The sequence below is a fragment of the Desulfoscipio geothermicus DSM 3669 genome, from assembly GCF_900115975.1.
In the GTDB taxonomy this organism is placed as follows: domain Bacteria; phylum Bacillota; class Desulfotomaculia; order Desulfotomaculales; family Desulfallaceae; genus Desulfoscipio; species Desulfoscipio geothermicus.
This window is the reverse complement of record NZ_FOYM01000011.1, coordinates 1-114,701: the sequence shown is the minus strand read 5'-3', so window position 1 is coordinate 114,701 and position 114,701 is coordinate 1. Positions and strand designations below refer to the sequence as shown.

118 protein-coding genes, 1 riboswitch and 1 other annotated feature are annotated in these 114,701 nt (G+C 53.6%); of the genes, 26 read left to right on the top strand and 92 right to left on the bottom strand.

Annotated features, from left to right (window positions below; all coding sequences use genetic code 11):
• Positions 1 to 1,754, bottom strand: a 1,754-nt coding sequence (locus BM299_RS08500; RefSeq protein ID WP_131820622.1) for a methyl-accepting chemotaxis protein, incomplete at its 3' end; no start/stop codon positions are given.
• Between the two features lie 22 nt (positions 1,755 to 1,776).
• On the bottom strand, positions 1,777 to 2,175 hold the full coding sequence (locus BM299_RS08495; RefSeq protein WP_342741324.1) for a chemotaxis protein CheW: 399 nt from the start codon (positions 2,173 to 2,175) through the stop codon (positions 1,777 to 1,779).
• A gap of 212 nt (positions 2,176 to 2,387) precedes the next feature.
• A riboswitch (cyclic di-GMP riboswitch) is annotated at positions 2,388 to 2,473 on the bottom strand.
• A gap of 550 nt (positions 2,474 to 3,023) precedes the next feature.
• Between BM299_RS08495 and BM299_RS08490 the strand changes: the two genes are divergently transcribed.
• Together BM299_RS08490 and BM299_RS08485 are read left to right on the top strand one after the other, a co-directional pair.
• The gene (locus tag BM299_RS08490; protein WP_245779700.1) at positions 3,024 to 3,731 is read left to right on the top strand and encodes an ABC transporter ATP-binding protein; all 708 of its coding nucleotides are present in this window, start codon (positions 3,024 to 3,026) and stop codon (positions 3,729 to 3,731) included.
• Positions 3,732 to 3,759: 28 nt separating this feature from the next.
• Complete coding sequence (locus BM299_RS08485) at positions 3,760 to 4,569, top strand: undecaprenyl-diphosphate phosphatase (RefSeq protein ID WP_092483040.1); 810 nt, start codon at positions 3,760 to 3,762, stop codon at positions 4,567 to 4,569.
• 168 nt (positions 4,570 to 4,737) lie between these two features.
• Here BM299_RS08485 and BM299_RS19275 read toward each other — a convergent pair whose 3' ends face one another.
• From BM299_RS19275 to BM299_RS08415, 17 genes are all read right to left on the bottom strand, one after another.
• Entirely contained in the window at positions 4,738 to 4,887 is a 150-nt protein-coding gene (locus BM299_RS19275) for a DUF4276 family protein (RefSeq protein ID WP_165608237.1), read from the bottom strand.
• Entirely contained in the window at positions 4,817 to 5,242 is a 426-nt protein-coding gene (locus BM299_RS20445) for an IS3 family transposase (protein WP_207545156.1), read from the bottom strand. The genes BM299_RS19275 and BM299_RS20445 overlap by 71 nt, the downstream gene beginning before the upstream one ends.
• Positions 5,243 to 5,280: 38 nt before the next feature.
• Positions 5,281 to 5,550, bottom strand: a complete 270-nt coding sequence (locus BM299_RS20440; protein WP_207545155.1) for a transposase — start codon at positions 5,548 to 5,550, stop codon at positions 5,281 to 5,283.
• Between the two features lie 194 nt (positions 5,551 to 5,744).
• Positions 5,745 to 6,113: a S1 family peptidase gene (locus tag BM299_RS08475; protein ID WP_092483039.1), complete on the bottom strand. Its 369-nt coding sequence runs from the start codon at positions 6,111 to 6,113 to the stop codon at positions 5,745 to 5,747.
• 64 nt (positions 6,114 to 6,177) lie between these two features.
• The gene (locus tag BM299_RS08470) at positions 6,178 to 7,773 is read right to left on the bottom strand and encodes a DUF262 domain-containing protein (protein WP_092483038.1); all 1,596 of its coding nucleotides are present in this window, start codon (positions 7,771 to 7,773) and stop codon (positions 6,178 to 6,180) included.
• Between the two features lie 401 nt (positions 7,774 to 8,174).
• Positions 8,175 to 8,879 carry a M48 family metallopeptidase gene (locus BM299_RS08465; RefSeq protein ID WP_092483037.1) on the bottom strand — a complete coding sequence of 235 codons (705 nt, stop codon included), beginning with the start codon at positions 8,877 to 8,879 and terminating at the stop codon, positions 8,175 to 8,177.
• Positions 8,876 to 12,136 carry a type I restriction endonuclease subunit R gene (locus BM299_RS08460; RefSeq protein WP_092483036.1) on the bottom strand — a complete coding sequence of 1,087 codons (3,261 nt, stop codon included), beginning with the start codon at positions 12,134 to 12,136 and terminating at the stop codon, positions 8,876 to 8,878. Before BM299_RS08460 ends, BM299_RS08465 begins: the two co-directional genes overlap by 4 nt.
• On the bottom strand, positions 12,133 to 12,498 hold the full coding sequence (locus tag BM299_RS08455) for a four helix bundle protein (protein ID WP_092483035.1): 366 nt from the start codon (positions 12,496 to 12,498) through the stop codon (positions 12,133 to 12,135). The genes BM299_RS08460 and BM299_RS08455 overlap by 4 nt, the downstream gene beginning before the upstream one ends.
• A 20-nt stretch (positions 12,499 to 12,518) precedes the next feature.
• The gene (locus BM299_RS08450; protein WP_092483034.1) at positions 12,519 to 13,730 is read right to left on the bottom strand and encodes a restriction endonuclease subunit S; all 1,212 of its coding nucleotides are present in this window, start codon (positions 13,728 to 13,730) and stop codon (positions 12,519 to 12,521) included.
• Between the two features lie 51 nt (positions 13,731 to 13,781).
• Positions 13,782 to 14,012 (bottom strand): RhuM family protein, encoded by a 231-nt coding sequence (gene rhuM / locus BM299_RS18850; protein WP_245779699.1) that lies wholly within the window; start codon positions 14,010 to 14,012, stop codon positions 13,782 to 13,784.
• Between the two features lie 31 nt (positions 14,013 to 14,043).
• The gene (locus tag BM299_RS18845) at positions 14,044 to 14,328 is read right to left on the bottom strand and encodes a virulence RhuM family protein (RefSeq protein ID WP_114340121.1); all 285 of its coding nucleotides are present in this window, start codon (positions 14,326 to 14,328) and stop codon (positions 14,044 to 14,046) included.
• Positions 14,329 to 14,458: 130 nt separating this feature from the next.
• On the bottom strand, positions 14,459 to 15,976 hold the full coding sequence (locus BM299_RS08440; protein ID WP_092483033.1) for a type I restriction-modification system subunit M: 1,518 nt from the start codon (positions 15,974 to 15,976) through the stop codon (positions 14,459 to 14,461).
• Positions 15,977 to 15,980: 4 nt separating this feature from the next.
• A complete protein-coding gene (locus tag BM299_RS08435; RefSeq protein ID WP_207545154.1) occupies positions 15,981 to 16,610 on the bottom strand; it encodes a restriction endonuclease subunit S in 630 nt (209 codons plus the stop codon).
• 281 nt (positions 16,611 to 16,891) lie between these two features.
• A complete protein-coding gene (glmS, locus tag BM299_RS08430; RefSeq protein ID WP_092483051.1) occupies positions 16,892 to 18,721 on the bottom strand; it encodes a glutamine--fructose-6-phosphate transaminase (isomerizing) in 1,830 nt (609 codons plus the stop codon).
• Positions 18,722 to 19,221: 500 nt separating this feature from the next.
• Positions 19,222 to 20,556: a phosphoglucosamine mutase gene (glmM, locus tag BM299_RS08425; protein WP_092483032.1), complete on the bottom strand. Its 1,335-nt coding sequence runs from the start codon at positions 20,554 to 20,556 to the stop codon at positions 19,222 to 19,224.
• 110 nt (positions 20,557 to 20,666) lie between these two features.
• Positions 20,667 to 23,183 carry an ATP-binding protein gene (locus tag BM299_RS08420; protein ID WP_092483031.1) on the bottom strand — a complete coding sequence of 839 codons (2,517 nt, stop codon included), beginning with the start codon at positions 23,181 to 23,183 and terminating at the stop codon, positions 20,667 to 20,669.
• Complete coding sequence (locus BM299_RS08415) at positions 23,180 to 24,469, bottom strand: metallophosphoesterase family protein (RefSeq protein ID WP_092483030.1); 1,290 nt, start codon at positions 24,467 to 24,469, stop codon at positions 23,180 to 23,182. The genes BM299_RS08420 and BM299_RS08415 overlap by 4 nt, the downstream gene beginning before the upstream one ends.
• Positions 24,470 to 24,800: 331 nt before the next feature.
• Here BM299_RS08415 and BM299_RS08410 point away from each other — a divergent pair, with 331 nt between their 5' ends.
• From BM299_RS08410 to BM299_RS20435, 8 genes are all read left to right on the top strand, one after another.
• A complete protein-coding gene (locus tag BM299_RS08410) occupies positions 24,801 to 25,538 on the top strand; it encodes a CpaE/TadZ family protein (protein ID WP_092483029.1) in 738 nt (245 codons plus the stop codon).
• Positions 25,539 to 25,837: 299 nt separating this feature from the next.
• The gene (locus tag BM299_RS08405; RefSeq protein WP_092483028.1) at positions 25,838 to 27,241 is read left to right on the top strand and encodes a sigma-54 interaction domain-containing protein; all 1,404 of its coding nucleotides are present in this window, start codon (positions 25,838 to 25,840) and stop codon (positions 27,239 to 27,241) included.
• Positions 27,242 to 27,471: 230 nt separating this feature from the next.
• Entirely contained in the window at positions 27,472 to 28,422 is a 951-nt protein-coding gene (gene speB, locus BM299_RS08400; protein WP_092483027.1) for an agmatinase, read from the top strand.
• A gap of 35 nt (positions 28,423 to 28,457) precedes the next feature.
• Positions 28,458 to 29,816, top strand: a complete 1,359-nt coding sequence (locus tag BM299_RS08395; protein ID WP_207545153.1) for a purine-cytosine permease family protein — start codon at positions 28,458 to 28,460, stop codon at positions 29,814 to 29,816.
• Between the two features lie 39 nt (positions 29,817 to 29,855).
• Positions 29,856 to 30,515: a cyclase family protein gene (locus BM299_RS08390; RefSeq protein ID WP_092483026.1), complete on the top strand. Its 660-nt coding sequence runs from the start codon at positions 29,856 to 29,858 to the stop codon at positions 30,513 to 30,515.
• A gap of 76 nt (positions 30,516 to 30,591) precedes the next feature.
• On the top strand, positions 30,592 to 31,002 hold the full coding sequence (locus tag BM299_RS08385; RefSeq protein WP_165608238.1) for a 4Fe-4S dicluster domain-containing protein: 411 nt from the start codon (positions 30,592 to 30,594) through the stop codon (positions 31,000 to 31,002).
• Positions 30,999 to 32,750, top strand: coding sequence for an aldehyde ferredoxin oxidoreductase family protein (locus BM299_RS08380; protein WP_092483024.1), 1,752 nt, complete (start codon positions 30,999 to 31,001; stop codon positions 32,748 to 32,750). The genes BM299_RS08385 and BM299_RS08380 overlap by 4 nt, the downstream gene beginning before the upstream one ends.
• A gap of 8 nt (positions 32,751 to 32,758) precedes the next feature.
• Entirely contained in the window at positions 32,759 to 32,986 is a 228-nt protein-coding gene (locus BM299_RS20435; RefSeq protein WP_092483023.1) for a MoaD/ThiS family protein, read from the top strand.
• Between the two features lie 442 nt (positions 32,987 to 33,428).
• Here the strand turns inward: BM299_RS20435 and BM299_RS08370 are convergent, their stop codons facing one another.
• The 4 genes from BM299_RS08370 to BM299_RS08355 all read right to left on the bottom strand — a co-directional run bounded on the left by BM299_RS08370 (position 33,429) and on the right by BM299_RS08355 (position 36,929).
• Positions 33,429 to 34,376 (bottom strand): CdaR family protein, encoded by a 948-nt coding sequence (locus BM299_RS08370; protein ID WP_092483022.1) that lies wholly within the window; start codon positions 34,374 to 34,376, stop codon positions 33,429 to 33,431.
• Positions 34,377 to 34,382: 6 nt separating this feature from the next.
• Positions 34,383 to 35,219 (bottom strand): diadenylate cyclase CdaA, encoded by an 837-nt coding sequence (gene cdaA, locus BM299_RS08365; RefSeq protein WP_092483021.1) that lies wholly within the window; start codon positions 35,217 to 35,219, stop codon positions 34,383 to 34,385.
• Between the two features lie 412 nt (positions 35,220 to 35,631).
• Positions 35,632 to 35,943: a TFIIB-type zinc ribbon-containing protein gene (locus BM299_RS08360; protein ID WP_092483020.1), complete on the bottom strand. Its 312-nt coding sequence runs from the start codon at positions 35,941 to 35,943 to the stop codon at positions 35,632 to 35,634.
• Positions 35,944 to 36,011: 68 nt separating this feature from the next.
• Positions 36,012 to 36,929 carry a GerMN domain-containing protein gene (locus BM299_RS08355; protein ID WP_092483019.1) on the bottom strand — a complete coding sequence of 306 codons (918 nt, stop codon included), beginning with the start codon at positions 36,927 to 36,929 and terminating at the stop codon, positions 36,012 to 36,014.
• A gap of 143 nt (positions 36,930 to 37,072) precedes the next feature.
• Between BM299_RS08355 and BM299_RS08350 the strand changes: the two genes are divergently transcribed.
• The 5 genes from BM299_RS08350 to BM299_RS08330 all read left to right on the top strand — a co-directional run bounded on the left by BM299_RS08350 (position 37,073) and on the right by BM299_RS08330 (position 41,764).
• Positions 37,073 to 37,336: a hypothetical protein gene (locus tag BM299_RS08350; protein ID WP_092483018.1), complete on the top strand. Its 264-nt coding sequence runs from the start codon at positions 37,073 to 37,075 to the stop codon at positions 37,334 to 37,336.
• A 497-nt stretch (positions 37,337 to 37,833) separates the two neighbouring features.
• Positions 37,834 to 38,745, top strand: a complete 912-nt coding sequence (locus BM299_RS08345; protein ID WP_092483049.1) for an ABC transporter ATP-binding protein — start codon at positions 37,834 to 37,836, stop codon at positions 38,743 to 38,745.
• Positions 38,739 to 39,572, top strand: coding sequence for an ABC transporter permease (locus BM299_RS08340; RefSeq protein ID WP_092483017.1), 834 nt, complete (start codon positions 38,739 to 38,741; stop codon positions 39,570 to 39,572). The genes BM299_RS08345 and BM299_RS08340 overlap by 7 nt, the downstream gene beginning before the upstream one ends.
• Positions 39,573 to 39,752: 180 nt before the next feature.
• The gene (gene typA, locus BM299_RS08335) at positions 39,753 to 41,531 is read left to right on the top strand and encodes a translational GTPase TypA (RefSeq protein WP_207545157.1); all 1,779 of its coding nucleotides are present in this window, start codon (positions 39,753 to 39,755) and stop codon (positions 41,529 to 41,531) included.
• Between the two features lie 41 nt (positions 41,532 to 41,572).
• Positions 41,573 to 41,764: a hypothetical protein gene (locus tag BM299_RS08330; RefSeq protein WP_092483015.1), complete on the top strand. Its 192-nt coding sequence runs from the start codon at positions 41,573 to 41,575 to the stop codon at positions 41,762 to 41,764.
• 196 nt (positions 41,765 to 41,960) lie between these two features.
• On the opposite strand, the gene cimA is transcribed toward BM299_RS08330, so the two are convergent.
• From cimA to argH, 13 genes are all read right to left on the bottom strand, one after another.
• Positions 41,961 to 43,574 carry a citramalate synthase gene (gene cimA, locus BM299_RS08325; protein ID WP_092483014.1) on the bottom strand — a complete coding sequence of 538 codons (1,614 nt, stop codon included), beginning with the start codon at positions 43,572 to 43,574 and terminating at the stop codon, positions 41,961 to 41,963.
• Positions 43,575 to 43,690: 116 nt separating this feature from the next.
• Positions 43,691 to 44,761, bottom strand: a complete 1,071-nt coding sequence (gene leuB, locus BM299_RS08320) for a 3-isopropylmalate dehydrogenase (RefSeq protein WP_092483013.1) — start codon at positions 44,759 to 44,761, stop codon at positions 43,691 to 43,693.
• Positions 44,762 to 44,829: 68 nt separating this feature from the next.
• Positions 44,830 to 45,345 (bottom strand): 3-isopropylmalate dehydratase small subunit, encoded by a 516-nt coding sequence (leuD, locus tag BM299_RS08315; protein ID WP_092483012.1) that lies wholly within the window; start codon positions 45,343 to 45,345, stop codon positions 44,830 to 44,832.
• Positions 45,345 to 46,607 carry a 3-isopropylmalate dehydratase large subunit gene (leuC, locus tag BM299_RS08310; RefSeq protein ID WP_092483011.1) on the bottom strand — a complete coding sequence of 421 codons (1,263 nt, stop codon included), beginning with the start codon at positions 46,605 to 46,607 and terminating at the stop codon, positions 45,345 to 45,347. The genes leuD and leuC overlap by 1 nt, the downstream gene beginning before the upstream one ends.
• Before the next feature lie 7 nt (positions 46,608 to 46,614).
• Positions 46,615 to 48,141: a 2-isopropylmalate synthase gene (locus tag BM299_RS08305; RefSeq protein ID WP_092483010.1), complete on the bottom strand. Its 1,527-nt coding sequence runs from the start codon at positions 48,139 to 48,141 to the stop codon at positions 46,615 to 46,617.
• A gap of 17 nt (positions 48,142 to 48,158) precedes the next feature.
• A complete protein-coding gene (ilvB, locus tag BM299_RS08300) occupies positions 48,159 to 49,826 on the bottom strand; it encodes a biosynthetic-type acetolactate synthase large subunit (RefSeq protein WP_092483009.1) in 1,668 nt (555 codons plus the stop codon).
• A gap of 52 nt (positions 49,827 to 49,878) precedes the next feature.
• Positions 49,879 to 50,874 carry a ketol-acid reductoisomerase gene (gene ilvC / locus BM299_RS08295; protein WP_092483008.1) on the bottom strand — a complete coding sequence of 332 codons (996 nt, stop codon included), beginning with the start codon at positions 50,872 to 50,874 and terminating at the stop codon, positions 49,879 to 49,881.
• 2 nt (positions 50,875 to 50,876) lie between these two features.
• Positions 50,877 to 51,395, bottom strand: a complete 519-nt coding sequence (gene ilvN / locus BM299_RS08290; protein ID WP_092483007.1) for an acetolactate synthase small subunit — start codon at positions 51,393 to 51,395, stop codon at positions 50,877 to 50,879.
• 11 nt (positions 51,396 to 51,406) lie between these two features.
• Positions 51,407 to 53,065 (bottom strand): biosynthetic-type acetolactate synthase large subunit, encoded by a 1,659-nt coding sequence (ilvB, locus tag BM299_RS08285; RefSeq protein WP_092483006.1) that lies wholly within the window; start codon positions 53,063 to 53,065, stop codon positions 51,407 to 51,409.
• A 242-nt stretch (positions 53,066 to 53,307) separates the two neighbouring features.
• Positions 53,308 to 54,996: a dihydroxy-acid dehydratase gene (gene ilvD / locus BM299_RS08280; RefSeq protein WP_092483005.1), complete on the bottom strand. Its 1,689-nt coding sequence runs from the start codon at positions 54,994 to 54,996 to the stop codon at positions 53,308 to 53,310.
• Between the two features lie 51 nt (positions 54,997 to 55,047).
• Positions 55,048 to 55,926 (bottom strand): branched-chain-amino-acid transaminase, encoded by an 879-nt coding sequence (ilvE, locus tag BM299_RS08275; RefSeq protein WP_092483004.1) that lies wholly within the window; start codon positions 55,924 to 55,926, stop codon positions 55,048 to 55,050.
• Between the two features lie 256 nt (positions 55,927 to 56,182).
• Positions 56,183 to 56,437: a binding site (T-box leader), on the bottom strand.
• Positions 56,438 to 56,497: 60 nt separating this feature from the next.
• Positions 56,498 to 58,045, bottom strand: a complete 1,548-nt coding sequence (locus tag BM299_RS08270; protein WP_092483003.1) for a DUF445 family protein — start codon at positions 58,043 to 58,045, stop codon at positions 56,498 to 56,500.
• 60 nt (positions 58,046 to 58,105) lie between these two features.
• A complete protein-coding gene (gene argH, locus BM299_RS08265; protein WP_092483002.1) occupies positions 58,106 to 59,494 on the bottom strand; it encodes an argininosuccinate lyase in 1,389 nt (462 codons plus the stop codon).
• A gap of 258 nt (positions 59,495 to 59,752) precedes the next feature.
• On the opposite strand from argH, the gene glpX reads away from it, so the two are divergent.
• From glpX to BM299_RS08250, 3 genes are all read left to right on the top strand, one after another.
• The gene (gene glpX / locus BM299_RS08260; RefSeq protein WP_092483001.1) at positions 59,753 to 60,730 is read left to right on the top strand and encodes a class II fructose-bisphosphatase; all 978 of its coding nucleotides are present in this window, start codon (positions 59,753 to 59,755) and stop codon (positions 60,728 to 60,730) included.
• A 138-nt stretch (positions 60,731 to 60,868) separates the two neighbouring features.
• Entirely contained in the window at positions 60,869 to 61,378 is a 510-nt protein-coding gene (locus BM299_RS08255) for a DUF3231 family protein (protein WP_245779698.1), read from the top strand.
• 30 nt (positions 61,379 to 61,408) lie between these two features.
• Positions 61,409 to 61,927: a DUF3231 family protein gene (locus tag BM299_RS08250; protein ID WP_092482999.1), complete on the top strand. Its 519-nt coding sequence runs from the start codon at positions 61,409 to 61,411 to the stop codon at positions 61,925 to 61,927.
• A gap of 153 nt (positions 61,928 to 62,080) precedes the next feature.
• On the opposite strand, the gene BM299_RS08245 is transcribed toward BM299_RS08250, so the two are convergent.
• From BM299_RS08245 to argC, 6 genes are all read right to left on the bottom strand, one after another.
• Positions 62,081 to 63,286: an argininosuccinate synthase gene (locus tag BM299_RS08245; RefSeq protein ID WP_092482998.1), complete on the bottom strand. Its 1,206-nt coding sequence runs from the start codon at positions 63,284 to 63,286 to the stop codon at positions 62,081 to 62,083.
• Positions 63,287 to 63,342: 56 nt separating this feature from the next.
• Positions 63,343 to 64,290 carry an ornithine carbamoyltransferase gene (gene argF, locus BM299_RS08240; protein WP_092482997.1) on the bottom strand — a complete coding sequence of 316 codons (948 nt, stop codon included), beginning with the start codon at positions 64,288 to 64,290 and terminating at the stop codon, positions 63,343 to 63,345.
• Positions 64,291 to 64,402: 112 nt separating this feature from the next.
• A complete protein-coding gene (locus tag BM299_RS08235) occupies positions 64,403 to 65,593 on the bottom strand; it encodes an acetylornithine transaminase (RefSeq protein WP_092482996.1) in 1,191 nt (396 codons plus the stop codon).
• A 16-nt stretch (positions 65,594 to 65,609) separates the two neighbouring features.
• On the bottom strand, positions 65,610 to 66,497 hold the full coding sequence (gene argB / locus BM299_RS08230) for an acetylglutamate kinase (RefSeq protein ID WP_092482995.1): 888 nt from the start codon (positions 66,495 to 66,497) through the stop codon (positions 65,610 to 65,612).
• Positions 66,498 to 66,695: 198 nt separating this feature from the next.
• A complete protein-coding gene (argJ, locus tag BM299_RS08225) occupies positions 66,696 to 67,910 on the bottom strand; it encodes a bifunctional glutamate N-acetyltransferase/amino-acid acetyltransferase ArgJ (RefSeq protein WP_092482994.1) in 1,215 nt (404 codons plus the stop codon).
• Positions 67,911 to 68,000: 90 nt separating this feature from the next.
• Positions 68,001 to 69,044 carry an N-acetyl-gamma-glutamyl-phosphate reductase gene (gene argC / locus BM299_RS08220; RefSeq protein WP_092482993.1) on the bottom strand — a complete coding sequence of 348 codons (1,044 nt, stop codon included), beginning with the start codon at positions 69,042 to 69,044 and terminating at the stop codon, positions 68,001 to 68,003.
• Positions 69,045 to 69,193: 149 nt separating this feature from the next.
• On the opposite strand from argC, the gene BM299_RS08215 reads away from it, so the two are divergent.
• Entirely contained in the window at positions 69,194 to 69,406 is a 213-nt protein-coding gene (locus BM299_RS08215; RefSeq protein ID WP_092482992.1) for a hypothetical protein, read from the top strand.
• 158 nt (positions 69,407 to 69,564) lie between these two features.
• Here BM299_RS08215 and BM299_RS08210 read toward each other — a convergent pair whose 3' ends face one another.
• Complete coding sequence (locus tag BM299_RS08210) at positions 69,565 to 72,663, bottom strand: MBL fold metallo-hydrolase (RefSeq protein WP_131820621.1); 3,099 nt, start codon at positions 72,661 to 72,663, stop codon at positions 69,565 to 69,567.
• Positions 72,664 to 72,840: 177 nt separating this feature from the next.
• Between BM299_RS08210 and BM299_RS08205 the strand changes: the two genes are divergently transcribed.
• Positions 72,841 to 73,650, top strand: coding sequence for an inositol monophosphatase family protein (locus tag BM299_RS08205; protein WP_092482990.1), 810 nt, complete (start codon positions 72,841 to 72,843; stop codon positions 73,648 to 73,650).
• 303 nt (positions 73,651 to 73,953) lie between these two features.
• Here BM299_RS08205 and BM299_RS08200 read toward each other — a convergent pair whose 3' ends face one another.
• The 10 genes from BM299_RS08200 to BM299_RS08155 all read right to left on the bottom strand — a co-directional run bounded on the left by BM299_RS08200 (position 73,954) and on the right by BM299_RS08155 (position 85,752).
• Positions 73,954 to 75,066, bottom strand: a complete 1,113-nt coding sequence (locus BM299_RS08200; protein ID WP_092482989.1) for a 4Fe-4S dicluster domain-containing protein — start codon at positions 75,064 to 75,066, stop codon at positions 73,954 to 73,956.
• A 234-nt stretch (positions 75,067 to 75,300) separates the two neighbouring features.
• Positions 75,301 to 75,741, bottom strand: a complete 441-nt coding sequence (locus tag BM299_RS08195) for a MarR family winged helix-turn-helix transcriptional regulator (protein ID WP_092482988.1) — start codon at positions 75,739 to 75,741, stop codon at positions 75,301 to 75,303.
• 117 nt (positions 75,742 to 75,858) lie between these two features.
• Positions 75,859 to 76,968 carry a hypothetical protein gene (locus tag BM299_RS08190; protein ID WP_092482987.1) on the bottom strand — a complete coding sequence of 370 codons (1,110 nt, stop codon included), beginning with the start codon at positions 76,966 to 76,968 and terminating at the stop codon, positions 75,859 to 75,861.
• A gap of 169 nt (positions 76,969 to 77,137) precedes the next feature.
• Positions 77,138 to 77,596 (bottom strand): DUF441 domain-containing protein, encoded by a 459-nt coding sequence (locus BM299_RS08185; RefSeq protein WP_092483048.1) that lies wholly within the window; start codon positions 77,594 to 77,596, stop codon positions 77,138 to 77,140.
• A gap of 22 nt (positions 77,597 to 77,618) precedes the next feature.
• Entirely contained in the window at positions 77,619 to 79,169 is a 1,551-nt protein-coding gene (locus BM299_RS08180; protein ID WP_092482986.1) for a helicase-related protein, read from the bottom strand.
• Positions 79,170 to 79,172: 3 nt separating this feature from the next.
• Positions 79,173 to 81,473 (bottom strand): helix-turn-helix domain-containing protein, encoded by a 2,301-nt coding sequence (locus BM299_RS19945; RefSeq protein WP_245779697.1) that lies wholly within the window; start codon positions 81,471 to 81,473, stop codon positions 79,173 to 79,175.
• Positions 81,474 to 81,666: 193 nt separating this feature from the next.
• Positions 81,667 to 82,422: an SIR2 family NAD-dependent protein deacylase gene (locus BM299_RS08170; RefSeq protein WP_092482985.1), complete on the bottom strand. Its 756-nt coding sequence runs from the start codon at positions 82,420 to 82,422 to the stop codon at positions 81,667 to 81,669.
• A gap of 14 nt (positions 82,423 to 82,436) precedes the next feature.
• Entirely contained in the window at positions 82,437 to 83,423 is a 987-nt protein-coding gene (gene amrS / locus BM299_RS08165; protein WP_092483046.1) for an AmmeMemoRadiSam system radical SAM enzyme, read from the bottom strand.
• Positions 83,424 to 83,575: 152 nt separating this feature from the next.
• Positions 83,576 to 84,991, bottom strand: a complete 1,416-nt coding sequence (gene amrA, locus BM299_RS08160) for an AmmeMemoRadiSam system protein A (RefSeq protein WP_092483045.1) — start codon at positions 84,989 to 84,991, stop codon at positions 83,576 to 83,578.
• A gap of 110 nt (positions 84,992 to 85,101) precedes the next feature.
• A complete protein-coding gene (locus BM299_RS08155) occupies positions 85,102 to 85,752 on the bottom strand; it encodes a LysE family transporter (protein WP_092482984.1) in 651 nt (216 codons plus the stop codon).
• 318 nt (positions 85,753 to 86,070) lie between these two features.
• Between BM299_RS08155 and BM299_RS08150 the strand changes: the two genes are divergently transcribed.
• From BM299_RS08150 to BM299_RS08125, 6 genes are all read left to right on the top strand, one after another.
• Positions 86,071 to 86,634: a hypothetical protein gene (locus BM299_RS08150; protein WP_092482983.1), complete on the top strand. Its 564-nt coding sequence runs from the start codon at positions 86,071 to 86,073 to the stop codon at positions 86,632 to 86,634.
• A gap of 65 nt (positions 86,635 to 86,699) precedes the next feature.
• Positions 86,700 to 86,978: an EscU/YscU/HrcU family type III secretion system export apparatus switch protein gene (locus BM299_RS08145; protein ID WP_092482982.1), complete on the top strand. Its 279-nt coding sequence runs from the start codon at positions 86,700 to 86,702 to the stop codon at positions 86,976 to 86,978.
• Between the two features lie 562 nt (positions 86,979 to 87,540).
• Positions 87,541 to 89,964 (top strand): 3-hydroxyacyl-CoA dehydrogenase/enoyl-CoA hydratase family protein, encoded by a 2,424-nt coding sequence (locus BM299_RS08140; protein WP_092482981.1) that lies wholly within the window; start codon positions 87,541 to 87,543, stop codon positions 89,962 to 89,964.
• A 12-nt stretch (positions 89,965 to 89,976) separates the two neighbouring features.
• Positions 89,977 to 91,152, top strand: coding sequence for a thiolase family protein (locus tag BM299_RS08135; protein WP_092482980.1), 1,176 nt, complete (start codon positions 89,977 to 89,979; stop codon positions 91,150 to 91,152).
• Between the two features lie 113 nt (positions 91,153 to 91,265).
• The gene (locus tag BM299_RS08130) at positions 91,266 to 93,020 is read left to right on the top strand and encodes an acyl-CoA dehydrogenase FadE (protein ID WP_092482979.1); all 1,755 of its coding nucleotides are present in this window, start codon (positions 91,266 to 91,268) and stop codon (positions 93,018 to 93,020) included.
• Between the two features lie 117 nt (positions 93,021 to 93,137).
• A complete protein-coding gene (locus BM299_RS08125) occupies positions 93,138 to 93,764 on the top strand; it encodes a fatty acid metabolism transcriptional regulator FadR (protein ID WP_092482978.1) in 627 nt (208 codons plus the stop codon).
• A gap of 104 nt (positions 93,765 to 93,868) precedes the next feature.
• On the opposite strand, the gene BM299_RS08120 is transcribed toward BM299_RS08125, so the two are convergent.
• The 39 genes from BM299_RS08120 to BM299_RS07930 form a co-directional block, all read right to left on the bottom strand.
• A complete protein-coding gene (locus BM299_RS08120; RefSeq protein ID WP_092482977.1) occupies positions 93,869 to 94,675 on the bottom strand; it encodes an N-acetylmuramoyl-L-alanine amidase in 807 nt (268 codons plus the stop codon).
• A 173-nt stretch (positions 94,676 to 94,848) separates the two neighbouring features.
• Positions 94,849 to 95,241: a 30S ribosomal protein S9 gene (gene rpsI / locus BM299_RS08115; RefSeq protein ID WP_092482976.1), complete on the bottom strand. Its 393-nt coding sequence runs from the start codon at positions 95,239 to 95,241 to the stop codon at positions 94,849 to 94,851.
• A 21-nt stretch (positions 95,242 to 95,262) separates the two neighbouring features.
• Positions 95,263 to 95,694 carry a 50S ribosomal protein L13 gene (rplM, locus tag BM299_RS08110; protein ID WP_092482975.1) on the bottom strand — a complete coding sequence of 144 codons (432 nt, stop codon included), beginning with the start codon at positions 95,692 to 95,694 and terminating at the stop codon, positions 95,263 to 95,265.
• 152 nt (positions 95,695 to 95,846) lie between these two features.
• Positions 95,847 to 96,590: a tRNA pseudouridine(38-40) synthase TruA gene (truA, locus tag BM299_RS08105; protein WP_092482974.1), complete on the bottom strand. Its 744-nt coding sequence runs from the start codon at positions 96,588 to 96,590 to the stop codon at positions 95,847 to 95,849.
• A complete protein-coding gene (locus BM299_RS08100; protein ID WP_092482973.1) occupies positions 96,583 to 97,395 on the bottom strand; it encodes an energy-coupling factor transporter transmembrane component T family protein in 813 nt (270 codons plus the stop codon). Before BM299_RS08100 ends, truA begins: the two co-directional genes overlap by 8 nt.
• Entirely contained in the window at positions 97,389 to 98,270 is an 882-nt protein-coding gene (locus tag BM299_RS08095; RefSeq protein WP_092482972.1) for an ATP-binding cassette domain-containing protein, read from the bottom strand. Before BM299_RS08095 ends, BM299_RS08100 begins: the two co-directional genes overlap by 7 nt.
• Positions 98,243 to 99,094, bottom strand: coding sequence for an energy-coupling factor transporter ATPase (locus tag BM299_RS08090; protein WP_092482971.1), 852 nt, complete (start codon positions 99,092 to 99,094; stop codon positions 98,243 to 98,245). Before BM299_RS08090 ends, BM299_RS08095 begins: the two co-directional genes overlap by 28 nt.
• Before the next feature lie 73 nt (positions 99,095 to 99,167).
• On the bottom strand, positions 99,168 to 99,506 hold the full coding sequence (gene rplQ, locus BM299_RS08085) for a 50S ribosomal protein L17 (RefSeq protein WP_092482970.1): 339 nt from the start codon (positions 99,504 to 99,506) through the stop codon (positions 99,168 to 99,170).
• A 12-nt stretch (positions 99,507 to 99,518) separates the two neighbouring features.
• The gene (locus BM299_RS08080; protein ID WP_092482969.1) at positions 99,519 to 100,466 is read right to left on the bottom strand and encodes a DNA-directed RNA polymerase subunit alpha; all 948 of its coding nucleotides are present in this window, start codon (positions 100,464 to 100,466) and stop codon (positions 99,519 to 99,521) included.
• 58 nt (positions 100,467 to 100,524) lie between these two features.
• Complete coding sequence (gene rpsD / locus BM299_RS08075; protein WP_092482968.1) at positions 100,525 to 101,151, bottom strand: 30S ribosomal protein S4; 627 nt, start codon at positions 101,149 to 101,151, stop codon at positions 100,525 to 100,527.
• A 20-nt stretch (positions 101,152 to 101,171) separates the two neighbouring features.
• Positions 101,172 to 101,561: a 30S ribosomal protein S11 gene (gene rpsK / locus BM299_RS08070; RefSeq protein ID WP_092482967.1), complete on the bottom strand. Its 390-nt coding sequence runs from the start codon at positions 101,559 to 101,561 to the stop codon at positions 101,172 to 101,174.
• A gap of 13 nt (positions 101,562 to 101,574) precedes the next feature.
• Entirely contained in the window at positions 101,575 to 101,946 is a 372-nt protein-coding gene (rpsM, locus tag BM299_RS08065) for a 30S ribosomal protein S13 (RefSeq protein ID WP_092482966.1), read from the bottom strand.
• A gap of 20 nt (positions 101,947 to 101,966) precedes the next feature.
• Positions 101,967 to 102,080, bottom strand: coding sequence for a 50S ribosomal protein L36 (rpmJ, locus tag BM299_RS08060; RefSeq protein WP_015617898.1), 114 nt, complete (start codon positions 102,078 to 102,080; stop codon positions 101,967 to 101,969).
• Positions 102,081 to 102,176: 96 nt separating this feature from the next.
• On the bottom strand, positions 102,177 to 102,395 hold the full coding sequence (infA, locus tag BM299_RS08055) for a translation initiation factor IF-1 (RefSeq protein ID WP_092482965.1): 219 nt from the start codon (positions 102,393 to 102,395) through the stop codon (positions 102,177 to 102,179).
• A 30-nt stretch (positions 102,396 to 102,425) separates the two neighbouring features.
• The gene (locus BM299_RS08050) at positions 102,426 to 102,707 is read right to left on the bottom strand and encodes a KOW domain-containing RNA-binding protein (RefSeq protein ID WP_092482964.1); all 282 of its coding nucleotides are present in this window, start codon (positions 102,705 to 102,707) and stop codon (positions 102,426 to 102,428) included.
• 121 nt (positions 102,708 to 102,828) lie between these two features.
• Positions 102,829 to 103,575, bottom strand: coding sequence for a type I methionyl aminopeptidase (gene map / locus BM299_RS08045; RefSeq protein ID WP_092482963.1), 747 nt, complete (start codon positions 103,573 to 103,575; stop codon positions 102,829 to 102,831).
• A 15-nt stretch (positions 103,576 to 103,590) separates the two neighbouring features.
• A complete protein-coding gene (gene secY, locus BM299_RS08040; protein ID WP_092482962.1) occupies positions 103,591 to 104,865 on the bottom strand; it encodes a preprotein translocase subunit SecY in 1,275 nt (424 codons plus the stop codon).
• Positions 104,865 to 105,308: a 50S ribosomal protein L15 gene (rplO, locus tag BM299_RS08035; protein ID WP_092482961.1), complete on the bottom strand. Its 444-nt coding sequence runs from the start codon at positions 105,306 to 105,308 to the stop codon at positions 104,865 to 104,867. Before rplO ends, secY begins: the two co-directional genes overlap by 1 nt.
• 12 nt (positions 105,309 to 105,320) lie before the next feature.
• Positions 105,321 to 105,500, bottom strand: a complete 180-nt coding sequence (gene rpmD / locus BM299_RS08030; RefSeq protein WP_092482960.1) for a 50S ribosomal protein L30 — start codon at positions 105,498 to 105,500, stop codon at positions 105,321 to 105,323.
• A 12-nt stretch (positions 105,501 to 105,512) separates the two neighbouring features.
• The gene (rpsE, locus tag BM299_RS08025) at positions 105,513 to 106,013 is read right to left on the bottom strand and encodes a 30S ribosomal protein S5 (protein ID WP_092482959.1); all 501 of its coding nucleotides are present in this window, start codon (positions 106,011 to 106,013) and stop codon (positions 105,513 to 105,515) included.
• Positions 106,014 to 106,041: 28 nt separating this feature from the next.
• Positions 106,042 to 106,407, bottom strand: coding sequence for a 50S ribosomal protein L18 (gene rplR / locus BM299_RS08020; protein WP_092482958.1), 366 nt, complete (start codon positions 106,405 to 106,407; stop codon positions 106,042 to 106,044).
• A gap of 24 nt (positions 106,408 to 106,431) precedes the next feature.
• Positions 106,432 to 106,977, bottom strand: coding sequence for a 50S ribosomal protein L6 (rplF, locus tag BM299_RS08015; RefSeq protein ID WP_092482957.1), 546 nt, complete (start codon positions 106,975 to 106,977; stop codon positions 106,432 to 106,434).
• Positions 106,978 to 106,999: 22 nt separating this feature from the next.
• Entirely contained in the window at positions 107,000 to 107,398 is a 399-nt protein-coding gene (rpsH, locus tag BM299_RS08010; RefSeq protein WP_092482956.1) for a 30S ribosomal protein S8, read from the bottom strand.
• A gap of 21 nt (positions 107,399 to 107,419) precedes the next feature.
• On the bottom strand, positions 107,420 to 107,605 hold the full coding sequence (locus BM299_RS08005; protein ID WP_092482955.1) for a type Z 30S ribosomal protein S14: 186 nt from the start codon (positions 107,603 to 107,605) through the stop codon (positions 107,420 to 107,422).
• A gap of 35 nt (positions 107,606 to 107,640) precedes the next feature.
• Complete coding sequence (gene rplE, locus BM299_RS08000; RefSeq protein WP_092482954.1) at positions 107,641 to 108,183, bottom strand: 50S ribosomal protein L5; 543 nt, start codon at positions 108,181 to 108,183, stop codon at positions 107,641 to 107,643.
• Between the two features lie 22 nt (positions 108,184 to 108,205).
• A complete protein-coding gene (gene rplX, locus BM299_RS07995; RefSeq protein ID WP_092482953.1) occupies positions 108,206 to 108,532 on the bottom strand; it encodes a 50S ribosomal protein L24 in 327 nt (108 codons plus the stop codon).
• Positions 108,533 to 108,561: 29 nt separating this feature from the next.
• Positions 108,562 to 108,930 carry a 50S ribosomal protein L14 gene (gene rplN, locus BM299_RS07990; protein ID WP_092482952.1) on the bottom strand — a complete coding sequence of 123 codons (369 nt, stop codon included), beginning with the start codon at positions 108,928 to 108,930 and terminating at the stop codon, positions 108,562 to 108,564.
• Positions 108,931 to 108,972: 42 nt separating this feature from the next.
• Positions 108,973 to 109,221 (bottom strand): 30S ribosomal protein S17, encoded by a 249-nt coding sequence (gene rpsQ / locus BM299_RS07985; protein WP_092483044.1) that lies wholly within the window; start codon positions 109,219 to 109,221, stop codon positions 108,973 to 108,975.
• A 53-nt stretch (positions 109,222 to 109,274) separates the two neighbouring features.
• The gene (rpmC, locus tag BM299_RS07980) at positions 109,275 to 109,478 is read right to left on the bottom strand and encodes a 50S ribosomal protein L29 (RefSeq protein WP_092482951.1); all 204 of its coding nucleotides are present in this window, start codon (positions 109,476 to 109,478) and stop codon (positions 109,275 to 109,277) included.
• Positions 109,468 to 109,902, bottom strand: coding sequence for a 50S ribosomal protein L16 (gene rplP, locus BM299_RS07975; RefSeq protein WP_092482950.1), 435 nt, complete (start codon positions 109,900 to 109,902; stop codon positions 109,468 to 109,470). The genes rpmC and rplP overlap by 11 nt, the downstream gene beginning before the upstream one ends.
• A 5-nt stretch (positions 109,903 to 109,907) precedes the next feature.
• A complete protein-coding gene (gene rpsC / locus BM299_RS07970) occupies positions 109,908 to 110,573 on the bottom strand; it encodes a 30S ribosomal protein S3 (protein ID WP_092482949.1) in 666 nt (221 codons plus the stop codon).
• A gap of 1 nt (position 110,574) precedes the next feature.
• The gene (rplV, locus tag BM299_RS07965) at positions 110,575 to 110,919 is read right to left on the bottom strand and encodes a 50S ribosomal protein L22 (RefSeq protein WP_092482948.1); all 345 of its coding nucleotides are present in this window, start codon (positions 110,917 to 110,919) and stop codon (positions 110,575 to 110,577) included.
• Between the two features lie 21 nt (positions 110,920 to 110,940).
• On the bottom strand, positions 110,941 to 111,225 hold the full coding sequence (rpsS, locus tag BM299_RS07960) for a 30S ribosomal protein S19 (RefSeq protein WP_092482947.1): 285 nt from the start codon (positions 111,223 to 111,225) through the stop codon (positions 110,941 to 110,943).
• 34 nt (positions 111,226 to 111,259) lie between these two features.
• Positions 111,260 to 112,087: a 50S ribosomal protein L2 gene (rplB, locus tag BM299_RS07955; RefSeq protein WP_092482946.1), complete on the bottom strand. Its 828-nt coding sequence runs from the start codon at positions 112,085 to 112,087 to the stop codon at positions 111,260 to 111,262.
• 59 nt (positions 112,088 to 112,146) lie between these two features.
• On the bottom strand, positions 112,147 to 112,434 hold the full coding sequence (gene rplW / locus BM299_RS07950; protein WP_092482945.1) for a 50S ribosomal protein L23: 288 nt from the start codon (positions 112,432 to 112,434) through the stop codon (positions 112,147 to 112,149).
• The gene (gene rplD, locus BM299_RS07945; protein WP_092482944.1) at positions 112,434 to 113,057 is read right to left on the bottom strand and encodes a 50S ribosomal protein L4; all 624 of its coding nucleotides are present in this window, start codon (positions 113,055 to 113,057) and stop codon (positions 112,434 to 112,436) included. Before rplD ends, rplW begins: the two co-directional genes overlap by 1 nt.
• A 30-nt stretch (positions 113,058 to 113,087) precedes the next feature.
• Positions 113,088 to 113,717, bottom strand: a complete 630-nt coding sequence (gene rplC / locus BM299_RS07940; RefSeq protein WP_092482943.1) for a 50S ribosomal protein L3 — start codon at positions 113,715 to 113,717, stop codon at positions 113,088 to 113,090.
• A 266-nt stretch (positions 113,718 to 113,983) separates the two neighbouring features.
• The gene (rpsJ, locus tag BM299_RS07935; RefSeq protein ID WP_092482942.1) at positions 113,984 to 114,292 is read right to left on the bottom strand and encodes a 30S ribosomal protein S10; all 309 of its coding nucleotides are present in this window, start codon (positions 114,290 to 114,292) and stop codon (positions 113,984 to 113,986) included.
• A 38-nt stretch (positions 114,293 to 114,330) separates the two neighbouring features.
• Positions 114,331 to 114,701, bottom strand: a 371-nt coding sequence (locus BM299_RS07930; protein WP_483863694.1) for an EF-Tu C-terminal domain-related protein, incomplete at its 5' end; no start/stop codon positions are given.

Sequence of the window (114,701 nt, the reverse complement as noted above, 5' to 3'; positions counted from 1 at the left end):
TGTTCGCTGGCAGCGGTAAGCTGCTGTGTACCCTCGTTGGCCTGCTTGACACCGGTCGCGATATCCTGCATCATTGCCGTGTTCTTTTCCACCGCTTTAATGATCTGCTGCAAGGAAGCGCCGGCGTTACCGGCCACCTGCACTCCTTCACTTACTTCCCTGCTGCCATATTCCATTGCATTTATGGCTTCCCCGACGCCATCCTGAATTTCCTTGATCAGACCGGTAATTTCATTGGCCGCGCCGGCTGACTGTTCAGCAAGTTTACGCACTTCCTCCGCCACCACTGCAAACCCCCGGCCGTGTTCCCCGGCCCGGGCGGCCTCGATGGCGGCGTTCAGAGCCAGAAGGTTGGTCTGGTCCGCTATGTTGGTAATGGTGTTTATAATTTCTCCAATTTTGTTGGATTGCTCACCAAGTTCTTGAACGGCCTTGGCAACGTTTTCAGTACTTGAGGCAATAATGTTTATTTTTTCTACCGTTTCCTTTACGGCCCGGTTGCCTTCCTCGGCCACCCGCTGCACCTGTTCAGATTCCAGGGCCGCAGCTTGTGCATTCTCCGCTCCCTGGGCCGAAGTAGCCGCAACTTCATTGGTGGTGCTGGCCACTTCTTCAACCGTAGCGCTTACCTCTTCACTGGAGGATGCCAGCTCCTGCCCGTGCGAGGCCAGCCGGTCGGAACTCTTCTGGATGTCGCCTATCATGGTTTTTAAATTGTCTACCATTTTTTCAAATGCGACTGCCAGAGTACCGATTTCATCCTTCCTCTTACGGCCGACATTTACTTTTTGAGTTAAATCTCCGCTTGCAACAGCTTCAGCAATTTTGCTCAGATGTATTACAGGCTTAGATATAAAATTGGCAATAAGTAAGGCGATGCCCAGCATGATAATCATAGTAATTAAGGTTACCGAAAGGCTGGCAGTGCGGATGGCGCCCAGAGGTGACATAATATCTGCCACGTTGGCGGCTTGGCCCACAGACCAGCCGGTCAATTCCACCGGGGCAAAGGCCAGCATTTTCTCAACGCCTTGATAGATATAGGTTCCATACCCCTTTTCTCCTTTGCTCATGCGCTGGAATAATTTAGTTAATCTTTCGTCTGCAGCATTTACGATCTTTTTATTGCCCAACCATTCCTTATTTGGGTGAGCGATGGTAGTCATGTCCGAACTTTGGATTAGCCCGTACCCGTGGCCGCTTAATTGCATGCCCTTTACGAGTTCTTGCAGGTAATCCAGCGTTACAGTCACACCCACCAAACCGGTTGGTGACGTAGCACCATCTTTATATGTCGGGGCCACTACAGCAATAACTTGATTACCGGTAGCTTTACTTATTATGGGGTCGGAAATAGCAGTTTTACCCTGCATTACTTCTTTGAAGTATTCCCTATCTGCAATATTGAAAGTTGTATCGTTTGTCCCTACCCCGTTACCATTTCTGTCAGCAATATAAAGAAACTCATAGTCGTCGTGCTTTTTCAATACCCGCTTTAAAATCGGCAGGCATCGTTCAGGCTCCGCGCTTTGCACGTCCGCATCTTCAGCCAGAGTATTGATCTCATTGACTATACCTTGCAGCCATTCGTTGACTACCATAGCATTATGCTCTGCACTGTTAGCCGCTGCATTTGACAATTGTTCCGCAAGGATATTTGATGCCTTGTTATAATTTATAAAGGAAACAGCCCCTAGTGCCGCTACCGTAATAATTACAATTATAAGCATTAATTTAAGTCTTAGACTATTCAAAAAGACCCCTCCCCCTAGCAAATTAATCCATTATCTCGTGCAGGTTTAAAAGTAAAATCATATCGTCCTCGTGGTGAACAATCCCCTCAACAAAATGGTTTTCATTACTCACTGATTCCGGTTTTTCCACTTTATCCTCGGAATACCGGGTTACTGAATAAACATTATCTACTATTAAGCCCAGTTTTCGCCCGTCCAACTCTGTAACTATGATGCGGGAATCTTCACCCAACTCACTCTCCTCCAGACCGAGACGCAGATTCAGACTCATAACAGGAACAATTGATCCTCTGAGGTTTATTATTCCCTTATAGTAATATTGTGTGTTTGGGATCTTAGTAATCTCCATCATCCGGATGATTTCTGATACATTATTTATAGGCAGTGCATATCGTTGGTTGCTTATCCCGAAAACAACCAATTGATCGTTTATAACCAAATAATACCTCCCCCCTTAAAATCGCAAGATGCTGTACCGCAACAGGTTTCTCGCTTTACAGTAAATGGTGAAACGGTAAATTACTCACAAATAAGCGGAGTGCATATATCCAAGCTTCTACCTCCCTTCTGTTATGTGAAATACAAAAACGGCCACAATAGCCATGGCCGCTTAAAAATAACTCTATACGTTATTTAAGCAGCCTGGCAGCCATAGCTTAAAAAGCCTTAGGCCCATAGCTTTGCGCCCCGATCTTTCGAACGGTTTGCCCGGTTTTTTGATTAAACAGCACCATCTGAATCCTCCGTTGCGCGCACTTCGCTATCGAACATACCCAGCTCTTTGGCCAGCATCAATGCGTAAACGTCACACGCTGGGAATGTTGGGAAGCGACTTAAAAACGGGCCTCCTGGAGTCTAATCAACGTACCGGCAGCGTGAGTGAACGTTGATTTCATGTTACACCTCGGGAAAAACAAGAAAAGACAGGCCGAAAGGAAAAAAAACAATGGTGGGGAACGAAGAAAAAGAAACAGATGATCGGTCAAAAGAAATCGCAAAATCATATTATAACTATTTTTCAATTTTTAACAAAAATTGAAAAATTACTCTCCCTCTCTCCGAACATATGTTTGATATAGTTCGTTCGTTTCATAATGATCAAACTTTAATCCTGTAGGTGTTAGTAATTTAATTACATGTAATTCTTAAATTTCCTCTAAATCGACTAAATTCTACATTATTTTTATTAATTGCATGAGCTATGCAGTTGCTGTTAATTTATTGACAAAAGAAGCTTTATAAGCGAAGATGCAGTTGAATTTATTTCCAATGCCATATTATAACACACTTGGCTTTGATAGAGAACTCATTGACTATATTGATATTGTGGATGATTCAATTAGGGCCGACCGGGGGATGGTGTTCCAGACCTATACACTGTTTCCCTGGCTAACGGTGCAAAAGAACGTGGAGTTCGGCCTGAAAATCAAGGGCTTGGACCCCGCCAGCCGGCGGGAAACGTCCAGGCACTATATTGAGCTGGTGGGCCTGGCGGGCTTTGAAAACGCCCTGCCCAAGGCGCTTTCCGGGGGGATGAAGCAGCGGGTGGCCATTGCCCGGGCGCTGGCCAACGGGCCTCAGATGCTGTTGATGGACGAACCCTTTGGGGCGCTGGATGCTCAGACCCGGGCGGTAATGCAGGATTTGCTGCTTGCGGTATGGGAAAAGGAACGCACCACCGTGCTGTTCATCACCCACGACATAGACGCGGTGCTGCTGGCGGACAATGTTTACGTGATGTCCCGCCGCCCTGGGCGCATTAGGACCCGGATTGAGGTGGACATCCCTCGTCCGCGGGACCACCGGGTCACGGTGTCCCCGCGCTTTACGGCTATCAAAAAGGAGATTATGGAGATGCTGTTGAAATATTTAGAAAAACAATCCTGTCCCCTTCACGTAGGACCGGTGCCGAACTTAACATCTTGCTTGCTTCAGCAGAACTGTATTATACTTATACTTGACTTGCTAAATAATTAGAAAGCGGAACGAAAGAAAGGATATGCCAATGGAACAATATTTAGTGCCTGTTATTCTTGGTATCGTGGAAGGCCTGACGGAATTTATCCCGGTTTCCTCCACCGGTCACTTGATTCTAAGTGGGGAATTGCTGAATTTTACCGGAGCAAGGGCTGCCACTTTTGAAGTCTTTATCCAACTGGGAGCAATTTTGGCCGTGGTGATGTTGTACCGGGAGAGATTCAGACGCTTTTTCACCTTTGAGAACATCGTGAGCGGCTTTAAAATGAAGCAACATGAACTCAACTGGATGCACATAGCCGTTGCCATCTTGCCGGCAATGATTTTGGGTTACCTGGTTCACGATATCATCAAAAAATATTTGTTCTCCGCGGAAACTGTCCTCATTGGTTTGATTATTGGTGGTATTGTAATGATTGTGGCGGAACGCATGTCCATCCCAACCGTTGCGGCTGACCTGGATAAAATAAACTTCAGGCAGAGTTTGGTTATCGGGTTGGCTCAGTGTCTATCCCTCTGGCCCGGATTTTCCCGTTCCGGTGCTACCATTTCAGGTGGTTTGTTAGCAGGACTGAACCATAAAACAGCGGCTGAATTTTCATTTATCATCGCTGTGCCGGTGATGATTGCTGCCACCGGATATGATTTACTTAAATCGTGGTCCTTGATTACCCCGGATTTTGTCGTAACGTTGCTCATTGGTTTTGTGGTTTCTTTCGTGGTTGCTGTGTTGGCCATCGTGGGATTTTTAAAGTTGCTGCAGCGGGTTAAGCTTACACCTTTTGCAGTCTATCGCTTCATTTTAGCGGTTGGTTATTATCTAATAATCCTACGCTAAGGTTGCCATAATTATATCATCCGTCGTTGTCGGACTTGGTAAGGCCCAAAACGGAAATGACGTTCATGTAAAAAATCATCTTCGTTCGGGACCGTAACCGATATTAATAGTTTTTAACGCTTACGTACTAAAGGTTGGGCTTATTTTAAAGGTGCGAAAGTTGAGTTATTAATTATCTTTTTCCATAACACCGACAACCTTTTTAACATCCTCAATAAATATTAAAAAACTATTAGAACGGTTTAGCTCAATATTTAAGTAACCAGCAATAGTCCGGGCTCCTCCAATTTTTTGATACCCGGGTATAATCTTTTTCATCGTGATCAGGATACCCTGGAGTAATACCCCTTAGAAGGTAGGGGAATACTTGGTGTTCCATCCTCCGCTTGCTCAGGTTGGGCCCGGGGCAGATCCCGGCAATGCCCATCTCGCGCATATGCCGCTGTACCGCTTTCCGGTTAATACAAAAGCCCTCCCGGCGAAGTTGAGCGGTGATCCGGCGTGACCCATAAAAGGGATATTTCGTATAGATTTCATCGATACGGTGTTTGATAGCAATTTCTTCTGGTGAGGGTTCTACCGGTTTGTAGTAAAGGCTGGAACGATTAAGGCTTAGCAGCTCAGCCTGGTTTTTTATCGTTATTTCGGGGTTATCCCAATCGACAAGGACCATGCGCTCATTTCGAGTAAATTTAGAGGTCAGATTTTTTTCTACCAGTTGAGCTGTGTGGTAAGCCGACCAACTTCCGCATAGAGGTCCTGTATTTGTTTTTCATAACCGGTCCTTATGGTATCCAGGCTCTTGCGTTCATCAGTAAAAAGCTGCGGCAGACCTTCAAGAGCTTGCTTTTTCCACCGGTTTAGCTGGGTGGTATGTATCCCATACTCAGAAGAAATCTGTGATAGTGATTTTTCTTCCTTGAGAATTTCCAGTACAATTTTAGTCTTGAAACCCGCAGGATATTTTTTGCGAACAGACATTTGCGTCTTAAGACCCCCTGTTTTTGTATCTAAATATCTTGGGTCCATTATACCTTACCCCGCTGTTCGGTACAGGCCAGCACACGTTCAATATTTACCGTGCCATAGCCAATATACCGCGCCATCACTTCCTTAAAGCACGTAAGTTTTTCGGAGTTTTCAGTGCTCCGGTCAGTGCTTTCTCGGCTTGATCATCATGTTGCGCACCATGTACCAGCAAGGTCTTGGTGAAGATAGCCAATCACAGCCGCGCCGTTTCCGACAGTACAGTTGTTGCTGTTGGTAAAAGCAACGGATGTGCCAACAGCCTGTTGGAATTCGAGGATCGCTATGTCCAGGTTAACATCGGAAAACAAAACTGACTCAGAAATAGCCTGGTTCGGATGCCTTGGATCAACAATAGCCGTCGTAGTGTTGGGTACAATACAGTGGGCGCAGGTAAGCACTTTCAATCCGTCGTCAATCACTGAGCCTGTCCCGAAACTTACTGGGGTTTGTCCGTTCGGGGCGATGACTTGAACAACGGAATCCTTTACTTGGCGATAAAGCTGAGTAAATGGCATAACATCACCTCATTATTGCGGCTAACGAACAGGATAAGGCGCGCTGTTAAGCGTTGCCTACATCTTAGGTGTCCGTACTGCCCATCAGAATCTTTGCTTTGTTAACGAGGATTGCTGCGCGCTCTTGTATAAACCTCTCGTAGTCATCATGAAAGATGTCGGGTGGGCAAAGGGCTTTTGTGAGGATCTCCGCGACTTGGGCGTATGCTGCAGGCATGTCACTACGATACTCACTCGGTCGTTTCCCACTGATCCGGTTATTAGCAGCCCTGGATAGGAAACAGAAATTGACCAGTGTATTCATCCGGTTACGATCCACGCCAATCGATTCGAGAAACGCCTTCGGGTAAATGTGATGAAATTCCTTCTTATTGCAATCTCGCAATACTGGGCCAAGTGCGATTGGGCCACCGCCGGTGAAATCAAGGGGATGTTCTGCGGCAAGCATGAGAATGAAGGTTTTTGCATTAACATTTCGGACGTTGAATACATTACTCGTGAAGAAAGATGCATCGATATCGCAATTGAAGATCCCCAACGAGTGGGCCGCCCCGTTCTTGAGCTTTAAAATTTCGCGTATGTCCTGATTAAGTTGTTCGAGCCTCTTGCTGTAACGCCTTGTGAAGAAAGTGCGCCATATCCAGCGAACAAGTACCTGGTGCTGATTTGCATTTGGGTGTGTGTTCTGGTCGCTTTCCGTGGCGAAGAAAACGGAGAGGGGGATTATGATTGTCATATAGGGTAGTACCTTCGTCGAGTGTACATTGAAGTTGGTGCGAAGGAAGTCGACCGCCCCGCGTATTCCCGTCTTCACCTCCTGAAAACGATCCCTGACGTCAGTTCCTTTGAGATCAATAATAGTATTGGGTGATGCATCATTGGCGATGATTGCCGCACAGCAGCGAAGCATGAGATCACTATCCTCGCCAACATCGTTGAATCCGTAAGGAGAAAGTTCGTCAGCGAGGTCGGAGAATTGTTCTTGCAGATCGAAGTCGTCACTCCAAGACCAAGCTGACAGCAATTGAAGAGTGTCGAGCTCGACGCCAAGGCGGTTAATTCGCTCAAATACGATCGCTACTGCAGCGCGGTCGTCGGTAGTGAATGTTTGCACTGGAATCTTTGCCGTTGTGAAACGTCGGTAAAGTTCGTCTACTTGATCGGCGATCGATTCATCCATTGTTTTGAGAAATCGTCTATACGAGGGGGGGTCGAAGAGAATTTTTAGCGGAAAATGCCGTTCTTGGTCAACTTCGTCATCTGGAACAAAAAGGAACTGTGAATCCTGTGCGGAGCAGTCACCGTAGAGGTCGAAATAAATCTTCGACCAACTATCGTCCTCCCCGGCAGTTGCAGAAAGGGTAGTTTGAAAAACGCCGAAAATAGAAGTGGCCCTCTGTTGCCCGTCTAGGATGTAATCGATTGGGTACTCTGGGTCATTCTCAGGCAATACAAACGGTCCAAGATTTCGTTCGGTTTGCAGGGGAGTACGGGTCCGCCAAAAAAGAAGAGAGCCAAAAGGGTATCCCTTGTAGATGCTGTCCATCAGATGGGCAACGCGATCGGCGTCCCATACGAAGCCGCGCTGAAAGGAGGGAATGCGAATCTGTCCCCCTAATACTTGATTAATTAAATCATTAATGAAAAGCGGATCCGCCATTTTCTTACTCCTTTCTACGCGTAACTGCTGATTATTTGGTACCCGACAAAACAATTTCACATTGCTGGGGATGTGAGAAGACTGAACAAGTGTTTTCACCTTTAAGATACCAATCATACAGTAGTTGTGGATACAGGCCTTATTTGAGTTTCCTTTTGTATCATAATTACGGACAGGTTTGATAAGACAGTTCTCGTTAACTAAAAGCATTTCCTTCTTGTTTTTCTACAATTTATAATCAAAATACTTCTTTTCTACCATAACCAACTGCTACCTTGGTGATTACGCTTATTTGGTCTACCAGATGCTGAATTTTAAATGGGCCTCATTAAGGCTCCGGTTGGGTTAGCTTTTATTTACACGTTCAGAAAGCCTGAACCTGATCAATATGGCCACATCTTTTAGACCAAAGCCAATTCTAATTTATGCTTTCGTTTCTTCCAATCGGGCATCACCGTATCCAGTAAGCGGTAAAAAGCCGGACTGTGGTCATAGTATTTCAAGTGGCACAATTCATGAACAACGACGTAATCAATGCATTCCTTGGGTGCACGAATCAAATCTACATTTAAAGTGAGCGTTCCGTTCTTAGACAAGCTTCCCCAGCGCTTTTTCATACGCAGGATCTGCAGCCGGGGTTTCGCTAAAGAAAGCTTCTCAAAAAAAGGCCAGCACCGTTCAAAACTTTCCCTGAACCTGTTTGCGGCCTTCTCTGCATACCAGGCTTCCAATAAGCTTTTGACTTTATCTGGCGAAGCGCTCTCTTTGACCTTGATCTGAAAATGCCCCCCAATGAGCTTCACTTCGTCCCGTTCCTCGCAACTGATTTTGAGGCGGTATTGTTTACCAAGATAGAGATGCGTTTCGCCCCCGACATATTGCCGGGGAGGCGTTCTCGGTTCAAATTGCCTAAAGTAGTCAAGCTGCCTTTTAATCCATCCGGCACGCTTACATACCCGCAATTGTATTTCTTCAAACCGCGTCCCAACGGGCGCTTTAATCACCACCGTGCTATCAGGGTGAACGGCGATTTCCAGGGTCTTGCGCGCCATATGAATTACCTGAAACTGAATGAGGATTGATCCATAAGTAATTTCACCCTTCACCCTTCACCCCTCACACTTCTATATCTCGCCACCTGCATGGCCTTTTCTATAAGTTCATCCATCTGATCGAGGCTCATTTCTACGCCCCTGTTTCCTTTGACCTCGTCGAAAAGATAATCGTCAATCTCGTTGATCACCTGTTTCTGGGCATCCTCATCATCCCAGAAATGTACCTTCCAGTAACGGTTCAAGATATTCTGAATAGCCAGGGCGGTGTCGGCGGAAAGCTCCTCGCATTCCTCTTGCCCTAGATGATGTTGTGCAAAGAAATGCTTAATAACACCGAAGTATGCCATGGCGTCTTCGTTGCCGGAGAGTTTTTCGGGTATGTCATCATGCTGCCGGGTAACAACCTTGTTGCGGATCTCCGTAACCTTGTTCAGATAGTCGAGGTCGGACAGGCGCTTGGCCCGGAAATCTTCGATAGCCTGCTGAATCAGCTTGGAGAATTTCTCGTAAAACGCCGGATCTTCCGCTATCTTTTCGGTGATGACCCGCTTGGTTGCGTGAGCAATGGCATCTGCCTTGGCCGCCGTAGTTTTACATTCGTAAACACCCCGTTCTTCCTTCACCAGGTCGAACATTCGATCATCAAAGATGTTCACCGGCTCATTTAACTGAATAACTTCATTGGCCTGGATATGGGTATCAAGCAGCTTTTTGATCTTCGGCTCATAATCCCGGTAGTCGATAGCTTCGGCATAGCGGAGTTTGACGGCGGCTTTCAGGTGCTGGAAGCGTTTCAGGTCGGCTTTATAACGCCGCAGCGTCGCCTCGTCGATCCGCATGATGAAAGATTCGGTCGACAGGGCAATGCCCAGGGTTTTGCTGTATTCGGCCAGTCGCTGGTAAAAATCCTCTCGCAGGGCGGCATCGGCCAGCAGCACCTCGTAAGCCTCTTCGTCGTAACTGTTTTTCACTTCCTTGAATAGATCCCAGAGATCGGAATAACGCTGGGGCAGCTTCTCCACCTCGGCGTTAACCGAGGTCAGCGTGCCTGCAATATCCTCCTCGTCAAAGCCCTCAAAGGCACTGTACATGGTGAGGGCTTTGTCCAACTCTCCCAACAAGCCCACATAATCGACAACAAAACCGAACTCCTTGTCTTCGCACAACCGGTTCACCCGGGCGATGGCCTGCAGCAGGGTATGTTCTTTCAGCTCTCTACATAAATAGATGACCATGTTGCGCCGCGCATCGAATCCGGTCAGCAGTTTGCTGACAACGATCAAAATTTCTGGTTCCGCCCCGTATTTGAACTGGTTGATGATCTGCTTGGTGTACTCATCCTCGCTACCATAGCGTTTCATCATTTTCTGCCAGAACCTGACCACCTCGTCCGCCGGTTCCTCATCGGTCTCTTCATAGCTTTCGCGGGTATCCGGCGGGGAGATGACAACTTCGGAGGTCACAAAACCAATGTCAGTAAGATACTTGTGATACTTCAGAGCCGCCGCCTTGCTCGGCGCTACCAACTGGGCTTTAAATCCGGTACCCTGCCATGTAGCCCGGAAATGTTCGCTGATATCAAAAGCACGCATGTAAACAACTTGATCCGCTTTGCTCAGCATCTCCGCCCGGGCATATTTCCGCTTCAAATCCGCCTGTTGTTTCTTGCTCAACCCCTGGGTGTGGCGGTCGAACCAGAGGTCGATGGCAGCCTTGTTCTGCTCCATCTCAACGTGGCGGCCTTCGTAGAGCAAGGGAACGACCGCGCCATCCTCCACCGCCTGGTTAATGGAGTAGTACGGTTTGATCAGCCCACCGAACTTGAGGAAGCTGTTTTTCTCCTTCTTTAACAGCGGGGTGCCTGTAAACCCGAGGTAGCAGGCATTGGGAAACATCTGCCGCATACGGGCCGAAAAAACACCGAAATTGGTCCGGTGACTTTCATCTATCAACATAAAGATATTAGTGGACTGGTCTTGATACTTCTTGATATTTAGCGCCTTATCGAATTTATGAATCAGCGTAGTGATAATCCCCGCCCTGTGTTCAGCCACCAGTTCCAGCAAATGCCTTCCCGAGGTGGCCCGGTTAGGTTCCAGGCCACAGGCGGCAAAAGTGTTGCCGAGCTGTTTGTCGAGGTCGTCGCGGTCGGTCACCAGCACAATACGTGGATTTGGCACCCCCGGTTCCAGCGCCAGGTTTCTGGCCAGCATCACCATGGTCAATGACTTCCCCGAGCCCTGGGTATGCCAGATGATACCGCCCTTGCGCCTTCCCTTACCGTCCAGCTGTTTGATTCGTTCCAAGGTAGATTTAATGACGAAATACTGCTGATAGCGGGCAATCTTTTTAATGCCGCCATCGAACACGGTAAACCGGTAGGCTAGTTCCAGCAACCGCTCGGGGCGGCACAGGCTGTAAAGCGCCCTATCCTGTTCGGTAACCAGGCGTTCACCTTTAGCCTCCTGTGCTTCGAAAAACGCACGTGCAACGGCGAATTCACCGCTGAAAAGTTGATCCCGCTGTGTAGCGGAAAGGGCGGTATTGACACAGCAGACGACATCGGCTTCTTTGTCCAGCCGCTCTTTCCACCTGCTCCAAAACTTGGCCGATGTTCCGGCGGTCGCGTACCGGGCATCGTTCTTGTTAATTCCCATAACCAGTTGGGCATAAACGAACAGCCTGGGGATATAATCATCGCTCTGGTTGCGGATGGACTGGGAGATGGCCTGTTCCACCTCCACCTTGGGTGATTTACACTCGATCACCGCCAGCGGAATGCCGTTAACAAAAAGCACGATATCCGGCCGGATCGTCTCGGTGCTGCGGGAGCGCTCCACGCTGAATTCAGCAGTGACGTGGAAGGCGTTCCGCTCCGGGTTCCGCCAGTCAATATAATTGAGGTTGAAGCTCTTGGAGTTCCCTTCAATAGACTGCTCCAGAGCTATACCCAGAGTGATCAGGTCGTAAACTGCCTCATTGGTCTTGAGCAGACCGTCGTATTTGACGTTTTTCAGCTTCTGAATGGCGGTCTGGATATTCTCCTCGCTGAACAGGAACTCGCGGCCCTTATATTTTATACGGTTGAGCCGCTTGAGCTGTTCGCGCAAAATCCCTTCCAACAGCACATTGCCGGCTTTCTTTCGCCGCTCCATAAACGTCCGTTCTGGTGGTAGATACTCAAAACCCAAATTGATGAGCAACTGCAGGGCTGGGATCTGGGAGAGGTATTTTTCGTTGAATTTAAAGCCGTCAGAGGCAAAGGGTGAAGGGTGAAGGGTGAAGTGTGAAATGAAGTGATCTGTCATTTTCTCTTCTCCTTTAACTTTTTACAGATCGTCGTTAGAATGGCGATTAAGTCGTTACATTCAACGAGGAGTTCCTTCAGCCGATCTTCAGGGATTATTCCCGAGGCGGCAATTAATTGCAGCCAATAATGAGTTTCGCGGGCTTCCTTGCAGGCGATGCTATATTTTGAAAGAAAGTCGGCTTCGCTCTGACTGCCTTGACCTTCCTCAATATTTGCGCCAATGGAAGTACCGGAACGCAGCAATTGATTAGCAAGGGTTCGTGGTACACCCGGTTTCTCATTCAAGAACTGGCAGAGTTTCACAACCCTGAGCGCGAACTGAAAACTCCTCTCCGGCAAATCGTTTCTTTTTTCATCCATCACCCTTCACCTTTCACCCTTCACTCTTCACCTTTCTTTACTACTCGCCACGTACCGCTCAGAAGCTTCTGCATTAGGCCACGCTTCTGTTTCCGGTAGGCTTCAGCCTGTTTTTTCAGCAGGTCGATTTCCTGCCGTACAATATTCAAAACTTCCACTATTCTGTGTTGCTGCTCAGGAGACGGAATGGGAAATGAAATAGCACCAAAATCTTTAAAACTGACGGTTTCTCGAACGCTGCCCTGGGCGCTCTTACGAATGCGTTCTTTGGCTTCATGAGACAACAACCAGTGCAGAAAGAAGTCAGAGAGGACTTTTTTTTCATTGACCTTGAAGACAACATACATCGGGCTAAGGACACCCTTGTCCAATCCGTCCAGACGGGCGATGGAGCCGACATTGATACGCGATGGGTTATAGGCGTATTGACCGCCAGTAATGATTTTGTAATTGCTTAAATCAATGCTGGCGATCCGTCGTTCGAAATGTTCCTCAGGCAGTACAAAACCGCTATGGTTTGTAATACTGAGAACGATGTCCACCGCACCGTCACGGTTCCGCTTCGATATTTCCTCTGTAAAGTCACGGACGTGCCCTCTCGGGTGCTTGGTGTCGGAGATCAACCGGCTCAGCAGCCATTTAAACCGCTTCTCCTTGGCCACGATTAGCCGCTCAGTCTTTTCAATGGCCTGTTCCCAGATGGAAAGCAGGTCGGCGATGGCGGTTTGTTCGGGAAGGGGAGGGAGAGGAACAAAACAATGCTTCTTAAACTCGGTAGGATTGACATTGGCTTGACTGACGGCTCTAGTGGCAATTCTCTTGATTGTTTTTTGAGCGCTATAACTATTAAGCCAATAATTCAGGTATTCCGGCAGAACCTGATTCCTATCAACTACTAGCCGTACCAAGTACGAGGCAAACGCAACTTCATCCTCTGATTGAAAAATACCAACCTTCCCTACGAGGTCATAGCTATTAGTACGGTTAATCAGAAGGTCTCCTTTGTTTAATAATAATCGTTTTCTCTCCCCTTTAGGCAGGTTTGAACTGATTAACTCATCCGTTGTGATTTTCCCATCTTGGATATCTTTCATCCCAACGACTCTTGTATTACCACCTTCAACCGCGGGTTCATTGGTACCGTATTGTGAATCTAGTAAAACTTTTCCAACGGGGAGTAATCGCCAAGTTGAAGGCAGATCTTCTGATTTAAATGCTATTAGCACACTCATTCCCCGCCCCCCAGCTTCTTCTAACGACGCTCCATTCATGTCTATTCATATTCATTCACGCTCTCCTCTATCCAGCAAACGCCTGGCGGTTTCTTCCAGCGCCTTGATGGACTCCGCCTCGCCAAGGGCTTCCTTATGCTCACGGCGGCGCTCTGTAAACCGGTCGTATTCCTGTCGGGCGTGGTTGTCCGCAGCCTTCTTGCTAACGCTTCCTGCATCAGGGAGCACCCGGCGCTCGTTGAACGCCAGAAACTCGTCCAGCTTCCGCTCCCAGTCCTTCATGAACACCTGTTTGCGGCGACGGGCGGGTTTTTCAGCCGCCGTCATCCATAGCGAAACCCTTGACCAGATATTCCTTCAGCCGTTCGGTAGCCCAACGCCGGAACTGAGTGCCCCGGTGGGAACTGACACGGTAGCCGACTGCGAGAATGGCTTCAAGACTGTATAACTTCCGCTTTCGGGAAACCTCCCTGCCGCCCTCGTTTTGAACTTGTAAGTAATCCTTACAAGTTGACTCTTCCTCCAACTCGCCTTCGGCATAGATCGCTTTCAAATGCAGCGTAATATTTTGCGGTATAGTCTGATAGAGTTCAGCCATGGCGGCCTGGGTAAGCCACAGGGTTTCATTCTCGAATCGGCACTCAACCCGGGTGCGGCCATCCTCGGTCTGATAAAAAAGATCTCACCCGTCGGAGACGGCGTCTCATGCACTTCTATATCTTTCCGCTTCATTTTCGCATCACATCCTTCAGCAACACGGCCATCTTCGCCCGCACTTCGGCCAGCTCGTTTTCCAGTTGATAGATCTCCTGCTGCACGGCGTCGATGTCAATCTCTTCTTCCTCCTCGAAGGTGTCCACGTAGCGGGGGATGTTCAGGTTGAAATCGTTATTCTTGATCTCCTCGAAAGTGGCAACATGGGCGTATTTTTCTACATCCTGCCGGGCCTTAACAGTCTCTACTATCTGCCGGATGTGCTCGTCGGAAAGAGAGTTTTGATTCTTGCCCGGCATGTAGTCCCGGCTGGCATCAACAAATATGACATCCTTGCGATTCTGGTTGACGCCGCCTTTTTCCCGGCTGCGGTCAAAGACCAGGATCGCCACCGGAATCGAGGTGGTCGGAAAAAGATTCCCCGGCAGGCCGATCACGGCATCGAGTAGGTTTTCCTCAATCATTTTTCGGCGGATACGGCCTTCAGCCGCTCCCCGGAACAGCACACCATGGGGCACGATCACGGCCACCCGGCCTTCTTTTTCGAGCGCCGCTTCCACCATATGACTGATAAAGGCCCAGTCGCCTCTGCTCTTGGGCGGCACACCGCGCCAAAAACGATTAAAGCGATCGTTTTCCGCCTCTTCAGCACCCCATTTGTCAAGCGAAAAGGGCGGGTTGGCGACCACGACGTTAAATTTCATCAGACGGTCATTTTCCACCAGCGCCGGGCTGGTGAGCGTATTGCACCATTCGATACGGGCGCTGTCCGCACCATGCAGGAACATATTCATTCGGGCCAGCGCCCAGGTGCTTCCGTTTACCTCCATACCAAAAAGAGCAAAGTTGCGGTCATTCACCTCACGTGCTGCTTCAATCAAAAGGCCGCCGGAACCACAAGCAGGATCACAGATGCGGTCACCAGGCTTGGGACCGGCCAGTTTTGCAACCAACTTGGATACTTTATGTGGTGTATAAAATTCACCGGCCTTTTTGCCTGAATCAGAAGCAAAACGTTCAATTAAGTAAATATACGTGTTGCCGATGACATCCTCGGAAACGCGGCTGGGGCTCATATCAAGCTGCGGTTTGTTGAAGTCCTCCAGCAGCATCTTCAGTCGGCGGTTGCGATCTTTGGTTTTGCCGAGGTTTGCCTCGCTGTTGAAGTCGATATTACGGAACACTCCTTCAAGCTTGGCTTTATTGGCTTCTTCTATTGCATCGAGCGCTTCGTTAATCAGCTCGCCTATATTGGCCTCGTTACGCTGTTCATAGAGATCATAGAAACTGGCACCTTTCGGGAGAACAAAACGCTCACGTTCCAGTTTTCTCCGGATACGAACATCATCATCGCCATACTGCTTACGGTAGTTCTCATAACGGTCCTTCCATACATCAGATATGTATTTTACAAACATCATCACCAGAATGTAGTCCTTGTACTGTGCGGGATCAACAACACCACGGAAGGTGTCACAGGCCGCCCATGCAGCATTATTAATATCTTTCTGTTCAATAATGGTAGTGTTCATAAGTTCATTCTCCTTTTGCAAGCTTTATTAATGCTAATGCAATATACTGCCTGCGTTTGTCCGCAATCTTTGTAATTAGAGACTGTTCTTCTTCCGCCAGGGAAGCCAGTTTAATAATCGTTCTTTGCCGGGCAAGTGAGGGTATAAAAACCTCAAGATTTTCTAAGGCCTGCTTACTAATCATTTTCTGCGCAGTTCCTGCCGCATAACTCGCCAAAAAGGTTTGTGCCGGTATCTGATTGATAAACCAGTTTAGATACTCAGGGAGAACAGAATCCTCCGTCACTCTGATCCGTATAAGTGGAGCCGCAACAACCGCTTTACCAGGGTCGTCCAACAAAATGGCAGATGTGGTTGCTTGTCCGCGAGACCGAAATATGATATCACCCGGTTTTGCCAGATGTTGATCCTTGAGTTTTTCAATATTAATGCGTATCAGGCCACTACAATCGACACGATTTTGAACCGTCAGGTCTTTCATTTGAATTACCGCAATAGTCCCTGTGCCAATCGACTCCAATCGTGTTCGGAAGGAGTAGCCCATTTGAATTGATGCAATTTCCTTTAGTTTAGTTTTCATAACATCGCTCAACTTTTTGTGCTGTAATAACGTTATAGCATTAGCATAGACCATAAATTTCCTTTTGTCAATTATTTTTTACAGAAATGGCATTTCTGAGATTAATTTTACAGTTTAACCATTCTCGTTAACCTAACCAATCGTCAATTGACTATTTTCGACAATAAAAAGACCAAGGAGTTTTCGTAAATAAATAACTCCTTGGTTTATAAGCGCAGAGAATGGGATTTGAACCACTGTCTACTCGATTCTCAAGATCAGAGGACAATTTACTTGATCTGGTTACCAACTTTATTTATTATCATTAATCAACAAGTGCTGTCTGTCTGAATATTTTACTCCACCGTAACGCTTTTCGCCAGATTCCTCGGCTGGTCCACATCGCACCCCCGGGCCACGGCCATGTGGTAGGCCAGTAGTTGCAACGGTACCACCGCCAGCACCGGTGTCAGTGCCTGGTGGGTGCGGGGGATGTACATGACATGATCGGCTACTTTGGCCACTTCCTCCAGGCCCCGCATGGCCACCGCCAGCACCATGGCGTCCCGGGCCTTGACCTCTTTGATATTGCTGACCGTTTTTTCAAACAGGGCCTGCTGGGTGGCCAGGGCTATCACAGGCACGCCTTCAATAATCAGGGCCAGGGTGCCGTGCTTCAGTTCCCCGGCGGCGTAGGCCTCGGCGTGAATGTAAGAGATCTCCTTGAGTTTCAGGGAGCCTTCCATGGCCACGGCGTAGTCCAGGCCCCGGCCGATAAAGAAGGCGTTTTCGCACCGGCAGTATTTCCGGGCGAACTCTTCAATATCCTTGCCGTTGTCCAGCATGGCTGTGACTTTATCCGGCAGTTTCCGCAGCCCGGTAACGATCTCGGCTGTTTCTCCGGCATCAAGGGTGCCGCGCCGCCGGGCCAGGTGCAGCCCGACCAGGTACATGGCCACCAGCTGGGTTGTGTAGGCCTTGGTGGAGGCCACGGCTATTTCCGGACCGGCCCAGGTATACAACACGTCGTCGGCCTCCCTGGCCACTGAACTGTCCACCACATTGGTCACCGCCAGCACCCGGGCGCCTTTGCGCTTGGCTTCCCGCAGCGCCGCCAGCGTGTCGGCGGTCTCGCCGCTCTGGCTGATCACTATTACCAGCGTGTTTTTATCCAGAAGCGGATCGCGGTACCTGAATTCAGAAGCAATATCCACCTCCACCGGGACGCGGGCCAGGGATTCAATGACGTTTTTGCCCACCAGCCCGGCATGATAGGCGGTACCGCAGGCGGTGATAAATATTTTGCTGGTTTTCAGCAGTTGTTCATCCGGAATGGTTATCTCGTTCAGCACCACTTCCCGGCCGTCCGGCGAGATGCGCCCGCTGAGCGTATCTTTAATGGCGCGGGGCTGCTCGTGGATTTCCTTGAGCATGAAGTGATCGTAACCGTTTTTTTCGGCTTGTTTGGCTTCCCAGTTCACGATAAACAATTTTTTTTCCACCGGGCTGCCGCCGCGGTCCAGCACCTCCACCCGCTCCCGGGTCATAACGGCCATTTCACCGTCTTCCAGGATATAGGTGCGCCGGGTGTGATTTAAAAGCGCCGGTATATCCGAGGCCAGGAAGTTTTCCCCGTCACCGAGCCCCACCACCAGCGGGCTGTCGTGGCGGGCCGCCACCAGCCGGTGCGGCTCATCCAGTGACAGTACCGCCATGGCGTAGGAACCGTCCACTTTTTTAAGTACCCGCCGCATGGTCTCCACCATGTCGCCCATGTAAAATTCTTCGACCAGGTGCGACAGCACCTCGGTGTCGGTTTCCGAGCGGAACACGTGCCCTTGGGACGTAAGCCACTCCCGCAGGGTGAGGTAATTTTCTATAATGCCGTTGTGCACCACCGCAAAGCGCCCCTGGCAGTCCAGGTGCGGGTGGGCGTTGGTGTCATTGGGACGCCCGTGGGTGGCCCAGCGGGTGTGCCCGATGCCCACGGTTGATTCGGGCATATAGCCGTTCAGTTGTTGGCGCAAATCCAGCAGCTTGCCCGCTTTTTTATGCACTTCAATACCGTTGTCCCGAATTACGGCAATACCGGCGGAATCATATCCGCGGTACTCCAGCTTCTGCAGTCCGTCCAGCAGTATGGGCGCAGCCTGCCGCCCGCCCAAATATCCTACAATACCACACATATATAAAAACCTCCGATTCTTTTCAATTAATTTTAAAACAAGAAAAAGGGGACAGGCACCTTTTTCGCATACACTTTCCTTAACAATAAAAATGCCCGGGCAGATTGGTTCCCGGACAAAAATGGACACAAAAATACCGTCACAAGGGCATACCTCACCTGACGGCATTTTTCCCGGTATTTATATGCCTTACCCCGGCCACCCGGCACCCTTTGTCCCCGCGGTTACCCGCAGGTTTTGTAGTACCTTTGACGGTCGTGACCAAACCGGGGAGCACCCGCCGAAAAACTCGATAAACTCCCTCCTCGTCAACCCGGCACTCAATGACAACCAGAAACTTTAATAGAATACGATTGATGTCAACCCATTGAGCGCCTGGTTCCGGCGCTTGCCATTCAGTTTTTAAAACCGCCCGCCGCCCTCCCCGGCAGCGGAAGAATCACCTCCTTCATGCCATAACGGCATGTGGACGAAATCGCAACAATTCAACACCCGGCAAATTATATTTTCTGCACTACGTCCACCAGTTCCTGCACGACGGCCTGCAGTTGGTCCATGTCCCGACCCTCGGCCATTACCCGCACCAGGGATTCGGTGCCCGAGGGGCGCACCAGAATCCGGCCCTGGCCGGCCAGGCGTTTTTCCATTTCAGCAATCCGCTGCGCCAGTACGGGGCTGGTCATGACCCGGTGTTTATCGGCCACGCGGACATTCTTCAACAGCTGCGGCAGGCGTTCCATCCGGCCCGCCAGTTCGGCCAGGCTGCGTCCGCTGGACTTGACCACCGCCAGCAACTGCAGCGCGGTAAGAACGCCGTCGCCGGTGGGGCTGTGGTCCAAAAAGAGGATGTGTCCCGATTGTTCGCCGCCGAAAACCGCCCCGGTGTGCAGCAGTTCTTCCAGCACGTAACGGTCCCCCACCTTGGTCTGCAGTACGTCAATGCCCGCTTCCCGCATGGCCAGGTGCAGGCCCAGGTTGCTCATGACCGTTACCACTACGGTGTTTTTGGGCAGGCGGTTTTGGGCTTTTAAGTGCCGGGCGCAAATAACCATGATCTGATCGCCGTCCACCAGGTTGCCCCGGTGATCCACGGCGATCAACCGATCAGCGTCCCCGTCGTGGGCCAATCCCAGGTCAGCCCCGGATTCAACCACCGCTTGCTGAAGTTTCTCCGGGTGCGTGGAGCCGCATCCGTCATTGATGTTGACCCCGTCCGGAGTATTAAAAATGGGCGTCACGTCAGCGCCCAGTTCCCGCAGCACCCGGGGCGCCACCCGGTAAGCTGCGCCGTTGGCGCAATCCACCACTATCTTCATTCCCGCAAGGTCCCCGGATATGGTTCCCTTCAGGAAGGCCGCATAACGGTCATCGGCATCGAGCACCCGGTAAATTCTACCCACACCCGCCCCCACCGGCGTCGCTATTCCCCCGCCGGACCCCGAGAGCAATCCCTCAATTTGCTGCTCCTTGTCATCCGTAAGTTTATAGCCGCTGGGCCCGAAAAACTTGATGCCGTTGTCCTCCACGGGGTTGTGCGAGGCCGAAATGACCACGCCCGCCGCGGCGTCCAGTTTCCTGGTCAAGACAGCCACCGCGGGGGTGGGTATGACACCCACGGAAAGCACATCCACCCCGGTAGAACAGATACCGGCCGACAGGGCGGCTTCCAGCATGTCCCCGGATATCCGGGTATCCCGGCCCACCACTATACGGCCCGGGGCATTGCCTGCGGCCAGCACGTGAGCCCCGGCCCGGCCCAGTTTATAGGCCAGTTCGGGCGTGAGATCCCTGTTGGCGATGCCGCGTACGCCGTCGGTGCCGAATAACCGTGTCATTAAAACAAACCTCCTGTAACAATGGACAACTTTTATTATATCTTTTGTAGAATAAAGCTGTCAATTTGCCTTCCGTTTTATATTATGCCCCCTTTACCGGCGCCGTTAATTCAACGCCCATGAAAATTATTGGCTTGACCCGCAACCTTGTCCCCGTCCTTGATCATGACCAGGCTGAACCGCGCCAGCTGCTTCCGGACGGCTTCCAGGATGTGCTCGTGGCAGGTAAAAAATATTACCTGGTGTTCCCGGGACAGTTCATCCAGCACTTCAAGCCCGCCCCGCAAGCGCCCTGCGTCGGAATCCACCATGATGTCGTCCAGAATAATCGGCATGGGGGCGGTCACCTCACTGAAATGGCCGGCCAGGGCCAGGCGAACGGCCAGGTAAAGCTGGCCGGCCGCCCCCCGGCTGAGCTGCCTGGCGGGCACCCGGCGCCCTCCCGGTTCCTCAACCTCCAACCCGGTCGCCGCGCCGGCAGGGGCCAGCGTGCGGGTATATCGCCCTTCGGTCATGGGCCCGATAAACCGGGAGGCCCGCGCCAGCACGGCGGGCTGGCGTTCCCGCTCGTGTTTTTCCCTGGCCGTTTCCAGCAGCGCGGCACATAAAGCAGCCGTCTGCCATTCCCGGGCCCGCGCCGCCAGGCTTTCCCGCAGCATGTCCCGCTGCTGCCTGGCCCTGGCCAGTTCCTCCCCGTTTTCCAATTCCCTCATTTCCTGCTTTTTGGCGGCAATTTCGTCGCCCAGGCGCACCAGTTCCTGTTCCATTTCCACCATAGATGATTTTATTTCCCCGGCCTCGGCTTCATGTTCCTCCCGGGCAACGCCGGTCAACTCCGCCCGCATTGCTTCCAGTTCGGCAGGAGAACCCGCGATATTGAGCAGTTGTCTGTCCAGCATTTCAATCTTGCGGGCCAGCGACTGCTGCTCCCGGTACGCCGCGGCCCGCCGGCGAAACTCCTCCGCGTCGGCGGCGCCACCCAGGGTCAGCAGTTCCTGAATGCCGGACTCAATGGCGGCCAGATTTTCCCGGGCCGATTTTTCACTTTCCCGCAGCCGTTTAATGTCATCCGTCAGCCGCTCCACCCTGGCGATTAACTCACACTGCCGGCGCCGTTTTTCCTGTTCCGCCAGCAATGCGCGCCGCAACCGCGGAATTTCCTCCCCTGTCAAGGTATCCCGCCCGGTGAGCGCCAGCGCCAGCCGGCGCAGGCGCGCCGCGCCGGCGGCATATTCCTCCTCCAGGCGGGCCAGTTCTTCCTCCACCGCCGCCAGGTTCTTTTCCAGGTCGCGCAGCTCATTGCGTAATGCTTCCTCCCTGCCGAGCCGCTCTTTTGCCTGACCGGACAGCATGCCGTACAGCAGCGCCCCCAGGCTGACACTCCCGCCCAGGACCAACAGGCCGAGTACGGTATGCACAGCCAGCACCCCCAGGCCCAGGCAGCCGAGCAGCGCCGCCGCCAGCACCGGCCACAGCCTGTTGGGGGTGCCCGGCAGCGCCTGCAGCAACTCCTCCGCCCGGCGGCGCCGGGCCCCGAGTTCGGCCTGTTTTTGCCGGTGCACCTGCTGCAGCGACCTGTTATGCCGCAGGTCTTCCAGTTCCCGGGCTGCCTGATCCACCATTTCCAGGCTCTCTGCGGGCGAACCGCCATCACTCGCCTGCTGCCTGTCCGCCGGGGAGGCAAGCGCCAAAATTTTCTCTTCCACCGTTACTGAAGCCAGTTTTTCCTCAATGGCTGCCGCCCTGCGGACCAAACTCACCACCTCAGCCTGTTTTTCTTCCCGCCTGGCTTCCAGCCGGCCCAATCTTTCCAGGCCGTCTTCGGGGAAATACTCAATCGGCTCCCGACCCCGCCCGGCTGCCAGACAACCCTGCAGTTCATTCCAGGGCGCCCGGGCCTTGAGCAGGCTGTCCAGGCGGCGCAGCCGCTTCTGCCGGTCTGTCAGCAAAGCCCTGATTCGATTGCGTTCCTGTTCCAGTTCCCCCAATTCGTCCCGGAGACTGAAATACCGGGCGGGCTGCTGTTCCAGTTCCCTGATTTTCCGGTCCAGGCTTTCCAGTTCAATCAATATCCTGTTTATAACCGGCGTCTTCCCCCGGGGCTTGAATAAATCCCCGGTTCTTCGCTCCAGTTCGGCGGCCGCCCCCGCCAGGCGCTGCGGGCCGGTGCCCGTACCGGCCCCGTAGATATGAACGCTTACCTCGTCACCGGCCAGGTCTTCCAGCCGGCGCAGTTCATCCATGCCAAAGGCAAATACATTTTTAAACAATACCGGGCCCATCCCCCGAAGAATCCGGCCCCGCAGCAATTCCTCACCGGCCCGGCGACCGTCGGGCAGTTCCACCGCCACCCTGCCGTTGCCCCGACCGCACCGCTCCACCCGGTATACCTCCCCGCCGTCCTCCAGCAGCAGGTGCCCGCCGGTTCGACCGCCCCTCACCGGAACATGTACATTCTCTTCGGACTTAAAACCAAACAGCACGGCCCGGATGAACGACAGCAACGTGGATTTTCCGGCCTCATTAAGCCCGTAAATTATGCAGGGACTCGGGAACAGATCCTTTTCGGCCAGGGAAAAATCGTGCAGTATACCGTAACCGTCTATATACAACCCCACCAGCCTCATATATCCTCGTCCTCCCACAGCAAGTCCAGGGCCAGGTCCTCGGCCGCCTCCAGCAAGGCGTTGAATTCTTCTTCACCGGGCGGGTTCAGGTGCCGGGCGGCCCGGCTGTGCAGCGGAGCCAGCGCCTGCCGGAGCCTGTCCCGCATTTCCCCGCCGCCCCGGGCTTCCCGGCTGATGGCCAGCAGGTCCCCCAGCAGGGTTTCGTTTTCCCGCAGGGACTCCTTGTCCACCGGCGCAGCGGTATTTGGCCGAATGGATTCGGGCCAGACAAAGGGCCCGGCGGGCCCGGCAAAGCGGTAGCGCAGTTCTTCCAGCATTCCCTCCAGCGCGCCGGCGTGCTGTAATCGCCTGTGCAACGGGCCGCGCCCGGCAAGCTCCAGCCGCGCCACCACCGACCGCCCAGCATGAATCTGCTGCAGCCTGCTCAGCCGGTCGACCAACCGCTCGAGCAGTTCCTGCTCCGTACCCAGGCCGTCTATGGGCACCTGCACCCGCTCCCAGCGCACGCTGTCGGTTTCAATAAATTGCATGTTCACCCCGCCGCCGGGGCCGACCCGGACCAGATAGCACCCCCGGTTCCCCGTTTCCCGAGGGTTGCGCCCCTGGGGGTTGCCCGGATAAACCACGCAGGGACTGTGCGCCTTCAGCACAGACCGGCCGTGCACATGCCCCAACGCCCAGTAATCAAAGCCGGCGCCCGCCAGTTCCTCCAGGGTACAGGGCGCGTAATTGGCGTGCAGTGAAAGCCCGCCGACGTTACAGTGCAACACCGCCACGGCAAAGGGTGCGTCCGGCTCCCGCCGAAAGAGCCTGGCGTAGTTTTCCGCCACCTCCCGCCGGGGATAGCTGATCCCATAAACGCGGGCGACTTCCCTGCCCCGGCGGACCACCGGCCGGGCCGCCACCTCCCCCGCCGGAAAGATACATACATTGTCCGGCCAGGCCAGTTCGGCCCGCCAACCGGCCCCGTGATCGTGGTTGCCGTAGGCTACAAAAACTGCTACGCCCGCGCCGGCCAGCCGGCCCAGGGCATCCCGGAAGCGCAGCTGCGCCCGCAAGCTGCGGTCCGCCAGGTCATATATGTCCCCGGCCAGTACCAGGAAATCCACCCGGTGGACCAGACAAGCCTCTACAATGTTGTCCAGGGCGTTATAGGTGCAGTCCCGCAGTTGCCGGAGTACGTTTTCACGGGTTTTTTCGTCAGCGAAGTCTATCCGGGTATAACCCCTGAACGGGCTGTCCAGGTGCAAATCCGCCGCGTGAATAAAGGAAAAACTGCCATCCATAGATGCTTCCACCCTATATTATGTAGTAACTGCCTATACTTGTGCTATGCAGTAAAAATGATAAAATGTTACGGGGAGGTGTTTTTGTCTCATGTCGGAAAAGGTAAGGTTGACCATTGCTTTTACTTTTCTGGCCATAGCGGCTTATATATATATGTTTAAAGTACCGCATTAAAAACGATACTACAAAAGTATTATGGCACAGTTACCGCCCGGTTTTTTAGATTAACCGGCTATGCTTTGATTCGGTAAAAAATGCTTTATTCCTGTAGCAATCCATATTATAATATTAAATTAACAAACCAGCAAAATAAATTAAAGGAGTTAATATATGAAAGTTATTTCGGTATACGGTGTCAGCAAACTTAGCGGCAACACCACCATTGCGGAAGAACTGGCACTGGTCAGTCAGGGCAAGGGTTACAAGACCCTGCTGGTGGACCTGGATATTCACAACGGTGATGTGACCGAGAGGCTCAAGATCAACAATTATCCCAACATCAGCGACTGGTGTGAGGACATTTACAACAAGAGCAGGAAAACGCCTATTACCAATATTGAGTATACCAGGGCGGAATGGGCGCAGTTTATTCAAGAGCATTCCTCGGGACTGCACGTTCTGGCCACCAATACCGATAAAAGGCTGCCGCATTACGGCAACATTTATTATGAAATAAGGATTATCTATAATTCATTAAAAGAGGGCGACTATGACGTAATGGTAGTGGATATGAGCAACACTCCCACCAGCTTTAACTATTTCGTTATGGAGGATGCAGATGTCCCCATCCTGGTGGTGGACACATTCAGGTACAATGTAAAATCACTGCAGCATTTCCTGTGGGACCTGGAAGACGTGCATTTCCCGGTGGAAAAGCTACAGCTGTTGTTTAACCGTAAACCATCGCCCGTGGAGGAATCACCTGAAAAAGTGGCCGGGGAATTAAACCTGCCCCTGCTGGGCATTTTGCCCGAATTTGCGGAAGACTTGGCCAAAACCGTGCAGGTAAAAGCTGACCTGAATAAAACACTCGGGCAAATTTTCGACAAAATAATGAGCGGCAAGTAAATGAATATAAATTAAGCAGGCTTTCCGGAGAAGCCTGCTTTTTGTATTAAATCAGCTCCGGGCTGTATGCCTGCCGCCACAGTGCCCGGTAGCGGGCCGCCTCGTCCTGGTTTCTAAGAATCTGTAACCTATCAAAATTTATCAACAACAGATTATTAAGGTCATACTTGATAGGGGTTATATTGGCATAAGAATACACAATTGCTACTTCAATTTCCAGCGCATTAAAAGAGGAAACAGTTAAAATTTATCTAACTATATCAATAGTTGGACAAAGGCATCTTGAGAGAGGGATAAAGTTGAGCAGCGGAAGAAAAGAAATTTCTAAAGAGATAGATAACGTGCTGGAGTCAATTCATAATGATGTATTAATTACCGATGGACGAGGAGTTATTCTTGAGGTAAGCCCGTCATTTAACGAGAGCTACGGGACTACGGAAGATGAAGTTGTGGGCAATACTGTTTATGAAATGGAGAAGAAGCAGGTTTTTTATCCTTCTGTTACCGTATTGGTGCTGCAAAATAAGCAAAAGATTACAATGCTGCAGCAGACCAAGACCGGTCGAAAGCTTGTGGTAACCGCTGTTCCTATTTTTAGTAAAGAGGGAGAAATTGAGAAGGTAGTAAGTTATTCTCATGATATTACTGATTTTATTGAGCTTAAAGAGCAGTATGAAAAGATGGAAAAGCTCATGAAACGCTATTCGTCCGAGATCCGTGAGCTAAGGGAACGAGAAATGGCTGTTCCGGGAATTATTGCGAAAAGTCCGGAGATGAAAAATGCATTGGAGCTGGCAATGAAAGTGGCTTCGGTGGAAAGCAATGTGCTTATAACCGGTGAATCGGGTGTTGGTAAAAATTTAGTTGCCCGCTTAATACATCAAAAAAGTCCTAGAAGTAAAGGCCCTTTTATTGAGATTAACTGCGGTGCTATTCCTGAAAATTTATTGGAATCTGAACTTTTTGGCTATGAAAAGGGAGCTTTTACCGGTGCGCATAGGGAAGGAAAAATCGGCAAAATTGAACTGGCTCAGGACGGGACGCTGTTCCTGGATGAAATAGGGGAGCTGCCTCTCAATTTACAGGTGAAACTGCTGAAAGTTATTCAAGAGAAAACCCTGACCAAAGTTGGTGGAACGAAACAGATAAATGTTGATTTTCGCTTGATTGCTGCAACAAATAAAGATTTGGAAATGTTGGTTAAAAAACAGCAGTTTCGTGAAGATCTTTTCTACAGGTTAAATGTTGTTCCTATAAACATACCTCCGTTAAGAGAAAGGAAGGAAGATATTTTACCTTTGATGATGCACTTTCTTGAACAAGCAAATCTACAGTACCGGAAGAAAAAGACTTTGTTAAAACATGCAGTGGATACATTGATGGCTTATGATTGGCCGGGAAATGTCCGTGAACTGGAAAACGTAATGGAACGGATAGTAGTTACCACCGATGAGGATATTGTCGGTGAGGAAGAATTGCCGGATTGTCTAAAGCTTAAAGCTGCAAACAAACTTGACGAAGGGCTGACCTTAAAATATGCTTTGGAGATGTTAGAAAAAGAGATGGTACAAAAGGCGTATGAACGTTATAAAACAAGTGTGGGAGTTGCTAAGGCCCTAGGCATCAGTCAACCGTCTGCGGCAAGAAAATTGAAAAAATATGTTACAAAGTATTCAGGAACGAATACATATACTCAGAAATGAATAGATCTCTAAAAGGGTATGAATTTTAAGACTATTCCATATTTTACGTGTATTGGGTATTCATTTTTGAATAAAATATGCTTTTCTTATGCCTTAAAATGCCGATGGCTAAAAGGGTTAGCCCATTGGCATTTTTTTTGCTTCATAAATAATCCAAGACCGCGGTTTTATCAGTAAGTGCAGTCGACTATGTGAAATTAGAAATTACGAACCAGCAGGAGGGATAGTATATGACAAAATATCAACCCATCAATTCTTTTGAATCACCTAGATTTTGTGGTGTTCGGACTTTTATGCGCCTGCCCAATAAACGTACTCTAACAGATGTTGATTTTATTGTATCAGGGATTCCTTTTGATACGGGTGGTTCATTCCGTATTGGCACCCGTTTTGGTCCCCAGGCCATCAGGGATGCTTCAATTTTACTTCGACCCTATAATCCCGTTCTGGACGTAAACATTTTTGATTATTGTTCGGGTGTTGATTATGGTGATATAGATGTGGTGCCTGGCTACATTGAAGAATCCTACCAGCGAATAGAAGAGTCCATAACTCCAATTTTTGAAAGTGATGTTGTGCCCATTTTTCTCGGGGGTGACCATTCCGTTACTTTGCCGGAACTGAGGGCGGTTGCTAAAAGCAAAGGCCCCGTAGCTTTGGTTCATTTCGACTCCCATAGTGATACGTGGGATTCCTACTTCGAAAAATCGTATAATCATGGGACACCTATTCGTCGAGCCATTGAAGAAAAATGCCTGTTGGTTGAAAACTCAATTCAGGTGGGCATGCGCGGACCGTTATACGGCCCTGAAGACTTAAATGATGCGCGGGAAATGGGGCTGGAGGTCTTGACTACCCAGGAAAGTCGCGAAATTGGCATTGCTGAAACCGTCAAGAGAATTAAGGAGCGGGTACAGGATAAGCCGGTATTTGTTACCTTTGATATTGATTTTCTTGATCCTGTTTATGCACCGGGAACTGGAACTCCTGAAATCGGCGGTTTTACTACATGGGAAGCTCAGCATCTTGTGCGGGAAGGTTTGCGCGGCTTAAATTTTGTTGGCTTTGATTTGGTGGAAGTACTTCCAAGTTACGATTCTAACCAAGTTACTGCATTTGCTGCAGCGGGAATAGTTTACGAGTTCATTTCTTTACTGGCTTTGAATAGAAAAGGGATTTAAGTTAATAAAGATTAAACCAAAAAGAGGTGTCCAAATTGAACATTTTACAGAAATTGGGTAGAGACGGTATTAATGCAACTTTAGAAGCAGACCGAACAATGGGCTGGTTTGCCACGTTTTCCATGTGGTTGGCAGCAAACATGGTTGTGACCACAATTTATACAGGTATGTTTTTTGTTCCTGACCTACCTTTCGCGACGGCTATTTGGATAATTTTGATTGGGTCTGTTGTGGGTGTAATTCCTTTAATGCTGGTTGGTACTATGGGTGCAAAAACAGGCTTAACAACAATGACACTCACACGGGGTGCTTTTGGCACTAAGGGATCGGTATTACCTTCAGTAGTGAATATAATTATTCTAATTGGTTGGAGCTGGGTACAGGCATTAATGGCAGGAATGAGTATGAATTACGCTATCAGCCACCTCACTGGTTATAGTAATTTACCTTTATTTACCATACTGTGCGAAACTATGGTTGTGATTATTACGTTATTGGGACATAAAGGAATTGAAGTATTTGAAAAAATTATTGCTACTGCCATGCTCTTACTTTCTGGAGCAGTATTTTTCAAGTTATTTACAGTATATGATATTAACACTCTACTTAATCTGGAGCAGAATCAACTTAGTGGGGTAACTAAAGCGTTAGCTTTTGACATGGTTGTCGCTACTGCTATTTCCTGGGCTCCAATTGCTGCTGATTACAATCGTAACTGTAAAACAACTAAAACATCTATTTGGGGTACCATGATAGGCTACGTGGCAGCCACATTAATTGCCATGGGTACAGGTGCTATTGTGTCCGGGTTAAGTATTGTCAGCAGCATGGAACAGACTTTTGACCCTACTGTGTTACTTGCTGAATTTGGGTTTGGATTGCCAGCGGCGTTCGTGATATTTATTTCCGTTATGACTACCAACATTATGTGCGTCTATAGTTCAACAATGTCATATTTGAATATCAGACCAAAAGCTACTTTCTGGAAACCGGCATTAGTGATAGGAGTTATTTCAATTTTTGGTGCTTTATATAGCGGGATTTTAGATAGTTTTGTAGATTGGATTTTAACCATTGGGGCCCTATTTACACCCATTTTTGCAATTTTATTGGCTGATTTTATAGTGTTAAAGAAAAGAAATTACAGTGTTGATGATTTGCTGAAAAATGGCCGTAACAAGTATTGGTATTATAAGGGTTTCAACATTCCAGCTTGGATTGTGTATTTCATTACTGCAGGGTTTGCCTACTACTGGACAGTAATTAACCCATTGGCTATTGGGGCAACCATTCCGGTGTTTTTAATAGGGTTCTTTGGTTATATTATTTTATCTAAAGTTGTCGAAGTAAGTAGGAGTTCAAAACAGGAAAGTTACACAGAGGAACATATTTAAAAAGCTATATCATACTAAAAGCTGAAGGGGGAGTTGTTAATGTTTAAAATAGAAAAAATAGTTGATTTATCTTTTGCTTTGACCAATGATACACAAGTTTATCCGGGAGACCCAAAGCCGGATATTTCTGTAGCTACAACAATTGAAAATGATGGATACAACCTGCATTATGTTAATTTAGGTTCGCAAACCGGTACCCACGTGGATGCACCGTACCATTTTCTTAATGAAGGGGCAACTATTGATAATATTAATTTGAAATCTTTTATGGGTGAAGGTGTTATTGTACGGGTAACCGATAAGCAAGCCAATAAAGAAATTACTGTGGAAGATATCAAACCTTATGAGAATTTTTTTTCACCGGGGAAAATAGTAGTTTTTAACACTAATTGGTACAAGAAAAATGGAAGTGATGCTTATTATGAGCATCCTTACCTGAGTGTTGAGGCGTGCGAGTATTTACTTGGGAAAGGAATTAAAACCATGGGAATAGATGCTATTAATCTGGATCCTACCGGTGGGGATGATTTCCCAGTACATGATATGTTAGCAGAAGCTAATGGAATTATTGTGGAGAACTTGGCAAACGTTGACAAAATAGACTTTGATAATCCCTTTTTAATTTTTCTGCCATTGAAATTGATTGGCTGTGATGGTTCGCCTGTCCGAGCGGTAGCAGTGAAATTGGCAGGCTGTTAAGTGTTTGATGCTGTTTAGGATGCGCAGTTTTTGGAGAAAAACAGATGTTTTACGGTATTTGTAGGGAGGATTGAAAGTGAAGCTTAGCCTGGATATTAGTCGCTGTATAGGTTGCAAACTTTGTCAAATTGCTTGTTCAGCTGAAAAAGAGGGCGTCTATCAACCCACCGCTGCTCGGTTGCAGATTGAAAAGATATACACTATGCAGGGGTTAGAAACAAAGGTTGCAATTTGCACGCAATGTTTAGATTGTGTAGAAGTTTGCCCTACAGAAGCAATAAAGTATGAAAATGGTATGTTGACTTATTCTGAAGAAGAATGTACAGGCTGTAATGAATGTGCAGATGCTTGTCCCCAAGGAGTTATTGTAGTCAAAGCAGATACTGTAGGAATTTGCGACAGCTGTGGGGGCTCACCGGAGTGTGTGAACTGGTGCCCGCACGGGGCATTAACTTTTGGCTGTCGTGAAGGGGGTGGGGTAGGATGAAGGGGTATATAGGGAAAGTGCTGCGAATTGACTTAAACAATTTAACTAGTAGTGTAGAGAGTTTAAATTTGTTATGGGCCGAGAAATATATCGGCGGTAAAGGATTGGCAATGAAATACATCTATGAAGAACTTCCGCCAAAAGTAGACCCGTTATCTCCAAAAAATAAAATGATCTTGATGACGGGACCGCTTACGGGAACAGCAGTTCCATGTTCAGGGAAGCTAACAATAGCAGCTAAATCACCTGCCACCAATACAATCCTCGACTGCTCCATCGGGGGACATATTGCCGGAGAGATAAAGTATGCAGGGTATGATGCTATAATCATTGAAGGTAAAGCTGAAAAACCGGTATACTTACACATCGAAAATAGTAAAGTAGAGCTAAAGTCAGCGGGAAACCTCTGGGGAAAAGGTACCCATGAGACCGAATTTTTTTTAAAAGCTACCTGTGGACCTGAGGTAAAAGTATTGGCAATTGGGCCTGCTGGCGAAAATATGGTACCTATGGCCTGTATTACTTCAGAACTATACCGTCAGGCAGGTCGTGGTGGCATAGGGGCCGTTATGGGCAGTAAAAATTTAAAAGCAATTGTTGTTAAAGGAACAAACGGAGTTAAGGTCGCCGACCCAAAGCAGTTAACCGCAAGAGCAAAGGAGATTATGAAAAAAGATACCCTTTCGGATGATAACCTCTGGGCTTATACAGACGGTACACCCATAATTGTAGAGCTATCTAATAGTACCGGAGTATTACCCACTAGAAACTTCCAGCAAGGAACGTTTGATGGGTTTGATAAAATTCATGCCGAAGCGGTGAAGGCCGTACGCAAGGATAAAAAAGGGTGTCTAAGTTGTGGTTTGGGCTGTGGTAACTACGTCAACACGGGACAGTCGGTGGTAGAGGGACCCGAATACGAAACGCTGTCAATTGGTGGTTCAAATTGCGGTATCGACGATTTGGAAGCTATTGTTGAGTTTAATAAATTATGTGATGATTTAGGATTGGATACAATTTCTACGGGCAACACGATAGCGTTTGCTATGGAATTAACAGAAAAAGGCATTAAAGATTTTAACCTAAAATTTGGTGATGTAAAAGGCTACCTAAAAGCCACCAAAAATATAGCAAATAAGGAGACAGAGTTGGCTTTGGGGGTAAAAGGTCTTTCAGAGAAATACGGCGGAAAAGAATTTGCAATGCAGGTTAAGGGATTAGAATTTCCCGGATACGAACCACGCGGCTCTTGGGGAATGGGCTTGGCATATGCCACCTCTGATAGAGGAGCTTGCCATACGCGGGCCTGGCCTATAGCCGATGAAGCTTATGGAGATATGGATCCCTTTACCATAGAAGGTAAAGCCGAGCTGGTGGTTGGCTTGCAGCATTATAATGCTGCCAAGTTTTCAACAATTCTCTGTGATTTTTGGGCATTATCTTTAGAGACTGTTGCCGAATTACTAACGTTAGTAACGGGCAAGCAATATACTGAGAAAGATTTAAAAATAATTGGGGAGCGTATAGTTAATTTAGCCCGAATGTTTAATATTAGGGAAGGTTTTGACGCTAAGGATGATAGGCTGCCGCAACGTATTTATAAAGAAGCCTTAAAAACTGGCGCTACCGCAGAAAAACTATTACCGGAAGAAGAATTTAACAAAATGTTAAGAGAATACTATCAGATACGCGGTTGGGACAGTGAAGGAAAACCCACTGGAGAGAAATTAGACGAACTAGCAATTTAGGTGGTTTGATGAAAATATTTCTGAGACTTTGCGGCCCTTTGGAGAGATACGGAGGGCACGGTATAAATGAAATTTCATTACAAAATAGTATAAAAGCGTCACAGCTTCTAAGTGAGCTGCAGATTCCCAGCAGTTTAAAGGTATTAATTGTTGTTAACGGTGTTAAAGTAACCGGAGATTATAATCTGCAGGCGGGGGACATCGTTGTCCTCTTTCCGCCCGTTTCAGGTGGATAGGTGGGAATATTCAGGTGCTTGACACCGACAGAATTCCTCTTTACTTTGCCCGGACGGTCATCCATTGATTGTTTTGCTTCGTGGCTCGGCAGTGATACGGTCGGGGCACTGGTTACTACCAAGGGGGTATCCTCACTCGACAGAAGCCCCTACTTCTAAAGTGGGTGATCAATACCTGTTACCGCCCAAACGCATGTTTCGCTCGCTGGAGTTATACAACGCAGACTTGCCCTGTCTGCGGCCGGAAGAAGAAGCCTTACAATGCAGTTTCTCATTACCAGCGTACTGCACATACATTTTAGACGAAAAAACATTTCCTTTGCATAATTTTAGCAAAGCAAATTTGCATTGTAACCATGTTTATGTTTTGGTTAACGTTCGCAATTTAACGTGCCAAGGCCTGCTCTAATACGAAGGCAGGCCTTGGCTTTTTTATTCCGGGTCATTGTGTCGGATTGTCTGCACCCTCACCGTCATCCTGCGGTTGACCTGTTTCCAACCGGGTAATCTGCACCTTTATCTGCACCCGGTCGGGCCGTACCGATACCGCCCCGTCCGGCAATATAAGCACCACTTCCCTTTCCACGTTGCTGGTAATGCCTGTAATATCCACCGCCATTGTACTTACCGCGATAAGGTTGTGCAGTACGTTCTCCCGGGCCACCACCTGTACGGATGACGGCTGTGCCGATATACCGCTTACGACATACCCGGCAGCCGGTTCGCCCGTCAGCCTGATGCGCACCGGCAGGTCCCTGGCCGGCAGCGCGGTTACCGGCACGGTCACCGTCACCCGGCCGGGGTTGGCTGTCACGCCTTCAATTCCGGTTTCCACGACAACCTCCCGTTCCAGCGTATCAGTCGCCCCGGTAACATCCACCGTAACCCCCAGTTGGTTGATTTTTTCCAACACCTTACTTGGTCCCTGTACGGCAACTACCGGCGGTTTCAAAACCGCAGCACCGGGCTGCAGTCCTTCCGCCGGGTTCCCCTTAAGGTGAGCCACTACGGGAACATTTTTGTTGACTATTTTATCGGCCTGCACCCGCACCGTCTCCGGTATCACCTGCAAAACGTCCACTCCGGGCGGCGCGGTAACCTGCACCGCCAGTTCCTGATCACCGGCGGTAATGCCGAACAAACTGAGCCGGGCCCTAAAATCTTCCTTGCCCAGGGTGCTGATTATACTTCTGGGCGCTTTAACCCGTATGCTCACCATGCGGGGTACGCCGTTTACCACGTACCCGGCCGGTTCATCCTGCAAAGTTAAGGGTATGCTGTAAATCTGGTTGGTCACCGGGTTCTGTTCGTTGGTTACGTAAACCCAGAGCAGTACGGCCAGTAAAACAGCTATTATTTTAAGGGAATTATCCCGCCACTGTAAGGACAAAACATGTCACCTCCTGGGCCAGAGGGAGGAAAAAGCATTTTTTGCAGGGGCTGGTTGCAGAAATTTAATCAGCAACTCCCGCAACCCCGCTTCATTCAGGCGCCGGTACAGGCTTCCCTCCACGGCCAGTGATACGGCGCTGGTTTCTTCCGAAACCACCACCGCCAGCGCATCGGACTGTTCGGACAAACCCACGGCGGCCCGGTGTCTGGTGCCCAGATCCCTGCCCAGTTCCCGGCTGTCGGACAGCGGCAGCACGCAGGCCGCCGCCGCCAGCCTGTCCCCCCTGATGATGGCCGCACCGTCGTGTAACGGCGATTTGGGTATGAATATATTGATCAACAGCTCCGCTGAAACCTGGCCGTCCACGGTGATACCGGTATCCACGAATTCCTCCAGGCCGGTAACGCGCTCCAGCACAATCAGCGCCCCGGTCCGGCTTGCCGACATGTTTTCCGCAGCCCGCACAACCTCGTTGATCAAGGCGCTCCGGTCACCCTCAGCCATGTGAATCAGGGGACGGGCAAAAAAGTCGCCACCGCCCAGTTTTTCCAGTGCCCGGCGCAGTTCGGGCTGGAATACTATGGGCAGCGCCACAACCAGGGCGGTCATGGTTTGCCTGAGCAGCCAGTGTACGGTGTTTAAATTAAACAGGCTGCTCAGCGCAGTGGCAATGAGCAGCACCACCATCCCCTTGATCAATTGAACGGCCCGGGTACCGCGTATCAGTAAAATCAAGCGGTATAACACAAAGGCCACGATTAAAATATCAATGATACTGACGACATTGAACAAGTCAAGGTTAATATTGAGGTTTGTTTTTAAAACCCTGAAGTATTCCATAGCTTGGCCTCCATAATAGCAAAAGCACTTCTTTATTATTTTATCATATGAGGAAGCAAGAAACACTGTGAAGTAGTTATTCGGTGTTACACCGGCATAGGGTCTATAAAATGGCTCTGTATTAGCCGGAGGGCAGATCGGTAAGTGTTCCGGCAGGCTATACTGCAGTCCGAACCATTGCCGTATGGTCGCAAGGGATTCTTATCGGTCAAGCAAAGATCATTATGGATGTCGTAATGGTCTATGCAGCCAAAAGGTTGTCATAGGCTACGCAGATAATCATAGTGGTTGTAGCGTAGGTCATTACGGGCTTGAAGTAAGAAATCCTCTTTTCCTAACGGAAAAGAGGATTTCTCTTTGCTGTATCAGATTTTCAACAAAAAAGAATTTCAACGTCTGACACCACTTTTATCTAATCAAAAATTTCCTCCATTAATCTAAGCAGCGAGTGTTTCTTTTTCTTGTGATGGTATTGACGGTCGTAATTGTGGTAATGGTCATGGTATTTGTGTTCGTGTTCACGGTGTTTGTGGTGTTCGTAATTCCTCTGGTAGTGGTGGTACAGGTCATCGTGCTCGTCCTCGAAATCCCGGGCCAGGGAGATTACTTTTTGCAGTTCACCCCGGTCCAGCCAGACCCCCTTGCACTGCGGGCAGATGTCGAGTAAAACTCCATACTTGGGAGTTTCCCGCATGTTAATGTGGCATATTGGGCATTCTTTCATTATATCAACTCCTGTAAAAGAATACTATACGCTTTAATTTTATCCATTTTATACTTCAAGTAAAACTGTTAATTTACCGGGGGGAAGTCCCATTTCCAGTACCCGTTCTCCCTAACCATGTAAGCAGTGTAATCGGCGTCCGGTTGCCGCTCGCCTTCCAGTTCCTGGTCACCCCTGATGGTGACCACGGCTATATCGCCTTCTATTCTTTCCTCTGCTACCCGGTAATTTTTCCAACTGCCCAGGCCCTCGTTGAAAGCCGTGTATTCGATGTTGTTCGGTTCCTTATATATTTCCCGGGCCTGGGGGCCCATCAGCGCCCACATTTTTTCCACGTCCGGGATTACGGCTATAAAAAGGTCCAGCGTATCCGCCGGGCCGAGCACGGCGGCCTGTTCGCTGCCGGGATCCATGGTCAGGTCGCCGAACATCGAGCCTTCACCGGTGAAGGGGCGTTCCTCGGTGCCGACCCGCTCTCCTTCAACCAGCAAAACCACGGATTTGATGCCCGGAATGGCGGACATGGTCATGGTCAGTTGTTTTAAAACGGCATCCAGCCGGTACGTGCCGCCGAATTGCTCAAACTCCCTGGAGAAATTGAGGATCACGTGGGGGCGCTGCACGATTAGGTCCAGCAACTGCGCGCCCGGCAGGTTATTACTCAGCCCATGTTTCTTTTCCTCTTCTGTGGGCCCGGCTTGTAGCAGTTCCAGTGCTCTTTTGGCTATTTCAGCGGGGTCATCGCTTTCCAGGTGCACTTCCCTGGCTACCGGTACGGCTTCGGCTTTACCCTGGTTGTTGTGGGTGAAATATACCTGCATGGTCATCTTTTTGTTCTTATCACCGTTGTCAGCGGGCTGCTCCTGCCCGTTCTCAACCGGTTGGTTGTCGGAGTTGTCTTCGGGATTTTTGGTGGTGCAGCCTGCCAGGAGCACGCTGCCGAGTAAAATTGCCATGAATACTGCAGTGATTCTTTTAAAGGGCAATGGTGCTCATCCTTTCGTATCGTTTTGTAAGATAGACGTGCGAAAAAACAAAAAAGTTCCCTCCTCCAATACTATCCTATTGCGGACGTTAACAATGAAAAGGGGGATAATAAATAAATTACTTGGTGGATGAGGTTTCCGGAATGGCCTTTGTGCTTGTTATTCTGACGCTGTTTACCATAGTAGCCGTAGTTGTAATAACGCAAGCACTAAAAACCGCGCGAGCCAAAACTAAGAGCATGGCTGAAATCGCCAGGGACGAGGCGTATCGCAAGCTCGCGGAGGAAGCCGTCTCAGTGCAGCAAAAGATAGCCGAGGATCTATCCGATGTACGCGTTCGCATAGCCTCCATGGAAAAAATGCTTCAGCCATGGGGGAAAAGAATAAATATAGAAACGACTCCTTAGTTGATAAAAACTACAGGCGCACTTGATCATCCACAGACCACGCGCCTATTGTGGTTATCTGCTTCTGTTTTTTATACTACAGGAAATTATACCTTGCTATATTTATGCAAGGGCTTTTGAAAAAAAATATGACGTCAATGCTGTTTTTTATCAATGAAAAATTATTTTAACTGGACCACGGTCCCAAACAGGGTTTTTATGATACAATCAGGCGGAGACTAACCCGGTTTCAAAAAATTTATCTTTAACCTGTCAACTTGAACCCGACTACGGTGTTACATATGTGAAAGGAACGGGAGGTGGCCGGCCATTATCCCACCGTTTAATAATGAACCCTAATATACCAACCAGTTACCAGAAACTTTATAACCGTTATTACCCGCCGGTATGCCGCCAACTTAACTTCATACTGGCGGACCGGTCGGTGCCGGCCTGGACCTGGACACCGCACTGGCTGTGGCCACACAGATGAAGTAGAGGTGTAAACCGCATTGGATATGGCTATTAAAACCTTCAACCTGACAAAGAAATACGGCACCAAGATCGGATGCGCCGAGATTTGCCTCCGAGTCCCCCGGGGGCAAATCTTTGGATTTCTGGGCCCCAACGGCGCGGGAAAAAGCACGCTGGTAAAAATGCTGGTGGGCCTGCTGTTCCCCACCTCGGGCAAAGCGCTGCTTCTGGACCGGCCTCTGGGAGATACCGGGGTCCGCGCACGAATAGGCTTTCTGCCCGAAAACTTCCGTTACCACGATTGGCTTACCGGGCAGCAGTTACTGGAGTTTCACGCCTCCCTTTACGGCCTGAGCGGTACCGAGAAAAAACGCCGCGTGGGCGAAGTGCTGGAACTGGTGGGCCTGGCCGGCAGGGAACGGCAAAAAATCCATACCTACAGCAAAGGTATGCGCCAGCGGGCCGGCCTGGCCTGCGCACTGCTGCCCGACCCCGACCTGCTGTTCCTTGACGAGCCCACATCCGCCCTTGACCCCATCGGCCGCCGGGATGTGAGGGAAATCCTGGTCAGCTTGCGGGCATCCGGTAAAACAATATTCCTGAACAGCCACCTACTCAGCGAGGTGGAACTGATCTGCGACGCGGTGGCTTTTATCAGGCAGGGTAAAATCATCCGGCAAGGGTCGCTGGAAGACCTTCAGACCGGTGACATAACGGTGGAAATGAAAGTGGGCAACTTGACGCGGGAAATGGTCAACACATTGTCGTCCCTGGCCCGCTCCTTGGAAGTTCGGGAAAACGTCCTGATGGCGCGGGTTAAGCGGGAAGAAGACATCCCCCGTTTGGCTGAGGCCGTCGTTACCGGCGGCGGTGACCTGTTCGAGATGAACAGGAAACGCTCCACCCTGGAGGAAATGTTCATCCGCACCACCGGCGGGGGTGAAGAGATATGCTGACCATGATAGGGATTACTTTCCGCGAAGGGCTCAACCGTAAAGTGCTTTTGATTTCACTGGTTCTGGCCGCCATCTTCCTGGGGCTTTACGGTACCGGGGTGCATTATGCCGCCAAAAGCTTCAATGAATCACCCAATCCCATGCTGGCCTCGGTTGTCTACCCGCAGTTGTTGTCCTTCGGCCTTTATTTCGGAGGTTTTATCGTTTCATTCCTGGCCATTTTTTCGACAGTGGGTGCCATTTCGTCGGAAATAGAAACCGGTATCATTCAGGCCATTATTACCAAGCCGCTCCGCCGCCGGGATTACGTGCTGGGTAAATTCTTGGGACTGGGCCTGTTCCTTGCCTTGTACTCAGCTGTATTTTTTACCGTGATTGCGTTGATTATCAACCTTAAAACAGGCCTGGTTCTGGAAGGGCAGTGGAAGGCCCTGGGGCTTTTTGCCTTACAGCCGGTGGTACTGTTGGCGATAACCCTGTACGGCTCGGTGGTTTTTCCCACCATTGCCAACGGCGTCGTTATGTTTATGCTGTACGCGGTGGCCATCATCGGCGGCATGGTGGAACAAATCGGCTGGCTCATAAACAATGCCGGTCTGCAGCAGGCCGGCATAGTAACCAGCCTGGTAATGCCCGTGGATTCGCTGTACCGTAAAATTGTGCACCTGCTGCTAAGTCCCGCCGACAACCCTTTAAACGCGCTGCAGCAGATGGGGCCCTTCGGCAGCATGGCGGAACCCAGCGTGTGGATGGTGGTTTACGCTCTCTTGTACGTCGTTTTCTTTACCGGTCTGGCGGTGTACAGTTTCAACCGCAAGGACATATAGCCCCCCTCCGGGGAGAAAAAAGGGGACTGGCTCCGATTGTTTTTAATCGGTGCTTGTCCCTCTTTTTTGCTCTCTTTTAAACCTAAAACTATTATAAGGTTGAAAAAAGGCCACCAAAGAAGTAATATTAGATGTGGTCCCGTAGCCCGGGGCCTGTATAAATGAAAGCACGAAAGGACCATAACAGTGAAACAGAACTTTATTCGCAACCTGGCCATTATTGCCCACGTGGACCACGGCAAGACCACCCTGGTGGACGGGATGCTCAAGCAAAGCGGCGTATTCCACGAAAAACAGGTGGTGGAAGAGCGCGTAATGGACCGCAACGACCTCGAGCGGGAGCGCGGCATCACCATCATGGCCAAAAATACGGCGGTATTCTACGGTCCGTACAAGCTTAACATAGTGGACACACCGGGACACGCCGACTTCGGCGGCGAGGTGGAGCGCATTGTCCAAATGGTGGACGGGGTGCTGCTGCTGGTGGACGCTTTCGAAGGCCCCATGCCCCAGACCCGCTTCGTGCTGCGCAAAGCGCTGGAAGCCGGGTTGGCACCCATCGTGGTGATTAACAAGATCGACCGGCTGCACGCCCGGCCCGCCGAGGTACAGGACGAGGTGCTGGAGCTGTTTATCGAGTTGGATGCCAGTGAAGACCAGCTGGACTTCCCGGTAATCTACACCAACGCCCGCACCGGCACGGCGACTACCGACCCCGCCGTAACGGGTACCGACTTGAAATCCCTGTTCGAAATGATCGTGGAAAAAATCCCCGCCCCCGGCGGCGACCCGGGCGCCCCTCTGCAAATGGGGGTCACCCTGATCGATTACGACCCCTACCTGGGCCGGCAGGCCGTAGGCCGCATCCACAACGGTGTTATCCGGGCCAAGGAGGAAGTAGCGGTTGTCGCGCCCGGCGGAGTAATCAGGTCTCGGCGACCATCCGGCATCTACGTGTTCAACGGCCTAAAGAAAGTGCCGGTGGAAGAGGCAGCCGCCGGTGAAATCGTAGTGATCGCCGGTCTGGAGGACATTAACGTGGGCAATACAGTGGCGGATCCGGAACACCCGGTGCCCCTGGATTTTGTGCGCATCGACGAGCCCACCGTGGCCGTAGCCATGCACGTGAACAAAAGCCCCTTCGCCGGGCAGGAAGGTACCCACGTAACATCACGCAAGCTGGGAGAGCGGCTGACCCGGGAACTGGAAAGCGACGTCAGCCTGAGGGTGGAGAGTACCGACTCCCCGGACACCTTCATGGTTTCCGGGCGGGGTGAGCTACACCTGTCCATCCTGATTGAAACCATGCGCCGGGAAGGCTACGAGTTTGAAGTGTCTCGCCCCCGGGTGGTGGAGCGGGAAATCGACGGTGTCAGGTGCGAACCGGTGGAAGAACTGATAATTGAAGTGCCTGAGGAATACGTGGGTATAGTTATGGAACGCCTGGGCCCCCGGAAAAGCGAACTGATCAACATGACCCACAAGGGCGACGGCCAAGTGCGCCTTGAGTTCCACGTGCCCACCCGTGGCCTGTTCGGCTTTCGCTCCGAGTTTATGACCGACACCAAGGGAATGGGTATTATGCACCACTCCTTCCACCACTATGCTCCCTATCAGGGCGAGATACACACCCGCACCCGGGGGTCGCTGGTGGCATTTGAAACAGGCACCACCACCTCTTACAGCCTGGAAAACGCCCAGGAACGGGGTGAACTGTTCGTGGGGCCGGGCGTACCGGTATACAAGGGCATGGTGGTGGGAGAAAACTCCCGCCCCGGCGATCTGCCCATCAACGTCTGTAAACGGAAACAGCTGTCCAACGTGCGTAGTTCCACCTCCGACATATCCGTGAAACTCACCCCGTACCGCCCCATGAGCCTGGAGCAGTGCCTGGAATTTATCGCCAATGACGAGCTGGTGGAAGTAACGCCCAAGTCAATACGCATGCGCAAAAAATAAAAAAGGGGACAGGCTACTTTTTACCTTAGCTGACCATAAAAATGGAATCCCATTTAAAAGCTGTTGTATTCGAGGGCGAACAGGTTTGTAAAGTGGAAATACTGGACGGCCCCTTTAAGGGGCAGCAAACCTTTGCCAACAACAGATTCACCGGCAGGCTTGAGGTGGATAAGGTTTTTGTGACCGGGGATAAGGCCCTGGTGGTTATTGATTACACCGGTCAAACAATCTGACATGTAACTATGATTGATCATTACCGGATTCATCTGGGAAGGCCTTTTTATTTTGGTATTTTCGCCTTATTTCTTATAATATTTGCACGATGACCGGGGCAAAAGCACTGTTATCTTTTTTACTGACCGTTTTAGGGCAGACTGCTTTTTCGTTCTGTGAAAAAGGATGCCTGTCCCCTTTTGGGTTTTTTATCAGTCAGCACTTGCCCCGAAAAACGCCGGTGATTTTCTTGGGGTCCCCCTCGTCCTTTGTTTCCAGCCGCAGCAACCCGTAGGCTATGCTATCCACCAACGCCTCCCAGCTAGCCTGGATGATATTGGAACTTACCCCCACCGTACCCCAGGAACAGTGACCGTCACCGGTTTCCACCAGCACCCTGACCACCGCGCCGGTGCCGTCCTTTTCGTCCAGCACCCGCACTTTATAGTCCGTGAGGTACATGCCGGCAATATCCGGGTAAAAGTCTTCCAGGGCCTTGCGCAGCGCGTTGTCCAGTGCGTTAACCGGGCCGTTGCCTTCGGCGGCGGTATGCACCACCTGACCGTTTACGTTCATTTTAATTATGGCTTCGGAATAAACGGTGCCGTCCCGCATCTCGATCAATATTTTCAGGTTTTCCAGGGAGAACGGCTCCTTGTAACCGTGGAATGCTTTACGCAGGCGCAGTTCGAAAGACCCCTCGGCACCCTCGAACTGGTAGCCCTGGTTCTCCAGCTCCTTCAATTCTTCCAGCACTTTGCGGTTGTCTTCTTTCTCAAGGCCCAGCCCCAGATCCAGTTCCCGGTATTTGTAAAGCAGGTTGCTCAACCCACTCAGTTCAGATACCAGCACCCGGCGCCGGTTCCCCACCTTTTCGGGCTCAATATGCTCATAGGTGCGGGGGTTTTTCAAAAGGGCGCTCACATGCACGCCGCCCTTGTGGGCAAAGGCGCTGCCCCCCACGTAAGGCTGATTGTTCATGGGATGCATGTTGGCCATCTCGCTGACAAAACGCGATAACTCGGTCACCTCCGCCAGGCTTTCTTCCGGCAGGCTGGCCACCCCGCATTTGAAAGCCAGGTTGGGGATTACGGAACACAGGTTGGCGTTGCCGCAGCGCTCCCCGTAGCCGTTGATGGTGCCCTGCACCTGGATTGCGCCGGCCTGCACCGCCGCCATGGTATTGGCCACGGCCAGTTCGCTGTCGTTATGGCAGTGAATGCCCAGGGGCACGTCCAGGGTCCGGCTGACCTGCGACACCATTTCGAATATTTCACCGGGCAAACTGCCGCCATTGGTATCGCAAAGGATAATGCGAGCGGCGCCTCCGTCCCGGGCCGCCTGCAAAGTGGCCATGGCATATTCCGGGTTGGCCTTGTAACCGTCAAAAAAATGTTCAGCATCATAAAAAACTTCCATATTGTTATGCCTCAAGAAGGCTACCGATTCTTTAATCATTTTAAGATTTTCTTCCAGGGTGGCCAGCAGGGCGTATTCCACGTGAAAATCCCAGGTTTTTCCGAAAATTGTGGCCACCGGCGCGGCGGAACGGACAATCTGCATAAGGTTTTCATCTTCCGAAGGGGCTATGCCGGGTTTTCTGGTGCTGCCAAAAGCGCAAATGCGGGCATTTTTCAGGCGGTGTTCTTTAATTAACTCAAAAAATCGCAGGTCCTTGGGGTTGGAGCCCGGCCAGCCGCCCTCTATGTAATGGAAGCCCAGTTTATCAAGGCGGAGGGCTATTTTCACCTTGTCCTTGGCGGAAAAGGAAATACCCTCGCCCTGGGTTCCATCTCGCAAGGTTGTATCGTAAATTTCTACTTTCGTCAAGTTATATCTCCCCCGGCAAACTTTGGTGGTTAAACGTAAAAACAGCACATTACCGTAACCCGCGGTCCCGGTTTGTTTATTATTCCATTACGGGTACCCGGCAGTTAGGTGAAAGGCTATTGAATCTTCCCGGCAATAAGTTCAGCCATCTCGCCGGTGCTTACCCGGCGCATGCCGGGCTGCATGATGTCTGTGGTACGATAGCCTTCTTCCAGCACGGCGCTTACAGCCCGCTCCACCAGCGCTGCTTCTTCTTCCAGGTTGAAGGAATAGCGCAGCATCATGGCCACCGACAAAATGGAAGCAATGGGGTTGGCAATATCTTTGCCGGCAATGTCGGGGGCGGAGCCGTGAATGGGTTCAAACAGGCCCACTTTGCCGCCCAGGCTGGCCGAGGGCAGCATGCCTATGGAGCCGGTCAACTGCGAAGCCTGGTCGCTCAATATGTCGCCGAACATGTTTTCTGTAAGCAGCACGTCAAATTGCTTGGGGTTGCGCACCAATTGCATGGCGCAGTTATCCACCAGCATGTGGTTCAGTTCCACGTCGGGGTATTCTGCTGCCAGGCCGGAAACCACTTCCCGCCACAGGCGGGAACTTTCCAGCACATTGGCCTTATCCACGGAAGTAAGTTTGCAGCGCCGCTTGCGGGCCAGTTCAAAGGCCACCCGCGCCACCCGCTCAATCTCTCCGGTGGTGTATTCCAGGGTTTCCACCACGCGGTAGCCGCCTTCCGGCAGATCCTCCCTTTGCTTTTTACCAAAATATATACCGCCGGTAAGTTCGCGGACCACCATCAGATCCAGGCCGTCCACCACTTCCCTTTTTAAAGTGCTGGCATCAGCCAGGGAGGGGAATATTAGCGAGGGGCGCAAGTTGGCAAAAACGCCGAGTTCTTTACGCAGCGGCAGCAGCGCCCCCCGCTCCGGGCGCAGGTGCACCGGCAGGTTATCCCACCTGGGGCCGCCCACCGCCCCCAGCAACACGGCATCCCCTTCCAGACACAACCGCAGGGTTTCTTCCGGCAGCGGCGTGCCCGTTTTATCGTAAGCGCAACCCCCGAAGAGGGCTTCCTGCATCGTAATTTCCACGCCGGTGCACTTCTGCACCGCTTGCAGCACCCGCACGGCCCCGGCCGTCACTTCGGGTCCTATTCCGTCGCCTGGTAACAGTGTTATCTTAAACAACTGAGTTCACTCCTTAACTCTTTGGTGCCGGGTGTTGAAATGTTGAAATTTACATCCCGGGCATCTGCTTATGTTGGTCCTCCGGCTTCCGGTGTCCGTAATCTTTCTGCCACGTAGTTGATCAGACCCCCGGCGGTGATGATCTGCTGCATGAATTCCGGCACAGGGGTGGCCCGGTACTCCTCGCCCCTGGTCAGGTTTTTGATAACTCCCTGCCGCACATCCACCGCCACCTCGTCGCCCTCGCCGATAGCCTCGGCGGCCTCCGGCGATTCAAAAATGGGCAGGCCGATATTAAAGGCATTGCGGTAGAATATCCGGGCAAAGGACCTGGCGATGACACAGCTGACGCCGGCGGCCTTGATGGCGATGGGGGCGTGCTCCCGGGAACTGCCGCAGCCGAAATTTTTGCCGGCCACGATGATGTCGCCGGGCCGCACCTTGTCGGGAAAGGCCGGATCGGCGTCCTCCATGCAGTGTTTGGCCAGCTCTTCCGGTTCCGAAGTGTTCAAATACCGGGCCGGGATAATGGCATCGGTGTCGACATCGGCGCCAAACTTCCACGCTTTACCTTGCAAAAGCATTATTCCACCTCCCATGGCGCGGCAATACGGCCCAGCACCGCCGAAGCGGCGGCCACCGCCGGATTGCACAGGTATACTTCACTTTCGGGATGACCCATCCGGCCCACAAAATTACGGTTGGTGGTGGCCAGGGCCCGCTCGCCCTTGGCCAGAATCCCCATGTGCCCGCCCAGGCAGGGCCCGCAAGTGGGCGTGCTTACCGCTGCGCCGGCCTCAATAAACAGTTCAATCAAACCTTCCCGCAGCGCCTGCCGGTAAATTTCCTGGGTGCCGGGAATCACCAGCAAACGCAAATTGTCGTTAACCTTATGCCCTTTTAGCACCGCGGCGGCCTCCTGCAAGTCCTGCATACGACCGTTGGTGCAGGAGCCGATAACCACCTGGTCGATGGCAACATCCCCGGCTTCGCTTACCGGGCGCGTGTTTTCGGGCAGGTGGGGAAAAGCCACTTGGGGTTCCAGCTTGCTCACGTCAAATTCATAGACTGCGGCATACCGGGCATCCGGGTCGCTCCGGTAGAACTTGTAAGGCCGTTTGGCCCGCCCTTCCACGTACCGGCGGGTTATCTCGTCCGGGGGCACGATGCCGTTTTTGGCCCCGGCTTCCACAGCCATATTGGCCATGGTCAACCGCCCGTCCATGCTTAGTTTTTCAATTGCCGGCCCGGTAAATTCCATGGCCATGTACAGGGCGCCGTCCACCCCGATCTGCCCGATGGTGTACAGGATGAGGTCCTTGCCCCCCACCCAGCGGGGCAGGTCGCCGTTAAATACAAATTTGATGCTTTCGGGCACCTTGAGCCAGGTTTCCCCCAGGGCCATGGCCGCCGCCAGATCGGTGCTGCCCACCCCGGTGGAGAATGCGCCCAAGCCGCCGTACGTGCAGGTGTGGCTGTCGGCGCCGATGACCAGGTCGCCCGGGCCCACCAGCCCCTGTTCGGGCAACAGGCAGTGTTCAACACCCATACGTCCTACTTCGTAGTAATGGGCCAAATTGTGTTTACGCGCAAATTCCCGCAACTGATTGGCCTGTTCCGCGGATTTGATGTCCTTGTTGGGCACGAAGTGGTCGGGCACCAGCACCACCCGTTCAGGGTCCCAAACGGTTTCCACGCCTATTTTGGCAAATTCGCGGATGGCCACCGGGGCGGTTATGTCGTTGCCCAGCGCCAGGTCCACCTTGACGTTGATCAGTTGCCCCGGTTCCACCCGGTCCGCCCCGGCGTGGGCAGCCAGTATTTTTTCAGTTATGGTCATGGGCATTTTATTGTCACCTCATATTTTTCTTCTCGTAAATCATCTTGTTGACAGCGTTCACGTAGGCCCGGGCGCTGGCTTCCAGCACGTCGGTGCTGATGCCCCGGCCCATGTAGAGTTTATCCTTGTTGTTTTCGGCTATGCGCAGGGTGACCTCGCCCAGGGCGTCCTTGCCGGCGGTAATGGCGTTGATGCCCCAGCTGGCCAGCCGGCAGCTGTAACCGGTAATTTTATCCACGGCCTTACAGATGGCATCCACCGGGCCGTTGCCGCAGGCCGCCTCTTCCAGCAGTTCCTCCCCGCGCAGCAGCCCCACCGTGGCGGTGGGCACCACCGTGGTGCCACTGCTGGTATGCAGGTAAGACAAGTCGTAAGTGGCCGGCACCTTGCGGATTTCGTTTTCCACGATGGCTTCCAGGTCATGATCGGTAATCTCCTTCTTGCGATCGGCCAGGTCTTTGAAACGGGCAAAGGCTTTGTTCAGTTCATCCTCACTCAGCACAAAGCCCAGTTCCACCAACCGGGAGCGAAAAGCGTGCCGCCCGCTGTGCTTGCCCAGCACCAGGTTGCTGTGGGAAATGCCCACCATGGCCGGGTTCATGATTTCGTAGGTGGTGCGTTCTTTCAGCACGCCGTCCTGGTGGATGCCCGACTCGTGGGCGAAGGCGTTTTTGCCCACCACGGCCTTGTTGGGCTGAATATCCATGCCGGTGAGCTTGCTGACCAGCTTGCTGGTCCGGTAAATTTCTTCCGTTCTGATTCCCGTTTCCAGGCCGTAACGGTCCCGCCTGGTATACAGGGCCATAACCACCTCTTCGATGGATGCGTTGCCCGCCCTTTCGCCGATGCCGTTGATGGCTCCTTCCACCTGCCGGGCGCCGGCCAGCACCGCCGCCAGGGAATTGGACACCGCCAGGCCCAGGTCGTCGTGACAGTGCACGCTGAGCACTACCTTTTCAATCCCGCTGACCCGGTTCATGATGCTGCGGATAAACGCGGCAAATTCATCGGGAGTGGCGTAACCAACGGTGTCGGGTATGTTAATGGTGGTAGCCCCGGCACCAATGGCCGCCTCCACCACCCGGCAGAGAAAATCCAGATCGCTGCGGGAGGCGTCTTCGGCGGAAAATTCCACGTCGGATGTATAGCTTTTGGCGTGCTTGACCCCGGCAACGGCCGCTTCCACCACCTGGTCCCTGTTCATGCGCAGCTTGTGCGTCATATGAATGTCCGAAGTGGCGATAAATGTGTGGATACGGGGCTGGTCGGCATGCTTTACCGCCTCCCAGGCCCGGTCGATATCGGCGAAGTTGGTCCGGGCCAATCCTGCCACGGTAACCCCCCGTACTTCCCGGGCAATGGTTTTAACCGCCTCAAAGTCGCCGTTGGAGGTGATGGGAAACCCGGCTTCAATAATATCCACGCCCAGCCGGGCCAGTTGCCTGGCAATTTCCAGCTTTTCACTGGCATTCAGGCTCACCCCGGGGGACTGCTCGCCGTCCCGCAGGGTGGTATCGAATATATAAACGCGATTGCTCAAGAAAATCCCTCCACCTATTAACAATCAATGGCTTCGCTGATGGACTTGCCGGCCAGAACCATGGGGTTAACATTTTCCTCGGCGCTAACCAGACAATTAACCAGCACCGCTCCGGGCGACTCCAGCGCTTCGGGCAGCAGGTTATCCACGTCCTCCTTGTTGCGCAGGGTATATCCCTTGATCCTGTAGGCCCGGGCCAGGGTTTCAAAGTCCGGGTGAAACTTGAAGTCCACAGCCATGTACCGGCCTTCGCAATATACCTTTTGCAGTTGGCGCACCATGCCCAGCACATGGTTGTTCAAAATAATGATCTTGATGGGCAGTTCCTGTTCCATAATGGTGCCCAGTTCCTGCATGGTCATCTGAATGCTGCCGTCACCGGTGACCAGTACCACCCGCTCACCGGGCAATCCGATTTGCGCGCCCATGGCCGCGGGCAGGCCAAAACCCATGGTGCCCAGCCCGCCGGAGGAAATCAGTCCCCCCGGGCGTTTGAAACGGTAATACTGGGCCACCCACATCTGGTGCTGGCCCACGTCCGTGGCTACGTAAGCGTCGCCCCGGGTGATTTCATATAATTTTTCTATAACATACTGGGGCTTCAGTTCTTCGGCCCCGGTTTCGTAGCGCAACGGGTGTTCTTTTTTCCAGGCCTCGATCTGCTCCAGCCACCGGGTGTCGCTCCTTTTTTCCAGCCGGGGCAGCAGCTCCTGCAATACCATCTTGACGTCGCCAACGATAGGCACGTGCACCTGCACGTTCTTGCCTATTTCGGCCGGGTCGATGTCCACGTGGATGACCCCGGCGCGGGGCGCGAATTCGGCGATTTTACCGGTGACCCGATCGTCGAAACGGGCACCCAGGGCGATCAGCAGGTCGCAGTTGGTCACCGCCAGGTTGGCGGTGCGGGTGCCGTGCAATCCCAGCATCCCCAGGAACAACGGGTGATCGCCGGGAAAACTGCTCAGCCCCATAAAAGTATTGGTCACGGGCGCGTTGATGGTCTCGGCCAGGGCCAGCAATTCCTTGCTTGCCCTGCTGTTGATTATGCCGCCCCCGGCATAAATGACCGGCCTTGACGACCGGGCAATCAACCTGGCCGCCTCGGCGATTTTGCCCGCGTGACCCCGGTAGGTGGGCTTATAACCACGCAGTTGCACCGTTTCGGGGTAATTAAATTCGATCATGGTCTGGGCCACATCCTTGGGCAGGTCGATCAGTACCGGCCCGGGACGCCCCGTGGAAGCGATATGGAAAGCGTTTTTAATAATCCGGGGCAATTGGGCGGCATCCTTGACCAGATAATTATGCTTGGTTATCGGCATGGTGATGCCGGTAATATCCACTTCCTGAAAGGCATCGGTGCCCACCTGACTGGTGGGTACCTGGCCGGTGAAAAGAACCAAGGGTACGGAATCCATATAGGCGTTGGCGATCCCGGTGATCAAGTTGGTGGCGCCGGGGCCGGAGGTGGCCAAGCACACGCCCACCCGCCCGGTGGCCCGGGCGTAGCCGTCCGCCGCGTGCACCGCTCCCTGCTCATGCCGGACCAAAATATGCCGGATGGAAGAATGGTGCAGGGCGTCGTGCACCGGAAGGGTGGCCCCGCCGGGATAACCGAAAATCACTTCTAATTGTTCTTTTTCCAGGCACTTCACCAGGGCTTCTGCAGCCGTCATTTCCATGGCGAGTCCCCCTATAAGAGTATTCTCTATCCTTTATTGGACCAATGCTTTTTTATTTCTTCTTCAACCAGGGCATCATTTGGCGAAGCTCGGCGCCCACCTGCTCAATGGGGTGCTCCTGCTCGCGCTTTTTAATGGCGTTGTAAACCGGGCGATTGGCCTGGTTCTCCAGAATCCATTCCTTGGCGAACACACCGTCCTGGATTTCCTGCAGCACGGCCCGCATTTCTTCCCGCGTATCCTCATTGATGATGCGGGGGCCGGTAATGTAATCGCCGTATTCCGCGGTGTTGCTGATGGAATGGCGCATCCAGGTCAGGCCGCCCTCGTTGATCAGGTCGACGATGAGCTTGAGTTCGTGCAGGCACTCAAAATAGGCCATTTCCGGGGCGTAACCGGCCTCCACCAGGGTTTCAAAACCGGCCTTGATCAATTCGCTGACGCCGCCGCAAAGTACGCACTGTTCACCGAACAGGTCGGTTTCGGTTTCTTCGGCGAAGGTGGTCTCAAATACCCCCGCCCGGGTGCAGCCGATGCCCTTGGCGTAAGCCATGGTGATGTCCCGGGCCCGGCCGGTGTAATCTTGATGCACGGCTACCAGCCCCGGCACGCCCTGGCCGTCCACGTACATCCGCCGTACCAGGTGCCCCGGGCTCTTGGGAGCCACCAGGAAAACGTCCACGTTATTCGGCGGCACAATCTGGCCGAAGTGAATGTTGAAGCCGTGGCTGAACATCAGGGCTTTGCCCTCGGTGAGGTAGGGTTCGATTTCTTCCTTGTAGACCCGGGCCTGGTATTCGTCAGGCAGTAAAATTTGAATAATATCCGCCTGGCCGGCGGCCTCGGCCACGGTAGCCACCTGCAGACCGGCTGCCTCGGCCCTGGCCCAACTGGCGCTGTCCTTGCGCAGGCCCACGACTACGTCCAGGCCGCTTTCTTTCAGGTTCTGGGATTGGGCATGACCCTGGCTGCCAAAGCCCATAACAGCAATCTTTTTCCCTTTTAATACCGCCAAATCAGCATCTTGATCGTAAAAAACTTTGACCATTTTTAATTATCCTCCTTGGTTCCGTTATCATGATATCCTGTATACTTGAAGCCCCTGAGCATGGCAATTTTGCCGGTACGAACCAGCTCCTTGATGCCGTACGGGCGCAGGGATTCCTCAAAGGCGTTTATTTTACCGTCATTGCCGGTACATTCCAGCGTTAAGGTCTTCCTGCCCAGGTCCACGATCCGGGCCCGGAAGACATCGGCGATCTGCATCACCTCACCCCGCTGGGCGGGGCCGACATTTACCTTTATTAAGACCAGTTCACGGTCCACATATTCATCGGCAGTGATGTCGTTGATCTTGATCACGTCCACCAGCTTGTGCAACTGCTTGGTGACCTGCTCCAGCACCCGGGCATCACCCTCCACCACTATGGTCATGCGGGAAACGTCGGGGTTCTCGGTGCGCCCCACCGCCAGACTGTCAATATTAAACCCGCGCCGGCTGAACAGGCCGGCCACCCGGGCCAGTACGCCGGGGTTGTTTTCCACCAGCACCGCCAGGGTATGCCGCATATTTACCCCTCCTATCCCAGCATTTTGTTGATGGGTTCACCGGGGGGAACAAAAGGCAATACGTTCTCCTCCCGCTCAATCGGAAAATCAATGACCACCGGCCCGGGTACCCGCATAGCTTCCTCCATGGCTTCCCGGACTTCCGACTTTTTGCTGACCCGTATGCCTACAGCGCCGTAAGATTCAGCCAGCTTTACAAAATCCGGCCCGGTAATTTCCACATAAGAATAGCGACGGTTATAAAAAAGTTCCTGCCACTGCCGGACCATACCCAAGTAGCCGTTATTGATGATGCCTATTTTTACGGGCAGGTTATAATGAACCACCGTGGCCAGTTCCTGGGAATTCATTTGGAAGCTGCCGTCTCCGGTAATACAAAGCACCGTTTCATCCGGACAAGCCACCTGTACGCCCAGGGCGGCGGGGAACCCGAAGCCCATGGTGCCCAGGCCGCCGGAAGTAATGAAAGTGCGGGGCCGGTGGTAGGTGTAGTAGTGGGCGGCCCACATCTGGTGCTGGCCGACGTCGGTAACCACCCGCACTTCGCCCCGGGTGACATTGTACATTTCCTTAATTACTTCCTGGGGCTTGAGCCGCCCGTTTTCCACAAACTCAATGGGATATTCCTTTTTCCAGTTCTGGATTTTATCCCGCCACCGGCTCTCCAACCTGGGCTGCAAGCACTCAATTATTTTCTGCAGGCTGTTGCGGACGTCGCCCACCACGGGAATGTCCACGCCCACATTTTTCCCTATTTCCGCCGGGTCTATGTCAATGTGAATAATTGTGGCTCCGGGAGCAAAGGCCTCCAGTTTACTGGTCACCCGGTCGTCAAAACGCACGCCCACCCCGATCAGCAGGTCGCATTCACTGACGGCGTAATTGGCGTACTTGCTGCCGTGCATGCCCAGCATACCCACCGACAACGGGTGGTTGCCGGGAAAGCCGCCCAGCCCCATCAGGGTGGTGGCCACCGGTGCCAGCAGTATCTCGGCCAGGCGCAGCAGTTCTTCGTGCGCCCCGCCGTTAATTACCCCGCCCCCGGCATAAATAACGGGCCGCTCGGATTCTTCAATCGCCCTGACGGCCCTGGCCACTTGTTCCGGATCTGGTTTGGTATTGACGCTGTAACCGGGCAATCGCGCCGGCCCGGGGTCCGCGTAATCCGCCGTACCCCCGGATACATCCCGGGGAATGTCAATCAATACGGGGCCGGGCCTGCCGGTTCTGGCAATGTAAAATGCCTCGCGCAGCGTTTGAGCCAAATCCTGAACATCTTTGACCAGGTAATTGTGTTTGGTAATGGGTAAAGTTATTCCGGTAATATCCGCTTCTTGGAATGAATCCTTCCCCAGCAGGGAAGTTACCACCTGCCCGGTAATGGCCACCATGGGTATGGAATCCATGTAAGCGTTGGCAATACCGGTGACCAGGTTGGTGGCGCCCGGACCCGAGGTGGCCAGGCAGACTCCGGGTTTGCCGGAGGCCCGGGCATAACCGTCGGCGGCGTGGGCGGCGCCCTGCTCGTGTCTGGTCAGTATATGCCGAAGATCAGCATCGTACAAAGCGTCATAAATGGGCAGCACCATTCCCCCCGGGTAGCCGAAAATAGTATCCACCCCCTCGGCCAGGAGACTTTGTACCAGGATTTCCGCCCCGGTCTTTTTCATACCCCTTCACCTCCGGTTAAATCTTTATCACCTGTGCATTTATGAAACGACATAGCCTTACTCGTCCTCACCCCAAGGTCCGTCCCCTTTCACACGTTGGGGACGGACCTTTGATCCTAATGCTGTTGTTGCTATATTGGGATAAAACTTTATCTTTCCTCACCCCAAGGTCCGTCCCCTTTCCACACGTTGGGGACGGACCTTTGCCCCTGCTGCAGTTTTTATTATATTGAGCCAAAGCCTTATCCGTCCTCACCCCAAGGTCCGTCCCCTTTCCTTAAAACAGCCCCCGTGCCGGCCGAAGTAACGGCTTGCGCGTAACGGGCCAGGTAGCCTTTCTGCACCCGGGGTTCCGGTTTCACCCATTTGCCCAGCCGGGCGGACAGTTCTTCATCGCTTAACTCAACATTTAGCCGGCATTCGGGTATGTTTATTTCAACGACGTCGCCATCTTGCAGTACGGCTATGGGGCCACCCTCGGCGGCTTCCGGGGTGACGTGACCGATGGACGCCCCCCGGGTGGCGCCGCTGAAACGCCCGTCGGTGATCAGGGCCACATCCTTATCCAGTCCCAGGCCCGCCACCGTGGCGGTGGGGGTGAGCATTTCCCGCATACCCGGGCCGCCCTTGGGACCTTCGTACCTGATAACGATAACGTCACCCTTTTGGATTTCCTGGTTCATCAGGGCCTGCACGGCCTCTTCCTCGGAATTATATACCCGGGCCGGACCGCGATGTTTGAGCATTTCCGGCGCCACCCCGGCTTTTTTCACCACCGCCCCGCCGGGGGCCAGGTTGCCGTAAAGCACGGCGATACCGCCGCTGGAACTGTATGGTTCCTTCACGCTGCGAATGACGTCGCCGCGGTGGATAACGGCGCCGGCTATATTTTCTCTCAAACTCTTGCCGGTTACGGTCAGGGCGCTGCCGTCAACCAGGCCGTGGTCGGCCAGTTCTCGCAGAACTGCGGATACGCCGCCGGCTTCGTTCAAGTCCTGCATGAAATGCGGCCCTATGGGACTCAACTTGCACAGGTTGGGTGTCTTTTCGCTGATCCGGTTGATTTGATCTAAATTGATGGCCACCCCGGCCTCGTGGGCAATGGCAGGCAGGTGCAGCACCGTATTGGTGGAACAGCCCAGCGCCATGTCCAGGGCGAGTCCGTTGGTAAAAGCCTTCTCAGTCATAATGTCCGAAGGCCGGACATTTTCCCTGACCAGATCCACGACCCGCATACCGGTCAGCTTGGCCAGGCGCCGCCGCGCCGCCGATACCGCCGGCAATGTACCGTTGCCGGGCAGGGCCATCCCCAGGGCTTCGGTAAGACAGTTCATGGAATTGGCAGTGAACATGCCCGCGCAGGAACCGCACCCGGGACAGACCGACTCTTCGATTTCCGCCAGCTCGGTTTCGGTAATCTTGCCGGCCCGCACCGCGCCAACAGCTTCAAAAATGTTGGTCAGGGCCAGATCCCGCCCCCCGTGCCGACCGGCCAGCATGGGACCGCCACTGACCACGATGGCGGGGATGTCAAGCCGGGCCGCGGCCATGAGCATGCCGGGCACCACCTTGTCGCAGGCGGTGACCAGCACCAGCCCGTCGAAGGGGTGAGCCATGCTCATTACTTCCACCGAATCGGCGATAATTTCCCGGCTGGCCAGGGAGTATTTCATCCCGGCGTGGTTCATGGCAATACCGTCGCACACCGCGATGGCGGGAAATTCCACGGGGGTGCCGCCGTTCATTCTGACGCCGGCCTTGACCGCTTCGGTGAGTTCCCGCAGGTGCATGTGTCCTGGCACTATTTCGTTGAAAGAATTGACTACTCCGATCATGGGACGTTCCAGTTCCTGGTCCGTCATCCCCAGCGCCTTGAACAGTGAGCGGTGGGGCGCCTTTTCCAGTCCCTTTTTCATTGCATCGCTGCGCACGTTGAATCCTCCTTTTTACGGGGTCAGACTTAAGCTTGTTTAAACTAACTTCTACTCAAATATCACCGGGCCGTCTATCTTGGTCAGTTCGCGGAAGTCCTTGAGCAGGCCCCGGAATACTTCGCCGGGCTTGCCGTCGCCGATGGTCCGGCCGTCCACCTTGACGCAGGGGATCAGTTCGGCCGCGGTTCCGGTGAGGAAGCACTCGTCGGCGATATACACATCGTGGCGGGTGAACACCTTTTCCACCACTTCAATACCCTTTGCCCGGGCCAGGTCCATGACGGTGTTCCGGGTAATGCCCTCTAAAAGCCCCACGTGGATGGGCGGGGTAATGAGCTTGTCGTTTTTCACCAGGAAAATGTTATCGCCGGTGGCCTCGGCCACGTAACCCTCCTGGTTGAGCATGATGGCTTCCGGAACGCCGGCCAGGTTGGCCTCAATTTTAGCGTAAATGTTATTCAGGTAGTTAAGTGACTTGACCCTGGGGTTGCAGGCTTCCGGAATGTTGCGGCGGGTGGCCACGGTGACCATTTCCAGACCCCTTTCATACAGTTCATCGGGGTACAACTGAATGGAGGCCGCAATACAGAAAACAGTCGGCTTGGGGCACTTGCGGGGATCAAGGCCCAGATCGCCCTTGCCCCGGGTTACCACCAGACGTATGTAAGCGTCCCGCAGGTTGTTGCGGCGCAGGGTTTCCAGCACCACTTCCTGCATTTCTTCCATACCAATTGAAATTTCCAGCCCGATGGTCCGGGCGGATTCATACAGCCTGACCAGGTGGTCGTGCAGCTTGAAAACCCGGTTGTGATAGGCGCGAATGCCCTCAAAAACACCGTCGCCGTATAAAAGACCGTGGTCAAATACCGATACTACCGCTTCTTCTTCGGGTACGAATTTGCCGTCCAGATAAATTATAAGACCCATGACCTCACACTCCTGTTATAATTCTGTTATATTTTTTTTAAATTAAAATAAATAAGACCCCGCTGATATTTTCCAAGAGTGGAACCTATCCGCTTGGGTCTTTTATCCCCACGGTGTAACCTCCGGGAACATCCGCCGGCGGCCTGTACCGCTCGGTCCAGACCCTCGCGTGCGAGGCGGAACCCTAGGTACACTTCCCTCTATAAAAATTCGGTATTAAAATTTAAAAGCCTCCCGCACCTGGCAGCCATAAACTACCAGGGACGAGAGGCACAATTCCTCACGCGGTACCACCCTGTTTGCTTTTCGCCTCACAGCAAAAAGCCACTCGGTGTGTCCATCGACACAGCGGAACATAACGGGCCGCTTTTCCCGACCCTGCCTACCGGGCACAGGCCTTTCGACAGGGCAGTTCCGGGGCGATCTCTCAACCTGTTCCGGCGCTGGATTTCAGCTACCCCAGCTCTCTGTGGCGCGGCTAGCAGGTTTTGCTCCCCTTCATGACCTTTGCGGATAAAAACTTACAACATAGTATACAGTAAAGTGCTATACAGGTCAACCGTTTTTAACCTTATTTCGCAATGTACTGCATGGCAACCATAACCAGCCCCAGGACGGCCCCCAACAGCGCGCCCAGCCAGGTAATGGCCACCAGTTCCCGTCGCATGATCCCCAGCAGCATTTCTTCCACCTGCAGCACATCCAGTTCTTCCACCCGCTGCCGCACCATGCCGCTGATATCGATAAACCGCAGCAGCCCCGGCACCTGCTCCTTTACCAGGTACCGGTAAAATCCCGACACGGTGTCCCCCGGGTCATTTATCAGGCTATCCGGCAGCAGTTCCAAAACCCGGCTCAAATTCAGCTGCCACAGCCGCCCGGTTTCCCGCCGGATCAGCGTCTCCAGGCTACGGAGCGTTTCCTCCCGTTTCAACAATTGTTCCAGCAGGCGGGCAAGGAAATTTTCCGGCCGGCCGAGTGGTTCCGGCCCATCCAAATGCATTAACTCCCGCCAGGTCCGCTCCCGGTTTTCGGCCAGCATTTGGTTCAACGTGCCCCCCAGCACGGCGGGCAAGCCGGATTCACCCATTTTTTCCACCAACCAGGCGGCGATTTCCCCGGCTTTTTCCTTTTTACCGGATTCGTCCAGCGCGGCAGTTACTTCCTCGACGCTTTTTGCCAGCGTCTCATCCACCAACTGGTGCAGACGCCCGATTAATTCCGTCCGGTTGCCCTCGTCCGCCAGAAACAGGCTGATTTCCCCGGCCAGCCGCCGGACCAGCATATCCGGTGCATTGCCGAACAAGTGAAACATGCCGTTTAATAAGCGCTTGATGGCGGTTTCCTCAAAGAAATCTTCAATACGCTTTTTCATTGCCGCCTGGGTTTCCGGAGAACTGAGGTACTGCTCAAAGGCTATCACAATCCGGGGGGCCTGGTCGGCAATGAACCGGTGCACGCCAACCCGCACCGCTTCCGGTATAAAATCGCCAATTCTTTCCGAACTGTTTAAAAACAGCTCGATCCGGCACGCCAGCTGCCATTGCAGTTCCTGCTTAAACTTTTCCCCCTGCAGGATACCGGCAAGCGCCCCTTCCAGAAGCGCTCCGGCATTGATACCGGCTTTGTCCATGGTGGGCCCCACGCGACAATCCAGGAGGTGACCGGCGATACCTGCCGCCCGGTGGGCCAGGTTCCGGCGGGTTTCCGCATTTTGCAGCAAACTGACCGCCGCACGCGCCAGCATGGAAGAAATCTCTTCACGAGCGCGCGATTCCCCCCGGGGGTCGCCCAGCAAATCGCCGACGGTAAACTCCCGGTCCCGCAACTCCCGCAGCCTGGCAGCCAGGTATTGCCGCATCTGCTTCTCCACTTCGGGCTGCAGCAAATGCTGTACCACCTTTTCCTCGGTCAGCAGCATTCCCCCGACCACCCGGCCGATGCTGCCGGCCAGGCGCTTTTTCCCCCGGGGAATGACCCCGGGCGTAAAGGGTATGTGCAGGCCCATTATTTTCTTTTCATGCAGGGGACGAAACAACATGCGGATGGCTATCCAGTTGGTGCTGTAACCGATAACGGCACCTACCGCCACGGCCAGTGCCGCTTCCTGCCAGTTCATAGCAATCCTTCCTTAGGTAATATTTTAATTTTGGGCTCTGATATCGTTGCTTAGCGGTATTCAGCAAGAGCTGTTTTTATCCAGTCGCTCCCGGGCTGCCCGGATGGCCTTCTGCACGGCCTCCGGAGCGGGCCCGCCGGTGACGTTCCGGGCGGCCACGCAGCGGGCGATGCTGATGGCTTCGTAAACATCTTCGTCAATGGCGTCCGAAAAACGACGGAATTCCTCCAGGCTCAAGTCGTCCAGGGATTTGTCGCGCTCCAGGCAGTAGGCCACCGTCCGCCCTACTATCTCGTGGGCCTCCCGGAAGGGTATGCCCCGCTGCACCAGGTAATCCGCCAGGTCGGTGGCGTTGGTGAAGCCGCCCCGGGCCGCCCGGGCCATATTTTCTTTTTTAACCCGCATGGTGGCCACCATGGGCTTGAATATGATAAGACATTTCTTCACGGTATCCACCGCGTCAAACAGGGCCTCTTTATCCTCCTGCATATCCTTGTTGTAAGCCAGCGGCAACCCTTTGAGCATGGTCAGCAGCGCGGTCAGGTCACCGAACACCCGGCCGCTTTTACCCCGGATCAATTCGGCCACGTCCGGGTTTTTTTTCTGAGGCATCATACTGCTGCCGGTGCTGTAAGCGTCGTCCAGCTCTATAAAGCCGAATTCCGCGGATGACCAGAGGATTATTTCCTCGCAGAACCGGCTTAAATGCATCATGACCAGGGCTGCGGCGGCGGTGAATTCCACCGCGAAATCCCGGTCGCTGACCGCGTCCAGGCTGTTTTCCGTAACCGCGTCAAAACCCAGTTCCCGGGCCACAAATTCCCGGTCCAGCGGGAAAGTGGTGCCGGCCAGCGCCCCGGCGCCCAGGGGCATCACGTTGACCCGCCGCCGGCAGTCCCGCATCCGGTCCATGTCCCGCCCGAACATCTGGCAGTAAGCCAGTAAATGATGGGCCAGGGTGACGGGTTGAGCCCTTTGCAGGTGCGTGTAACCGGGCATCACGACGTCCTGGTTTTGCTCCGCCAGGTCCAGCAGCGTCCCGATCAATTCAGCCAGCAGCCGCCGCACCGCGTCAATTTCATCCCGCAGGTACATGCGCACGTCCAGGGCCACCTGGTCGTTGCGGCTGCGGGCGGTGTGCAGTTTTTTTCCCACCGCCCCGATGCGTTCAATGAGTAATTGTTCCACGTTCATATGGATGTCTTCGGCGGCCACGGAAAATTCCACCCGGCCCGCCTCAATATCAGTCAGAATTTCTTGCAACCCATTGATAATTGTGTCAGCCTCTTCCCGGGTGATGATTCCCATGCGCCCCAACATTCCGGCGTGGGCCATACTGCCGGTAATATCGTATTTGTAAAGCCGGCTGTCAAAGGATATGGAAGAATGGAAATCATCCACCAGCCGGTCCGTTTCTTTTTGAAATCGCCCGCTCCACAGTTTGGCCATTGTATCCACCTCTTCATACTATTGTTTTTAATGTCCTCTTTTGCCATAACTTATATTAAAATATTATAACATGGCTTCGGGTAATCAGAAAAAAGTTAACCGGTTTGACCTCTGTTCAACTAAACCTCATATCTCAATAGTAAAAGATAAAATGCTTACTTTTTTATAAAAATGTCATGCTAAATATCCCATTTGCAGACAAATGTGTTAAAATATAATCAGCCAATCAGTTTTTCAATAAAGGAGACGAACACTGTAATGGAAAGAGAACTGACGCTGGAACTGGTACGGGTTACGGAAATGGCTGCCCTGGCCGCAGCGCAATGGATGGGCCGGGGACGCAAGAATGCAGCTGACGGAGCCGCCACCAACGCCATGCGTACCATGTTCGATTCGGTATGTGTAAACGGCACCGTGGTTATCGGTGAAGGGGAAATGGATGAAGCGCCGATGCTTTACATCGGGGAAAAAGTTGGCAACGCTGAAACTCCGGAAGTCGACGTGGCAGTGGACCCGCTGGAGGGGACCAATATCCTGGCCAAGGGACTGCCCAACGCCCTGTCGGTGATAGCCATGGCCGATAAGGGTAACCTGCTGCACGCCCCGGACATGTACATGCAAAAGCTGGCCGTGGGCCCGCGGGCGGCAGGGAAAATTCACCTGGACGACCCCATTGAAAAAACCCTGGAAATTGTGGCCAAAGCCAACAACAAGCGCATAGTGGACTGCACGGTGATGATCCTGGACCGCCCCCGCCACCGGGAATTAATTGAAGCGGTGCGGAAAGCGGGTGCCCGGGTACGCCTGATCGGCGACGGTGATGTGGCTTCCGCGCTGGCCACCGCCTTCGACGACACCGGTATCGACATTTGCGCCGGCATCGGCGGCGCCCCGGAAGGCGTCATTGCGGCAGCGGCCCTGAAATGCCTGGGCGGTGAAATGCAAGCCCGCCTGGTACCGGAAGACGACAGCGAGTACCGGCGCTGTCTGAGCATGGGCATTGAGGACCCCAACCGCATCTTGACCATGGACGACCTGGTGCGCGGGAACGACGCCATTTTCGCCGCCACCGGCGTCACCGACGGCGAACTGCTCAAGGGAGTGCGCTTCCGGGGCGGCGAGATAGCAGAGACATATTCCCTGGTAATGCGGGCCAAGTCGCGCACCTTGCGTTATATCAATACCGTGCATAATTTAAAATACAAACCTCATTATGATTTAATCAAAGAAAGTTAAGGGGCCGCAACCGGCCCTTTTTTTATTTGGAAGATTTTTAAATAAGCTCATTACCCTTTAAAAAGTATAAAAAAAATAAAACTTAGCAAATTATAAAGTGCAAGGAGAGGGAAGAAGGTGTAAAAGATGGTCGACGTAATGGATAAATTACAAAAAATAACTGAATTTGGCAAGTCCACAAGGGAAAAACAGCGATATATCAATGTAGGCGAAGTTTTTCATGTATGGGATATTTTAGTGGTCAAATGGGATGCAATGGAAACAGCTCAAATTTTTGAAAATTTTATTAACGATAATGACTTAAAGTTTATCAATCATCAAGTAGTAAACGCTCTTCAATCAGGCATTAACGATATGGAAAATCTAATGAATGATTATGGCATACCATTCCCCGTAAGACCACCGGCAGGCAATAAGAGTACAATTCATTTAGAGTTTTTTTCAGATAAATTTATATTTCAGAACTTACATGAAGCAATTCAAACATTTTTCCCTATTCTAGCTACAAGTTTTATGCAAAGCACTACGCCTAAAATCAGAAAGGCAATTAAAAATCACTTGCTATTAACATTGGAATTACATGAGCAAATTGTTGAATATGGCAAGTTGAAAGGTTTTTTAAATGAAGCGCCTGTTTACAGAGCGTAAATTATGCTTGAAAAGAGGTGAAAGAAACTTGTGAAGATATTGAAGCAAATACAAAAAATAACTGAATTAGGCATGTCCCCTACGGAAAAACAAAGAAATATCAATGTAAGTGAGGTTTATCACCTTTGGAATCATTTGGTGCAAAGATATAATGTTATACAAGTGACAAATAATGTAGAGATTTTTGCCAGAGATGAAGACTTGAAGTTACTTCTCGGTTATGGAAGAAAATCCCTTGAAAAACACGTGTCCATACTGGAAAAAGAAATGATAAATTATGGGATACCGTTACCGGTTAGGAACCCAAAACAAACTCAGGCTACAACCAATGTGGAAACTATCTCGGACAGATATATCTACCGGCGGGTTTTGAGGGGAATTCAATCCTTTCTGCCTATTCATACAATAGCTTTTATTCACAGCACCTCGCCTAAAATCAGGGACTTGTTCATGAAATTTCTGATTGATGAAATGAAGCTATATGATAGATTTTTAGAATACGGAAAATTAAAAGGATATGTAATTAAACCACCCGTCTATAAAATATAAAACAAAATGCGAGCCGGCCTCAGCCAAGAACAATAAGCCGATACTTCCGGTAATTTAGAAGGTATCGGCTTATTGTTTTTTATCTGTAAAAGTAAACTGTCAAAATGATGACGATACTTAATTAATGCCGGGGAAGCCCCCCGGTTTAACCTGCTACCGCAACCCCGCTTTCCTTTCCATGAGTGCCCGCACCTTCAGGGGCAGGCCGAACAGGTTGATGAACCCGGCGGCGTCAGCCTGGGTGTAAACCTCGTCCCGCCCGAAGGTGGCCAGTTCCTCGTTGTAGAGGGAGTAGGGCGAGGTGGTGCCGGCGGGCGTGCAGTTGCCTTTATATAATTTCATGCGCACGGTGCCGGTAACGGTCCGCTGGGTGACGTCCACAAAGGCGTCCAGCGCTTCCCGCAGCGGGGAGAACCAGACCCCGTCGTAAACCAGCTCGGCGTAACGGTTGGCCACCAGTTCCTTGTAATGCAGGGTAATCCGATCAATGGTTAAAAGTTCCAACTCCCGGTGGGCCAGGTACAGGATGGTGCCGCCCGGTGTTTCATAGACCCCGCGGGATTTCATGCCCACCAGCCGGTTTTCCACCATGTCCACGATGCCGATGCCGTTGGCCCCGCCCAGCTTGTTCAGTTTTTCGACTAATTCATCGGGGGGCAGTTCCTGGCCATCAACCTTTTTGGGGATACCCTGTTCAAAGTAAATTACCACGTAAGTTGGCTCGTCCGGCGCCTTTTCCGGCGACACGGTAAGCATGAGCACGTCGTCGGGCGGCTCCTGCCCCGGATCTTCCAGGGCGCCGCCCTCGTGGCTGAGGTGCCAGATATTGCGGTCCATGCTGTAAGGCCGCGATTTGGTCACCGGCACCGGGATGCCCCGGGCCTCGGCGTAGTCAATGGCGTCTTCCCGGGAACGGATGTCCCACTCCCGCCAGGGGGCGATAATTTTCAGGTCGGGGTTCAACGCCTTGACGGCCAGTTCAAAGCGCACCTGGTCGTTGCCCTTGCCGGTGGCGCCGTGGGCCACGGCCTCGGCCCCCTCCTTTTCGGCGATCTCCACCAGTTTCTTGCCGATCAGCGGGCGGGCCATGGAGGTGCCCAGCAGGTACTTACCCTCGTAAATGGCCCCGGCCTTCAAGGTGGGGTAAATGTAGTCGGTGACAAATTCCCTTTTCACGTCCTCAATGTACAGTTTGCTGGCGCCGCTTTTGAGCGCCTTTTCGTGCAGGGGCTCCAGTTCTTCCCCCTGGCCCAGGTCGGCGGCCATGGCGATAACCTCGTAGCCGTAGTTTTCTTTGAGCCAGGGTATAATGATGGAGGTATCCAGCCCTCCGGAATAAGCCAACACCACTTTTTTCATCATGCTTGCTCCCTTCATTATGGGGTCAGACTTAAACTTGTTTAAACTAACTTTACCTATTTCGCCATCAGCAGGGACAGCACCGCCTTTTGAGCGTGCAGGCGGTTTTCGGCCTCGTCAAACACCACCGAATGCGGCCCGTCAATTACTTCGGCGGCCACCTCCTCGCCACGGTGGGCGGGCAGGCAGTGCAGGAATATATAATCGGACGCGGCCTTCGCAACCAATTGTTCGTTAACTTGATAGGGGGCAAATACCCGCATGCGGGCCTGCTGCTCGCTCTCCTGCCCCATGCTGGCCCAAACGTCGGTTACCACCACATCCGCCCCGGACACCGCTTCCGCCGGATCTGTGGTGACAGTGACTTCGGCGCCGGTTGCCGCGGCGTCATAGCGGGCGGTGGCCACTATTTCCTCCCGGGGCAGGAAGCCTTCCGGCGAAGCCACGCTGATATGCATACCCGTCTTGGCGCAGCCGTAAAGCAGGGAATGGCAAACGTTGTTACCGTCGCCCACATAGGCCAATTTTAACCCGGCCAGCCGGCCTTTATGCTCCTGCACCGTCAACAGGTCCGCCAGAATCTGGCAGGGGTGCAGCAAATCCGTCAAGCCGTTGATTACAGGAATCGAGGCGCATTCGGCCAGCTCTTCCACGTCGCCCTGGGCAAAGGTGCGAATCATTATGCCATCAGCATAGCGGCCCAGCACCCGCCCGGTGTCGGCTATACTTTCCCCTCGCCCCAGCTGTAGGTCGTTGGCATTTAAATAAAGGGCGTGCCCCCCCAGTTGATACATGCCCACTTCAAAACTAACCCTGGTCCGGGTGGATGATTTTTGGAAAATCATGGCCAGCGTCAGCCCTTTGAGCAGTTCGTGCGGCTCGCCGTTCTTTTGTTTTTGTTTTAAATCGGCTGCGTAATCCAGTATAAACTGAATTTCCCCGGGAGTAAAATCATGCAGGGAAAGCAAATCTCTCCCTTTTAGGTTATCTTTAACGGAATTCATTTATTATCACCGCTTCTTTCTGGAATTATCGACCAAGTTAACCGGTCTTAAAGCCAATTGCTTTGCGACATCCGGCATAGGGCAATCCTTTCGCTCAACGGGTTTAACCTCTTCAACCGGCAATTAAAACAGCTTCCACCGTTTCCAACGCCCGGTCCACCTCTTCCGTGCCGATAACCAGCGGCGGGGTGAACCGCAGCACATTGTTGTTCACACAATTGATCAACAGGCCCTTTTCCCGGCACCGGTTCACTATATCCCCGCCGGGCCGGTTCAATTCCATGCCCAGCAGCAGACCCAAGCCGCGCACTTCCTTGATGAAATCGTACTTGCGGGCCAGGTCCTGCAGTTTTTCCTTAAAGTATGCCCCCACCGCCCGGCAATTTTGCATCACACCATCGCCGAGCATGGTTTGCATGGCCGCCAGTCCCGCAGCGCAAGCCAGCGGGTTGCCTCCGAAGGTGGTGGCATGATCGCCGGGCGCAAAAGCGGCGGCCACTGTTTCTTTGGCCAGCATGGCCCCGATGGGAAAACCGCCGCCCAGCGCCTTGGCCAGGGTAATGATGTCGGGTTCCACGTCGTAGTGCTGGTAGGCCAGGAATTCGCCGGTGCGCCCCAGGCCGCACTGCACTTCATCAAAAACCAGCAGCAGCCCGTTACGGTCGCACAGTTCCCGCACCCCGGCCAGGTACTCCGAAGCGGCCGCGTAAACGCCGCCCTCGCCCTGCACCGGCTCCAGCATTACGGCGCAGGTATGGGGGCCAATGGCCCGCTCCAGCGCGTCCGGGTCGTTGAAGGGCACGTACTTGAATCCCGGCGGCAGGGGCTCAAAACCCTGCTGGTATTTGGGCTGCCCGGTGGCGGTGATGGCCGCCAGGGTGCGCCCGTGGAAAGATTTTTCCGCAGTGATGATTTCGTATTTATCCGCTCCGTGTTGCTTTTTGGCCCACTTGCGGGCCAGCTTGATGGCCCCCTCGTTGGCCTCGGCCCCGCTGTTGCAGAAAAATACCCGGTCGCAGCAGGAATTCTGCACCAGCAGTTCGGCCAGCCGGGCCTGGGGCTCTATATAATACAGGTTGCTCACGTGCATCAGCCGGGCGGCCTGCTCCTGTATCGCCCGCACCACGGCGGGGTGGCAGTGGCCCAGGGAATTAACCGCTATGCCGCCCACAAAATCCAGGAACTCCCGGCCGTCGGCATCCCACAGGCGCGCTCCCTCGCCCCGCACCGGGGCCAGCCCGATCCGACCGTAAGTGTGCATTACATACTGATCGCTTAGTTGCATGATTTCACTGGTATTCACTACTGCAACCCCCTTATCATTTAACCACCATGGTACCCACGCCACGGTCGGTAAATACCTCCAGGAGCACCGAATGCGGCACCCGCCCGTCCAGAATGTGAGTGGTGCTGACCCCGCCCCGCAGGGCGGCCACACAGCATTCCACCTTGGGGATCATCCCCCCGTCGATTATTCCCCGGTCAATCAGGCCGGGCACCTCTTCCAAGGTAATGGTGGACAGCAGCGAATTTTTATCGTTCCGATCCGCCAAAATGCCCTCCACATCGGTAAGAATAATCAATTTATCCGCCCGCAGGGCCACCGCCAGCACTCCGGCGGCGCTGTCGGCGTTGACATTGTAGCTTTCCCCCGCTTCCCCTTCGGCCACCGGCGCCACCACGGGGATATACCCTTCCCTGATCACCGTATTCACAATACCGGGGTTGACCTGCCGCACCTCGCCCACATGGCCGATATCCACCAGTTCCTCGGCACCGTCCCGGGTGCGCACCTTGCCCATTTTCTTCTCGGCCACCAGCAGGTTGCCGTCCTTGCCGGAAAGCCCCACGGCGTTGCCCCCGATGCTGTTGATCATACCCACAATATCCTTGTTCACCTTGCCCACCAGCACCATCTGGGCAATTTCCATGGTCTCGGCGTCGGTAACCCTGAGGCCCCCCACAAAACTGCTCTCCTTGCCCACTTTTTTGAGCATGCCGGTAATCTCCGGCCCCCCGCCGTGCACGATCACGGGGTGCATACCCACGTATTTCATCAATACGGCATCGGTGAGCACCGCTTTCTTCAGCTCGCAATTGATCATGGCATGCCCGCCATACTTAATAACCACCGTCTTACCGTAAAATTTCTTTATGTACGGCAAAGCCTCCACCAGGATGCCCGCCTTTTCCATGGGACTTGGCACAGCCCCCCCTCCTTTCTCCGGGGTCAGACTTAAATTGGTTTAAACTAACCATGATATTCATATATATAAAAAAATCATTACTTTGCCAAACCACCAAGAAGAGCGGCCTTCGTTTAGTTTGAAAATGCCCAGGCAAGTAATATTAACACACAATCCGGGCTTGGCAAAGTTAGTTTAATTAAGTTTAAGTCTGACCCCCTAAGTGCGGTAGCTGCCGTTGATGCGGACGTATTCATAGGTCAGGTCGCAACCCCAGGCGGTGGCGGCGCAGTCGCCGTCATGGCAGTCAATGATGAACACCACGTGGTCGCGGTCCAGCACCTCGGCCGCCTGTTCTTCGTTGAATGCCAGCCCCGCGCCGTTTTGGGCCACCTGTACATCGTCGATATATATGTCCACCGTCTCCGGGTTGAATTCCGCACCGGAGTAACCCACGGCGCAGATTACCCGCCCCCAGTTGGCGTCCTTACCGAACACGGCCGATTTGACCAGATTGGAGGCAGCCACTGCCCGGGCGGCCAGCCTGGCGTCCTGCTCGGTACGCATGCCCCGCACCTGCACTTCCAGCAACTTGGTGGCTCCTTCACCGTCCCCGGCAATGGCCATGGCCAACTTGCGGCAAACCGCTTCCAGCGCCGCGCAGAAAGCCGTATAATCCAGCCCTTCGCCGTTGATAACCCGGTTTTCCGCCATGCCGTTGGCCAGGGCGACCACCATGTCGTTGGTGCTGGAATCACCGTCCACCGTAATCATGTTAAAAGTACGTTCCACGGCATGAACCAGTGCTTTTTTCAGCCATTGCAGCTCTATAGCGGCGTCGGTGGTGATAAAGCCCAACATGGTGGCCATATTGGGATGGATCATGCCCGAACCCTTGGCCATACCGCCCACGGTCACGGTAACGCCGCCAAGATCCACCGCCACCGCCGCTTCCTTGGTCACGGTATCGGTGGTCATGATGGCGGCGGCGGCGTCCGGCCCGCCCTCCCGGCTTTGTTCGGCCGCCGCCCGCCGAATGCCGGGCAGCACTTTATCCATGGGCATGGGTTGGCCGATAACGCCGGTGGAGGCCACCAGCACCTGTTCCGCCGGCACTTGCAGCAGTTCACCGGTAAGTGCCGCCATGGCCCGGGCGTCTTCCATACCCCGGAGCCCGTTGCAGGCGTTGGCGTTTCCGCTGTTGACCACCACGGCCCGGGCCTTGCCGGACTCCAGGTGCTGCATGGTCAACCGGACCGGCGCCGCCTTGATCTTGTTGGTGGTGAATACTCCGGCAGCGACGGCTTCCTGCTCCGAATAAATTATGGCCACGTCTTTTTTACCGTTTTTTATGCCTGCCGTTACCCCGGCGGCGGTAAACCCCGGCGGGGTCGTTACCCCGCCGGGCAGTTCTTTCATTTTAATTTGTGACATACTTTTCCTCCCTAAATTAGCCGCCCACGAAGCAGCGTTGCCTTGCGGGCCGGGTGGTTCCACTAATGTATCGGAGCGCCGGAACCCGGCTTACGGATACAAACCCGGCCTTTCCAGGCCCGTGGTTTCGGGCAGCCCGAACATCACATTCATATTTTGCACCGCCTGGCCCGCCGCCCCCTTGATCAGGTTGTCAATGGCCGAAAGCACCACCACCCGCCCGGTGCGCGGGTCCACCACGGGCACCACATCGCAGTGGTTGGAACCGGCCACCGCCTTGGTCTGGGGCAAAATGCCCGGGGGCAACAGGCGCACAAAATATTCACTTCGATAAAATTCCTCATACACCGCGCGAACCTGCTCCAGGGTCATCTCCCGCTTTAGTTTGGCGTATATGGTGCTCAAAATACCCCTGTTCATGGGTGTGAGGTGCGGGGTGAACGAAATGCGCATTTCCTCCCCGGCCAGTTTGCCCAATTCCTGCTCAATTTCAGGCGTATGCCGGTGCACCCCCACGTTATAGGCGCGGAAGTTCTCGTTAACCTCGGCGAAATGCGTACCCAGGGACAGGCCGCGGCCCGCGCCGGATACCCCGGATTTACTGTCCACCACAACGGTCCCGGTATCCACCAGGCCGCTGCGCAGCAGCGGTGCCAGTCCCAGGATTACGCTGGTGGGATAACAACCCGGGTTTCCCACCAGGGAGGCAGTTTTTATCTTTTCCCGGTGTACTTCCGGCAACCCGTAAACCGCCTGCCGGAGCAACTCCGGAGCGGTATGTTCCACTTTATACCACTGTTCGTAGACTTCCGAACTGTCGAAACGAAAATCGGCGCCCAGGTCGATAAACTTTTTACCCCGTGCCAGCACCTCCCTGGCCACCGGTACGACGTGCCCGTGCGGCAGGGCCGCGAATATTACGTCGGCCTGTTCCGCCAGGGCCGGCAGGTCCAGTTCCCGGCATTCCAGGGCCACATGTTTGTATAAATGCGGGTACACTTCACAAAAAGCCTTTCCCCCGTAGCTCTGGGTAGTTAGAGCCACCAGCTCTGCGTGGGGGTGCGCCGATAAGATACGCACCAGTTCCGCGCCGGCATAACCGGTCGCGCCGATAACCCCAACCTTTATTTGCATATTTTCGACCTCCACACAACAATAAAATAATTATACATTTACATGAATAAAAATACAACACTTGGCTTACGCACAATCGCAGACTTTTTTTCATAAATTACCTAATAACAATACAACAAAACCATTCCCAAAGGAGGTGCACCAAATCCATGCCCCCCAAAAAACCGAACCCGTTTACGCATCCCCTGTTTACCTTCATGCTGCTTATGGCCGCCAGTACCCCCGATCCCGCGGAAAAGTTGAACAATATGGGTAAAGCAGTTAATTCCATGCGGGAGGCCCTGAACAGCATAAATGCGGGGTTGGAAGCCTTTCACACGCAGGTGGTACCCATGTTCATGCAGCAGCCGGGAAAAAAATAAAAAATAATATGGTTGCAGCAGAAAAAATACAGAGGGACGAATCGGGCTTGAACACAATGCGTATTATTTTGTGTTCAGCCCATATCGCCCCCGGCCGGTCAGACCACAAATGACTTAACTGTTTTGTTCAATGCCCGGTCGCCAATCAGTTTTTTTCATTACTCAACATACTCCACCCGGTAACCGGTTCTAGCCTTTATTTCTTCCACCATTCCGAGCCACCGGGGATCATCCGGCGCCGGGGGCGCTTTTAGTTTGACACGCACCGCCCGCCCGATCTCAAAGAAACCCGGTTCTTTCACCAACCCCCAGGCGGGTTCCAGGGACTGCCGGACCAGGGCCTTGATTTCATTCTGATTGGGCCTGGGGTTGATGCGGACAGGCCAGCCGGTTTGTTTTTGCAGCTCATCCAATACGCCCCGGTACCGTTCCCCTACATCGGGGCTGATAAAACTTACTTCAATATATTCAAAGTTTCCGGCATTCTTTTTGCCGGTTTTATACACCGTCGCCCCGGCCTCCTGCAGGGTGGCGCGAATGGTTGCATAGGCCGCGTTGATTTCCATGCAGTCTTCCGCCGGACCAACCACGGACCCGGCAGGTTGCTCCTGCAACGACACGGCGCCGGTTTCGCCCGGCGTTTCGATACGCAATTCCTGTCCGGTCTGTTCCTTAAAACGCCCGGCTACTTCCGTCACCATGTTTTCTTCGCCCGGAGGGATATCGCAGCGTACGCTGACCATGTTGTTTTCCCGGTGAATGGAAGGATTGCGGAGCATGCGCCACGTCCCGGGCAGCAACCGGCGCACCGCTTCGGATAGGGCACCGTGATGCGCCTCGGGGTGAATGCGCACCGACCAGCCCGTGACGGCACCCAATTGTTCTATTTGGGCGCGATATCGATCCGCCGCCGTGGCGGGAAAGTGAAAGTACAATGTAATTTCCCCCGCGTCCCGGTCCAGGCCCTTGCGGTACAGGCCGCTTTCAGTGGGGAACAACTCTTCGGCCACCGCCAGGGCGGCGTTTTGTTCCATCCGGTCCACCATTTCCTCGTCACGGCCGGCTTCTTCCCGGGGTATTTCTTCCCGGCAAACATAATTAGGCACACCGCCGGGAACAAATTCACGGACGAAATATTCGGGATGGGTATTCAGCCGCCAGGCCAGCGCCGTAAGTGACTCCACCCCCTCGTCCAAACCCAGCATGTCCCGCCATTCCCGCGCTGTAGCCGGCTCCGCGCGCAACGCCCGCATTTGCTCCCACAGTTTTAAAGGTTTAAGCTGCCGGTAGATGGGCTTTACCCGCAGCAAAAACCGGTGCAGTTTTTGTTTTTGTTCCGATCTCAAGGCTTCCTCGTCTTGAGTTTCTCCCGCCGTTTCCACCTGTTCATACCAGGGCGCAATAATTTCCAGCAAAGTATCCGCCGGGTGCCAGGTGCTGTCCCGGCCCACCTTCCAGGCATAAAAGCCCAGCCGGTCCACCGCGTAACAGATGCCTGCCCGCACCGCGCCGCCGCCGTCCCGCACCAAAACCAGCCGGCCCGGCAGGTGGGATAACCCCTGCATGATAGTTTCCCGCCGCCTGTCCGCGGCCACCTGGTCCGGGCGACGGGGACGGTAAAAGTATGGGTGCTTCCAGTCGGCGGCAAAGTAACGGTCGTCTTTTTCCAGTATGGCAGCCATTTGGGCCTGCCTTTCCGGGGTTGTTTCGCCCCTGAACCACAGAGCCGCCAGTTCCTCAGCCGAAAAAAGTTTATTTCTGGTGGCCGGGTTGCGGATCAACTCCTGCCACAGCTCACCCGCGTCCGGGGGGGCAACGCGTTCCTTGCCCGGAGCACCCCCGCCCGCACCACCGGCGGGCGAAAATTCGAACTTCCCGCGCCCGGCCCGCCGGAAGGAAAATTCCAACCATTCCCCGTTTACAGGCGCCAGCACGGCCCGGCGGTTGTCGGCCAGGGTCCGGGCCAAGGCCTGCCTGGCATCGTCATCGCCGTGTACCAGCACCACCCGGCGGGGACGCATACGCGCGGTCAGGGCCGCCAGTTCGCCGGCATCGGCATGCGCGGACAGGCCGTATTGGGCCAGGCGGCACTGCACCCGTATTTCCCGGCCGTCCAGGGTAATGGTGGCCTCGGGATTGTCAGCCAGCGCAAGCAGCCGGCGCCCCGGGCTTTCTTCGTCCTGGTAGCCGCAAAATATGATGGCGTGCCGGGGATCGTCCACCAGGCGGGAGGCATAAAACTGGGAAGGGCCGCCGGTCAACATGCCGGAACTGGATACGATGCACGCCGGGGCACCGGCCAGCACCTTTTCCCGCAACGGGGTCGAAGTGACGGGGCGGGCGCCCTTCTCCCGGAAAAAGGGGTTACCACCGTTGTTGATGAACCGTTTCAGCGGGCCACGCAAAAGCTCCGGAAAATTTACGTATGCCTGGCAAATACTGCGCACCATACCGTCCACCCAGATCGGAAACCGGGGAATCAAACCGGCCTGCTGGTGCGCCTGGATGAGCAGGATAATTTCCTGCGCCCGCCCCAGGGCAAAGGCCGGGATCAGCGCGTGCCCGCCCGACTCGATTACTTCCGACACGGTTTCCACCAGGGCCTTTTCTTCCCGCTGCCGGTTGGCGTGCAGGCGATTACCGTAGGTGGATTCAATAATCAGCAGGTGCGGGGCGAAATCGGGCGCCACCATGCCGGAAATGGTGCGCTGGTTGCCCGTAGATATGTCACCGGTATACAGCACCCGCCCTTCAGCCCCCTCCAAACCAATCATGGCAGCCCCCAGGATATGCCCGGCAGGGAAAAAGAACGCCCTTACAGCACCGGGCAACTGCACGCTGCCGCCCACGGGCACGGGAACCACGCGGGTGAACATCCGCGCGACCAGTTCGTCATTGTACAGGGGACATTCAAATTCCTGCTCCGCCTTGATGGACATAATTTTCAGGGCATCGGCCAGCAGTACCCGCATCAGATGCACGGTAGGCATGGTGGCGTAAATAGGGGCCGCGGGGTAGGCCTGGTGCACCAGCGGCAGCGCGCCGATATGGTCGAGGTGCGCGTGGGAAACCAGTACCGCCTCAACTCCCCCCGCTTCCTGCAGCAGCGCCAGGTCGGGCAGCGCATCGGCGGGGCCGCCCGCTTCCCCGGCTCCCATGCGGATGCCGGCATCCAGCAAAAAATTTGTTCCGTTCAGTTGTAGCAGGTTGCAGCTGGCGCCAACCTCGTTGCCGCCTCCCAGGGCTATATATTTCAAAGACTTTCCCCTCACATTCCGATATTTATTCTCTAAATGTGTACAAATTCTGTAGTTTATAGTCCGATTCCTGCCGCTAAATGCTCTGGAAAAAAACACACCCTGTTGTTTTACCGTGCAACCGGGATATGATAATATTGTTGAATACAGGAAAGAATGAACAGGCGGTGAAAAAAATTGCACTCCTACAATGCTGAATTAGCCCTGGCCGTGCGGGCGGCCCGGGAGGCCGGGCGGTTGATCCGGGAAAAAATTAACCGGCACCGGGTAACCGAAACCAAGTCCTGCCTGTCCGACCTGGTCACCGAGGTGGACCGGCTGGCGGAAGAAGTCACTTTACATATGATTCGAGATCGTTTTCCTGAACACACCGTGGTGGGGGAAGAAGAACAGGCGGGCCGCGCCTGGGAAACGGGAAAAAATTTGACCTGGTTCGTGGATCCCTTGGACGGCACCACCAACTTTGTTTTCGGCTTGCCTTTCTGCGCGGTTTCCATCGCGCTGGCCCACCGGGGAAGGCCGGTGCTGGGGGTCATCCACGACCCTTTCCGGGAAGAAACCTTCACCGCGGTGCGGGGTGGCGGCGCACATCTCAACGGCGCCCCCGTTAGCGTGGACCGGGCAATTTGCACCCTGGACCGCAGCCTGCTGGTGACGGGCTACCCCGGCAACGCCGCCATGCGCCCCCGGATGCACCGGGTTGACTACAAAGAAGTGATTGACCGCTGCAGCAACCTGCGGGCGTTGGGCTCCGCCGCCCTCGAGCTGGCCTACGTGGCCTGCGGCAGGCTGACGGGTTTCTGGGAGGTGGCCCTGCGCCCCTGGGACGTGGCCGCGGGCATGGTGCTGGTTGAAGAAGCCGGTGGAACGGTAAGCGACCTGGCCGGACAACCGCTGGAAATGACGGAATACGTGGACATCGCGGCCTCCAACGGTTTGATTCACCGGGAGTTTCTGGCCTGTCTGGCCTGGGAGGATGAAAAATGACAAAAGAAGATCTACCACGAGCATTCCACAATGTACACGCCGGTGGCCATCGGCGGAGTTCGTGTGGCCGTAAGGGAAAAGGACCTGGACAGGGCCAGGTCCTTGTTGAAAAAAATAGACTCTGCCCAACAGCAACCAGAGTAATCAACCTTAATTACCAGTTATAAAAAAGCCAAAAGGGGACAGGCACTTTTTCAAAAAACGAAAAAGGGTCGAGTCCCCTTTTTGGTAGACTTCGCTTAACAATAAAAAACTTTCAACAAATTTATCTTTCAACACCCGGCACCGGTGGGACGCCGGGTGTTAAAACCGGCCTTTTTCCTTGGCGATGCGCATGAACTGCTCCTGCTTGTTGGCCGGGGGCACGTGCAGCACGGAGCGGCGGGTCATAGTCAGGGCCCCGGTGGGACAGGCGGAAGCGCACGCGCTGCAGCCAATGCAAATCTCCTTGTTTACTTTCGGCACTTCAGCCCCGTTTGCAGCGGTGGCCATGGTAATGGCCCGGATATGGCAGCTTTCAGCGCAGGTGCCGCACTCGCTGCATTGCTCCGCCGCCAACTCGGGTATAAAGTTGCTGGGGTGCGCGGCCTTAATGCCCGACTCGTTAATGGCCCGCAACACGCCGCAACAGCAGCCGCAGCAGTGGCAAATATACGCCGGTTTGTTAAGCACGTTGTCGCCCAGGTGCACCAGACCCAGCTTTTCCGTGCGCTCCAGCACCCGCAGCAGGTCATCCGCGGTGGCCGGTTTGGCCAACCCCCGGCTCACCAGCCAGCGGGCCGCGCCGCCCAACGATGTGCATACGTCCTCCACCGGCGCGTCGCAGGCCTTGCCCAGATGGCCGGCCTTGTGCCGGCACGAACACATGCCCAGCGCCCCGCCGCCCGCCTGGCGGATAATCTCCGACGCCTTTTCGTAGCTCAGCACCTCTGTTTCCACAGCAGCCGGAATGAGACTTTCGTAAACCAGGGTTTTAAACATTTTGGTTTCCCCGCCGAAAAATTCCTCCCGCACGCCGCCGGCTGCGAAATACCGCTCAAATAGTTCCGCCAGTTCCTTCATGTTTATATCGTCCCTGACCCGCATGAAGGTATATTCAAAAAAGCCCACCACCATGGGCGCCAGCATGTAATAGACACCGTCCCGGCGGGGCAGGTCAAGGACCAATCCCTTGTCGGCCATGCCGTCCAGGGTCTTTTTCAACTCGGCTTCCTTTATTCCGGTAATATCGACAATCATATTCAGCGGCACCGGCAAAAGGGGAAACTTGCCGCCCACCATGGCCTCGGTTTCCGTATACAGCCGGTGCAGTATCTCCATCAACGACTCGTTCACCGGCACCCCCACCGGGTTTTTATTCAATCGCTCGGCCAGTGCCCGGTAAACCTCTTCCTTGGCGTTAATCAGGTGTCCCATGAAAATTCCTCCATTCTCTCAGGTTTTTTAAAATATTTACAATAACCAGTTGAATCAACGATTGACAAAAATTTTTAAAAATTGCAAATTTATAGCCCCTGAAAAACCATAACCATTAACATAATAAGCAAACGGCAAGATTAGCGCACATGCCCCAAAGGGCAAAATACCGGACCTCCTTTCTAATATTATTAGCGTGACAATTATTTGCTTGCCAATAAAAAGTCTAAAAAATTAACTTATTGTTTCGGTTATTTTGTCAAGCACTTTTATAAATGTATTGAAATCTTCATCAGAAAAATGTTCCCTGATCTCCATGTCCAGCCGCTCCGCCAGGCTGATCATGGTCGCACCGCGCTCTTTGGCCTTGTCTGTCATAAAAACCAGCAATGACCTGCGATCATCCGGGTCATCCCTTCTTTCCACAAAGCCGTTGCGCTCCATCCTGTCCAAAATGCCGGTCAGTGTGGAACCGTCAATATTTACGCTCCGGGCCAGGTCTTTAAACTTCATCCCGTCATTTTCCAAAAGGGCGCTTAACACATAAAATTGTACCGGGGTAATCTCAAACGGCGCCAGATTATACTCATAATAGCGCTGGACCTTGCGCATTACCTTACTTAATTTATAACATACGTACTTTTCGGGCCCGCTTGATTTATTTTTTTCGTTCATACCACAATTATCCTTATGCAATTTATTTGCTTGCCAATATAATATGGTAAAAACATCCCGGTGTCAACAATATTTTGCTTTTATCACGGACCTTTACAAGTGACACCGGAAAGCATTTCAGCACACCGGGCACTCCCGTAATTCTTCGGCCCACCGGAACGGATCGGCAGCCACCACCGAGGCGGCGTACAGTTCCATACCTCCGAAGTCGGCGGTGCGCCCCAGGGCGTCGCCCCGGTCCACCACCCGGGCCAGCAGTGGAAAATCGGACCAGTCCTCCGATACCGGCTCCGGCGGGGGCAGGTACACCGCCACGTTAAAGCCGGTGGTGCCATGCGTTTTAAAACACTCCAGCACCCGGCCCACGGCGCCCCCCAACCGGGGCAATCCATCCAGCCCGCCGGCTCCCGGCAGCACAACCCAGGTTTCCCTCTCTTTCAGCGGGGTCAGCGAGGCGAATATTTGCGCTCCCTCAGTTTGCACGGTCAGGCCGGCTGCCTCGTGCGCCGTATAAAGGTCTGCAAAATAACCGGCCCCGTACCGTTCCCGGTAACCCTGTGCCGCCCGGCGCAGGTGCTCAACCCGGGGATAGTGCATGCCCCCGGTGACGGTGGCCTGCAAATGCCCGTGCACCACCGAAGAGCCGGCGGGCCACAGGCAATTCCACATCAGAAAGGGGTATTGCGGTTCACCATGCCCCTCCGGGCCGGCCTGCTTCAACACCCGGCGGAACCACCGGCCCGCCAGGGCAAAATAATCCGCCACCCGGCCGGGATCAAAACACAACGGGTTATGTTCGTCCGGGATGATTAAAGCATGCCAGCGGTCGTACTTGGCCACATTGGCGGCGGTAACCGCCCCGGCGCCGGAAAGCCGTCCGAATACATCAGCGGGCGTTTTTTCCCCGGGACAGCAAAAAGCGCAACCGGTCCTGTGTTCATCGATAATATCGTTCAGCCGCTTTCCCTCACTGCGCATCATGGGCCGCTTCCCCCGCAGTTCGTTGAACACCGTCCCCTCCAGGGTGACCAGGTTGGTTATTTTTATGATGCGCTGTTTTTCCACCCCCGCCGGGTCGCCGAACCTTTCCCCGGCCCAGTCGCGGATTTGTTCGGGCAGCACCAGTTCCCCCGTACATTCCCTGATATCATACAGGCGGTCAAAAACCACGCGGGAGTACCCGGCCATACCCATTACCATTGCTTTAATGTCCTTTATGCGCATCAAAATTTATAGTCTCCTTCCCCGGCTGATAATATAAAAAGGGTTCCATACTGTAACGATGGTATATTTCTACAGTGGAACATAAGGCCTGTAATATTGCAGGCCCTGTTATCGGCGTACGAGCGGACATCGCAAAATGGATGGAACACTACCCGCCGCTGAACGACACACCTCACTGGTTTACCAGGCCGATCACCAGCGCCATTATGCCGGCGGCGATGAGCGGTCCCACGGGCACCCCCCGGAAAAAGGCCACCCCCACGATGGTACCCACCATAAGCCCTGCCATGACCTGGGGGTTTACGGTTAAAAACCCCACTCCCCGGCCCCCCAGGTAAGCCACAAAAATACCCGTGGCGAAGGCCAGCAGGCCCACCGGGCTGACCATGTTTTGCAGCAGCACCTGCCAGCCAATCTGCCCGCTGGCAAAGGGAAGCAAAATGGCCATGGTGATGATACCGATGCCGATTTTCAGCGCATTATCTTCCAACCAGGGAAATAAACCCTCTCCGTTCAGCAAGCGCAGGACCAGCAGCACTCCCGCCGCTCCCGCCACCACGTAATTGCGCCCCACCAGGCCAAGCAGTATAATTACGCCAAGAATAAGCCCGGCTTGTACCAATTCCGCCACCTCTCTCAATAAAACAACACAACTAAATCAATACCGCCACCTCGTCCCGGTCCAGCACGGCTCTGATATCGTTCATGGCCAGCCTTAAGGCCCTGTCTTCGCCGGCCGCCCGCTCAATTTGCCGCAGCACGTCGATTTCCCGCCGGATAACGGAGAAAATATCGCCCTCGTGCAGGTTGCAGCGCTTCTGCAACTCATCAAAAGTGGCGCCCTTATACCAGGCCTCGGCCAGCGGCCCGGGCAACGGCGACCAGACACAAAGGTGTTCCGGCACACCGACGTTAAGTAATTCATTGCGCAACAGGGCCACGTCGTCCATGGGATATTCGCCGGGCAGCACCACCTCGTCCCGCCCGGGCTGGTAATCGATACCGGCCAGGATGGAAGCCGCCTCGTCCGGCGAGGCTTCGCGCAGAATCCCGGAAAAAACCAGCTCGGTTACCAGTATCTCCTGCACATGCACATGCAGGGCAAACAGCCCCCGGGGCAGCAGGGTCTTACCCTCAATGAAGCCCAGTTTTTCCAGAAGGTCGCACATGCGCCGGAACTCCTGGTGATAATCGGTGGCGTGTTTTTTCAGGTACCGGTTGCGCCTGACCAGTTCCTTTTTGCGCTCGATTAAAGCCGTGATTTCCTCGTGGGCGTCCCGGCAGTCATGGTGCAGGCACCCTTTGGCAGGCTGGGCCAGGATGGACTTTATTTCCGCCACCCGACCCGGTGTTTCCGGCTTTTTGCGTTTTCTCCGGTTGCGCAGCCGGTTGAGTTCTTTTTTCAGCTTCTGCCGGAACATGGGGCAGGCAGGCCCGTCCTTATCCTCGCAAAACGTATTACGCAGGGCAAAAACTTTTTCCTCTACGTTTTCCAGCTCTCCGGCCAGATTTACGGCCTCCCGGCTGTTCTGGTACACCGCCAGGTTTTGGGAGAGGAACCGCTCTATTTCCGCGTCGGTTTTCCAGTGCAGCAGGCTAAGCACGGTATTGGGGGAAATAATCAGCCGCCCCTTGACCGGCTCCACCTCGCTCTCATCAAAAAAACCCGTTTGCTCGGGAAACTTTTCGTCTATATTGATGTATACGTGCCCCACCCGGTCAAAGCCGCGCCGGCCGGCCCGCCCGGCCATTTGAAAGAATTCCCGGTTCAACAGGGACCGGTGGTTGCGGCCGTCCCATTTGCGGGTGGCGTCAAACACCGTACTGGCGGCGGGGAAATTGATCCCCACGGCAAACGTCTCGGTGCAAAACAGCACAAAAACCAGCCTGGCCTCGTAAAGGTTTTCCACCAGTTCCTTGAGGGCGGGGGACAGGCCGGCATGATGGTAGCCGATACCCTGGAGCAGCAGCCGCCGCAGGTGCTTGCGCCGGCCCCCGAACAGGCCCGGGTTGCCGTGCTCGGCCTTTTCCATGTATTCGCTGACGCGGGCCTTTTCTTCCGGCAGCAAAAAGTCCCACTCCCGGCCCAGTTCCTCGGCCAGTTGCTCGGTCCGCCCCCGGCTGAACACAAAGTACAGGGCCGGCAGGTGGTCCTGGATCGCCTCCACCACACCCGCGCAAGATTTTAATTCCACCAAAGCCACTTTCTATTCCCCCTTCCCCCCGGAATATCCGCCCATGTAATGGCGCCTGCTGCCCACCTGGCGCAGCGCCTCGATCTCATCCAGGGCCTCACCGGCGTCCAGCACTTCGTTATCCGGGGTGATCCATTTGATATCCAGCGGCACGGCGCGCCGGTATTCTTCCACCACTACCACCTGGCTGCCCCTGACATCTTCCATCCAGGCGGCCAGTTCATGGATGTTGGGCACGGTGGCGGAAAGGCCCAGGATGCGGATATGCGGCGGCGCAAAAATAATGCTTTCCTCCCAGGCTGTACCCCGCTCCGGGTCATCCAGATAGTGAATTTCATCAAAAATCACATGAGTGATGTTTTCCATCCACTCCGGGTTAGCAAAACACCAGTTACGGAAAATTTCCGTGGTCATCACCAAAAGCTGCGCCCGCTCGTTTATGGACACGTCACCGGTGATGAGCCCCACTCTGTTATAACCGTACAGCCGGGCAAAATCCCGGTATTTCTGATTGGAAAGGGCCTTAATGGGCGAGGTGTAAATGACCTCCCTGCCCTGTTCCAGGATACGGTCCACCAGCCGCTCCGCCACCAGGGTTTTGCCCGTCCCAGTGGGCGCCGCCACCAGCACGGAATGCCCGGCCAGCAACGCTTCTATGGCCTGCTCCTGGTAAGGGTCCAGCTTGATCGGACCGGGGGTCTGCACCACCGCCGGCTTTGCGCGCCTGGGCCGCCGTTTTCTGCGGCGGACCGCCCGTTCGACACCCGCCCCGGGGGATTCGCCTTCACCCCAGGCGGCCCTTATTTCAGGCAGCCGGGCCAGTATATCCTCCACATCGCCCCGGCGCAGGTAGTGCATATCCCGCCCGGCGCGCCCGGCGCTGCGCAGGTGCCCCTCCCGGATCATCCTCCGCACCTGGTCCGGGGTAATGCCCAGGATTCTGGCCGCATCCGTCATTTTTATCTTTTCCACACGCCGCAGCAACCGCTCTATGTTGGGCGAGCGGCGCAGTTCTTCCACGGCGGGTCGCCAGTAGCGCATGGTCCTTTCCAGCGCAAAACCTTGTAGGTAGCCCTGCTCATAGAGGTCGGCCACGTCGCCGGGGCGCACGCCTACAAGCCGCGCCGTTTCCCGGGCGCTGAACGAATTATCCACCAGGTAGGCCACCGGCATGATGGGTCCGCCCCGGTCAGGAAAGTCCAGTCCGGTCAGCTCTTTCAGTTCCCGGGCGATTTTCGCCGGTGCGACTTTAATGGGGGCGCAGAACATCTCCTGCCGCCCCAGCTTCAATTCAACACACCCGGCCTGCAGGGCTTCCTGTTTGGCCAGGGTCCGCTCCCGGGGCGCGAAATCCTCCAGGGTGAAAAATGAACGCCCGCCCATTCTTTCCTTCAATGTATAGTGTACATAAGCGAGAATCTCCCGGCGGCGCAGTTCTTCCCGGCCCGCAGGGTGGGTGTCCACGGTAATGCGACCGTCGGGCAAAATAACAAAGGGGGGTTCCTCCCGCCCTTTTTTGACGTGGGCCACCAGTTTTTTATGCCGCTTGAACATCCGCACAAAATCCTTGCGCTGCACCGGCTCGCTGCGGGACAGGTACCTGCCCACCTCGTCCCAGGCGGCGTCGCTGTCCGGGTGGGTGTAGCGCCCGCCCGGCAAGCGCATCAAGTGGGAAACCGCCTCGGGCAGCAATTTTTCCCCCATAGCAATGCTGATTTCCTCTTCCGTCAGCGCCTCGCGCTCCTCAAGCAGTTCATCGACCCGTCGCCGCTGCGCCCGGACAGCCTCGGCCCGGGCGCGGGATTCCTCGGCCCGCCGGGACAGTTCGGCCCGGCCGGCTACGGTGTCCCGCAACGTGTAAGTGTTGTCGGACCGCATGATAACATCGGGCAGCGCGCCGGGCAGCTTGGGCGGCAGATCCATCATGGAGGCCAAATCCTCCCGGGTGCGGGGTACTCCGTCGCTTAAAATTTCCCTGACCTTCTCCCCGGCCCGCGCCATTAAAATGGCTTTTAATACGGGCATATTGGAGGCGATTAGTTTGGCGGCCGCGCGTTTTTCCCTGCCGGAAAGGTTAGCACCGGCATTTCCGGCGCCGTTGCCCGGCAGGCTCAACATGAGCTGTTCCGGCGGGCCGCCGTGGGGACCGGAAACAATCAGTTCTCCCCGGGAGACCAGTGACTGCAAGGCGCCGGATAACTCGTCAATGCCGCTTCCCATGCGCTCCCACAGTTCCTGCAGGTCAATGGCGCCACCCGGCGGAATAGACTGCAAAATTAAGTTTTTAACTTCTTCTGTTCTGGCATTGGCCAATGTTGCAACTCTCCTGATTCAGTTCTTTTTATTCAGTGAACTATTTTAACAACGGCGGGGTTATTATTACATATATTTTCCCCGATGGCAATTTGACATTCTCTACCGGCACTCCGATACATCACTTACGAGGACCACCGAACCCGCTCCTGTTTTGACCTCTACTGTGCGTTGCCTACACAACAAGTTACTCTTATTTTACAGCTCGGCGCTTTACCAGTTCGTCCCAAAGCAGGTCCAGGGTTTCCCCCGCCCGGTGGTTGATGACCAGACCGGCCTTGCTGTCGGCCATGGAGGCGCCAATATTTATTATAGCTAATTTACCGGCCAGCATGGGCAGATAATTAGCCGGGGCAACTTCCAGGCTGGACCCCACCACCAGCATCAGGTCGCAGTCGGAGGCTTCCGTTACAGCCTCGGTGAAATCAGCGGTCATATTGTCACCGAAAAACACGCAGTCAGGCTTGAAAATGCCCCGGCATTCATTGCACCGGGGCGGCACCTGACCGGCAAACATTTTCTCCAGCAGATGGTCCCAGGTAATCTGCGCACCGCAATTCATACAGGTTGCCGAGCGCAGGTGCCCGTGCACTTCCAGCACCCGCATCGAACCGGCCTTCTGATGCAGGCTGTCCACGTTCTGGGTGATGACGCAGGATAAAAGCCCGGCCTTTTCCAGCCCGGCCAGCACTTCATGGGCCCGGTTCGGCAAGGCCGAAGTAATTGAGGACAGATGCGGCAGGCCGACTTCGTAAAAGACCGCAGGGCGCTTGACAAATGTTTCCGCAGCAAAGGCGTACATGGGGTCCACCTTGGACCACAGCCCGCCGGGGCTGCGGAAGTCGGGAATACCGCTTTCGGTGGAAATACCGGCGCCGGTCAGCGCCACCGTCTTCTTGCTGGCCAGCAACATCTCGGCCAGTTCCACCACCAATTCCTGAAGGGCCATAATATCCCTCCCACCTATTGAACAATGATAATCCTCTCCCCGCACCGGGGGCAGACGCCGTTATCCAGGTCCCTGATCCGTACCCGGTACCCCTCACGGTCAATGAGCGTTTCCCCGCACTCCGGGCATTCGGTACTGGATGAATTAAGCTGCGGGGCGTTGCCGATGTACACGTAGCGCAGCTTTTTACGGGCTGTTTCCCGGGCCCGCAACAAGGTTTCCTCCGGGGTGGGCGGCAGGTCCATCTCATAGTTAGGAAAGTAGCGGGAAAAATGCAGCGGTATATCCGGGTCCACGCCGGCCAGCCAGTCCACCAGACTGCCGATTTCCTCCCTGCCATCGTTTAAACCGGTCACCAGCAGGGTGGTTATTTCAATATGGCAGTGGCCGTGCGCCGTTTCCACAGTGCGCAGTACGGGCTCAAGCCGGCCCGCGCAGGTGGAACGGTAGAACCGGTCGGTAAACGCCTTGACGTCTATGTTCATGGCGTCTATATAAGGGAGCAGTTCCCGCAGGGGCTCCTCGTTAACGTAACCGTTAGTCACCAGCACGTTTTTCAGACCGGCCTCCCGGGCCAGTTTGGCGGTATCGTATACGTACTCGTACCACATGAAAGGCTCGGAGTACGTATAAGCCAGGCCAATGCAGGGGTAGCCGCGTTCCTTTTGCCGCAGGGTCAATTTCACCGTCCGGTCGGGAGACAAATAAGTGGTTTGCGGGTCTGCATGGGCGATTTGCCAGTTCTGGCAGAACCCGCAGCGCAGGTTGCAGCCCACCGTGCCCAGGGAGAAAATCAAGCTGCCCGGGTAAAAGTGATACAGGGGTTTCTTTTCAATGGGGTCCACGGCATAAGACGAGCATTCACCGTAATTGGTGGCATAAAGGACGCCGCCGTCGTTTTCACGCACCCGGCAAAACCCCCGTTTCCCCGGCGCTATATTGCAGAGCCTGGGACAGACTTTGCAATTGGCCTTCTCGCCGGCGCCTTTGGTATAAAACATAACCTCATGCTTCAAGTTAAAGATCACTCCCCACTCATAATGCCCCATTTAAACAACGACCCGCTAGTGCCTTGACTGATAATTCCTACACACTTTTTTCGACCCCACACATTAATCACCAACCACCAACCACTAACCACCAACCACCATTCTTACCGGTACCTGATCACTTCAAACCGCTCCAACTGCACGGGCTCATCCGGACTGATGCCCGCTTTTTGCCGGGCAATGGCCACCTGTTCTTCCACGGTATCAACCCCTTCCAGGTCAGGCAGCAAAAGCCCCCGCCTGCCCCCGGCGGATACTATCACCCCGTATTTTTCGGGGTCCAGTTCATCCATGTTCTGCACCGGTTCCGGTTCGCCCAGAATATCCACGGAAATGTCCAGTTCCGGCAGTTCCGACGCTTCCACCGGGTAAAACCGGGGATCCCGGGTAGCCGCGCTGATGGCGTTTTCAGCGATTTCTTCAATAATGTTGTCGCAAGTGGGGGAAATGGTCCCGATGCATCCCCTGAGCTGCCCGTGCTTTTTCAGGGAAACAAACACGCCCGCCCGGCGATTAGCAAATTCGGGCGGCGCCCCTGCCGGGTCAACCGGTTTCCTTATCTGCCCCTGTCCGCTGTAATAGCGGCTTAACACCCGGCGGGCCACCTGTACCGGGTAACTCTCGCCGGCCCTTTGGCGCTCTAATTTTTCCCTTTGTTGTTCAAACAGTTTCTTTTCCAGGTTGCGGCGTTCGTCCGGCGCGCCGGGCTGCAGCGCGGCCACCAGGTAGCCGACACCGAAGGGTCCCTCGTACGAAAGCACTTCACTTTCCAGTGACACCCCATCAAATGCCCCCAGCATCATGATGATGGGCCGCAGGCCGCATTCCCCGGCCCTTTCCACCAGCCCGGGATCCAGCCCGAAAAAGCCTTCCGCGTCGGCTTCGCCCACCAGTTCCATTATGCGGCTGTCAAATTCCTTCCCGGCCGGGTCGAAGCCCGCCGGCGCATCCGCAGTCAACCGGTGCGAAAGATCTCCGCTGGCCAGCACAACCGTTTTTTTATCCAGCTTGCGGGCGGCATCACGCACCGCCACCCCGAAGGAATACAGCAAGGGGAACGGCAGCATCCCCATGGATACATGCACCATGGGCAGGTTGACGCCGGCTTCCCGAATAAAATACAGGGGCGCGATAACGCCGTGATCCAGTTCGGCGGACAATTCGTACCGTCCCGCCAGTTCGTTGTCTATACCTACCACCGTAATTCCCCTGGCAGTAGCCGTCGCTTTAATTTCCGCCGCCAGGTCCCGATCGTTGGGCAAATTAAACTGCACTTTGGCAGCGCCAAACCGGCCAAGGTCCCCTTTTAATTCCGGGAAGTCGCTGATCCCGATACCGTCAGCAAAAACGGTGCCGTGGGGAGTAATCATCACCAGGGTCTCGGCGCCGCTTTGCTTTATCCTTCGCCCCAATTCCAGCAGTGCTTCTTTGGTCCCGGCCACTTCCCGGTCCCTGCCCCGCCCCACTTCAGGTACCATAATGGGTGGATGCGGGCAAATTCCGCCAAATACTACCGACATAGCAATTCCCGTGCCGCGGCTGCCGCCGGGACGGGTTCTCAACTCCTTTCTTCATAAATATACCCTATTATATGTATGTAATGCCGATATTACATCATTTGCCGTTACTGTCATGCCAGGCCCCGGATGACAAAATACATTCCCAGGCCCACCAGAAAAACACCGCACACCATTATTATGCCGCGGTAAACTCTCGGGGTCATAAACCGGCGACCGCCGGCCACCGTCCCCGACACCAGCCCGTACCAGGTGAAATCCGCCAGCAAATGCCCGCTTATAAAGGCCAACAGGCCGGCCGCACCATGGCCCATGGAGGTGGTAATATAGGCCAGGCCCACGGTGGCCCACCAGAGGCTCCAGTAGGGGTTGGACAGGCTGACCAGTATGCCCGCCGGTACCGGGTGCATACCAGGCCGGGCCTTTTCCGCCTCACCCGGGTCAGTACCGGATTCCAGTTGCAAAGACACCCGGCCCAACCTGGCGTCCCGGTACATGGACCAGCCCATGTAAACCAGAAACGCGCCCCCCACCACGGCAATAACAGTATGTACCCGGCTTGATACCAAGAATTCCGCCGCCCCCAGCACCAGCAGCAGCACCAATAAAATTTCCAGCAAGGCATGGCCCACCATTAAAAGCGGCCCGGCTACAAAGCCACGCCGGGCGGATTCCCCGATGGTCACCGTCAACAGGGGGCCCGGCATGATGGCACCGGAAAAACCAACCACCAACGCCGTCCAAAAAATTGTTATCAAATCCATTTTTTTACCTCATTTTTGCCTTATATTGTAACCGGCAATTGTTCTTTAATATCCAGCAAATACTCTACCTTAAGTTATTTGCCATTTTGCATGAAAGTTTCTTGGTTGCCGTGTAAAATCCTGCCTGGTCAAAAAAATACTTGCGCCCATGGGGAAATAGGTAATACCTTTTTTGAAAATTTACACGTATTTATGCGACAGTGATAAAAAACAGCTAAATATATTGCACTTTTTTCCAGGCTCAACATCCTTTATACTAAATTCAGGACGCAATGTCGCTGGTGTAAGCCAATCATATTAACCAAAGGAGTTGCATCCATGCAGATTTCCGGTGTTATTCCCATATTGCTCAACATCATCCTGAGCGAGCAGCAAAATCAGAAACAGGCGCCCCGGGAGGAGCAGGCCGCCGGCAAAACCATCGCCCGGCCCCACCCGCCGCCCTCAACCGCTGCCGATGCGGAAGCTGCAGCTCCCCGCCACCGGACCGCGGAAAACAGCGAACCGGTGCTGCTTCCCCTGCCACTGAAAAGCCCCCTCTTTCCGGACGCGCAATTTTTTGCCTTTCGCCGGGCCGAAGATGATCAAAACAGAGGGCGGGACGGAAAAAAAGAAATTGGCATTATATTCAGCCTGTCCACCCGCAGCCTGGGCCGTCTGTTTTTTACGCTGACCCGGCAGGCGGAAACAATTAATATTTTCTGCCATACGGAAAATGAAAAAATCTCCGCACGGCTGGCCCCCCGATGGGACGAGTTGAAACAACAATTGCAACAGACGGGTTTCCCAAATGTCACCATCCGCTGCACCGCCCTGCACCACAACTTCCGCCCCCTACAGGCCGGCTATGCCTCCCCCGGCTTGCTGGACCGTAAAGTTTAATTTTCGGCGAGTTATGTCAGGGGAGGAAACATTTTGCGTAAAAATACAAAGGCGGGTAGATATGCATGGAAGATAAAAACAAAAATAAAAAAAACCGTTACGCCGCCGCCCTTAAATACGAATCCGAAAAAGACAACGCCCCCCGGATTACGGCGGCGGGGAGGGGAGAACTGGCCCGCACTATCAAGGAATTAGCCGAACAACACGGCATACCCGTTTACGAGGATGCCGTCCTGGCCGAAACTTTATGCAAGCTGGGCGTCAATACGGAAATTCCGCCGGAACTGTACGAAGCAGTGGCGCAAATACTGGTTTTTGTTGCCCGGATAGACCGGAAAAGCTAAATGATCAAATAACTCCTTTAATTTCATTAAAATTACCTTCTACAATACTTAAGCTCGCTATAGCTAAACTTTTTTGAACACTTTACAAAGCACGTTTGTACCTGAATGCAAATTTGCTGTTGTACCATATGTAAATTATGGCAAAAAGGTTACTTAATTTATTAATTTATACAGCTAAAGCATTGATCTTGTCCAAAGAAAGACCCTTTGCCCAAGACTCCATAATTTTTCCGCGAAACATCCTTTTTGAGTGGTTAATGGTTGATACTAAGCTATGAATGGTTGTTCAGCGGAGTTAAACGGTTAATTTTGACTGGTTGGTCCTATTGATTTTTAAGATGAAATGCAATATCTTATGACTATAAACTGACTGAACGTTCAGTCAGCAAAAAATGGAAATGACTTTGGTTTAGATGGCGATTTTTTTTCGCAACAATTTTTGAATTTTACAAATTAATATTTAATTTTAAATGTTGGAATTTATGCTTTTTATTTATTACCCTCCGCACCTCCCGGTGCGGCGCAGCAAGCAAATTATGCAGTAAAAGGAGGAACCGGAAGAATGAAGCGCAGCATCAACAAAGCCGCCGTTTTGGGTGCCGGCGTAATGGGCGCGACCATTGCCGCACACCTGGCCAACGTGGGCATCCCTACCTACCTGCTGGACATCGTACCCAACCAACTGACTCCGGAAGAGGAGAAAAAGGGGTTAACCCTGGAAAGCCCGCAGGTCAGAAACCGGCTGGCGACGGGCGCTATCGGGGCCATGCTCAAGGCCAAACCGGCACCGTTCTACGTACCGGAAAACGCGGCGCTGTTAACCCCCGGCAACTTTGAAGACAACATGGATGTACTGGCGGAGTGCGACTGGATTATTGAAGTGGTCGTGGAAAGGCTGGACATCAAGCAAAGCCTGTTCAAGAAGGTGGAAGCAGTACGCCGTCCCGGCAGCATAGTTGCTTCCAACACGTCGGGCATTTCCATCAACAAAATGTGCGAGGGGTTGTCTCAGGAGTTCAAACAGCATTTCCTGGGCGCGCACTTCTTCAACCCGCCCCGTTATATGAAACTCCTGGAACTGATTCCCTGCAGTGAGACCCTGCCGGAAGTGCTGGAATTCATGCGTGACTTCGGCGAGCGGATCCTGGGCAAGGGTGTGGTTATCTGCAAGGATACCCCCAACTTCATCGCCAACCGCATCGGCGTTTACGGCATGTGCGCCACCATCAAGGCCATGCTCGATTTCGGCCTGACCGTGGAAGAAGTGGACGCGCTGACCGGACGGGCGCTGTGCCGGCCCAAGAGCGCATCTTTCCGCACCCTGGACATGGTGGGCCTTGACGTGATGGTGCATGTGGCCAAAAACGTTTACGACGTGGCCACCGAACCCGCCGAAAAAGCCGTCTTTGAAACGCCCGAATTCCTCCAAAAAATGCTGGAAAACAAGTGGCTGGGCGACAAAACCAAACAAGGCTTTTACAAAAAGGTAAAAACCGACAAAGGTCGGGAAATTCTGGTTTTGGACTACAACGCCATGGAGTACCGGCCCAAGGAAAAACCCAAGTTTGCGTCACTGGAAGCGGCCAAGCAGGCCGGCAAGCCCGCCAAGCAAATGAAGACCCTGGTATTCGGCAAGGACAAGGGCGCCGAATTTGCCTGGCGCGTGCAAAAAGAGACTATCGTTTACGCCGCCAACCTGCTGGGTGAAATCGCCGATGACATCCAATCCATAGATGACGCCATGAAGTGGGGCTTCAACTGGGATTTCGGCCCGTTTGAAGTCTGGGACATCCTGGGTGTGCAGGAAGTGGCGGACCGCATCAAGGCCGAAGGCGGCACTGTGCCCAAAGTGGTGGAAGAACTGCTGGCTGCCGGGCGCACCGGTTTCTATGAAAAGAAAGACGGCTATCGCTATTACTTTGAGCAAAACAGCAAAGAAAGTGTCCGGGAACGTATTCCCGAAGGCATCATTTTCCTGGCCCCGCTCAAGGAACAAAATAAAGTCATAAAGTCCAACAGCGGCGCCAGCTTGATTGATATCGGCGACGGCGTGGCTTGCCTGGAGTTCCACAGCAAAGCCAATGCCATTGGCGATGATATCGTCAACATGATTAACTATTCTGTTAAGGAAGTTGAACAAAATTATGAGGGTCTGGTCATCGGCAACTTCGGCCAGCATTTCTCCGTGGGGGCGAACCTGTTCCTTATTCTCATGGAAGCTGAAGACGACGAATTTGATGAACTGGACATCATGGTGGATGAGTTCCAGAAAGCCAACATGCGCCTCAAGTACTGCAAGAAGCCCGTGGTAGCGGCGCCGCACGGCATGACCGTGGGCGGAGGCTGCGAAGTATGCCTGCATGCGCACCGGGTCAACGCGGCGGGTGAAACCTACATGGGCCTGGTGGAAGTCGGCGTCGGCTTGGTGCCCGGTGGCGGCGGATGCAAAGAACTCGCTTTCCGGGCCGCGGAATTGATGCCGCCCAAAAGCCAGGTTACTACCGGTGGCACTAACACCGTTCAGCCCATGATCAACCGGGCCTTTGAAAACATTGCCATGGCCAAAGTAGCCACCAGCGGTTACGAGGCCATCAAGTTCGGCTACATGCGCCCGACCGACCGGGTCAGTCCCAACCGCGATCGGATCATCGGCGACGCCAAGCGCATGGTACTGCAAATGGCCGCAAATGGTTTCAAGCCCCTACAGCCCAAGAAGATGCAGGCTGTGGGTAACGCCGGTTACGCAGCCATTGAACTGGGCATCCAGACCCTGCTCTGGGGCAAGCAAATCAGCGAACATGACGCCAAAATTGCCAAGAAAGTGGCTTATATTCTCACTGGCGGCGGTGTAACACCGGGCACCGAAGTTACCGAGCAGGATCTTCTGGACCTCGAGCGGGAAGCATTCCTGAGCCTGTTGGGTGAGCCCAAAACCCTGGACCGGATGAGATACATGCTGAAATACAACAAACCGCTGAGAAATTAGGGGGGTAGGAAAATGCGAGAAGCTGTAATCGTCAGTGCAGTACGTACTGCGGTTGGTAAAGCACCCCGGGGCACTTTGAAAAAAACCCGCCCCGAACATATGGGAGCCGAAGTGATAAAGGAATTGCTGAACAGAACACCCGGTCTTGACCCCGCTGAAATAGATGATTTTATTGTCGGCTGCTCATTCCCGGAAGCCGAACAGGGCATGAACCTCGGCCGTATGCTCGTGCTCAAGGCCGGATTGCCCAATACGGTATCCGGCGCCACAGTAAACCGTTTTTGCTCCTCCGGCCTGGAGTCCATCGCCATCGGTGCCACCCGGGTGATGGCCGGTTTTGCCGATGTTTACCTCTGCGGCGGCGTGGAAAGTATGAGTATCGTGCCTATGGGCGGCAACAAGGCCATGCCCGACCCGGAACTGATGGAAATATGCCCCGAAGCGTACATGGGCATGGGCCTGACGGCTGAAAACGTGGCCGAGCAATACGGCATCACCCGGGAAATGCAGGACGAGTTTTCCGTGGGCAGCCATGCCAAAGCGGCCAGGGCTATTCAAGAAGGACGATTCAAGGAGCAAATAGTTCCCTTAACAGTGACCACCAAGACCCGGGCCAAAGGAAAACTCACGGAAAAATCCATTGTCTTCGATACGGACGAAGGTGTAAGACCAGGTACCAGCATGGAAACTCTGGCCAAATTGCGTCCGGTATTCAAGACAGGCGGATCGGTAACCGCCGGAAACAGTTCCCAAACCAGTGACGGTGCCGCCGCGGTTATGATTATGAGCCGGGAAAAGGCCGAATCCCTTGGGCTTAAACCATTGGCCGTATTCCGTTCTTACGCCGTGGGCGGCTGCCCGCCGGAAGTAATGGGTATCGGCCCCACCGTGGCCATTCCCAAGGCGCTGAAATTGGCCGGCATTACCAAAGACCAGGTGGATGTGTTTGAACTGAACGAAGCCTTTGCCGCCCAGGCACTGGCCTGTATCAAGGTGCTGGAACTGGATCCCGCCAAGGTTAACCCCAACGGCGGAGCAGTGGCGCTGGGGCACCCGCTGGGCTGCACCGGTTCAAAACTCACCACCCAGTTAATGTATGAGATGCAAAGGATCAATGCCCGTTACGGCGTGGTCAGCATGTGCATCGGCGGTGGCATGGGCGCAGCCGCCGTGTTTGAAAGGATTTAAAACACAGAAGTCAGAATACAGGAGTCAGAATTCAGCATAACAAGTATTATTTTGGCTCCATATTCTGAATTCTGTATTCTGTATCTTACAATAAATGAAAGGGGTATGCAATTATGCAAAAGGGTGCCATGTTTTTGCTGGAAAATATCGAGCCTGACAAGATTTTTACTCCTGAAGATTTTGCCGATGAACACAAAATGATTGCTGACACCGTGGCAGACTTTGTGGAAAATGAAATCGTTCCCAATATAGAAGAGCTGGATAAACAAAAAGAGGGCCTGATGCGGTCTATGCTGGAAAAAGCAGGCGAACTGGGGCTTTTGTCCGCTGACGTTCCGGAGGAGTACGAAGGCGATGAAATGGGTAAAATTGCCTCGGCCATCATCGCCGAAAACGTATCCGCCGGCGGTTCCTTCGCAGTCAGCCACGGCGCCCACACCGGCATCGGCTCGCTGCCCATCATCCTTTTTGGCACCGAAGAACAAAAGAGAAAATACTTGCCCGGCCTGGCCACCGGTAAACTTGTGGCTGCGTACGCTCTCACCGAACCCATGGCCGGCTCGGACGCCCTGGGTGCCCGGACCAAGGCGGTACTTTCCGAGGACGGTAAATACTATATCCTGAACGGTGAAAAAATATTTATCACCAATGCCGGTTTTGCCGATGTGTTTATCACTTACGCCAAGATTGACGGCGAAAAATTCACTGCTTTTATAGTGGATCGAGACACCCCCGGATTTTCCGTGGGCGCTGAAGAAAAGAAACTGGGTATCAAGGGTTCTTCGACCTGCTCGTTAATCTTTGAAGATGCCAAGGTGCCCGTGGAAAACGTGCTGGGCGAAATCGGCAAGGGCCATGTTATTGCCTTCAATATCCTGAACATCGGTCGCTATAAGCTCGGTGCGGGCGCTGTCGGTTCCTCCAAGGCGGCCCTGGCCGTTGCCGCCAAGTATGCGCTGGAACGCCAGCAATTCGGACTTCCTTTAGCCAAGTTCGGGATGATTAAAAACAAGATCGCCCAGGTGGCCGCCAAAACTTACGCGTCGGAAAGTTTGCTTTATCGCATGGTGGGGGAAATTGAAGAAGTGCTGGAAGACGAAACCGACGGCAAGGAAATCGGCGCCGCCATTGAGGATTATGCCATTGAATGCTCCATCGCCAAGGTGCACGCTTCAGAAACCCTGGATTACGCGGTTGACGAATGCGTACAAATACACGGCGGTTATGGCTACACTCAGGAATTCCCGGCCGAGCGTTTCTATCGTGACGCCAGGATCAACCGGATTTTTGAAGGCACCAACGAAGTCAACCGCCTGATTATCCCCGGCACCCTGCTCCGCCGCGGCATGAAAGGCCAGCTCCCGCTGCTGCAAGCCGCCCAGGCCCTGGCCGCCGAGGTGACTTCGCTGCGCGCCAAAATGCCAACCGGGGATGAAGCCCCGCTGGAGATCGAATTCGACATGGTAGACCGGGCCAAGAAGCTGTTCCTGATGGTTGGCGGCACCGCAGCGCAAAAGTACATGCAAAAAATCGTCAAGGAACAAGAAATTATTGAAATTATGGCTAACATGGCCATTGAAATCTACGCCATGGAAAGCGCCCTGCTGCGGGCCAAGAAAGCCCTTGACAATAACCCCGAAAACGCGGAAACTAAAGTAGAACTGGCACTGGCCTATGTATACGATGCGTTCCCGAAGCTGGATGCTTGGGCCAAGCAGGCGCTGGCCTATATGTTTGAAGCCGGCGACATGCTGCGCACCAACCTGAGCATCGCCAAACGACTGGCCAAGTACCAGCCTGTCAACCTAATCGGCATCCGCCGGAAAATTGCCGCCAAGGTTCTGGACGCCGGGAAATACGTGGTCTGATTGGTAACCCCTCCAAGCGCCACCCATGACCGACTGAGGTTATCTAGGGAATTCGGGGGCCATAAGACCCGCGAATTCCCCCGGGCGCTTTTTTAAAAATAAGGGAGGAGGTGGCACATGGCCGCCAAACGCACAGGAGAAAAATATAACGCCATCATTGAAGCAGCCGTCAAGGTTATTGCGGAGAATGGCTACCATAACTCCCAGGTATCCAAAATAGCCAGGGAAGCCGGGGTGGCAGACGGCACCATCTACCTTTACTTTAAAAACAAAGAGGATTTGCTGATATCATTATTCCAGGTCAAAATGGGTGATTTTACAGCCGGCGCCCGCAAGGAATTGAATGATATGCAAAATCCCTTTGCCAAGCTGGCCAAGCTAATCAGCCTGCACTTCAACCTTTTGGAAGCCGATCGGCACCTGGCGCTGGTGGTGCAGATTCAGCTGCGCCAGTCCAACGCCTCCATCCGCGAGGGCATAGCCGCGCCGCTCAAGAAGTATTTTAAAATTATTGAAGAAATTTTTAATGAAGGTGTCAGGTCCAATGTTTTCCGGCAGGACATCAACCCCAAGCTGGCCAGGCAAATGATTTTCGGCACCATGGATGAAGTTGCCACCTCCTGGGTGATGTCGCAACGGCATTATAGTCTGAAGGATCAAATCATACCGGTTTACAACCTGCTGGCACAAGCCCTGTCAGCCCCGGACGTTAAAATCGAACCCTTTCCCGTAAAATATATTTAAGCCGGAGTTTATCTCCCGGCTTTTTTTTGTTCCCGGCGGGACTATCGCGCAAAAGCGGCTTTCGGACCTGACCGCAGGCAGTCAGCCCAAAGCCGTTTTCTGATTTACGGCGCGCCGTAAACCTTTCCTTCATTTCTCATGAATGTTTCCAACGTTTTTTCCTGGTTCAGTGGGCCGCTGGTAGCCGTGGAACCTTCCGCAAAATATTTTACAATACCTGAATATATAGCATAAACCAGTTTCCCCTGGTAATCTTTATCGCACATCAGCTTTTCTTCCCTGGCATTGCTGATGAAGCCGATTTCGACAATAACCGCCGGCATTTTTGCATTGCGGGTGGTGTAATAGTCCACGGCCTTGGCTTTGCGGTGCGTATTTTTCAACAGCCGCACCAACTCAGACTGAACCAATTTAGCCAGCTTGGCGCCCTCTTCCGAACCGGGCTGGTAAAAAGTCTGGGCCCCGTGTTCCCGGGGACCGGACTTGAAGCTGTTTACGTGCACACTGATAAATGCATCGGCCTTACGATCGTTGGCCAGGGCCACCCGCCTGGACAGGTCCTGCCTTTTACGGTCGATTAATCGCCCGCCGCCCGGGTCGCTGAGATCGACATCCGTCTCCCTGGTCAGCAGCACCACCGCTCCGGCCTGCCCCAGTACATGGGCCAGCTTGCGCGCAACCTCCAGGGTAATCTCCTTCTCTATTGCTCCGCCCGGCCCCTTGGAACCGGGATCAATCCCACCGTGCCCCGGATCCACCACGATCAGCTTATTGGCCACCGACCAGGACAGCGCTGCCACCCGGCGGTTTTCCAAACGCTCCGCCACCGCGCCGGCAGTGTAATAGCCTGCTATGATCAACACCGCCAAAAACAGTACCGCCCGGCCTTTTATCCTGAATACCCGTATCATGTAGCCCACCCCTCCCGGCATGTAAGCGGGGTATTCACTAAAACCCCTTAAGAAAATTATGCCGGTGGGCGGATGGATATGAAAAAAACTAATGTTTTTATGACGTAACGGCAAGATTAATAATAAAAGACCACCAGGTAAATGGTGGTCCGGTTGTACTGAAATATTCTTCTTTAACGCTTGGAGTATTGCGGAGCGCGGCGGGCTTTTTTAAGACCGTACTTGCGCCGTTCTTTCATCCGCGGGTCGCGGGTTAAAAATCCCGCCTTTTTAAGGACAGGCCTTAAATTGGGGTCCGCTTCCACCAGAGCGCGGGCAATACCCATCTTGACAGCGCCGGCCTGACCGCTCACACCGCCGCCCAGCACCTTGACCAATACGTCAAAACGACCGCTGGTTCCAGTCAATTCCAGAGGCTGGCGCGCAACGATTTCCAGGGACTTTCTGCCAAAATATTCGTCAACATTCCTGTTATTTACCGTAAATTTCCCTTCACCGGGGCGTAAAAACACCTTGGCCACCGCGTCTTTTCTGCGCCCGGTACCGTAAAACTGGACTTGAGCCACTCATGCTCCTCCTTCCGACCGTTACATTTCCCAAATTTCAGGTTTTTGTGCCTCGTGGGGATGTTGGCTCCCACGATATACCCTTAACTTTCTGGCCATATCCCTGCCCAGACTGTTGTGTGGCAGCATGCCGGTGATGGCTTTATAAACGGCCAGCTCAGGCTTGGTCTGCATCAACTTGTCGTACCTGGTAGCTTTTAAGCCGCCGGGGTAACCTGAATGCCGGTAGTACATTTTTTGCCGCAGTTTATTGCCTGTCAGTACGGCCTTATCGGCATTTATAATAATCACATGATCTCCGGTATTAACGTGCGGGGTAAAGGTGGGCTTGTGCTTGCCGCGTAATATCCTGGCTGCCTCCGCCGCCAGGCGGCCCAACACCTTTCCTTCCGCGTCGATAATATACCACTTGCGCTGTACCTCATTGGGCTTAGCCATGTATGTCGTCCTCATTGTTATTACCTCCCGTGTCAAAAACGCCAACCTTCGGGCAAACCGGGGGCTCATCGGCTGCCATAAGGTCACACATAAAGTAATTTTAATACATAGTATTACCAGTGTCAAGGTATTTACGTTAATACAACAACAAATACTGTTACATATTATTAATATTCCACATATTCCAAACATAATCCCTGGGGCGGCATGGTAGGACCGGCCTGCAACCTGTCACGGGACTCCAAAATCATTTTAACCGTTTCCGGCTTGATTTTGCCCAGGCCCACCTGGACCAGGGTACCTACCATGATCCGTACCATGTTATACAAAAATCCGTCCCCGTTAAAAGTAAACATAACCAGTGGCCCTTCCCGCGTCACCTCGACCCGGTTCAACGTGCGCACGGTGTTTATTACCGGCGAGCCCGCCGCTTGAAAGCATTTGAAATCGTGCCGGCCTATCAAACAGCTGCAGGCTGCGGATATAGCCTCCACATCCAGGGGTACGGGCCAAAAGGTGCTGTACAGGCGGTGAAATGGCGAGGGAATCCGGTCATTCCAAATGCTGTACCGGTATGTTTTGGCCCGGGCGGAAAACCTGGCATGAAAATCGGCCGGCACCTCCTCGGCCGCAACCACCACAATATCACCGGGCAGCACCCCGTTCGCAGCCAGTGGAATGCGCTGCACCGGGATGGGCCATTCCCCGGCGTCAAAGTTAACTACCTGACCCCGGGCATGTACACCGGAATCGGTGCGCCCCGCCCCAACCACCTGCACCCGTCGACCGGCCAGTTTGCAAAGACAGTTTTCTAACTCCTCCTGGACGGTGGCCAGCCCGGTCCCCCGCTGCTCCTGAAAACCGTGGTAATTGGTGCCGTCGTAGGCCACCGTAAGTTTGACATTACGCAAGGTTCCACCCCGTCAATCGCTGCACTACAATAAAGCCCAAAATCAGTACGTTTATCAATACAGCAGCATAATCAGCAGCGCCGAAACGCAACTCATGCATCCGGGAACGTACGGTACCCACCCGATAGCCCCGGATCTCCATGGCCAGGGCCAGTTCGTCCGCCCGGTTGAATATATTAATGAGCAGCGGGACCATAAACGGCACCAGCCGTTGGGCCCGCTCCCTTACGCTGCCGCGGGTGAAATCGGCGCCCCGGGACCGCTGCGCCATAAGCAGGTACCGGGCCTCGTCAAAGAGGGTGGGAACCAGGCGCAGAGCCAAATTAACCACCATAGCCAGTTCCCGCACCGGTACTTTTACCCTGGCCAGCGGCGCCAGCAACCATTCCAGGGCGGAAGCCAATTGCAAGGGGGTGGTGGTAAAGGTAAGCGCCGCCGCCACCAGCATCAGCAGGGCCAGTCGCCACAAGAGCCAACCGCTGTTCGCCAGACCTTCTCCGGAAATCTTGACAAAGCCGTAACTAAATAGCGGCTCACCGGGCGTAAACAACACCTGAATGATAAAGCTAACCAACAGCAGCAACCACAGGGCCCGCAAACTGCGCCAGTATACCCCGGGCCTGATCCGCGACACGACAAGCACCAGCACTGTCCAGACAGACAGCAATCCCATGGCGGCAGGGTTGTCCGCCAGGAATGCCGCCGGCAGCGCCAGGACCGTGCAGGTTAACTTGGCCCGGGGGTCCATACGGTGCATCAATGACTGCCCCGGTAAGTATTGCCCCGCGGTAATGCCGCTCAACACGTGGTATCTCCTCCTGGTTCGATGCGGACAGTTTGCAACAGTTCCTGCAACATCCCGGCGGCTTCTTCCGGAGTCAGGGGTATCCCCGGCAATTGTATGCCGGCCTCGGCCAGCCGGCCGGCCAACTCCACGGCAAACGGGGCTTTCAGCCCGGCCTTGCGCAGCATCGCTGCTTCACCCAGCATTTGCCCGGCATCCCCCACGCCCATCAACCGCCCCCGGCATAATACCGCCACCCGATCGGCATAAGACGCCGCATCCTCCAGGTGATGGGTGATCAATATCACAGTGGTCCCGTACTCCGCCTGAATATCTTTCAGTTTGCGCAGGATTGATTTGCGGGTTGCCGGATCCAGCCCCGCCCCGGGCTCATCCAACACCAACACTTCAGGCCGCATGGCCAGCACCCCGGCAATGGCAACCCGGCGCAACGCTCCGCCGCTGAGTGTCTTGGGGTCGGCTCTTTGCAATTTTTCCGGCAACCCCACCATGGCCAGCGCTTCGTTCACCCGCCGGGCCACCGCCCGTTCATCAATTCCCAGATTACGCACGCCAAAGGCAATGTCGTCAAATACCTTTAAATTAAAAATTTGCCGCTCGGGGTACTGAAAAACCAGGCCCACCCGGCGCCACAATTCGCTGCGGTGACTGCGGTCGGTTACATCACCGCCCAGCACCCGCACCCGGCCGGTGGTTGGCAGCAGCAACCCGTTAAAGTGCATTACCAGGGTTGTTTTACCGCTGCCGGAGGCCCCGGCCAGCACCAGGAATTCGCCCCGGGATATTTCCAGGTCTATACCCCCCAAAGCCTCCGCCTGTAGCGGCGTGCCCGGAAAATATACATGAGTTAGTTTTTCTGCTTTAATACACGGCATAGATAATCAACCAAATCCTCAATGAATACAATATCAGGCGGCAGTGCCACGCCCCGGTTCGCCAGGCAACAGGCCAACTCAGCCATACCGGGTAAACCCAACCCCAGGCTGCTCAGCAGTCGGTGCTCACGGCCAAAGATCGTCCCCGGGCTGTCATCCGCCGCCAAAACGCCGTTGCCCAGCACCCAGATCCTGTCTGCCCGGGCAGCCTCATCCATATGGTGGGTAACCATCACCACTGCTTTGCCGGCACCGGCCAGGCTGCGCAATACTTGCAGCACTCCCTGCCGGCCCAGGGGGTCCAGCATGGAGGTGGGCTCATCCAGCACCAGGCAGGACGGTTTTAAAGCTAAAAGACCCGCAATGGCCAGGCGCTGTTTCTCCCCGCCGGAAAGCAGGTGCGGCGGCCGCCGGCGCAAATGTTGCAGGCCCACGGCATCCAGGGCATCATCCACCCGGCGGCGCACTTGGACCGGGGGCAGGTTTAAGTTCTCCGGCCCGAAAGCAACGTCTTCTTCCACCACGGCGGCCACCAGCTGGTTATCCGGGTTCTGCACCACCAGCCCCACCCGCTGCCTGACGGTTTCCCCGGCGGTCGGATCCCCGGCCTTTAGCCCGTCGATGATTATTTCGCCGCCGGACGGCTGCAGCAGCCCGGAAATAAGCCGTGCCAGGGTGGATTTGCCGGACCCGTTGGGACCGATCACGGCAATAAACTCACCCCGGCACACGGTCGCGTGTATATCTTTAAACACGGGGCGGTCACTGCCCGGATAAGTGTAAGACAGGCCCTTTAATTCCACCAGGGGCCTGTTTTTAGGCATAGGCACACTCTACCCCTTTAAATGCCAAGAGGAAACCGCATAACGCGATTTCCCGGTCAGCAAATATGGTTATTTAAACCAGTTCCAGCATAGCCAGCTGGGCGGCGTCGCCACGCCGGTTGCCCAGTTTAACGATGCGGGTATACCCGCCCTGGCGGTCGGCATATTTGGGCCCGTAAGTATCAAACAGTTTACGCACCACTTTTTCCTCATATATATACTCCAGCGCCTGCCGGCGGGCGCTCAAGTCCCCCCGCTTGGCCAGGGTGACCATTTTTTCGGCTATCCTCTTCACTTCTTTGGCTCGGGCCTCGGTGGTGGTAATACGTTCATCGCGGAAAAGAGAGGTCACCAGGTTGCGCAACATGGCCTTCCTGTGGCCGGTGTTACGACCCAACTTTGCGTAAGCCACCTTTATCCCTCCTTAATCATCATCCTTGCGCAGTGATAAACCAAGTTCGGCCATTTTGTTCAAAACCTCTTCCAGGGACTTTTTACCGAGGTTGCGCACCTTCATCATGTCTTCTTCATTACGCTGGGTCAATTCCTCCACGGTATTGATTCCGGCGCGTTTCAGACAGTTATATGAACGCACGCTTAAATCCAGTTCCTCAATGGGCATTTCCAGGATCTTATCCTTTTGTTCTTCTTCCTTCTCGACCATTATCTCAACGTCGTCGGTCGACTCGGTCAGGCCGATGAACAGGCGTAAATGCTCACTTAATATTTTGGCGCTGAGACTGATGGCCTCATCCGGCTTGATGCTGCCGTCCGCCCATACTTCAAGCGTCAGCTTGTCGTAGTCGGTACGTTGCCCCACCCTGGTGTTATCCACGTTATAGTTCACTTTTCGCACCGGCGTAAATATGGAATCAACCGGGATAACCCCTATGACGTGGTCTCCCTTTTTATTGCGCTCGGCCGGTACGTACCCGCGCCCCCGGGATACGGTCATTTCCATCACCAAGCTGGATCCTTCGGCCAGAGTGGCGATATGCATTTCCGGGTTCAGTATTTCCACGTCAGCGTCGGTTTTAATGTCGCCTGCTGTTACAGCACCCTCTTCCCGGGCCTCGATGCGTAAGATTCTTTCCTCATCGGTATACATCTTCAAGCTAAGGCCTTTGAGGTTCAAAATAATATCGGTCACATCTTCTTTTACACCGGGAATAGTGGAAAATTCGTGCAAAACCCCTTCAATTTTTACGGAAGTGACCGCCGCGCCCGGCAGGGAAGACAGCAAAATACGCCGCAGCGAATTGCCCAGTGTGATACCGTAACCCCTTTCCAGAGGTTCCACCACAAATTTGCCGTAATTGTTGTCCTCATCCATTTCAACGCATTCAATTTTTGGCTTCTCGATTTCCAACATACTTTAGACTTAACCCCTCCTTAGGACGGAATGGGATTACCCCCCAAATGCGCCTACCTTACTTGGAGTAAAGCTCCACAATAAGTGTTTCCTGAACTGGGGCGTCTATCTGTTCCCGGGAGGGAAGCGCTACCACCCGGCCGACAGCCTGATTGGCGTCGTATTCCAACCATGCCGGGGGAGTGTTGTCAGCGGCACGTTCCAGTAATTCCTTTACCCGCGGCGATTCCTTGCTTCTATCCTTAACGGTAATTTCATCTCCCACCCGCACCAGGAAGGAGGGAATATTGGTCTTTCTGCCGTTTACCTTAAAATGCCCGTGACGCACCAACTGGCGGGCCTCCGCACGGGATGCGCCCAAGCCCAGGCGGTAAACCACGTTATCCAAACGACGTTCCAGCAAGCGTAACAGATTTTCGCCGGTAACCCCGGGCTGCCTGGCAGCCTTGTCATAGTAATTCCTGAATTGTTTTTCCAGAACCCCGTAAAATCTACGGGCTTTTTGTTTTTCCCTTAATTGCAGACCGTACTCCGAGACTTTTTTCCGGCCTTTGCCGTGCTGACCGGGAGCATAACTGCGGCGATCAATACCGCATTTACCGGTATAGCAGCGATCCCCTTTCAAAAACAGCTTCTGTCCTTCCCGCCGACACAGTTTGCACTGTGCACCTGTATACCTAGCCATAGTCTAGTGATTACACCTCCTTATACTCTGCGGCGCTTGGGTGGCCGGCATCCGTTATGGGGAATCGGTGTAACGTCTTTAATCACGCTCACTTCCAGGCCGGCAGCCTGCAAAGACCGAATAGCCGCTTCCCTACCGGCGCCGGGCCCCTTAACCGTTACTTCCACTTCTTTCATACCATGTTCCATGGCTTCCCGGGCAGCCTTCTCCGCAGCCATCTGGGCGGCAAAGGGGGTGCTTTTTCGGGATCCCTTAAAACCCACACCGCCGGCGCTGGCCCAGGAAATGGTATTTCCCTTCATATCCGTAATGGTGACCAGGGTATTATTAAAAGTGGACTTGATATGTGCCACACCTTGCTCGACATTCTTGCGCTCCCGCTTTCTGGTTCTGGTAACTCTGCGAGCCATTCATTTCCCCCCTTTACTTCTTCCTGCGCGCGCCGACAGTCCGCTTCGGTCCCTTGCGGGTCCTGGCGTTATTCTTGGTATTCTGCCCGCGTACCGGCAGGCCGCGACGGTGACGCACTCCCCGGTAGCTGCCTATTTCTATGAGCCGCTTGATATTCATGGCGATTTCCCGGCGAAGATCGCCTTCGACGCGGTAGTTCTTTTCAATAACATCCCTTAACTTGTTGACTTCCTCCTCGGTCAGGTCCCTGATCCGAGTGTCGGGATTTACTCCGGTCTGCTGCAATATCTTTTGCGAAGTAGATTTCCCGATGCCGTAAATATAGGTAAGACCGATTTCCGCTCTTTTATCACGCGGCAGGTCCACACCCGCGATACGTGCCATTCCTTTTAAACACCTCCAGCTTACCCTTGCCTTTGTTTATGCTTGGGGTTTTCGCATATCACCATGATTTTGCCTTTGCGGCGTATGATCTTGCATTTTTCACAAATCGGTTTGACAGAAGGTCTAACTTTCATCCTGCAACCTCCCCGGGTCCTGCCCGGTTTACGCACTGTAACGGCAGAACCTGATAATTTACTAACCTGTTACATTTTCCGCATTAACTTGCCTGTTTATTTATAACGATAGACAATTCTGCCCCGGGTTAAATCGTAAGGAGATAACTCCACCATCACCCGGTCTCCGGCCAGAATACGGATAAAATTCATCCTTATTTTACCGCTTACATGGGCCAGTACTTTGTGCCCGTTTTTTAATTCCACGCGAAACATGGCATTGGGCAACGGCTCAATCACGGTACCTTCCATTTCTATAACATCTTTACCTGACATTAGATAAAAACCAACCTCCTTTTACAATGGTTACTCTTCCGGGTTTCCAACCAGTCGCTCAATAGCCCGGCGAATTTCAGGGTTGTTTATGCGTTCGTCCGCCTGCAGCTTTTCGGCAATTTCTTCAGCCACCCGGTGATGAAGGACCAGGTGTTTCAAGTTCTTCTTTTTCGGGTTCTCCAGGCGCCTGACCATTCCGTCGGCAACCTTGACATATCCTTCTCCCAGGACTTCCACCACCAGATAAACCCTGCCGCTGTCTCGCCCGGACCTGGATTCCACCAGTTGCCCCGGGACCGCTTTTCCTTCCATCGCCATTCACCCTCCCGATCAACCGGTTCAGGCTCTATCCAGCATATACGAACTGAGCTTTTAAAGGCATTGAGTTATGTTGTTTGCTGTCCCGACCACCAACAGCCAGTGCCGAAACATGCTACAGCGTGGTCAATATCCGGGGTTCACCGTCAGTAATCACTATGGTATGTTCAAAGTGCGCCGAAGGCTTGGCGTCCCTTGTAACCACCGTCCAGTTATCCGGAAGAGTTTGCACATAATAAGTGCCCATGTTTACCATCGGTTCTATTGCTAATGTCATACCTGCTTTAAGCCGTGGCCCCCGACCGGGCCTGCCGAAATTAGGTACCTGCGGTTCCTCGTGCATCTTATTGCCGATGCCGTGTCCCACATAATCTCTGACCACAGAAAAGCCATGCTGTTCCACGTAGGTTTGTACCGCATGTGATATATCGGAAAGCCGGTTGCCTTCCCGGGCCATGGCGATCCCCCTGTACAGGGATTCCCTGGTCACATCCAGCAATTTTTGCAGCCCCGGCGTGATATCGCCCACGGGAAAGGTCTGGGCGCTATCCCCGAAATATCCATTTATTTCCGCTCCAACGTCAATACTAATAATATCTCCATTTTCCAATTTTCTTAAACCGGGGATACCGTGCACCACCTGCTCATTTACCGAAGCGCATATGGTAGCCGGAAAACCGTAAAGTCCTTTGAAAGCCGGCCGCGCCCCCCTGGATACGATATATTCCTCGGCAACCAGGTCCAACTCCGCGGTGGTAACACCGGGACGTATCATCCGGGCAATTTCGGCCAGCGCACCGGCCACAATTTTTCCGGCCTCACGCATATAGCCCAATTCGTGTTCAGACTTGCAGATAATCATCAGCAAACACCCCGGTTACTTAATGAAGCCCTGATAGCTCCGCATCAACAGGTGGGATTCAATTTGCTTCATGGTATCCAGAGCCACACCCACTACGATCAATAGCGCCGTACCGCCGAAATAAATATTGGGAATACGGGTGGCCAGCAGAACAAAGTTGGGCAATATGGCAATCAGCGCCAGAAACACCGCCCCGGCCAGGGTAATTTTGTTCATTACCCGGGCAATATATTCCGCTGTCGGCCGGCCCGGCCTGATACCCGGAATAAATCCACCGTATTTTTTGATATTGTCCGCCATATCCACCGGGTTCATAATTACGGCTGTGTAGAAATAAGTAAAACCGATAATCAGCAGAGCGTACATCACCGTATGGGCCGCCGAACTCCAGCCGAAATACTTGACGTAAAAATCAGCGACGGCTGAGCCCTGGAACCAGCGGGCAATTTGCTCCGGAAACATTAACAGCGAAGACGCAAAAATGACAGGTATGACGCCGGCCTGGTTCACTTTCAGCGGCAGGTGGGTAGTTTGCCCGCCGTACACCCGGCGACCCACCACCCGCTTGGCGTACTGAACCGGAATGCGCCGCTGCCCTTCCTGGACCGCCACCACCGCGGCGATCACCAGGGCGCCGATAACGGCCAGTATCACTATGCTAAGGATATTGATGGTCCCGGCTTCCAACTGCAGGTACAGGTTCTGCAATCCCGCCGGCAGCCGGCTCACAATACCGGCAAATATCAGCAGCGATATACCGTTGCCGATGCCCCGCTCGGTAATTTGCTCGCCTATCCACATCAGCAGGGTGGTACCGGCGGTCAAGGTAAAGGCAATTACCACGTAGCTTAAAAATCCGGGGGTGTGCAATACACCGTACCGGCCCATCATTACGCTCATGCCGACAGCCTGCAGCAGCGCCAGAATAACCGTAAAGTAACGGGTGTACTGGGTGATTTTCTTGCGTCCTTCTTCCCCTTCCTTCGCCAGTCTTTCCAGGTGCGGTATGACCACCGTCAACAGCTGCATGATAATGGAGGCGTTGATGTAAGGCACGATGCTCATGGCAAAAACCGAAAAACTTTTGAAGGCCCCGCCGGAAATCACATCGAAAAAGCCGAACAACATGCCTGCGCCGATAAGTTCCTTGAAAGCGTCAACGTTAACTCCGGGCACCGGTACGTGTGCCCCCACCCGGAAAATGAAGATCATGGCCAGTGTAAACAACAGTTTACTGCGCAATTCACTGACCTTGAACGCTCCTTTGAGACCGTCTATTAATTGGGTCATCAAATCACCTCGGCCTTGCCACCGGCTGCCTCAATCTTTTCCACCGCCGACTTGCTGAATGCATGGGCCTTGATAGTAAGAGACTTTTCCAGGTTCCCTTCACCCAATATCTTGATCCCGTCACCGACTTTCTTGATTACCCGGGCTTTCAGCAGGGTTTCCGGGGTCACTTCGGTGCCGCTCTCAAAAAGGTTGAGTTTATCGATATTTACGGCAATGATTTCCTTTTTAAAAGGTGCATTGGAAAATCCCCGTTTGGGCATCCGGCGCTGCAGCGGCATTTGGCCGCCCTCAAAACCAGGCCTTACTCCCCCGCCACTGCGGGCCTTTTGCCCCTTGTGTCCGCGTCCGGCGGTTTTACCCAGTCCGGAGCCGATGCCCTGCCCCTTGCGGGTGGGTTTATGCCTGGAGCCGGGTGTGGGTTTTAATTCATGCAGGTTCATGGTGCACCTCCTTTATACTTCCTCCACTTTCAACAAATGGTTGACTTTGTTTATCGCGCCCCTGATCTGGGGTGTATCCTCATGGATAACGGAACGGTTGGTTTTTCTGAGGCCCAGGGCGTATACCGTTTTCCGCTGGGTCTCCGGCCGCCCGATCAGGCTCCTGACCAGGGTAATCTTTAGCTTCGCCACAACACTACCCCCTTAACCCATAAGTTCTTCCACAGATTTGTTACGCAGGCGGGCAACTTCTTCCGGCATTTTCAATTGCTTGATACCTTCGAGGGTGGCGCGCACTACATTATTGGCGTTGTTTGAGCCCAACGATTTGGTAAGAATATCCTTGACCCCGGCCAGTTCCATGATCGCCCGCACAGGACCGCCCGCTATCACACCGGTACCGGGTGCAGCGGGTTTCAGCATTACTTTGCCGGCGCCGAACCGCCCAATAACTTCATGTGGAATCGTGGTTCCGGACAGGGGCACATTGATCAGCTTCTTTTTAGCGTCCTCAATGCCCTTGCGAATGGCCTCCGGCACTTCGCCGGCCTTGCCCAGCCCGGCGCCGACCCGGCCCTTGCCGTCGCCGACAACCACCAGGGCCGAAAAGCTGAAACGCCTGCCGCCCTTAACCACCTTGGCCACGCGGTTTATAAAAACAACTTTTTCGGAAAACTCGGATTTTGCCGGTTCAAAATTTGACACCGTTTCCCCTCCTTTTTACCGGTCCGTCCTAAAATTCGAGGCCGCCTTCCCTGGCGCCGTCTGCCAGGGCTTTAATCCGGCCGTGATAAATATAACCGGCACGATCAAACACCACTTTTTTGATTCCTTTTTCCTGGGCCTTGGCCGCAATCAGCTTGCCCACTTCCACGGCCGCCTCCTTGTTGCCGCCGGCCACTTTACCTTTAATTTCGGGCGAAAGGGAAGACGCAGCCACCAAGGTTTCCCCCAGGTCGTCGTTGATAATCTGAGCGTATATATTATTGAGGCTGCGGTATACGTTCAGTCTCGGCCGCTGTGCGGTGCCTTGAATTTTATTGCGTACGCGCAGCTGCCGCTTTTTCCGCAATTCGTTGCGGTCAGGTTTGTTAATCATGCCACTTCACTCCTTCCCCCTGTTTTAACGCTTAACCCCGGCTTTACCGACTTTACGGCGGATCCGCTCGTTTTCATACTTGATGCCCTTGCCCTTATAGGGCTCCGGTTCCCGTACCGCGCGGATGTTGGCCGCAATGGCGCCCACCATTTCCTTGTCGATACCCTTGACCGCAATTTTGGTGGGGGCGGGCACTTCAATCTCGATGCCCGGCGGGGGCTCTATTTCCACAGGGTGCGAGTACCCCACGGTCAATACCAGCTTTTTGCCCTGCATGGCAGCCCGGTAACCCACTCCGACCAGTTCCAGGTTTTTTTGGAAGCCGTTGGCCACCCCCTGGACCATGTTGTTGAGCAGGGTTCGGGTAAGACCGTGTAAAGATTTGTGCAGCTTGTTTTCCGAAGGTCTTTCCACCACTATTGTACGGTCATCAACCTGTTTAATGATCATGTCCTTGTGAAACTCTTTTTCCAGCTTCCCTTTAGGGCCTTCCACCCGCACGGTGTTGCCTTCCAACGTGACCTTAACCGCATCGGGAAGCGAGATCGGTTTTCTGCCGATTCTGCTCATGCCTTACACCTCCTATGCCCTTCTACCAGACGTAGCAGATTACCTCGCCGCCGAGGCCCTCCTGACGGGCTTTTTTATCGGTCACAATACCCCGGGAGGTGGATATGATAGCAATACCCAGCCCACCCAGCACCTTGGGGATGGAATCCTTGCGCGCGTATACCCGCAATCCCGGCTTGGATATGCGCTTGAGCCCGGTGATTATCCGTTCCCTGTCTTTGGTGTACTTGAGGTAAATTCGTATTATACCCTGTTTGCCATCCTCAATATATTCATAATCCCTGATGTAGCCTTCCTGCTTCAGTATTTCTGCAATGGCACGCTTCACTTTGGAAGCGGGGGCCTCGACTTTATCATGATAAACCGTATTGGCATTGCGAATACGGGTCAAAAAATCGGCAACAGGATCAGTCATGACCATCCCAAGAATACCTCCTTCCTTTTACCAGCTCGCCTTCCTCACGCCCGGTATTTCACCTTTGTAAGCCAGTTCCCGGAAACAGATCCGGCAGATGCCAAACTTGCGCATGTAAGCGTGAGGCCGGCCGCAGATATTGCACCTGTTATACGCCCGCACCCGAAATTTCGGCGGGCGCTTTGCTTTGGCAATCATTGATTTTTTGGCCAATTGGGTCCCTCCTTTACAACGAAAATTGGTCCAGATTACGCCGCTTTAAACGGCGCCCCCAACAGGCGAAGCAGTTCCCGCGCTTCTTCATCGGTCCGCGCGGTGGTGACGAAAATAATATCCATACCTCTAACCTTGTCGATCTTGTCATAATCAATTTCCGGGAAAATAAGCTGTTCCCTTACGCCCATGCTGTAATTGCCCCGCCCGTCAAAGGACTTGGGCGAAATGCCCCGAAAGTCGCGCACCCGCGGCAGGGCAATGTTGAACAACCGGTCGACAAATTCATACATGCGCTCGCCCCGCAAGGTCACCTTGCAACCCACGTTCATCCCCGTGCGCAGCTTAAAGGCGGCAATGGATTTTTTTGCCTTGGTCACCACCGGGCGCTGCCCGGAGATGGTCATCAAGTCGTTTACCGCCGCGTCAATGGCCTTGCTGTTCTGGATGGCTTCGCCCACGCCCATGTTAATAACGACCTTTTCCAGCCTGGGCACCTGCATGGGATTTGTATAACCGAACTTTTCCATCATGGCTTTGACAACTTCATCCCTGTATTTATCCTTAAGCCTAGGCAAACCTGTTCCCTCCTTCCGCCCGTTAGCTGAGCACTTCCCCGCATTTCTTGCACTGGCGGACTTTTTTACCATCTTCCAGCAGTTTTTTACCCACCCGGGTCGGACTGTTACACTTACTGCAAAAAAGCATTACGTTGGAACTGTGGATGGGTGCTTCCCGCTCGATAATGCCCCCCTGTGGTATGGTACGGGAGGGTTTGGTGTGGCGCTTAACTTTATTGACACCTTCAACTACCACCCGGCTTTTGGCAGGTTGCACTTCCAGCACCTTGCCCTTCTTGCCGGCGCTTTTGCCACGAATCACCAGCACCGTATCGCCTTTGCGCACATGCACTTTAGGCTTGGTCATATCCGTTACACCTCCTGTGGCGGCATTGTTTACAAAACTTCCGGAGCCAGAGAGACTATTTTCATATAGTCGTGATCGCGCAGCTCCCGGGCGACGGGACCAAATATCCGTGTGCCGCGCGGGGTTCCGTCATCCTTGATTATAACGGCGGCGTTTTCATCAAACTTGATATACGTTCCGTCTGGACGACGCACTTCCTTCTTGGTCCGCACCACTACAGCCCTGACCACGTCCCCCTTCTTAACAACGCCGCCTGGCGTAGCTTCCTTGACGGAAGCGATAATTACATCGCCCAGGCTGGCATAGCGGCGGAAAGCCCCGCCCATGACCCGGATGCACATGAGCTTGCGGGCGCCGGTGTTATCTGCCGCTCTGAGCATTGATTGCACTTGAATCACCAGACATCCTCCTTTGCACGATAATCGGTGGACTACCGGCGGCTATAGCTGTTCCGCTTTCTGTAAAATTTCCACCACACGCCACCGTTTATCCTTGGACAGTGGCCTGGTTTCCATAATTATCACTTTATCACCGATATTGCACGTATTTTCTTCGTCATGGGCCTTGAATTTTTTGCTGAACCGGATAGTGCGGCCGTATAATTTATGCCTGCCCAGCGATTCCACAGCCACAACCACAGTTTTATCCATTTTATTGCTTACCACGATACCTGTCCGGGTTTTGCGCATCTTGCGCTCCGACAATGTGGCTACCCCCTTCCGCTACGGGATATGAATTTTCACTAAGCCCGGTTAATGCCGATTTCCCTTTCCCGCAGAACGGTTTTGACGCGGGCAATGTTCCGGCGTACTTCCTTAATCCGCATTGGGTTATCCAGTTGTCCGGTAGCCAGTTGAAAGCGTAACCGGAACAGTTCGTCCTTGGTGTCGTGCAGCTTCTTTTGCAACTCCGCGTCGGTCAGTTCGCGCAGTTCATTAGCTTTCACTTGCCTCACCTACTTCCCCACGTCTTACAAACTTAGTCTTAACGGGCAATTTATGCGAGGCCAGACGCATAGCTTCCCGGGCTACCTCTTCACTAACGCCGGCCAGTTCAAACATTATCCGGCCCGGTTTGACTACCGCCACCCACCATTCAGGGGCGCCCTTGCCGCTACCCATCCGGGTTTCAGCCGGCTTTTTGGTAACTGGCTTATCCGGAAAAATTTTAATCCATACCTTACCGCCCCGCTTGATATGACGGGTCATGGCGATACGCGCAGCTTCTATCTGGCGGTTGGTGATCCAACCGGGCTCCAGAGCCTGCAAACCATATTCTCCGAAATGGACCTCATTACCCCCCTTGGACTTGCCCTTGGGGATTCCTCCGCGACGCTGCTTGCGGTACTTAACCCTTTTCGGAATGAGCATAGAGCCTATTCGCCTCCTTTACCGGCAGCGGTCTTCCTGACTTCCGGCAAAACTTCTCCTTTATATATCCAAACTTTAATTCCTATTTTTCCATAAGTTGTGTTAGCTTCCGCAAAACCGTAATCAATATCGGCACGCAGTGTATGCAGAGGCACTTTTCCCTCGCTGTACCACTCGGTCCTGGCTATTTCCGCACCGGCCAGGCGTCCGCTGCAGGCTATTCTGATGCCTTTGGCGCCCATTTTCATGGCGCGGCCCACGCTCTGCTTCATCGCCCGCCGGAAAGCAATCCTTCTTTCCAACTGGGAGGCCACGTTTTCCGCCATGAGTTGCGCGTCCAGTTCCGGGACCTTGATTTCCACTATGTTGACGTTGACCTGTTTGCCGGTCATCTTCTCCAGCTGTTTGCGCAGGTTTTCCACCTCGGCGCCGCCCCGGCCGATGACAATACCGGGCTTGGCGGTGTGGATGGAAATTTTCACCTTGTTGGCGGCCCGTTCAATCTGAATGCGGGAGATACCGGCCGCGTACAATTTATTCTTTATAAACTTACGAATATTAAAATCCTCAAGCAGAAGGCCGGAGAAATTTTTCTTATCGGCATACCATTTACCTTCCCAATCTTTGATAATACCGATGCGCAATCCTTTGGGATTTACCTTCTGGCCCACACTAACCCTCCTTTTTCTCTTTAACTACCACGGTAATGTGGCTGGTACGGTGGCGCAATATATCGGCCCGGCCCATGGCCCGGGGCTGCCACCGCTTCAAGGTGGGTCCTTGATCCACGTAACAGGCGGCCACGTACAGGTTATCCTTGTTCATTTCGTAATTGTGTTCAGCGTTGGCGGCGGCCGATTTCAGCACCTTGGCCACGGGCACGGACGCCCGCTTGGGCGTGAATTTCAGAATTGCCAGCGCTTCGTTAACGTCTTTACCCCTGATTATATCTATAACCTGGCGCACCTTGCGCGGTGAAATACGGATATATTTAGCAACCGCTCTTGCTTCCTGCATAGTCTTACCCCCTTTTTACATTTACTTCAAAGCGGTAGACCTTTCAGTATGCGATCCGTGTCCCCTGAAAAGTCTTGTGGGGGCGAACTCGCCTAATTTGTGTCCAACCATGTCCTCGGTAATGTATACGGGAACATGCTTTCTGCCGTCGTGCACGGCAATGGTATGACCGATCATTTCCGGGAAAATGGTGGAACGGCGGGACCAGGTCTTGATGACCCGTTTGTCGCCCTTTTCGTTCATCTCATGAATTCTCTTAAGGAGTTTTTCGTCACAATACGGGCCTTTTTTAAGAGAGCGACCCATCGGCTAGCCTCCTTCCTGCACCTATAAGCGTTTACTATTTTTTACCGCGCCGCTTGACGATCAGGCGATCGCTGGGTTTGTTCTTTCTGGTCCGTGCGCCCAGAGCAGGTTTACCCCAGGGTGTAACCGGGTTCCTGCCGACGGGTGAGCGCCCTTCACCACCGCCGTGGGGGTGATCCACCGGGTTCATGACCACACCGCGTACGCTCGGGCGTTTACCCAGCCAGCGGGAACGGCCGGCCTTGCCGACGGTAATGTTTTCGTGATCCACGTTACCCACTTGTCCGATGGTGGCCCGGCAATCCTGCAGAATCAGCCGCATTTCTCCAGACGGCATGCGCACATGCGCGTACTTGCCTTCCTTGGCCATAAGCTGTGCCGCGGTGCCCGCGGAGCGAACCAACTGGCCGCCTCCCCCGGGATGCAATTCAATATTGTGTATCATGGTACCCACCGGAATGTTGCGCAGCGGCAAAGCATTACCAACCTTGATGTCGGCATCGGGGCCGGACTCCACCTGCTGGCCCACTTTGAGGCCAACCGGAGCCAGCATGTAGCGCTTTTCCCCGTCGGCGTAGTGCAGCAGGGCAATACGCGCTGAGCGGTTGGGGTCGTATTCAATAGTGGCCACCTTGGCCGGAATGCCGTCTTTATCCCGTTTAAAATCGATAATGCGGTACATCCGCTTGTGACCGCCGCCACGGTGGCGAACGGTTATTCTGCCGCTTCCGTTTCTGCCGCCTTTCCTTTTCAGCGGTTCCAGCAGGGACTTTTCCGGTTCGGTTGCGGTTATTTCCTCAAAGGTCGAAACGGTGACAAACCTCCGACCCGGCGATGTGGGCTTAAATTTTTTAATCCCCACCTGGTCTCCCTCCTTATCGCACTCGCCCGCCTACCACTGCAACCAGGCGAGTCTTTTCGCTACACACCTTCAAAGAGCTGAATTTTATCCCCTGCTTTGAGGGTAACAATGGCTTTTTTCCGGTCAGGCGCCTTGCCCCAGCGGTTGCGGACGCGTTTTGTCTTGCCCTTCACCCGCATGGTGCGCACCTTATCCACTTTAACGTTGAATAAATCTTCCACAGCCTTGCGTATTTCGATCTTGTTGGCGTTTAAGTCAACAATAAAAGTATACTTGTTTTCTTCCAGCAACGACATGCTTTTTTCAGTAACCACGGGCCTGATGATGATATCTCGAGGATTCTTCACTATGCGAACACCTCCTCGACTTTGGCCACCGCATCCCTGGTAATCACCAGCGTTTTATGCGCCAGCAAGTCGTACACGTTGAGCCCCGGAACGCTGAGGGGCTTAATCCCCGGGATGTTGCGCGCCGACTTGAAAACCGAGTCGTCTTTTTCCGCTGTTACCACCAGCGCCTTGTTGTTCACCTTCAGGTTTTCCAGTATTTTCACCATGTCCTTGGTTTTGGGGGCATCCAGCTTTAATTCTTCCAGCACAACAATGGTGCCGCCCTCCACCTTGGATGAAAGGGCTGACTTCATGGCCAGCCTGCGCACCTTTTTGGGGATCCGGTAGCTGTAATCCCTGGGATGCGGGCCGAATACTATGCCGCCGCCGCGCCAGATGGGCGAGCGGGTGGACCCGTGCCGGGCACGGCCGGTGCCCTTCTGGCGGTAAGGTTTACGCCCGCCGCCGCTGACCTCGGCCCTGGTTTTTGTATCGTGAGTGCCCTGCCGCCTGCCGGCCAGTTGCATGGTCACGGCGTCATGCAGAGCCTGCCGGTGCACCGGTATGCCGAAGACGTCGTCCTTGAGGTCAATTTCTCCGACCTGGTCACCGTTTATGTTGTATATGGCAACTCTGGGCATGATTGACTTCCTCCTTTCGCTGCGCCGCCGTTACCTTGCTTTAACGGCCTCTTTAACCATTACCAGGCCGCCCCGCGCACCCGGTATGGCGCCCTTGACAGCCAGCAGGTTTTTACCGGCGTCCACCCGGACCACTTCCAGATTTTGCACGGTCACCCGCTCCATACCGTAATGTCCGGGCAATTTCCTGCCCTTGAACACCCGGGCCGGTCCTTTGGCTGACAGCGCACCAGGCCTGCGGTGATACTTGGAACCGTGCGCCATGGGGCCGCGGTGAAAGCCGTGGCGTTTAATGCCGCCGGCAAAGCCGCGCCCTTTGCTGGTTCCCACTACGTCCACCTTTTGGCCGGCTTCAAAGATATCGGCCTTTATTTCCTGGCCCACTTCGTAGGTATCGATATCGTCAACGCGGACTTCCCGCAAATAGCGCTTGGGTTTTACGCCCGCCTTTTCAAAATGTCCCTTAATGGGTTTGTTGAACAGGTTTTCCCGCTTTTCACCGAACCCCAACTGAACGGCGTTGTAACCGTCCTTTTCGCCGGTCTTCTTTTGTACCACTATGCAGGGACCGGCCTCGATTACGGTCACCGGAACGGCTATACCTTCATCGGTGAAAACCTGGGTCATACCAACCTTTTTACCTAAAATTGCTTTAGGCATTTCTCCACTGCACCTCCCGAGCCTGCTCGAAGTCACTGCTTGCAAGGCTTTTTCGATGCCGTCAGCGGTTCACGTTTGGTGATCGGTCGTCGGTGGTCGGTGGTCGGTATACGGCAGCACAGCATGATACAAGCAACTATAATCTGTACAACGCCATGATAGCGCTGCTATTGATTCCATCATGCAAACCGACAGCCTTCCGCCCCTCCACAGAATCGACGATGCACCGGTGAACTTGACCTTCGAGACTGCTGATAATTTTTATTTTATAGTTTGATTTCAATATCCACCCCGGCGGGCAGGTCAAGGCGCATCAGCGCGTCCACCGTTTTCGGCGTGGGTTCCATTATATCAATCAACCGTTTGTGGGTTCTCATTTCAAATTGTTCCCGGGAGTCTTTGTTGACGTGCGGGGAACGTAAAATGGTGTAAATGCTTTTTTCCGTGGGCAGCGGCACGGGGCCTGCCACGTTGGCGCCGGTCCGGCGCGCGGTGTCCACTATTTTCTGGGCTGACTGGTCCAGCATGTGGTGGTCATACGCCTTGAGCCGGATGCGGATCTTTTGACTTTTCATGCACTGACCTCCTTTCACGCCAAGAAGCGAGGCTACAGTTATTCGTTGATGCCGGTAACCACCCCGGCGCCCACGGTACGGCCGCCTTCACGGATGGCGAAACGCAAGCCTTCTTCTATGGCGATGGGGGTGATGAGTTCGATGTCGATCTTGATGTTGTCGCCGGGCATGACCATCTCTACGCCTTCCGGCAGTTTGACTACTCCGGTGACGTCGGTGGTGCGGAAGTAGAACTGCGGGCGATAGCCGTTAAAGAACGGGGTGTGACGGCCACCCTCTTCTTTGGTCAGTACATACACTTCGGCGTTGAATTTGGTGTGTGGCTTGATGCTGCCGGGCTTGGCGAGTACCTGACCGCGCTCGATTTCTTTACGGTCCACGCCGCGCAGCAGGCAGCCTACGTTGTCGC

What these genes read in the sequence shown, in the direction of transcription:
- glmM (WP_092483032.1), bottom strand. Translation starts at nt 20,556, where the DNA reads ATGACACGGTTATTCGGCACCGACGGCGTACGCGGCATCGCCAACAGG.
- BM299_RS20445 (WP_207545156.1), bottom strand. Translation starts at nt 5,242, where the DNA reads ATGGTCCTTGTCGATTGGGATAACCCCGAAATAACGATAAAAAACCAG.
- infA (WP_092482965.1), bottom strand. Translation starts at nt 102,395, where the DNA reads ATGTCAGGTAAAGATGTTATAGAAATGGAAGGTACCGTGATTGAGCCG.
- BM299_RS08140 (WP_092482981.1), top strand. Translation starts at nt 87,541, where the DNA reads ATGAAGCGCAGCATCAACAAAGCCGCCGTTTTGGGTGCCGGCGTAATG.
- BM299_RS08130 (WP_092482979.1), top strand. Translation starts at nt 91,266, where the DNA reads ATGCAAAAGGGTGCCATGTTTTTGCTGGAAAATATCGAGCCTGACAAG.
- BM299_RS08270 (WP_092483003.1), bottom strand. Translation starts at nt 58,045, where the DNA reads ATGAACTGGCAGGAAGCGGCACTGGCCGTGGCGGTAGGTGCCGTTATC.
- rpmJ (WP_015617898.1), bottom strand. Translation starts at nt 102,080, where the DNA reads ATGAAAGTTAGACCTTCTGTCAAACCGATTTGTGAAAAATGCAAGATC.
- speB (WP_092483027.1), top strand. Translation starts at nt 27,472, where the DNA reads ATGACAAAATATCAACCCATCAATTCTTTTGAATCACCTAGATTTTGT.
- rhuM (WP_245779699.1), bottom strand. Translation starts at nt 14,012, where the DNA reads ATGAAGGACTGGGAGCGGAAGCTGGACGAGTTTCTGGCGTTCAACGAG.
- BM299_RS08350 (WP_092483018.1), top strand. Translation starts at nt 37,073, where the DNA reads ATGGCCTTTGTGCTTGTTATTCTGACGCTGTTTACCATAGTAGCCGTA.
- rplR (WP_092482958.1), bottom strand. Translation starts at nt 106,407, where the DNA reads ATGATTAACAAACCTGACCGCAACGAATTGCGGAAAAAGCGGCAGCTG.
- BM299_RS08420 (WP_092483031.1), bottom strand. Translation starts at nt 23,183, where the DNA reads ATGAGGCTGGTGGGGTTGTATATAGACGGTTACGGTATACTGCACGAT.
- map (WP_092482963.1), bottom strand. Translation starts at nt 103,575, where the DNA reads ATGATTATCTGCAAGTCTGAACACGAATTGGGCTATATGCGTGAGGCC.
- argH (WP_092483002.1), bottom strand. Translation starts at nt 59,494, where the DNA reads ATGGCCAAACTGTGGAGCGGGCGATTTCAAAAAGAAACGGACCGGCTG.
- BM299_RS08415 (WP_092483030.1), bottom strand. Translation starts at nt 24,469, where the DNA reads ATGGATGGCAGTTTTTCCTTTATTCACGCGGCGGATTTGCACCTGGAC.
- rplV (WP_092482948.1), bottom strand. Translation starts at nt 110,919, where the DNA reads ATGCAGGAAGCAAGAGCGGTTGCTAAATATATCCGTATTTCACCGCGC.
- leuD (WP_092483012.1), bottom strand. Translation starts at nt 45,345, where the DNA reads ATGCTTTTGCAAGGTAAAGCGTGGAAGTTTGGCGCCGATGTCGACACC.
- rplX (WP_092482953.1), bottom strand. Translation starts at nt 108,532, where the DNA reads ATGACCAAGCCTAAAGTGCATGTGCGCAAAGGCGATACGGTGCTGGTG.
- argJ (WP_092482994.1), bottom strand. Translation starts at nt 67,910, where the DNA reads ATGTCACAAATTAAAATGAAAGAACTGCCCGGCGGGGTAACGACCCCG.
- rplC (WP_092482943.1), bottom strand. Translation starts at nt 113,717, where the DNA reads ATGCCTAAAGCAATTTTAGGTAAAAAGGTTGGTATGACCCAGGTTTTC.
- BM299_RS08145 (WP_092482982.1), top strand. Translation starts at nt 86,700, where the DNA reads ATGGAAGATAAAAACAAAAATAAAAAAAACCGTTACGCCGCCGCCCTT.
- BM299_RS08135 (WP_092482980.1), top strand. Translation starts at nt 89,977, where the DNA reads ATGCGAGAAGCTGTAATCGTCAGTGCAGTACGTACTGCGGTTGGTAAA.
- rpsQ (WP_092483044.1), bottom strand. Translation starts at nt 109,221, where the DNA reads ATGCGCAAAACCCGGACAGGTATCGTGGTAAGCAATAAAATGGATAAA.
- ilvB (WP_092483006.1), bottom strand. Translation starts at nt 53,065, where the DNA reads ATGAAAAAGACCGGGGCGGAAATCCTGGTACAAAGTCTCCTGGCCGAG.
- BM299_RS08490 (WP_245779700.1), top strand. Translation starts at nt 3,024, where the DNA reads ATGCCATATTATAACACACTTGGCTTTGATAGAGAACTCATTGACTAT.
- BM299_RS08455 (WP_092483035.1), bottom strand. Translation starts at nt 12,498, where the DNA reads ATGGATGAAAAAAGAAACGATTTGCCGGAGAGGAGTTTTCAGTTCGCG.
- BM299_RS08155 (WP_092482984.1), bottom strand. Translation starts at nt 85,752, where the DNA reads ATGGATTTGATAACAATTTTTTGGACGGCGTTGGTGGTTGGTTTTTCC.
- BM299_RS08470 (WP_092483038.1), bottom strand. Translation starts at nt 7,773, where the DNA reads ATGGCGGATCCGCTTTTCATTAATGATTTAATTAATCAAGTATTAGGG.
- rplD (WP_092482944.1), bottom strand. Translation starts at nt 113,057, where the DNA reads ATGCCCAGAGTTGCCATATACAACATAAACGGTGACCAGGTCGGAGAA.
- glpX (WP_092483001.1), top strand. Translation starts at nt 59,753, where the DNA reads ATGGAAAGAGAACTGACGCTGGAACTGGTACGGGTTACGGAAATGGCT.
- glmS (WP_092483051.1), bottom strand. Translation starts at nt 18,721, where the DNA reads ATGTGTGGTATTGTAGGATATTTGGGCGGGCGGCAGGCTGCGCCCATA.
- BM299_RS08170 (WP_092482985.1), bottom strand. Translation starts at nt 82,422, where the DNA reads ATGGCCCTTCAGGAATTGGTGGTGGAACTGGCCGAGATGTTGCTGGCC.
- BM299_RS08485 (WP_092483040.1), top strand. Translation starts at nt 3,760, where the DNA reads ATGGAACAATATTTAGTGCCTGTTATTCTTGGTATCGTGGAAGGCCTG.
- ilvB (WP_092483009.1), bottom strand. Translation starts at nt 49,826, where the DNA reads ATGGAAATGACGGCTGCAGAAGCCCTGGTGAAGTGCCTGGAAAAAGAA.
- secY (WP_092482962.1), bottom strand. Translation starts at nt 104,865, where the DNA reads ATGACCCAATTAATAGACGGTCTCAAAGGAGCGTTCAAGGTCAGTGAA.
- BM299_RS08195 (WP_092482988.1), bottom strand. Translation starts at nt 75,741, where the DNA reads ATGAACGAAAAAAATAAATCAAGCGGGCCCGAAAAGTACGTATGTTAT.
- BM299_RS08150 (WP_092482983.1), top strand. Translation starts at nt 86,071, where the DNA reads ATGCAGATTTCCGGTGTTATTCCCATATTGCTCAACATCATCCTGAGC.
- rpsM (WP_092482966.1), bottom strand. Translation starts at nt 101,946, where the DNA reads ATGGCACGTATCGCGGGTGTGGACCTGCCGCGTGATAAAAGAGCGGAA.
- BM299_RS08360 (WP_092483020.1), bottom strand. Translation starts at nt 35,943, where the DNA reads ATGAAAGAATGCCCAATATGCCACATTAACATGCGGGAAACTCCCAAG.
- BM299_RS08460 (WP_092483036.1), bottom strand. Translation starts at nt 12,136, where the DNA reads ATGACAGATCACTTCATTTCACACTTCACCCTTCACCCTTCACCCTTT.
- BM299_RS08120 (WP_092482977.1), bottom strand. Translation starts at nt 94,675, where the DNA reads ATGATACGGGTATTCAGGATAAAAGGCCGGGCGGTACTGTTTTTGGCG.
- amrS (WP_092483046.1), bottom strand. Translation starts at nt 83,423, where the DNA reads ATGTTTTATACCAAAGGCGCCGGCGAGAAGGCCAATTGCAAAGTCTGT.
- ilvN (WP_092483007.1), bottom strand. Translation starts at nt 51,395, where the DNA reads ATGCGGCATACCCTGGCGGTGCTGGTGGAAAACAACCCCGGCGTACTG.
- ilvC (WP_092483008.1), bottom strand. Translation starts at nt 50,874, where the DNA reads ATGGTCAAAGTTTTTTACGATCAAGATGCTGATTTGGCGGTATTAAAA.
- BM299_RS08080 (WP_092482969.1), bottom strand. Translation starts at nt 100,466, where the DNA reads ATGTTGGAAATCGAGAAGCCAAAAATTGAATGCGTTGAAATGGATGAG.
- rplO (WP_092482961.1), bottom strand. Translation starts at nt 105,308, where the DNA reads ATGAACCTGCATGAATTAAAACCCACACCCGGCTCCAGGCATAAACCC.
- leuC (WP_092483011.1), bottom strand. Translation starts at nt 46,607, where the DNA reads ATGCCCATGACCATAACTGAAAAAATACTGGCTGCCCACGCCGGGGCG.
- rplM (WP_092482975.1), bottom strand. Translation starts at nt 95,694, where the DNA reads ATGAGGACGACATACATGGCTAAGCCCAATGAGGTACAGCGCAAGTGG.
- BM299_RS08330 (WP_092483015.1), top strand. Translation starts at nt 41,573, where the DNA reads ATGGAATCCCATTTAAAAGCTGTTGTATTCGAGGGCGAACAGGTTTGT.
- amrA (WP_092483045.1), bottom strand. Translation starts at nt 84,991, where the DNA reads ATGTCGGTAGTATTTGGCGGAATTTGCCCGCATCCACCCATTATGGTA.
- rplF (WP_092482957.1), bottom strand. Translation starts at nt 106,977, where the DNA reads ATGAGCAGAATCGGCAGAAAACCGATCTCGCTTCCCGATGCGGTTAAG.
- BM299_RS08345 (WP_092483049.1), top strand. Translation starts at nt 37,834, where the DNA reads ATGGCTATTAAAACCTTCAACCTGACAAAGAAATACGGCACCAAGATC.
- BM299_RS20440 (WP_207545155.1), bottom strand. Translation starts at nt 5,550, where the DNA reads ATGTCTGTTCGCAAAAAATATCCTGCGGGTTTCAAGACTAAAATTGTA.
- BM299_RS08435 (WP_207545154.1), bottom strand. Translation starts at nt 16,610, where the DNA reads ATGGTCTATGCTAATGCTATAACGTTATTACAGCACAAAAAGTTGAGC.
- rpsH (WP_092482956.1), bottom strand. Translation starts at nt 107,398, where the DNA reads ATGGTCATGACTGATCCTGTTGCCGATTTTTTGACCCGTATTCGCAAT.
- BM299_RS08475 (WP_092483039.1), bottom strand. Translation starts at nt 6,113, where the DNA reads ATGCCATTTACTCAGCTTTATCGCCAAGTAAAGGATTCCGTTGTTCAA.
- rpsK (WP_092482967.1), bottom strand. Translation starts at nt 101,561, where the DNA reads ATGGCTCGCAGAGTTACCAGAACCAGAAAGCGGGAGCGCAAGAATGTC.
- BM299_RS08050 (WP_092482964.1), bottom strand. Translation starts at nt 102,707, where the DNA reads ATGGAAGGAAAAGCGGTCCCGGGGCAACTGGTGGAATCCAGGTCCGGG.
- BM299_RS08450 (WP_092483034.1), bottom strand. Translation starts at nt 13,730, where the DNA reads ATGAGTGTGCTAATAGCATTTAAATCAGAAGATCTGCCTTCAACTTGG.
- rpsD (WP_092482968.1), bottom strand. Translation starts at nt 101,151, where the DNA reads ATGGCTAGGTATACAGGTGCACAGTGCAAACTGTGTCGGCGGGAAGGA.
- BM299_RS08245 (WP_092482998.1), bottom strand. Translation starts at nt 63,286, where the DNA reads ATGAAAAAAGTGGTGTTGGCTTATTCCGGAGGGCTGGATACCTCCATC.
- ilvE (WP_092483004.1), bottom strand. Translation starts at nt 55,926, where the DNA reads ATGGGTCTTATAATTTATCTGGACGGCAAATTCGTACCCGAAGAAGAA.
- cdaA (WP_092483021.1), bottom strand. Translation starts at nt 35,219, where the DNA reads ATGGAATACTTCAGGGTTTTAAAAACAAACCTCAATATTAACCTTGAC.
- rpsS (WP_092482947.1), bottom strand. Translation starts at nt 111,225, where the DNA reads ATGGGTCGCTCTCTTAAAAAAGGCCCGTATTGTGACGAAAAACTCCTT.
- BM299_RS08095 (WP_092482972.1), bottom strand. Translation starts at nt 98,270, where the DNA reads ATGCCGTGTATTAAAGCAGAAAAACTAACTCATGTATATTTTCCGGGC.
- BM299_RS08215 (WP_092482992.1), top strand. Translation starts at nt 69,194, where the DNA reads ATGCCCCCCAAAAAACCGAACCCGTTTACGCATCCCCTGTTTACCTTC.
- BM299_RS20435 (WP_092483023.1), top strand. Translation starts at nt 32,759, where the DNA reads ATGAAAATATTTCTGAGACTTTGCGGCCCTTTGGAGAGATACGGAGGG.
- BM299_RS08090 (WP_092482971.1), bottom strand. Translation starts at nt 99,094, where the DNA reads ATGCCTAAAAACAGGCCCCTGGTGGAATTAAAGGGCCTGTCTTACACT.
- rplP (WP_092482950.1), bottom strand. Translation starts at nt 109,902, where the DNA reads ATGCTCATTCCGAAAAGGGTTAAGTACCGCAAGCAGCGTCGCGGAGGA.
- BM299_RS08125 (WP_092482978.1), top strand. Translation starts at nt 93,138, where the DNA reads ATGGCCGCCAAACGCACAGGAGAAAAATATAACGCCATCATTGAAGCA.
- BM299_RS08200 (WP_092482989.1), bottom strand. Translation starts at nt 75,066, where the DNA reads ATGGGACACCTGATTAACGCCAAGGAAGAGGTTTACCGGGCACTGGCC.
- BM299_RS18845 (WP_114340121.1), bottom strand. Translation starts at nt 14,328, where the DNA reads ATGGCTGAACTCTATCAGACTATACCGCAAAATATTACGCTGCATTTG.
- argF (WP_092482997.1), bottom strand. Translation starts at nt 64,290, where the DNA reads ATGAATTCCGTTAAAGATAACCTAAAAGGGAGAGATTTGCTTTCCCTG.
- BM299_RS08440 (WP_092483033.1), bottom strand. Translation starts at nt 15,976, where the DNA reads ATGAACACTACCATTATTGAACAGAAAGATATTAATAATGCTGCATGG.
- rpsJ (WP_092482942.1), bottom strand. Translation starts at nt 114,292, where the DNA reads ATGAAAAGTCAAAAGATCCGCATCCGGCTCAAGGCGTATGACCACCAC.
- BM299_RS19275 (WP_165608237.1), bottom strand. Translation starts at nt 4,887, where the DNA reads ATGAAAAAGATTATACCCGGGTATCAAAAAATTGGAGGAGCCCGGACT.
- argC (WP_092482993.1), bottom strand. Translation starts at nt 69,044, where the DNA reads ATGCAAATAAAGGTTGGGGTTATCGGCGCGACCGGTTATGCCGGCGCG.
- BM299_RS08380 (WP_092483024.1), top strand. Translation starts at nt 30,999, where the DNA reads ATGAAGGGGTATATAGGGAAAGTGCTGCGAATTGACTTAAACAATTTA.
- BM299_RS08340 (WP_092483017.1), top strand. Translation starts at nt 38,739, where the DNA reads ATGCTGACCATGATAGGGATTACTTTCCGCGAAGGGCTCAACCGTAAA.
- BM299_RS08255 (WP_245779698.1), top strand. Translation starts at nt 60,869, where the DNA reads ATGGATAAATTACAAAAAATAACTGAATTTGGCAAGTCCACAAGGGAA.
- BM299_RS08390 (WP_092483026.1), top strand. Translation starts at nt 29,856, where the DNA reads ATGTTTAAAATAGAAAAAATAGTTGATTTATCTTTTGCTTTGACCAAT.
- BM299_RS08410 (WP_092483029.1), top strand. Translation starts at nt 24,801, where the DNA reads ATGAAAGTTATTTCGGTATACGGTGTCAGCAAACTTAGCGGCAACACC.